The following is a 115,343-nucleotide window of genomic DNA, read 5'->3' as shown; positions in this document are numbered from 1 at the left end:
ACAAAACTTCCCGGCTCAACCAATAAACCTTGTTCAACAATTTCAATATGATGAGTATGCCGCTGTGAGGCGATCCGATCCGCACCTTCAATCATCAGGGCGGCTGTATCGACACAACGCTGAATTGGACTTGAAATGCATTGTTGAATGACACGATCGGTTTGACCAACCAAATACGCGCCCCATTCTTGGGCTAAATCTCGGCCTTGCTCGGTCAACTGCAAGTCATAGCCTGCCAAACCCTGCCCCGCAACATTTTCACGAATGGAATGTCGGGTAAATAAGGTCACGGGAATATCTGGATCTGGTAACAGATCAATTGCTTTAAGCATACTTGCAGGAAGCAGTTTTAATGCCACGTCAGCGCCAACTGTGATTTGATAGGACTTGAAGCTACTATAGCATGCTCAATTTTTTGCTCAATGCTCAACGTGCATCTCATGTAGCGCCTGCAAGGCAATTGTTTTCATTTGGGCATTCTTATAAGCAATAAATCCGCCATTTAACAAGGTATCCCGTTGATTATAAATAAAAGGACGTCCTTTAAAATCGACCAAGCCACCACCAATGCGTTCGATCATACATTGACCAGCACTGGTATCCCATTCACAAGTGGGGTGAAAACGCGGATAAATATCGACTTGATCTTCAAGAATCATACAAAACTTATATGCACTACCTGCTTTAAATTCAGCATAGTCCGTGAGTTTTGCTAACTGATCTAAATATTGCTGATACTTCGGTTTCTTTTGACTACTTTGACTTAAGCCCACATGAATAACAGCGGTTTCAACAGCAAAATAAGTAAACCACTGTTGAATTTGATAATGATATTTAAGTGGTAGACCTTGTTCAGGACAAAAATAAATAATCCGCTGCGCAGGAATTGCCAAAATGGCAAATGTCGTCAAACTGCCTTTGATTAAACTTAAATTAATGGTGAACTCAGGGCGTTTATGCAAAAACTCTTTGGTGCCATCCAAAGGATCTAATAACCAAAATTCCTGCCAATGCTTACGATCATCTTCTTTACCTTCTTCTGATAACAGTGGTAAATCAGAAATATGGGCTAAAGCCTCTGTCAAATAGCGATTGACCCGATAATCGGCTTGCGTTACGGGCGAATCATCATTTTTCTTTTCAATATTAAAAGCCTCACCTGAACAATATCGCTGATATTCTTCTCGCAAAATTTCACAGGCTTGTGTCAAAATGGGCACAAACTGCAAGATCATGGGATCCTGTGGTGATGTCGTTGCTTTAAACATAGAAAACCTGATTATGTCGAATTGCTCAGAAAAACCGACCATTATTTTTGATATGGACGGCACTTTACTTGATCTTGCTTATGATGATTTCATCTGGAATGATTTGCTTCCCATTCGTTATGCCGAACTGCACAACTGCAGTATCGAGCAGAGCAAAGCAACGCTATATGCATTTTATCAAGAACATAATCATACCTTAAATTGGTACTCATCGCGCTTTTGGACGTCTAAAGTCGAAGTGGATGTTTTAGCGATGCAAATCGAACATAAAAACAAAGTCGCATTTCGCCCTAATTGCTTAGAACTTCTCGATTATTTAAAGAATCATGGCTATCCAATGTGGCTTGCCACCAATGCCGATTGTGCAGGACTCAAATTCAAGCTTGAGCATATGGGCATTGCAGATTATTTTGATGTGATTGTGAGCTCAGAACAGATTGGACATGCCAAAGAATTTATCGAATTTTGGCAGGGCTTAAATAAATTACATCCATTTAATGCCAAACATGTATATTTTATTGATGATACCGAGAAAGTATTAAACGGTGCGAAGAACTACGGTATTGAACATCTATTTTCAATCAAGCAGCCCTCTTCTGCAAAAGCACCACGTGTGACTTGTAATTATCCAATGTTGGACCAATTAACAGAACTCATCGCTCATTTAAATCCTGCCGAGGTCGAACAAAAATATGCGTAAGTCAAACTTACCCGAAAATGCGCTCAGCATGCGTGTAGATAAATGGGTTTGGGCAGCGCGTTTCTTTAAAACTCGCTCCATTGCTAAAAATGCCATTGAAGGCGGTAAGGTTCATATTGATGGTGAACGCGTTAAAGTCTCACGCGAAGTCCGTGTGGGGATGCAACTCACCATTCAGCAAGGCCTTGAGAAAAAAACAGTACAGATTAAAGCTTTGTCAGATGTACGTGGTCCTGCACCCGTTGCACAGCAACTTTACGACGAAACGCCTGAAAGTATTGAGAAAAGAGAATTGCTTGCATCACAAAGAAAGATGCATAATTTAGCTCGACCAGATCATCGCCCAAGCAAGAAAGATCGGCGTGATATTCATAAATTTCAAGATGAAAATAGTCAGATGTTTGACCATCAATGGTCGTATAATGATGAGTAAATTTGCACGTCAGAATGTGTCGCACACGCCCTGACGCGTATAGAACACTAGGGATAATTCTGTCACTATACTCGGGTGGAACACGTTCTAATTTAAGACATCCACTTGAGTACTAATTTTGTGACATCGTATTGAGGTTGTAAGATGGATGATAATAAAAGCAAGGCGCTCAACGCTGCCTTAAGCCAAATTGAAAAACAGTTTGGTAAAAATTCAGTAATGCGTCTTGGTGATAATACCGTTCAAGCAGTTGAAGCTGTTTCTACTGGTTCAATCACACTAGATATCGCACTCGGTATTGGTGGTTTACCCAAAGGTCGTATCGTAGAAATCTACGGTCCTGAATCTTCAGGTAAAACCACAATGACATTGCAAGCGATTGCCGAATGTCAAAAAGCCGGTGGTACATGTGCCTTCATCGATGCCGAACACGCACTTGATCCGCAATATGCGCGTAAACTTGGTGTAGATATCGACAACTTACTTGTATCGCAACCCGATCACGGTGAGCAAGCGCTTGAAATCGCAGATATGTTGGTACGCTCTGGTGCCATTGACATGATCGTAGTCGATTCCGTGGCAGCTTTGACCCCTCGCGCTGAGATTGAAGGCGAAATGGGTGACTCGCACATGGGGCTACAAGCACGTTTGATGAGCCAAGCACTCCGTAAAATTACGGGTAATGCCAAGCGTTCAAACTGTATGGTCATCTTCATTAACCAAATTCGTATGAAAATTGGTGTGATGTTTGGTAGCCCTGAAACCACAACAGGCGGTAACGCGCTTAAATTCTATGCCTCTGTTCGTCTTGACATTCGTCGTATTGGTCAAGTCAAAGAAGGCGATGAAATTGTCGGTTCAGAAACCCGCGTAAAAGTGGTGAAGAACAAAATGGCGCCTCCATTTAAAGAAGCGTTATTCCAAATCCTTTACGGTAAAGGCGTGAACCATTTAGGCGAATTGATTGACCTCGCTGTCAGCCAAGAAATTGTTCAAAAAGCGGGTGCTTGGTATTCTTATCAAGGCGATAAAATTGGTCAAGGTAAGAACAATACGATTCGTTATCTTGAAGAACATAAAGAAATGGCGCAAACCATTGAAAAACTCATTCGCGAACAGCTTCTGACACCTGTCAAAGTGGTTGAAGAAAAAGATGAAGACATCGACCTTTTAGATGCATAATCTTTAAACGTCCTTTCAGAGCGCCCTACGGGGCGTTTTGTTATGATGGCAAGGTCATTTCTGTAGAGATCATTATGTCCGAAGCAAAATTCCCTAAATTGCTCGATTACGAGGCTTTAAAACAGCAATTTGGAGAGGATGACCCACAAACCAAGACCTCTGCTTTTAGCACACCTGTCAAAGCTGAATTTGATCCTGAAGAGCGCTTGTTTAGCGACAACAAAGAAGAAAAGAAACGACCAGGGCTAACAGGCACGCGTTTACGTTCCTATGCCTTTGCAGTCCTTACCCGTAAAGAATATGCCAAAGCTGAACTGATTGAGAAGCTTGCGTTATATGCAGATGACCGCGATGAAGTCATCACATTAGTCGATGAGTTATCACGCGAGAACTATCAAAGTGACCAACGCGTTGCTGAAATGATGTTGTCGAGCCAAAAACGCAAGGGCAAAGGTCCGAATCAAATCAAAATGAAACTCAAAAATAAAAAAGTCGATACCGCATTAATTGCAGATGAACTCAAAGAAACCGATTGGGCACAACAAGCCTATGAACTGAAAGTCAAAAAATATGGCGTAGATGTAGCAAAAGAACCCAAACTCAAAGCCAAACAAATTCGGTTTTTGATGTACCGTGGCTTTGAAATGGATGCGATTATCAAAGCAATTAACCGCAAACCGAATGAGGATTAATCGCCCTCGGAATAGCCATTGGTTTGCGTCCAAGCAATGCCTAAATTGCCTTTATAGGTCTTAATTTGGTATTCATCACCAATTTGTTTTGAATCATAATGTGATGACAGTACACCGATATTGTAAAGCACTGTACCTGATGAAGACTTTAAAACAAAAGAATAACGTAATGGTGCCCCACGAATACCAGACGAATAATCTTTATCAATGACTGTATAGGTTTGAGTATATAAAACCTCTTGTTTCCCCATACGATTTAAGAAACTCACAAAACTCATCGAATAAATAAACATAAGGATAAATATGACGAATAATATGCCAAACACATGACCAATCCCTGCGTTTTGATCAAATAAATTTGCAGTGATGAACAATAAAATAAATAAAACAACACTACATGCAATACTGAATATGAGATAGCGCGCAAAGTCTTGATGATCAATTACTTCATAAAGCATAAGTAAGCCCGAAACCGTCATGAGTATCCAAATGGCATGCAGCGCATTGGGTAATGCCGTCGGTACAAAGTGAATACGTAGCAAACTCCGTTCGGAATAACTTAAGTAGAAATAAAAAAATACCCCTAAATAAAATGCAAGTTCGAAATATTCAGACACCTGAAAAAAACTTAAAATAAAAAGCACAAACCATACAGTGCCAATCCATTGATTAAGTCTGTTGGCTTTATCAATATACTGCTGCTTTTCAGATGCAGACAATTCCCCCACTTGAGCAAAAAAAGCTTCATCATAAGCAGATCTATTATTTTCAGCTAAATTTTTAAAGTTTACTTTCATCATCTGACACATCTCTGAATGATGTGAGAAAAGTGGTGGTATTGAAATCACCTGACCACCTTGTCCATATATGGAGAGTGTTTGATCAAGACGATAACCTTGAATATCACGATAATAAATTGTTTTTGTTTTAAACCAACAATGCTGCGTCAAAGAATCAGTATGAATGACGATTTTTGAGTTACATGTTTCAATGAGGAAAGCAAAACACAATAAAGCAATTAAACCAGACCCCGTAATCGAGATAATAATCATCCAAAGAGGCTGTGCTGCATTCCACAGCGAAAGATTAAAGTAAATCAACAATGGAAAAACAAACACAGCAAAGCCGCACAAAAGCAGTAATCGTGTTTCTTTAAGTTGAGGTGTATAGGTCAATATACGACCAGCATAAACTTTATATTTTAAATGCATTTTTATTAGAAATAGTTTTATTTAGACACAGAATAACAAGCTTAATCACAATAAGCCATTGATAAAGTAAAGTTAGGATATGAATGGAGATTCAATGAAGAATGAGATTTAAATAAAGAGAACATGCTCTCAAGCCAAAAGCGTAAAGGCCCGAATCAAATTAAAATAAAGCTCAAAAGCAAAAAAATTGATAGCGCTTTAATTGCGGAAGAACTGAAAGAAACTGATTGGGCACAACAAGCCTATGAACTGAAAGTTAAAAAATATGCAGTTGAAGTCAGCAAAGATCACAAAATCAAAGCCAAGCAAATTCGTTTCTTGATGTACCGTGGTTTTGAAATGGATACAATGATTAAAGCCATTACGCGTAAACCGAATAATGAAGATTAATCATCTTTAGTCCATCGAATGCCTAAGTTTCCAGCTCTTACTTTCACAAGATGAGTATCGCCAATCTTGCTATTTTCATAAGTCTACCAACGCACTCGTTTTACCTGATAATCACCATTCTGAATACCATTCAAATATAAATAATACTTCGCCCCACTTGCTCTATGATGAGATTCTGTATGGGATTTCTCAAATACGGTATAAGGTGTATTTCAATTAATCCTAAAATACAGATCAACAGAACCCAAGAGAATTCAGAAAAACCATATTGCGTTAATTTGACCATTCCATATGGCAATAAAACCAATAAGTTCCCAATGATACAAAAAACCAAAATAATGGAATAAAATAACTTCCGAAGCACGGAATATTTTAAAACTTGCCCTGCATAAATTAAAGATACTTGATTCATTGTTATCAATTTTATAATTTAAATATAAGTTTAGAGCACCCAAATATTGAGCACTGAATGCAGTATAAATCTGTTTTTGTTGTAAGATCAAGCAAGTTGAATTATACAGAAAACCATTATTTCAAAAGGGATTAAAGTCTTGTGGGATAAAATTTAAATCAGAGCAGAGCTTTTAAAGCAAAAAATATAGACTTGAAACAGAAGATTTGAATTTGAGAAATACAATGATTGACTAGTCAGAGAAGGTTACACGATTTTTGTTATAAATATGGTGGCAACCCTACCAGCAAAGCTTCGGCACATCACAAATCTACTACCGTTGCTACCTTCCGGTCCTGGCGGGGTTCGTAAACCGCAATTGCGAAGTAACCGGTAGGGCTACCATTGCAAGAACAGAGTATAGAGATTTTTAATGAAGTTGCAAGAACTGTTGCTTAGATTTATCAAATTCGCTATCCGTTTGATTAATTTAAAATCAATCCATCACATTTAGCTAGAAAATTCTAATTTTAGCCCCTAAAAATTCAGCTTATCTTTGTAAAAGGATGTTGCAATTCCACAGCATGACGTTTTTAATGTGTCCAATACATTTATAAATAAATCTTGCGTTTGACGGCATGTATGCACGTTAACAAGACACCATATGGAATCCATGACAATGTTGAAAAAGCATGTTTTGTGTATCGCCCTCGCCTTAACTACACCCTCTTTATTCGCCAATGTTCCGATTGAATCACGCGGTTTAAGCCAAGCATCAACGCCAGCACCTGTCAGTACATTACCGGCGATCTCGACTGGCAACGACACCCCAGTTCAAACCAATCTGAATTGGCAGTTGCTACAAAAAAACCAACAACTTGAAAATGATATTCGTGTGCTGCGCGGAAAAATGGAAGAACAAGACAACGAAATTCAATCTCTTAAGAATGAACTCACCAATCGTTATGCCGATTTGGATCAGCGTTTAGAGTTATTACAACAAAAAATCGAGCCTGAAGAATCAACACCTGAGGAGGATAACCAACAGGATACTGCACCCAGCGCCTAAAGCAGTGCCCACGGTTTCTGATAAGACAATTACAGAAAAATCGCATGTAGAAACGACTAAAGCACCAAATAGCTCAACTGATGCTGCACCTACATTATCTGCCGCTGAGAAAGAAAAAGCGGCGTATACGGTGGCATTGGACGCTTATAAAAAAGGTGGTGCAGCAAAAGCCATTGCACCAATGCAGACCTTTATCAAAAACAACCCAAATAGCATTTATATCAGCAATGCCTATTTTTGGTTAGCAGAGTTTAATCTTGGGATTGAACCGCCAAACTTCACAGAAGCCAAGAAAAACTATGCAATTGTGGCGGACCGTTATCCAGATTCTGCGCGTGCCGCACGTTCCGTTTATCAGTTATATAACATTGCTAAAGATGTAGAAAATAAAGCGACGATTGCCGCGCAGTACAAAACCAAACTCTTGGCAAAATATCCTCAATCTGAAGAAGCAAAATACTTCCAATAAGATTTTAGGCATAAAAATTAGGCATAAAAAAAGACACCTTTGGTGTCTTTTTTTATATCACAAGCTTAACGCACAATGCCGCGTTTCGATTGCTCTAAAGAGTCAATTAAAAGCTTTACTTCTGCCACTTCAGGCAAAATGTCAGCACGAATCTGTTCAATCGCTTGTTGTGTGGTTAAACCTGACTTATAAATCAATTTAAACGCATCACGTAAGCCTTGGATCACATTCTTAGACCAACCTTTACGACGCATACCTTCCACATTCATTGCAAACGCGTGGGCAGGATTACCCGATACCATCACATAAGCAGGGACATCTTTAAGAATCAGTGATGCACCACCAATCATGCTATAAGAATCGATCTTACAGAATTGGTGAATGCCTGAATTACCACCCACAACCACATAATCACCGACATGTACATGACCTGCTACACCGACATTATTGGCAAAGATATTGTGATCTCCCACCACACAGTCGTGCGCAATATGGGTATTGACCATCAATAAATTATGACTACCAATTTTGGTTAGACCTTGATCCTGCACTGTACCGCGATGCAAGCTACAATGTTCACGAATTTGGTTATGATCACCAATTTCGAGCCATGTTTCCTCACCTGCATATTTTAAATCTTGGCACACTTCACCAATACTTGCGAATTGAAAAATTTCGTTATTCTTTCCAATACGCGTATAACCACCTACGACAACATGTGAGTGGAGTTTTGTACCCGCACCAATTGTGACATTTGGGCCAATAATACAATAAGGTCCAATTTGTACATCAGAAGCAATATCTGCCGATGCATCAATGATGGCAGTGGAATGGATTAGGGTGTCTGTGATCATGCCTGCTCGATTTTTTGATGCGAAACCATAATTTCCGCGGTTGTTGCGACTATGCCATCTACTGTGGCAATACAATTATATTTGTAAATGCCACGCTTTTGCATCACTAATTCTGCTTTTAATACCAATTGGTCGCCTGCAACCACTTGTTTTTTAAATCTTACCCGCTCTGCACCAGCAAACAAGAACAATGAACCATCATTCGGACGCTCATTGTTCATGACAAAACCTAAAATCCCTGCCACCTGTGCAAGCGCTTCCACAATTAACACACCCGGCATAATTGGATAATTCGGGAAATGTCCTTGTAGAAACTCTTCATTAATTGAGACATTTTTATAGCCAACAATCCCATTTTCAGTAATATCAACCACGCGGTCAACCAATAAAAATGGATAGCGATGAGGTAAATATTCACGAATTTGTTGAATATTCATTGGCAATTCAGGTTTAGTGAATGTAGGCAAATTCGACTCTGTCATCATAATTATTTACGCAACTTAAATGTTGATTCAATGGACTCAATTTGAGACTGCATATGATCAAGTCGTTTGATGACTTGGGTCAATGGCACATCTGCTAATTGTCGCATGCGAACCACAGTACGCTTCCACTTTTGATTTTCGAACAATCCTGTACCAGAAGAATATTTTCCAGCTTCAGAAATATTATTTGTCACCATTGACATTCCGGTCAATGTCACGTTATCGGCAATATTTAAGTGCCCTGCGATTGCAGAACCGCCACCGATGATACAGTTTTTGCCAATGGTGGTACTGCCCGCAATGGCAGTCTTTGCCGCAATGGCAGTATGTGCACCAAGTTTAACGTTATGTGCGATTTGCACAAGGTTATCAATAATGACACCTTGTTCCAAAATCGTATCATCCAAAGCACCACGATCGACGCTTGAATTTGAGCCAATACGCACGTCATCGCAAATGCGAACCGAGCCAAGTTGAGCAATACGATGCCATTTTCCTTGATAAGGTGCAAAGCCAAAGCCTTCACTGCCAATCACACTATTGGCATGAATACGTACTCGATTGGCAATCTTCGTTTCGCCTGTAATCGTAACATGCGCATCAATAAAACAGTCTTGACCAATTTCAACATTGTGATCGATATGAACATGCGGCTGTACAACGGTATTTGCACCCACAACTGCATTTTCACCAATGACCACATAGTGACCAATATAAGCATCATCTGCAATCATCGCGGATGGATGAATCTGAGCCGTTATTTCAATCCCCCGTTGCTGCTGCTTTTTCTCAAAAACGTGGGTCAAAATGGCAAAAGCCAAATATGGATTCGCCACCACAATAAAATTATGCTGCGATGGCAATTGCTCTTTTAAAGCAGCCGTGACAATTAAAGCCCCAGCCTTACTGTTCGCTGCTTGCTCAACATACTTATCTGCATTTACAAATGCCAAGTCTGTGCTGTCCGCATGCTCAAGACTTGCCAAGCCCTTTAAACGCAAATCTGCCTGACCCACGCACTCGCCCTGAACCAGGCGAGCGAGGTCAATTAACTGAAGCTGTTGATGATTCATTGATTATTTAATTGCGTTAACCTTTTGAATCATTTTATCAGTTAAATCATAACGAGCGTCATAGGCAAGTGCAGAATTTTTATTCAAAACCACATCTAACTTGTTTTCAATACGTAATTCTTCAGCAATTTTCTTCACACGTGCATCAAATACCGAACGTACTTGCTGAATCGAAGTTTGCGCACCGCTTTGTACACTTTGTTGCAATTGATTCAATTGTTGCAACTTGGTTTGATATTCTGTGCTCATTTTTTGCTTTTCAGCATCGCTCAGTTTTGCATTCGCTTGGGCACGTTTTTGCAATGCATCCAACTCTTTGGTTAATGCATCGATACGATTGGTTTGTGGTTGGAATTTTTGTTGGAATGAAGCATTTTGTGCTTTGAGATAAGTACTGTTTTCTACTACACGTTCTAAATCAATGACACCTGTACCTGCTGCGTTCGAAACAGAAGCCATACATGCTGTTGCCATACCCACTGCAATCATTAGTTTTTTCATATGAGTCTCATTTAAAAAAGAAGCTCTGGTCAGTAAACCTACTAAACCAGAGCTGTTATACCAAATACTGTCGTTTTAGAAAGTACGACCAATTTCAAATTGAATATTCTTCGTTTCATCGCCCGGCTTATCATTTAGCGGGTAAGCATAGCTCAGAGACAATGGGCCAATCATCGTAATCCATGTAAAGCCTGCGCCGACGCTGTAACGCATGTTACCTGCATCAAAACCGAAGTTATCTTTACAGTATTGTCCAGCATCAACCAAAGTTTTATCCTTTTGAACGATTGAACCTTGTGGAACATCACATTGTGTATCGAACACTTGTGCGCCTTCAGCAAATAGTACTGGACGCACTTGACGCGCCCAATCACCTTTAAATGGTACTGGTAGAACCAACTCAGCACCAAATTGAACTAACGCATTACCACCGACTTCTTCTGGATCATAGTCGTAGTTTTCAGCATTATTGGTAATCACACTTGGATAACGCGGACCTAAGGTACTGTTATCATAACCACGGACTGAACCAAAACCACCGGCATAGAAGTTTTTATAGAATGGCAAATCATTACCATAGCCTAACTTACCATAGCCACGCAGTACAAAGTCTTTACCCAATGGGAAGTATGCTTGTGCATCATATGTGACTTTTTGATATTCAACATCACTGCCAGGTAGCGCAACTTCAGCATTAACACGATGTGACATGCCTGATGTTGGGAACATTGGACGGTTTAAAGTGTTATAAGACCAACCCAAATTTAAATTATAGGTTAAGAATCCACCCTCAAATTCATTTGGCACATCTTCACGCAACTCACCCTCACATTCTGTTCTAATAAGTTCATCAGGTTTAGGGTTGTCAGGGTCTTTATATATATTTTTCCATTGGCCGACACAAACATCACCCCTTTTAGTGTCTTTACCACCATTCGCAAGTAAATAATCACGAATATAAGTAGACACATATTGACCTGTTGTCACATCAGTCTGATCAATGTTTAAGCCAGCACTGATACTTTGATTTTCGTCAATTGGATAACCAAAGTTAATCCCACCACCGAAACTGTCGGTCACGTAATTGTTTACGTTGTAGTCGTCATCTAGCTTGGTTTTACGGTAATACATATTGTAACCGCGACGCACACCATCAATCGTGAAGTACGGATCGGTGACACTTAAGTTGTAATAATCTTGCGTTTCCGAACGTGATAAATCAATCGCAACACTGTTACCCGTACCTAAGAAGTTGGTTTGGCTTAAACCTGCTTGGAAGGTCACACCACCGCTTTGCGAGAAACCAACTGCCAGTGTACTTGTACCTGAATGCTGCTCTTCAACCGCAACATTTAAATCAATTTGATCAGGTGCACCCGGAATACGCGCGGGCTTAATATCAACAGATTTAAAGAAACCAGTACGCTCTAAACGTACTTTCGATAAATCAATTTTCTCATTACTCGCAAGTGCACTTTCCATTTGGCGCATTTCACGACGTAATACTTCATCGCCTGTTTTGGTGTTACCCGTAAAATTAATACGACGCACCGTTACTTGCTGACCTGGATTGACGTAATAATTCAAACCTACTTGCTTTGTATCTTGATCAATTTCAGGAACAATATTGACTTCAGCAAAGTAATAACCTGCATTACCATATTTACGTAATAACAGTTGTTTTACTGCATTCACTTTTTCTTGCGAATACAGATCACCTTCTTTATAAATTTGTAAAACTTTCAATTCTTCAGGCGCATAAAGCGCATCACCTAAATATTTGGTTTGACCAAATTTAAACTGTTCGCCCTCATCAACAGATACTTCAATAAAGACATTTTTCTTATCTTCACTTAAGTTCAAACTTGAATTGGTAATATTGAAATTGATGTAACCTTTATTCAGGTACATCGCACGTAAAGATTCAAGACTCGCTGCCATTTTTTCACGGGCATAGCGGTCATTACGTGAAATCACAGAATTCCACGCTGTTTCTTTAATCGCAAAAGCTTGTTTGATGTCTGATTCTTTAAAGACAGTATTACCAATAATATTGATATCAAAGACTTTGGCAGATTTACCTTCTACAAAGTCGATGACCAATTCAACACGGTTATTCGGCTTTGCAATTTTTTTTACCGTAATATCAGCATCATAACGACCTTGCTGCATATACTGCTGTTCAAGCTCAGTTTCAATGGTTTGCAATGCCGATTTCTTCAGCACTTCACCTTCAGCCAAGCCCATTTTTTTCAAGCCATCTTCCAATGCTTCTTTGGGAATTAGCTTATTACCTTTCAGCTCAATTTTAGAAATGATCGGACGTTCGACAACATTAAAGACTAAATCATTACCCAATTGACTTGCTTTGATATCGTCAAATAGGCCTGATGCATATAAGCTACGAATCGCATTTGCAATGACGAGATCATTGACACGATCGCCACTCGTAATCGGCACGAGACCGTAGACATTTTCTGGGCTTAAACGAACTAATCCATCAAATTTTATATCTTGTACTGTAAATTCATCTGCTGCATATACTTGTTGTGTTACTGCCATTGCACTGATAAGTGCCAAAGGCATAAATAAATGTTTGTGCTGCATGCCAGTCTTTTCCGCTGTTAAATTAGTCCATCTACGTTGTTATAAACGCATAAAATCATTAAATAGTGCCAATAGCATCATGCTACCGAGCAATACCATACCAATTTTTATTCCCACCAATTGTATGTGTTCAGATAAAGGTTTACCACGAATTAATTCAATGAAGTAGTAAACTAAATGTCCACCATCAAGCATTGGAATTGGTAGTAAATTTAATATCCCTAAACTTACACTCATTAGCGCCATAAAGGAAATAAAAGTTTCCCATCCCATTTCCGCGCTTTGACCCGCGACTTTTGCAATGGTAATCGGACCCGATAAATTATCTAAGCCAATTAAACCACGTACCATTTTCACGATAGAACCACAGATCATGGCAGACAATTGTACGGTCTTGTCATATGCCTGACCTAGGGCTTCGATTGGCGTATATTGAATGGTTTGTTTATATTCTGCAGGAATGACCACTTTACCCGGATCACTTTGCACACCCAGCATCCCAATGGTATTACCCATTTTGTCACGTTTGCCCTGGGGCATCACTTCAAGCTGAACTTTATCTTGTCCACGAAGCACGTCAATTTTGAGTAATTTTTCAGGTGAAGCTTGTACCACTTGCACCACATCAAACCAATCTTTCATTGCGACACCATCAATCGCAATAATTTTATCGCCTTCTTTCATGCCCTGACGAATCGCTGCACCATCTTCGCTAAGCTTAGACACAACAGGTGGAATATCGGGGCGATACGGCAAGAAGCCTAAGACTTCGAGCGCTGACTGGGATTGATCATTTAAGAAATTCTGAATCGGCAGTTGGAAATTTTCAGTTTTACCTGCACGATCTGCTTGGATCGTGATTTGACCGGTTTCACCAACACGGTTCACAAGTGCATAATTGAGTTTTTCCCAACTTTCGACCTGTGTACCATCGACTGCCACAATTTTATCACCATGCTGCATTTGCACTGCAGCAGCAGGTGTATTCGGCAAAATCTTACCAATACGGGTGCTCAGTTGCTCTTGTGCGGGTAAGAATAAAATCCAAAACAACACCACAGCTAACAGCAAATTGATGAGTGGTCCCGCTGCAACAATGGCAATACGTTTCCACGGATGCTGACGATTAAACGCTTTAGGTAAGTCTTCTTCAGCGACATTGCCTTCACGCTCATCCAGCATTTTGACGTAGCCACCCAGTGGCAACGCAGACAATTGATACTGAATACCCGACTTTTTAGAGGTCCACTTTAAAAGTGTTGGACCAAAGCCAATGGAATAGACCAAGACTTTCACGCCCAATTTACGTGCCACAATATAATGACCAAACTCATGTATGGCAATTAAAGGTCCAAGCAAAAGAATGGCTGCGGCAATCATAAATAAGGCATTCATGCTTTAACTTCCTAATTTCATCACATATTGCTGTGCGAGAACGCGCGCCTGTTGATCGGTTGCAATAATGACATCCAAATCATGGGCAGCTTGATTTTGCATCACATTTAAGCATTGTTCAACAATTTGTGGAATTTGAGTAAAACCAATGCGTTGCTGCAAGAAAGCAGCGACTGAAATTTCATTTGCTGCATTGAAAATGGTAGGTGAAACACCGCCATTTTTCATGGCCTGACGAGCAAGCTTTAATGCAGGGAAACGATGGGTATCGGGTTCTTGAAAATTCAATTGCGCGGTTGCAAATAAATTTAAGGCAGGTACATGCGTATGAATACGCTCCGGCCATGCCAAAGCATGCGCAATCGGGGTACACATATCAGGATTACCCATTTGAGCCAAAGTCGAACCATCTACATATTGAACCATGGAGTGGATAATACTCTCAGGATGCACAACAACTGTAACAAATTGTTCTTCAACTGCAAATAAATGACACGCCTCAATCAGCTCCAAGCCCTTATTCATCAAGGTCGCTGAATCAACTGAGATCTTTTGTCCCATTGACCAGTTTGGATGCTTACACGCCTGTGCAGGTGTCACATTCTGTAATTGTTCAAGGCTGTGATTTAAAAATGGACCACCAGATGCGGTGAGCAAAATTTGCGATACGCCAAGTTTCGGCTGACCATTGCGTTCCGCATCAAAATAATGCTGCGGGAGACATTGGAAAATCGCGTTATGTTCCGAATCGACCGGCAACAAAAGTGCTGAATAATCACGTGCGGCTTGCATCATGATCTCACCAGACATCACGAGCGCTTCTTTATTGGCAAGTAAAACGCGTTTACCTGCTTTCACTGCTGCAAGCGTCGGGAGTAAACCTGCGGCACCGACAATGGCTGCCATGACCACATCCACTTCCGAATGTTCAGCTACAGCCATTAAGCCCGCTTGATCTGACAGAATTTCAATATCTGCCAAACCTAGCTCAAGCAGCAAACTCGCTAAGTGATCGACTTTTGCAGCCGGAACAACAGCGACTTTAGGATGGTATTGTTTACAAATTTCAGCCAATTCAACAATACGGCTCTGCGCTGTCACAGCAAATACTGTGTAACGTTCTGGATGTTGCGCCAAGATCTTTAATGTACTTTGACCAATTGATCCTGTAGCACCCAATATACAAACAGCTTGTGACATTTATAAATCTACGCCAATAAGTTTTAAAACATACATACCTGCTGCAAAAATTGGAGCTGCAGCAAGCAAAGAATCGATTCGATCCAATACACCACCATGACCTGGCAGAATACGACCCGAATCCTTAATGCCTGCACGTCGTTTAATCATGGATTCAAATAAATCACCCAAGACCGAACTAAACACAGTCACAACCGATAAAATCAAGAAGAGAATATGCTCTGCAAAAGACATATCTAAATAAAGTAATGCCACTGTAATGACAATGAGCATTGAGGTGACGGCACCACCATACAAACCTTCAAGAGATTTATTTGGACTGACATTCGGTGCTAACTTTTTACGCCCGAATTTGCGTCCGACAAAATATGCACCACTATCTGCACCCCATACCAATAAAAACAGGTACATGAGCCACCATGGCGAACTCTGCCATACCGAATAAATCGCAGTGACGGCAGCAGAGATCAGAATTAAACCAATAACATTCAGACTACTATTATACCAGCCATCATATTCAGGATAGGTTTTCACCCAGAAGATACTTAATAACCATGTCAGAATTGATGCGAACCATAGCAACAAAGTCACGTCGTCGTAATAGAGTGCTAATGCAGCAATGAGTGAAGTTAAAATCCCATAGCCCCAAGCGAATGGTTTAAAAACCTGTTCACTTTTACGCGGCATGAGTTTAAGCCACTCGTAACCAGCCACCCCAGCTGCAACGACCATCAATATAAACATTGGATAATGAGATTGGGTCGCGAACATACAACTGAGTACGACTGCGACCAATACCAATGCGGTAATAATCCGCTCTAACATGTATTAATTCTCAAGTTTCTCTTGCTGGATTTGCTCTGATGTTTTACCAAAACGACGTTCTCTGCCACCAAAAACGGCAAAGGCATCATCCAATTCTTCAACGGTAAATTCTGGCCATAACGTTTCAGTAAAGTACAGCTCTGCATAGGCTGCTTGCCAGAGCAAGAAATTCGACAAGCGGAAATCACCACCAGTACGAATCAGCAAATCAACAGCGGGTAAATCACCTAAACTAATATATTGACCAAAAACATCAGTGGTCACATCCTCAAGATTTAATTTATTCTTCAAAACATCTGCGGCAATTTGCTTTGCAGCATGTGCCATATCCCACATTCCGCCATAGCTCACAGCAATGGTCAACGTCATGCTATCAAAAGCAGCGGTCGTTTCTTCAGCATACAACATTAACGCTTGTAATTCAGGAGATAAACGCGAACGATCTCCAATAAAACGTAATGCGATGTTGAATTTTTCCATGCGTGGCAATTGTTCACGAATTGTGTCTGCTAACAACTTCATGAGCAATGCGACTTCAAACTGCGGTCGATTCCAGTTTTCACTTGAAAATGCAAAAACAGTTAAAGCTTGGATATTCTTTTTTCTACAGTGTTCTACAATCGGGTCAAGGACGTTTTTACCTGAACGGTGTCCATCACCTTTTTGCATTTGCTTTTTTTTAGCAAAACGATTGTTGCCATCCATAATGATGGCAACATGTTTCGGAAGACTTGAACATTCTTCAGTTGCAGTCATTGATGAATTAAACCTTCATCAATTCAGCTTCTTTCGCCGCTAAGCGTTTGTCGACTTCTGCAACAAATTTGTCTGTGATTTTTTGAATTTCATCAGAACCCCGACGTTCTTCATCTTCAGAAATTTCTTTCTCTTTTAACAATGCTTTGATATCACCCAATACATCACGACGGATGTTACGGATGGCAACTTTCGCATTTTCAGCTTCGTTACGTGCCACTTTTTGCATGTCACGACGAGTTTCTTCGGTCAATGCCGCCATTGGAACACGGATCGCATCAGCAGAAATTGGGTTTAGACCCAAATCAGATTCACGAATCGCTTTATCAATTGCAGCAACCATTGAACGTTCAAACGGTTGTACAAGCAATGTACGAGAATCTTCAACACCGACGTTTGCAACTTGGTTCAAAGGTACATCTGAACCATAGTAAGACACCATCACACCATTTAAAATAGATGGATGTGCACGACCTGTACGAACTTTTGCAAAACCATGCTCTAGAGATTCTAGAGTTTTGTTCATACGGTCTTCGCTGTCTTTTTTAAGATCGTTAATCATATGATCTTCCTTACCAAATTTAAAAATATAAAATACTGAATTAGGGTTGAGTATAAAGCGCTTTGTGATTCACGTACATTAATTCGTAACGTGAGTACCCTCTTTTTCGCCCATCACAACCGATAACAACGCACCTGATTTATTCATATCGAATACTTGGAGCGGTACATTGTGATCACGGCACAAGCAGATTGCAGTTAAATCCATCACACCTAACTTTTCATCAAGAACTTGATCGAACGTTAAAGTGTCATATTTCACTGCATCTTCAAATTTGCTTGGATCTTTGTTGTATACGCCATCGACTTTGGTCGCTTTCAAAATCAAATCCGCTTCGATTTCGATACCACGTAAACATGCAGCTGTATCTGTTGTGAAGAATGGATTACCTGTGCCTGCAACAAACACGCACACTTCACCACGTGTTAAATGGCGAATTGAGTCACGGCTTGAGTACGGTTCAACCACTGTACCAATGGTAAGTGCAGACAATAGACGTGTTTTAATATTACGGCGTACCAACGCATCACGTAATGCCAAACCATTCATCACTGTTGCAAGCATACCCATTTGGTCGCCAGTCACACGGCCAACAAGACCGTCTTGTTGCAGTTGGCTACCGCGGTATAAATTACCACCACCAACCACGATACCCACTTGCACACCTAAACCAACAAGGTGCGCAATCGCCAAAGACATTTGATCGAGCACTTGTGCATCAATCCCCATGTCCTTGTTGCCTGCAAGCGCTTCGCCTGAAAGTTTCAACAAGATGCGACCAAAACGTGGCTTTTTAGAATCCATCATCATCAAACTCCAAATGTTTTATATAAATTATTCGTGACTTAAATCTTAAGCAGATTTGATTGAAATCAATTTTGCATACAAATCGTATTCGTCTGCATCAGTAATTTCGACTTCAAGCAAATCACCCGATTTGATAAGTGATTTATCGATATCTTCAACAAATACATTTCCATCAATTTCAGGCGCATCCGCATATGAACGTGCAATTGCAACTGGGAATTCTTCATCCAAGTCATCAACCAATACCGTCATGGTTTGACCAATACGTTTTTGTAGTTTCGCAGCTGAAATGGCTTGCTGAACTTCCATAAAACGTTCATAACGTTGTTGCTTAATGTCTTCAGGCACATGATCTGGCAAGTCGTTCGCAGTTGCACCTTCAACAGGTGAATACGTAAAGCAACCGACACGATCAAGCTGCGCTTCTTTCAACCATTCAAGCAAGATTTGGAAATCTTCTTCAGTTTCGCCTGGGAAGCCCACTACAAATGTTGAGCGAATCACCAATTCGGGACATTTTTCACGCCACAATTTTAAACGCTCGAGTGTATTTTCACTGTGCGCAGGACGTTTCATCAGTTTCAGAATTTTAGGGCTAGCATGTTGGAATGGAATATCCAAATATGGCAAGATTTTGCCTTGTGCCATTAAGTCAATCACCGCATCCACGTGTGGATAAGGATAAACATAATGTAAACGCACCCAAATACCGAGTTGACCTAAAGCTTCGCACATGTCAAAGAATTTAGTTTTAACCGGCTGACCGTTCCAAAAATCCAATTTGTATTTGGTGTCTACGCCATAGGCAGAAGTATCTTGGGAGATGACTAACACTTCTTTAACGCCAGCTTTTTTCAACGCTTGCGCTTCAGTTAACACTGAACCCACAGGACGAGAAACTAAATCGCCACGCATACTTGGAATAATGCAGAACGTACAACGGTGGTTGCAGCCTTCTGAAATTTTTAAATACGCATAATGCTTCGGTGTTAATCGAATACCTTGTTCAGGTACTAAATCGATAAACGGATTATGTTTTGGCGGCTCAGGCACATACTCATGTACTGCTTCCATTACTTCTTGATACGCCGCTGCACCTGTCACTTTTAAGACATTTGGATGCATTTCACGAATTTTGGCTTCGTCTTTACCGAGGCAACCTGTCACAATCACGCGACCGTTGGCACTCATGGCTTCACCAATGGCATCTAACGATTCTTGTACCGCAGATTCAATAAAACCACAGGTATTTACAACAACTAAATCTGCACCATCATAATCTGATGCAACATCATAACCTTCAGTCTTTAACTGAGTTAAAATTCGTTCGGAATCTACCAACGCCTTAGGACAACCTAAAGAAACAAAACCGACTTTGGGGGATTTCATGAATCTGCACTCCACTATAATGCGCGTATTGTATGTCTTTTCGCGTCATAAAAATAGTTGAAAAGCCGACTCTTTCCTTTACGCACCAAAATAAAGCTACAAAATATTCAATATAAACTTGAATGCACCTTTTTAGGACATTTTTAATTTACTTCCCTGTTTTAATCCGTTATATCTTGGGTGGAATGCGATGCTTCGGCATATTTAGCGCATTTTTATCACATTAATAATTTGCATTTATAAAAGTTGGCGTACATTTTGCTTGTTTTGCATCAAATCAGAACTTAAGACTTATTTTTTTGCTCTATGAAGATGCCATTGCGCCATGTTAATACAGGAAAATCTCCGCTAATGGATCAGCCTAATCTGATTGACTATCGCCTATTGGTGGACAATTTGACTACTGCAATTTTGCTCGTCGATAGCAATTTGAATATTTTCTATCTAAATTCAGCTTGTGAAACTTTATTTGATATTAGTCTGTTAAGAGCTTCTGGCACGCCCGTTCTTAATATTTTACATATTCCAACCGATGAATTTAAGACCGAAGAAGCACTGAATAACACATTGAACTCAGGTCAACCCTATACACGCCGTGAAGCGACCATCAATGTAAACTTTAAAGATATTCATGTCGATTATACGGTTTCTCAACTTAATGCTGGTCGACCTTATCATCCTTTATTGTTGATCGAACTCAACCCGATTGATCGTATGTTGAAAATTTCTCGTGAAGAGAATTTCATTCAACAACATCAAGTCGCACGTCAACTGATTCGTGGCGTCGCACATGAAATTAAAAATCCCTTGGGCGGCATTCGCGGTGCGACACAACTTTTAGCACGTAGTCTCGACAATCCTGAATATAAAGAATTTACCGATATTATTATTAGTGAAGTTGACCGCCTAAGAACCTTGGCAGATAGCATGCTCGGTTCACGTCAACTGCCGAGTTATGAATTGGTCAATATTCATGAGCCACTTGAACGCGTCCGCTCACTCATTGCCAATCAAACTAAAAAGAAAATTAAAATTACCCGTGATTATGATTTGTCATTGCCTGAAATCTTGGCAGATCGTGATCAATTGATTCAAGTGATGTTGAATATTTGCGCCAATGCAGTTCAAGCCATGACTGAAAACAAAGAATTCTTTGTTTACCATCAACCTGAACTAATTTTACGTACCCGTATTCAACGTTTATTTACGATTAATGGTGTCATTCATCGTTCTGTCATTCGAATTGATATTGAAGACAATGGTCCGGGCGTTCCTGAAGATATTCTTGAATCGGTATTTTATCCACTAGTCACAAGCCGTGCCAAAGGAACAGGTCTGGGTTTGAGCATTGCACAAAACATCATACATCAACATAACGGAATGATTGCCTGCCAATCGGTTCCAGAAAAAACAGTCTTTAGCTTATATTTACCTTGGGAGTCGAATCATGTCGCGAAATAAAATATGGGTCATTGATGACGATCGTGCCATGCGTTGGGTACTAGAAAAAACATTTAAAGAAGAAGGCTTTGACGTCAGCAGCTTTGAAGAAGCGCAATCAGCACTTGATCAACTCAGTATTGACGCTCCTGATGTGATTCTCACTGATATTCGCATGCCGGGTATTGATGGTTTGACCTTTTTAGGCAAAGTCAAAAATAATTACCCCGACCTGCCTGTCATTATTATGACAGCACATTCAGATCTTGAATCTGCGGTATCTAGTTATCAAACAGGTGCATTCGAATATCTACCAAAACCATTTGATATTGATGAAGCGCTAGCATTAGTGAATCGTGCGATTTTGCACATTACTAAATTACAGCAGCAGGAATCTGCGAAAACAGCTCCAACCATTCAGTCGACTGAGATTATCGGTGAATCACCTGCGATGCAGGAAGTATTCCGTGCGATTGGTCGTTTATCCCAATCGCACATTACGGTTTTGATTAATGGTGAATCAGGTACGGGTAAAGAGTTAGTCGCACATGCGTTACATCGCCACTCACCGCGTAGCAGCAAGCCATTTATTGCGCTCAACATGGCAGCGATTCCAAAAGACCTGATTGAAACTGAATTATTCGGTCATGAAAAAGGTGCATTCACTGGTGCGAATAGTCAACGTCAAGGACGTTTTGAACAAGCCAATGGCGGCACACTGTTTTTAGATGAAATCGGTGATATGCCATTTGAAACACAAACACGCTTACTTCGTGTTTTGGCAGATGGTGAGTTTTACCGTGTTGGCGGGCATATTCCAGTGAAAGTGAATGTGCGTATTGTTGCCGCGACCCATCAAGACCTTGAAAAACTAGTACATGATGGTCGTTTCCGTGAAGACTTGTATCACCGTCTAAATGTGATTCGTATTCATATTCCAAAGTTGGCACATCGTTCAGAAGATATTCCAATGTTGGCACAGCATTTCTTAGCACGTGCGGGTAAAGAACTTGGGGTGAATCCGAAGATTCTACGTCCTGAAACGCAAGAATATATGCAGAAATTGCCATGGCAAGGTAATGTGCGTCAGCTTGAAAATACCTGTCGTTGGCTCACCGTCATGATTACGGGGCGTGAAGTTTATCCTGAAGATTTACCACCAGAACTGAAACAAATTCCAATTCAAGAACTTGATTTAGGCACACCTATTGCCAATTTAAATCCAATTACGTTACATCAATGGGATGAATTATTGGGTCAATGGGCGTTACAAAAGCTTAAAAATGGCGAAATGAAAATCTTGGATATTGCAACGCCATTATTTGAGCGCACCTTGATTAATGCCGCCCTTCAACAAAGTCGTGGACGTAAACGTCATGCTGCTGAACTTTTGGGTTGGGGTCGTAATACACTGACTCGTAAACTAAAAGAATTGGGTATGGATTCAACAGAAGATGACGTTGAAGAAGAACTTGAAAGCTAATTCAGCCTAAAAATAAAAAAGCACCCGAAGGTGCTTTTTTATTTTATAAAACTTTTAAACCGTCAAACCGATATATCTCGAATATCCTGCCGCGCCTAAATCTGATTTTAAAATTAAATAACTTGGATAAGTACTTAGGCTAATTTCTTCAAACATATCCACAATGTCATCATTGGCATGCAGTTCATCAACAGTTTTTTGCATGGTTTGTTCAAATTCATCAGTGATGTATTCAAAACCAATATCCATAGCGATAAATAAGGTATGTTCACACGGCTGCACGTATTGTTCTTCTTGCCAGTTAATAATCTCTTGATGACAATGTGGGCAAGCAATATTGTCAGTGGCTTGAATATCGAGTTCTACAAGTTGGTATGGCATCTTTCATAACTATTATTTGGGACTTTAGCTATTTTAGCAAAGCAATGAATCAAAAATCTAATCATCATAACAATAGATTTCCCTCTCCTTTTAGGAGAGGGTCAGGGAGAGGTAGATTGTAAAATAACTGTTCTATTCCACCATAAAAAAAAACCCGCATTACGCGGGTTTTCTAAACTTCAAATATTAAGCAGATTTTTTCGCTTGATTATTTTTACGAATCGTAATCATCACCAATTGAACGGCTGCCGGTGTTACCCCCGGAATACGACTTGCTTGCGCAAGTGTTTCAGGACGTACATCTTTAAGCTTAAGTGTAATTTCACGAGACAAGCCAGATACGATGTCATAATCGAAATCACTTGGAATACGTGTTTCTTCAAGACGTTTCATTTGTGCAACGTCTTCTTGCTGACGGTTAATATAACCTTCGTATTTCACTGCAATTTCAATTTGCTCACCGACAAACGGCGTTACTTCAGAACCAGTTAACTCAGCAATTTGTGCGAAAGTGATATTTGGACGTTTCAGCAAATCAATTGCTGAACATTCTTTCGATAAATCAGCACCGGTCATCTCAACGAATTTTTTACCCATTGGATTATTTGGCGCTGCCCAAAGATGTTGTAAACGACCTTTTTCTTTTTCAACAGCTTCCATTTTCTCGCAATAAGCCGCCCAACGCGTATCATCCACAAGACCCATTTCACGACCAATGGCTGTTAAACGTTGATCTGCGTTGTCTTCACGCAACATCAAACGGTATTCGGCACGTGAAGTGAACATACGGTACGGTTCTTTGGTACCTAGAGTGATTAGGTCATCGACAAGCACACCCATGTACGCTTCATCACGTTTTGGTGTCCATTGTTCTTGATCCCAAGCACGACGTGCGGCGTTTAGACCTGCAAGTAGACCTTGTGCACCGGCTTCTTCATAACCTGTTGTACCGTTAATTTGACCGGCAAAGTACAAGTTATTAATTGCTTTGGTTTCAAGGGTAAATTTCAATGCTTGTGGATTGAAATAATCGTATTCAATTGCATAACCCGGACGTAAAATGTGAGCATTTTCCATACCACGAATTGAGCGAACAAGCTCAAACTGAACATCAAATGGAAGCGATGTTGAAATACCATTTGGATAAAGCTCGTGCGTATCTAAGCCTTCAGGCTCAAGGAATACTTGATGCGAGTCTTTATCAGCAAATTTATGAATTTTATCTTCAATAGATGGGCAGTAACGTGGACCAACACCTTCAATTTTACCCGTGTACATTGGTGAACGGTCTAAACCACCACGAATAATGTCGTGAGTACGCTCATTGGTATGCGTGATATAGCAATTCACTTGTTCAGGGTGCATTGATGCATCGCCCATAAATGACATCGTCGGTGATGGGAAATCACCCGGTTGTGCAGTCATCACAGAGAAATCAACTGAACGTGCGTCAATACGTGGTGGCGTACCTGTTTTTAAACGACCCACAGGCAAATTCAATTCACGTAGACGCGCAGCCAACGAAATTGACGGTGGATCGCCAGCACGACCGCCTGATGCATTGTTTAGACCCACGTGAATCACGCCGCCCAAGAATGTACCCGCAGTCAAGACAACTGTTTTCGCATCGAAGCGAATACCCATTTGAGTAACAACACCTTTAACGGTATCGCCTTCAAGAATGAGGTCATCTGCAGATTGTTGGAAAATATCCAAGTTCGCTTGGTTTTCTAAGGTTTCACGAATGGCTGCTTTATAACGAATACGATCCGCTTGTGCACGTGTTGCACGAACAGCAGCACCTTTACGTGAGTTTAGAATACGGAATTGAATACCGCCTTTGTCGGCAGCCAATGCCATTGCACCGCCCAAAGCATCAATTTCACGTACCAAATGTGATTTACCAATACCACCGATGGCTGGGTTACAGCTCATCTGCCCCAAAGTCTCAATGTTGTGAGTTAAGAGTAAAGTCTGTCGACCCATACGCGCTGCAGCCAAAGCCGCTTCCGTACCTGCGTGACCGCCACCGATCACAATGACATCGTATACTTTAGGATAATGCATAGTGGTAAATTGAGAGAATAAAAGAATAGCTGAACATTATAGCAAACTTCGTCCGAATATTGATAAATTCCGTTGAAATTATTGCTGCCTGTGCAGAGGAGATCTCAACATTTAAATGACTTTTATTGCATATGTATAAAATAACGCTACAAATAAGCCATGCTGATAACGCTAAGCCCGTTGTATGTCACTTTCAAGCTCCTAAGATGGAATAGACATTTCGTTTAACAAGGAGAATCAAGTGAAATCTCAAGTGTTCTGTGCCCTCATCATGAGTGGTTTTGCGTTAAGCCCCATGGCTTTCGCCAATGATAAAGTTGCAAAAGTCTATGATGCCAATCTCTATCAAAAGGTTTGTAAAGGAAAATCTGCTGGCGATGCGGTGACTTTTGCCCATCGCGGTATTATCTGGAATGGGACGTGTGAGCAACAATTTTTCTCATCCAACAAAAATGGCATGATGGGCAATGAAGCTGAAATTTACAGCACTTGCCAAGGCGTGACAGGTGCAACAACTGCCACTATCAATGGTCAAGAAGTAAAAGGAAAATGTAGCCTTGGCTTTACCCCACCTCGTCCACGCTAATCATCATAATAACCGTAGTGCTATTTTTATCCGATAGATTGACATGGATGTTGATCTATCACTACTTGCTTATTCTTTAATCTCATTTATATTTAAAATAATAAACATAATCAATAATAAAAAGGAATATCCATGGATTCGGTTTTCTTTATATTTTTATTGCCGATTTTACTTGCGGTCATGATGATGGGGCTCGGACTTGAGCTCAGCATTCAAGATTTTTTACGGGTAAGTCGCTATCCAAAAGTCATTTTCGTGGCTTTGTTTTCACAATTGGTGATTTTGACCAGTATCGCTTTTTTAATTTGCATTGTCCTTCACTTACCGCCTTTGCTTGCCGTCGGTTTAATGCTGCTTGCAGGCTCACCGGGTGGACCAACCGCCAGTTTGTTTAGCTATTTATATCAGGGCGATATTGCGCTCAATATCACCATCACTGCACTGAACACTTTGGTTTCAATCTTCACCTTACCTTTTATTATAAAAATGTCGTTAGTCTACTTTGTAGAGCAACATGAAAATGTGGTGTTACCAACGATTCGTATTGTTCAGGTCTTTATGATTATGGCGGTACCCGTGCTATTGGGCATGTGGATCCGTGCGAAATTTCCCGCACTCTCCAAAACAATGCATCGTCCGATGCGAATATTTTCGATTTCTTTTCTGATCTTGTTGTTTAGCTTTGCCAGCTTTCAAGAACGCTATCATTTATATGAATATTTCGAAAGCGTGGGTATTGCAATGATCCTGTTTTGTTTTGCCAGCCTATTTATTGGTTATTGCGTGCCGCTGTTAATGGGTATTCCAGATCGGCAGGCACGCGCCTGCAGTTTTGAAATTGGCATCCACAACACCGCCATAGCAATGACAATGGCACTTTCAGTGATGGAAAATGTCATGATTGCCGTTCCAGCAGGAATGTACACGCTGATCATGTACAGCTTTGCGAGCATTTTTGGTTTTTTAATCAGCCGGCAACCTCGCGTTCTTGCAACTCCAAAAAACGGCTCATTAGATTTGTAACACACAGATGACAGCGACCAAAACATCGCTATGCTATAAACGTAAAAAACGATAAAGATATAATAATCATTCAAGGAGTATGCAGATGGATTCTGGCATTATCACGATTTTATTACCGCTCGCACTTGCCATCATTATGATTGGTTTAGGCTTAGAGCTGACGCTTAAAGATTTCGCACGCGTGACGAAACATCCTAAAGCGGTCTTGGTGGCTCTTTTTTGTCAATTGGTACTTTTAGTCGGTATTGCTTTTCTTTTATGTAAAATTTTTAGCTTACCACCACTCTTAGCAGTCGGCTTAATGCTGCTTGCCGCATCACCGGGAGGCAGCACAGCAAATTTATTTAGCTATTTATTTAAAGGTGATTTGGCGTTAAATATTACTTTAACCGCCATTAATTCAGTTATTGCAGCCCTCACCTTACCTTTTATTGTCAACTTTGCCATTCTGCACTTTATGCAAGACAGTCAACAGGTCAGTCTTCAGTTTGGAAAAATCTTACAAGTCTTTGGCATTATCATTATTCCTGTCGCGATTGGTATGCTCATTCGACACTATGCACCGAAGCTTACTGAAAAACTGAATAAGCCTTTACGTATCTTCGCAGTAACCTTTTTAATTCTGATTATTGTCGGTGCAATTATGAGTGAACGTGCCAACATTGCCACTTATTTAGCCCAAGTTGGCTTTGCAACAGCCTTGTTCTGTTTATTTAGTTTAGCCATTGGTTATTTTGTACCACGTTTAATGAACATTAATAGCAAACAAGCGCGTGCCTCTGCCTTTGAAATTGGTATTCATAACAGTACGCTTGCCATGACCATTGCCTTAACTGTGCTCTCTAGTTCTGCCATTGCAATGCCCGCTGCTGTATATTCGATCTTTATGTATATTTTTGCAGCCATCTTTGGGATGTTACTCAATCGCTTTGCACCCGTCGAAGCTGAAAGTTTACCCGAAAAGCCAATAAATGCGTGATCTAGATAAAGAGATGCCCCATTCGCATCTCTTTATTTTTTCAAGTTGGCTTGAAGAAAGCAGCAGAAGCTAAAAACTTCCGCTACAATAGCTTTTTAAAAAGAACATTAAGGTTATTTCTGTGAAGTGGTTACAAATTCATATTACTGTTGATCAAGCTCAAGTGGACTACACTGAGACACTGCTGAGTTCTTTAGGTGCAGTGAGTGTTACCTTAGATGATGCTGAAAATCAGGACTTACTTGAACCACTTCCGGGTGAAACACCGCTTTGGAATAAAGTCATTGTGACGGGTATCTACGCACAAGAAGATGACGAAGCCATTGATGTCGATGCCATCGTGACCTTTATTACTGCACAAATGCCAGAAGCACCTTTACGCCATGAGTTCATGGAAGATCAAGAATGGGAACGCACATGGATGGATGCTTACGAGCCGATCCAAATTGCGGAAAAATTCTGGATTGTGCCTGAATGGATGCAAGCCCCCGATGCAGATGCCGTAAATATCAAACTCGATCCAGGTTTAGCCTTTGGTACAGGGAATCACGCGTCGACTTTCCTTTGCTTACAGTGGTTAGGTAAAACCGATGTAAAAGACAAAATCGTGATCGACTATGGTTGTGGTTCAGGTATTTTAGCGGTTGCAGCATTATTACTCGGTGCAAAAAAAGCATATGCGACTGATATTGACCCGCAAGCGGTATTAGCAACCCAACAAAATGCAGAACTCAATGGTGTGCTTGACCGTCTGTATGTGGGTTTACCTGAAGAATTTAATCATGAACTTGGTGCGACCAAAGCGGACGTTTTTGTAGCAAATATTCTTGCAGGTCCACTCATGATGCTTGCGCCTGAGTTCGCAACTTTAGTTAAACCTGAGGCAGAATTCGCACTTGCGGGTGTTATTGAAGAACAAGTTGATGATGTTTCTGGTATTTATTCAGAATTTTTTGATATATTAGAAGTCGAAAAGCGTGACGAATATTGGTGCCGTATTTCGGGCAAACGCCATAAAAACTAAAGAGCGTGCATATATTTTATGAGTGACAAAAGAACCTACTGCCCGACCTGCTCAACAACCTATAAAGTTTCGGTTGCTCAGCTGACAATTGCTCAGGGTATGGTTTGCTGTCCAAAATGCACCACCTCTTTTAACGCGTTATCCCATTTGGTGACTGAACCTAAACCCTCAGTCACCCATTTACAATCTGAGCCGACTGTTGAATCCCTTACTCCAATTCAAGAAGAAGGGTTTCAACGTTCAAACACACAGCTTCAGCATTCATCCGATGCGCATGCCTTATTAGATATTTTCAATCAAAAAGTTGAAAACTCGAATATCGATTTAAAAACCTATCTCAACAATTTAAATTATTTTAGCACTGAGCCAATTAGTGTCTTGCCAGCTGTTGATTGGGAAGCACAACAAGAGCAAACCCATAAGCGTAATTTCGCCCATTATTTTACGTGGGGAATCTTAAATCTTGGCTTGCTAGGTATTCTTCTTTTTCAATTCTTTTGGTTTAATCCCCAATATCTCAAAAACAGTCACATTATGAGTACTGCTTTTAATAGTATTTGTGACGTGTTTAATTGTTCAAACTTGGCGGAACATTACGATTTAATCCATACACGTAAAGTGAAGCTCGTTACTCTTGAGCCAGATAAAACTCAATTTTCTGGTGAATTGATGAATTATCATGAACGCAGCTTAGCCATGCCAAAATTACGTGTCCATCTAAAAAAAGCGGGCGTCATTAGCGAAAGTTATTTACTCGAGCCAAATCAATATTTAATTGAAAGTCTAAGCAGCATTCAACGCATTCCACAAAACAGTCCTTTTAAATTTCAATTTGAGCTTCCAGTCAAGCGAGATAGCTTCGATCATTACAGTTTAGAAATAATTCGCCCATAAGATTGAAAAAACCTATTAAAAAAGTGAAAAAAAACTAAAAAAAATGCAGTTTTCTTGCTCACTTTTTCCTAGACAATGGTATTATACGCGCCACGAAAGCTATGTGCTGCCAACTCTTCGCTCGTTTTTCACAACAAATACAATTTTACCTAATGCGCTTTATTCCTGAATGCGTATTGAGTAGGTTTTTTTGTTTGATTTAGGTCTGTAACAAAAATTTAACTATTGTTACGCTTATTTTTCGACCAAGACAGCTAGATGTGGCAAGCTATTGGCTCAATGCAATGATTAAGTTTTAGAACTCCAGTTTTAGGATCTAAAGCGGAGTTCATTTCAATTTCTAGACCACTTTTATATATCGCTTTACCCAAGTGATATTTGTTTTTCGGATTAATTCGCATGAATAGCAAATCTCCTATTTTTACTGCACAATCTGATGTTGCTTTACGTATCCACGTAGATCGCGCAGTTCGCCATTACTTTGCACAGCTGCAAGGTGAGCAACCATCTCAGGTTTACGACATGGTGCTGGCAGAAATGGAGAAACCTCTTCTATCTGTAGTTCTAGAATATACGCGTGGTAATCAGACACGTGCTGCTGAGATCCTCGGACTCAACCGTGGTACTCTTCGTAAAAAGTTGAAAGCTCACGGTTTAATGAGTGAATAAATGATAAAATGCTTGCGTTTAACGCAGGCATTTTTTTTGACCAAATTTTTTGCCTTTTTTTGTTTTAACTTGTTCCTTGAAGACTGTGACGAAGATCATGACTATTAAACGCGCTTTAATCTCTGTATCAGATAAAACTGGTATTGTTGAATTTGCACAAGAACTTGCTGCTCTAGGGGTAGAAATTTTATCAACTGGCGGAACATACAAATTGTTGAAAGACAATAATGTTGCTGTTGTTGAAGTTTCGGAGCATACAGGTTTTCCAGAGATGATGGACGGACGCGTAAAAACGCTACATCCTAAAATTCATGGGGGTATCTTAGCTCGTCGTGGTCTAGACGAAGCTGTGATGGCTGAACACAACATTGATGCAATCGATTTAGTTGTGGTTAACCTTTATCCATTTGCTGCAACCGTAGCAAAACCAAACTGTTCACTGGCTGATGCGATTGAAAATATCGACATCGGTGGTCCGACGATGGTTCGTGCTGCGGCAAAAAACCATGCGTCTGTCGGCATTGTGGTAAATGCATCTGACTATGCAACTGTTGTCGCTGAGCTTAAAGCTGAGGGTGCTTTATCTTATGCAACACGTTTTGACTTAGCGGTAAAAGCATTTGAACATACGGCTCAATATGACGGCATGATCGCATCTTACTTAGGCGCTCGCGTAGGTAAAGATGAAGGTCAAGCTGAAAAATTTGCTCGTACGTTCAACACGCAATTGAACAAAGCACAAGATTTACGTTACGGTGAAAACCCACATCAATCTGCTGCATTCTATGTAGAATCAACTGCAACTGAAGCATCTGTTTCAACAGCGAAGCAGTTACAAGGCAAAGAATTGTCTTATAACAACATCGCAGATACAGATGCTGCACTTGAATGTGTAAAATCATTTGTAAAACCTGCTTGTGTGATCGTAAAACACGCCAACCCATGTGGCGTTGCAGTGTCTTTAGACGGCATTAAAGCAGCATATGATCTCGCGTATGCAACCGACCCTGAATCTGCATTCGGTGGCATCATTGCATTCAACCGTGAATTAGACGTTGTAACTGCACAAGCGATTGTAGACCGTCAATTCGTTGAAGTGATCATTGCACCAAGCATCGCTGAAGGCGTACTTGAAGTGACTGGCGCGAAGAAAAACGTCCGTGTTCTTGTATGTGGTGAATTACCAAAGATTGACGAACGTGCTGCACAACTTGACTACAAACGCGTAAATGGCGGTTTATTGGTTCAAGACCAAGACTTAGGCATGATCACTAAAGATGACTTAAAAGTTGTGACTAAACGTGCACCAACTGAACAAGAAATCGATGACATGATCTTTGCTTGGAAAGTAGCGAAATACGTGAAATCTAACGCGATTGTGTATGCAAAAAACCGTCAAACCATTGGTGTGGGCGCAGGTCAAATGAGCCGTGTAAACTCTGCTCGTATCGCTGCGATCAAAGCTGAACATGCAGGACTCGTGGTTGAAGGTGCGGTAATGGCATCTGATGCATTCTTCCCATTCCGTGATGGTATTGATAATGCTGCAAAAGCAGGCATCAAATGCATTATCCAACCGGGTGGTTCTATGCGCGACGAAGAAACGATTGCTGCTGCTGATGAAGCAGGTATTGCCATGGTGTTCACTGGCATGCGTCATTTCCGCCACTAAGTTGTAAAACTTTAAATAAGCCCTCCTTTTGATAAAGGGGGGGTTATTATGTCTGTTTTAATTTGCATCTTGCGTTAAGATGTTAATGATTTTTAAGCCGAATTCGGCATTGGGATTTCATTTTCGAGGGTTATTCTAAAGATGAACATTTTAGTTTTGGGTAGTGGCGGTCGTGAGCATGCATTGGCGTGGAAAATCGCACAAGACGATCAAGTGACAAAAGTCTTTGTTGCGCCAGGTAATGCAGGTACTGCAACTGAAAATAAATGTGAAAATGTCGCTTTAGACATTCTCGACAACCCTGCCATTATTGATTTTGCCAAAAACAATGCAGTTGAACTGATTGTTGTCGGTCCTGAAGCACCGCTCGTGAACGGTGTTGTGGACGCTTGCCGCGCTGCGGGCGTTAAAATTTGGGGTCCAACGCAATTTGCAGCCCAATTGGAAGGCTCTAAAGCATTTGCCAAGCACTTCTTAAAACGTCACAACATTCCAACTGCTTTCTATGACGTATTCACAGAAGTCGATGCTGCCAAAGCATTTGTTGAGCAAAATGGTGCACCAATTGTGATTAAGGCGGATGGTCTTGCTGCAGGTAAAGGCGTGATCGTGGCCATGACCAATCAAGAAGCATTTGATGCCATTGACGACATGCTTGCAGGCAACAAGTTTGGTGATGCGGGTTCTCGTGTTGTGATCGAAGAATTCCTTGCAGGTGAAGAAGCATCATTCATTTGTATGATTGATGGCGACAACATTTTGCCAATGGCAACGTCTCAAGACCATAAACGTATTTTTGAAGGCGACCAAGGTCCAAATACAGGTGGTATGGGTGCATACTCTCCTGCGCCTGTGGTGACTGCTGACGTATTTGAAAAAACCATGAATGAAGTGATGCGTCCTACCGTTGAAGGTATGAAAAAAGACGGTCACGTTTATACAGGTTTCTTATACGCAGGTTTGATGATTGACGATAAAGGTCAACCAAAAGTGATCGAGTTTAACTGTCGTTTTGGTGACCCTGAAACTCAGCCGATTATGATGCGTTTAAAATCATCGCTCGTTGATTTGGTTCAAGCAGGTATTGAAGGTAATTTACCTAGCGAGGCTGAATGGGATGAGCGTAAAACTGTGGGTATCGTACTTGCGTCTAAAGGCTACCCTGAAACATCAAGCAATGGCGATGTGATTTCAGGTTTAGACACTGTGATGGCTGATGCGAAAGTATTCCATGCAGGTACAAAAGCCAATGAAAATGGTGAGATCGTGACTGCTGGCGGTCGTGTGCTTTGTGTGACTGCACTTGGTGATACGATTGGTGAAGCACAAGCAAAAGCATTAGAACTTTGTCAAAAAGTGACATTCGACGGCGTTCAATACCGTAAAGATATTGGTTACCGTGCAATTGCGCGTGAAAATGCTTAATTAGTTTTAAGTACAAAAAACCCCGCTGAGTGCGGGGTTTTTACTAATTAAAGATACCAAATTGCTATTTTTTATAAAAATTGCTATGCATTATTTCAAATAATAAAAAAATTATTACAATTTCATGGTATTTCAATAACCTATTAACATCAAATATAGATTAGTTAGATTTTAATCAATCAATAATTCCCCCGCCAAATTGCCCGATACCCCTATCTAGACTACGAGTTGGATTTAAACTCATTTGATCTCTACGCTGTGCATCTAAATCAATACTATAGTTATTACGATCTACTGCATTATTTAAATTATATTGATAATTTGTTCCTGTAGAGCTTTGATAACGTTTTTTGTCTTCTTCACGTTTTCGCTCTTCTTCACGCTGTTTTTCCCAATAAGATTTCTGTTCAGCTACTCCATTATTTGCACCGAAAACATTAAATGGATTTGAATCCATAGTTATTCTATCTCCCGCTTGAACAGCATTAATAGCCATACAATTAACTAGAAGACTAAGAATCATATATTTCACAGCTTCACCTACAAATTAATAAACTCAAATTTATCTTATCAGTCTATTTCAAAGAAATAGATAGACATTCATCGGTTATTTTTTACTCTGAAATTAAATTGTATTTATAGTTCTAACTTCTTTCTGTCATATTTAGTAGTCATTAGATTTAAGCATAAGTATCTGCATACTGAATAATTTGAGTAATATACTCAATTATTAAATATTGAAAAATTTTAAAGTATGATATTAGAAACCCCTCGCCTGATCCTCCGCCAATGGCAAGACTCCGACACTGCCCCATTTATCCAAATGTGTGCAGATGATCAGGTCATGCGCCACTTCTATAAAAAACTCAATGCTTCCGAGGCCACAGCATTTATGCAACGGCTTAAAGATGCCATAGAAACTCGCGGTTGGGGTTTATATGCTGTAGAGCTTAAAGCCACAGGTGAATTTATTGGCTTTATTGGATTACACGTCCATCCACCTGAATTTGAAATGGCAGATGCACCTGAAATTGGTTGGCGTTTACTGCCACAATATTGGCATCAAGGTTATGCCACCGAAGGCTCAAAAGCTGTGCTTAAACATGCGTTTCGCAATCTAAGATTAGACAAAGTGATTTCATTTACGGCATCTGCAAACCAACCATCGGAACGCGTGATGCAACGTATTGGCATGGAAAAAGTCAGTGAGTTTAGTCACCCACTTATGCCTCTTGAGCATCCATTAAATTTACATGTGCTGTATGAAAAGCAACGTAGCGATTACCTGCATATTCCGTTTTGTTAAGTGCCGTGCCCTCAATTGTTATATTGGATTAAAAATTTGCGGGCTTTAAGTTAAATGCCTAATACGGTTCAGCGCGTCTTTTTACGCTTTTATACCAAAGATTATATTCTTTTTTGTGATTTAGATTGAGTAAAATCTTATAAAGTCTAATATTTCAGCAGTTTACATGTAAGCATCATTTTCACTAAAAATAATATATTGTATTTATTGATATTTTAATGAATCTGTTAAATTTCATATGCTACTAAAGAGATAAGTTATGCTTTTTTATCCGCTATAATGAATATAGATTTGTTGTTATGATAGGCACAGATTCAAGGCGTTAGATTCCTCTATATCATTATAATATATCTATTTTCTTATTTTAATAGATACCAGATATAGCGGTTTAATCTGCGCTGATGAGAGACATTTTATAAAAGTGTTGCGACAAGTACATTTTCTTTGCGCAAACTTACTTTAAGCCCAATCTTATAGGTATCAATTACTTGCAATAAAAATATTTTAACGCAACCTGACTTATCTATAGATTAGGCAATTTGAAAATTAGGACATCTTTATGAAAAAGCTACTTAGCGTTTTACTCGGTGCATCTGTTTTGACTTTGACAGCGTGTGGCAAACAAGAAGCGCCTGCAACGGATGCAGCTCAAAACGATAAAAATGCTGGTGAACTTCAAACCGTAACGATTGCATCAACAGGTTCAGATGCGGATGTATGGCGTCATATTGCAACATTGCCTGAAACCAAAGACGCGGGTTTAAAACTTGATGTGAAAAATTTCACTGACTATGTCGCAATGAACACAGCAGTTGCAAATAAAGAAATTGATGTGAATGCATTCCAATCGTATGCCTACATGGTTGCGTATAACGATGCCAACACTGCGAAAATTGCACCCCTCTCTACGACTTATTTAGAGCCAATGGGTATCTATTCAAGCAAAGTAAAAACTTTAGCAGAGTTTAAAACAGGCGCAACGATTGCCATTCCAAACGACGGCGCTAACGAATCACGCGCATTGTTACTATTACAATCAGCAGGTTTAGTGAAGCTTAAAGCGAACTTTGACAATGTCAAAGGCACAACGTCTGATGTGACTGAAAATGCGAAGAAAATCGTGATTAAACCGATTCAAATGGCAACCGCTGTTCGTGTGAAAGATGAAGTGGATGCAATTGTCTTGGGTAATACCCTTGCAATGGAAGGTGGTTTAAACGTATTGAAAGATTCAATCTACTACGAGCCAGTGGATCAAAGCACGAAAATGAATGTTAACGTTTTAGCCGTCGCAGCAGATCGTGCCAATGATCCTGTACTACAAAAAGTCGGTGCGCTTTACCATACGCCAGCGGTAAAAGCATATGTAGATGAACATTTTGCAGGAACAAAAGTTGCTGTAAATGAACCAACAAGCTATTTGACTGGCGCAAAATAAGTCTATAATGCAGTTTTAGGACAGGCAAAGTCTTCTTTGCCTGTTTTTTTATTCCTGATGTAACCTTTGACGCTATGATCGAATTTAAGAATATTTCTAAACACTATACGCATAAAGGTCAAACTTTAGCGGCGCTGAATCAGATTAATCTATCGATTCCAACAGGCAGTATTTTTGGCATCATTGGTTATAGTGGTGCAGGTAAAAGCACACTGATTCGTCTCATTAATTTACTAGAACGTCCAAGCGCTGGGCAAATCTTCATTAATGATACTGACTTCACTGCACTTGATGCAGCACGCTTACGTCAGGAACGTGCCAATATTGGCATGATTTTCCAGCATTTCAATTTAATGCAAACCAAAACCGTTGCAGCCAACATTGAAATGCCCATGAAACTTTTGGGTTGGTCTAAAGCTGAACGTGAAAAACGTCTAGAAGAACTGCTCGAATTTATCGATTTAAAACATAAACGCAATGCTTTCCCCGATGAACTTTCAGGTGGGCAGAAGCAACGTGTCGGCATTGCCCGTGCCCTTGCCAATCATCCTAAAATTTTACTGTGTGATGAAGCAACCTCCGCACTTGATCCACAAACTACACAATCTGTTTTAGCTTTGCTGAAAAAAATCAATCAAGAGCAAGGCATTACCATTGTGATGGTCACCCATGAAATGGATGTGATTGAATCTGTATGTGACTATGTTGCCGTCATGGAAAAAGGCGATGTGATTGAAACAGGTTCGACTTTGCAAATCTTCAGTCAGCCACAACATGCAACAACCAAAAGCTTTATTCAAACCGTATTACAGCAAAATTTACCAATTAATATTTTAAAGAATCTAGAAAATCAAAATCATAACAGTATTTATTGCCTCAAATTCTTGGGAAGTTCTGCACAAGAAACCGTAATTCAAGCGGCAATTAAACGCTTTGATATTAGTCTCAATATTTTATTTGCCAATATGACGGAAATTGGCGGTGCCGTGATTGGGCAAATGTTTATTCAGCTTTTAGGCGATGATCACGTGATTCAAAATGTGATTTCATTCTTAGAGGACAACGGCGTTCAAGTCGATCAAGCAGGAGTTCAGGCATGAGAGATTTAATTGTGCAATGGCTCACCACATTAACTGCACCATTTTGGAAAAGCTCGCTGTCGATGGATCAGTTTGTGACTGCCTTACAAGAAACCTTTCACATGGTGTTCTTCGCTATGTTGTTTGGCTGTATTTGGGGCTTTATCCAAGCGATCACTTTAGTTGTGACACGTCCGAATGGTATTTTACCCAATCGTGTGCTTTATCACGGGCTAAATCCAATTGTAAATGCCCTGCGCTCGCTGCCTTTTATCATTCTTTTAATTGCAGTCATTCCACTTACTAAGTTTTTGGTCGGCACCTCGATCGGCACGTGGGCTGCGATTGTCCCGTTAACGATTTATGTCGGCCCTTATATTGGTCGCTTAATTGAAACGTCTTTACTCGAAGTGAATGAAGGAATTATTGAGTCAGCGCAAGCTATGGGTGCAACCCCAATGCAAACCATTTTCAAGTTTGTATTGCCTGAAGCACGCAGTTCACTCATTTTAAACTTAACCACAGCCACCATCAGCTTGATTGGCGCGACTGCAATGGCAGGTGCAGTGGGTGCAGGCGGTATTGGTGATTTAGCAATTTCTTATGGCTACCAACGTTTTGACACTTCTGTGGTCATTATGACCGTGATTGTTTTGTTGATTTTGGTGCAAATTGTACAGAGTGTGGGTGATTGGTTATCCAAAATTCGTTAATAATTTAAAACCTAAGAAATGTTCAAAGAGCACCCTGTATTTCAGGGTGTTTTTTTTAGACCATTCATTTATACTTCAGAAAAATGAGCAATAAATTAAAAATATGAAGAATAACAATGGTAAAGCAACCATCATTCATGACTTCAATGGTCTGTCTATTTCTATTCCAACCTCAACACCTATCTTCATTCTATTCATCAGTATTCTTACACTATCGTTTATGCTCTATAGCGGTTTATATGAGGTGACGAAGAACTATTTTTCAACGATCGATCATCGTGATTATATTCAAATCATGATTGCCCTTGTTTTTGTATTTATTCTTTTCAGTATCATCAAAACATGGCTATGGCTGCTGTTTGGAAAACAAATCATTGAAATCACCAATCAACAGCTGAAAATTAAGAACTCAATTTTAGGGATGGGGAAATTTAAAATTATTCCTATCTCTGACATTACTCAAGTCAGTGTCAATATCAATCCAACCAAACAACAACCTGGCAAAATTTTGCTACATCGCGGCACGAAAGTGATTGATGTTGGCACTTATATTCAGGCTGAAGAATCTCTGTATCTCGTTGAGCTGATCAAAAATAAACTTGAAACAATCAATTCAGCTTCTTTACAGACAAACTTCAGTCAATCGACCGATTTGTAATGATACCCTCCCGATGACGATGCCCACAAACGCTTCAGTTCATGTACATCAAACGGAACTAAGAAAATTATCAGATTAGCCACCCAAAAATTAGCCGTTTCGCCCCTTTTTCAAACTGCAATGTAATTTCCCATGCTAAAATACTTTTTAGCTTTCGCAGGGACTCTTCTATGCACTTTGTTCATCTTGGTATTCATACAGAATTTTCGATTACAGAATCTATCGTACGGATACCTGAGCTCGTCAAAGCTGCAGCAAGTCAAGAGATGCCTGCCCTTGCCCTGACCGATTTATCTAATCTTCATGCGGCAGTTAAGTTCTATAAAAAGTGCCTCGATAAAGGCATTAAACCAATTTTAGGTTCTGAAATCCGTCTGAATGATGCTGAACATCGTGTGACGTTGTTATCTATGACCAATACAGGTTGGCGTAACCTGACTGAGCTTGTCTCTGAAGGCTATATTTCAGGTCAACAACTCGATATTCCTTGCGTTCAGAAAGAATGGATTTTGAATCAACATCAAGATTTAATCGTGCTATTGGGCATGCAATCTGATGTCGGTAAAATGCTCATTACCTCAAATCCCGACAAAGCCGAACCGCTGTTACAAGAGTGGGTTGAAAAATTTGGTAATCGGGTTTATTTAGCGCTGACACGTACGCATCGTCCTGATGAAGATACTTTTATTGAAGAAGCGGTCAAACTCGCGAAAAAATATAATATTGGTGTTGTGGCACACAATGATGTGCACTTCATCGAACGTGATGATTTTGAAGCGCATGAAGCGCGCGTATGTATTGCCGATGGTTATGTGCTTGGTGATAATCGTCGTCCAAAAACTTATAGTCCTGAACAATATTTTAAAAATGCTGAGGAAATGGCAGAACTGTTTTCTGACATTCCGACTGCCATTGAAAACACTTTTGAGATTGCCAAACGTTGTAATGTCACTTTACGTTTAGGTTTTAATGACTTACCGGATTATCCAATTCCTGAAGGCCATACCATTGATACCTACTTCGCGCATTTATCCGAAGAAGGTTTGGAAGAACGCTTAAACTTTCTTTATCCGCCTGAACAGCGCGGCGAGGATTGGGCTGAAATTCGTAAACCTTACGATGAACGTTTAGCATTCGAAGTTAAAATTATTTTGGATATGGGCTTCCCTGGTTACTTCCTCATTGTCATGGACTTTATTCAATGGTCTAAAGGCAACGGCGTACCTGTTGGTCCGGGTCGTGGTTCGGGTGCTGGTTCACTGGTCGCGTATAGCTTAAAAATTACCGATCTTGATCCACTCCGTTACGATCTACTCTTCGAACGTTTCTTAAATCCTGAACGTGTTTCGATGCCCGATTTCGACGTCGATTTCTGTATCGCAGGTCGTGACCGCGTGATTGATTATGTGGCACGGACTTACGGACGTGATGCAGTGTCTCAAATCGCAACATTCGGTACGATGGCAGCCAAAGGTGCAATTCGAGATGTGGCACGTGTTTTGGGTAAATCTTATGGTTTAGCGGATCGTATTTCGAAAATGATCCCAACCAAACCTTTGGGTTTAAGTCTGCTTGAATCCTTAGAAGCCGAACCACAACTTAAAGACATTGTCACCAATCCAGCCAACCCAGACAATGACGATGCGGCTGAAATTTGGGAAATGGCGCTGAAGCTTGAAGGGATTACCCGAAATACCGGTAAACATGCCGGTGGTGTGGTGATTGCCCCAACCAAACTGACCGATTATTCTGCAGTTATGTGTGACGCCGATGGTACGGCACGTGTCGCACAGTTCGATAAAGACGATGTTGAATCTGCGGGGCTGGTGAAGTTCGACTTCTTGGGTTTACGTAACTTGACCGTGATTGAAGATGCCATTAAGCATATCAATGCACGTCCTGATATTACTGACCCAGTCGACATTTCTTATATTCCACTCGACGACAAAGCGGCTTACGATATTTTCGCTTCAGCCAACACGACGGCGGTCTTCCAGTTTGAATCCGTGGGCATGAAAAAAATGCTCAAGGAAGCCCGTCCAAGTAAATTCGAAGAAATTATTGCCTTCGTATCGTTATATCGTCCGGGTCCAATGGATCTCATTCCTGACTTTATCCATCGTATGCACGGTGGTGAGTTTGAATATCTACATCCCCTGCTTGAAGGCGTGTTAGAGCCAACCTACGGGATTATGGTCTATCAGGAACAGGTGATGCAGGCTGCGCAGTTCTGTGCAGGCTATAGCTTGGGTGGTGCCGATTTACTCCGTCGTGCGATGGGTAAAAAGAAAGTTGAGGAGATGATTAAACATCGTCAAATCTTCATCGAAGGTGCTGCGAAGAAAGATATTGATGAAGCTACTGCCAACCATATTTTCGATTATATGGAAAAATTCGCAGGTTATGGCTTTAACAAATCACATGCCGCAGCCTACGCTTTGGTGGCTTATCAAACTGCTTGGTTAAAAGCACATTATCCTGCCGAATTTATGGCAGCGGTGATGACATCAGAGATGCAAAACACCGATAACGTGGTGTTTATTATCGATGACTGCCGCCATAACGGTTTACAAGTATTACCACCGTCGATCAATATGTCACTGTACCAATTCCATGCCAGCGACCCAAAAACCATCGTCTATGGTTTAGGTGCAATTAAAGGTGTGGGTGAAGCAGCAATGCAATCGGTGATTGATTCACGCATTCAAGATGGTCCGTTCCGCGATATCTTCGATTTTTGCCATCGTGTTGATCTGAAAAAAATCAATAAACGTACCTTAGAAGCGCTCATTCGTGCCGGTGCGATGGACTGTTTAGGCATTGAACGTGCTGACTTAATGGCTCAACTTCCTGAAGCCGTACAAGCTGCCGATCAAGCGCGTCAGAACCGTGAAACTGGTATTATGGATTTGTTTGGTGAAGTTGAAGAAGTCCAACGCAAACCATCAAAACCCGTTAAAGCTTGGTCAGATGAAGTCCGTCTCAAAGGTGAAAAAGACACTTTAGGCTTATACCTCACAGGTCATCCAATTGATGTCTATCGAACTGAATTGAAGTCTTTTGTCCCAAGTCCAATTAATGAACTTACACCGACACGCCGTGGCGTGACCACTGTCTTTGCGGGTTTAGTTGTCGATGTTGCCAACTTCCCAAATCGTATGATGGTAACGTTAGATGATGGTACCGCTCGAATTGAGATTTCGACCAATCATGAACGCTTCCAACGTTTCAAAGACATTGTCCAAGTCGATAAAGTTGTCGTGATTGAAGGTGAAATTTATGAGCGTGAAGGTTTCGATCGTCCATTAGGTCGCTTAACCAAGGCCTTTAGCCTGAATGAAATTCGCCAAAAACGTGCCAATAGTATTAAAATCACCTTAAGTCCTGAGCATTTGACCAACACACTTGGACGTGATTTACAGCAAATTTTAACGCCGTATACCAATATTGATATGTGTACCCACATTCCTGTGGTGTTGTATTTGGATTATCCATATGCAACCACGGAATTGCATTTGGGCATCAATTGGAAAGTCGCCCCCCTCGATGAGGTCCTCGCCAAATTCCGTGATTACTTTGGTAAATCATGTATTCATATTGAATATCAAGTGAAATCTAAAGCTGCCAAAGCCGTGTCTTATCAGCAGGCAAAACCCGTGGATGTACCGCCACCGCCTGCCAATATGAGCATGGACGAAGCTTTGGACTTATATCAGTCTGAATCTCAAGCACAATATTCGTAATTTTTAAAATCTAATCTTTGGAATCATCATGAGTCAATTTGACAATGCTGCCATTTCAGCACATCTCTCCCATGTGCGTATTGTCATGGTCAATACCACCCTACCAGCCAACATTGGTAGTGCATTACGTGCCATGAAAACCATGGGCTTATCTAAACTGGTATTGGTTGCACCAAAAACTTATCCGCATCCTGACATCAACGCGTTAGCTGCGGGCGCAGTCGATCTGATTGAACAGATTGAAATTGTCGACACACTTGAAGAAGCAATCCAAGATTGTCATTTGGTCTTTGGTACCAGTGCGCGTAGTCGCACCATTCCTTGGCCATTACTCGATGCTCGCCCTGCTGCAGAAAAATCATTAAGTGCCGTGGTGGAATCGAAGCAAGAAGTGGCTGTCGTATTTGGGCGTGAAGATCGTGGTCTCACCAATGAAGAATTGGCGATGGCAAACTATCATGTCACCATTCCAGTCAATACAGATTACGGCGTACTGAATGTCGCACAAGCCATTCAAGTCATTTGCTATGAAATGCGTATGGCAGCTATGGCAAAAACTGAAGAGATTGTTAATCCCGAAGCTAAAATGCATGTCACTGATGATATTGATATGCAATGGGATGAACCTTTGGTTGAACATGCGCAAATGGAACAGTTTTATCCGCATTTAGAAAAAATGTTGGCTGAAATTGAATTTATGGATCCAAAAAACCCACGATTATTGCCATTACGCTTGCGTCGTCTTTTTGGACGTATACAATTAGATCGTATGGAATATCATTTACTTCGTGGTATTTTCAGCCGTGTGCAAGCCTTAAATAATGGCACATGGAAAAAATCAACAGATACATCGACATCGGACAAGGATTCAATCTAATGCTGAAACAGCTCAAAGAGGATATTCAAGCTGTCTTTGCGCGCGACCCTGCCGCACGTAATACCCTAGAAGTCTTAACCACTTATCCTGGCATTCACGCGCTGATTATGCACCGTGTTGCACATGAGTTATGGAACAAAGATTGTAAGGGTTCAGCACGCGCATTATCTTCATTGAGCCGTTTTGCCACGGGAATTGAAATTCATCCGGGTGCAAAAATTGGTCGTCGCTTTTTCATTGATCATGGCATGGGTGTCGTGATCGGTGAAACCGCAGAAATTGGTGATGATGTTACCCTATATCATGGTGTGACCTTAGGTGGCACCACATGGAATAAAGGCAAACGTCATCCAACATTAGAAGATGGTGTTGTTGTTGGCGCGGGCGCTAAAATTTTAGGTCCATTTACCGTGGGTAAAAATGCCAAAGTCGGCTCAAATGCGGTCGTCACCAAGGCCGTACCTGAAAATACGACGGCTGTAGGCAACCCTGCGCGCTTTATCACCAAAGACAAACCCGCTGATGATGCTGAAGCGCGTCGCCGTGATTATGCACAAAGTATTGGCTTCCAACCTTATGCCGCGACGGAAGAACAATCTGATCCGATTTTAGAAGGCATGCGTATTTTGCTTGATCGTATTCAACAAAATGAAAAACGTATGAATACTTTATGCAACCGTCTATCTTTGCTTGATCCGACCTTTAAGAAAAACAAATCTGAAGATCAGCCATTTAGCGAAGAAGAATTAAAGATTCTAGACAATGCGCGTCGTGAATGCGAAGCGCAAACCCAGCAATCCAAAGCGTGATTATGAACATTTCAATATGTAACACGCCAAACCTTGCATGTTGCATATAACTTTTTTAGACTGACTCACAGACAACTTTCTTTAGAAAATAACACAAATGGATGGATATTATGACTTTAAAGCCTTTGGCACTCGCGGTCTTAGCCCTCGGCATAACAGCGTGTTCAACAACACCAAACAAACATAATGCTCAGTCTAAAGATGCAATGGTCTTCACAGAGCCACAACTTTCTGCGCCATTCTATGCCTTAAATCCATTTAATTATAATGAGCCGCCTGCATTTGAAGTTCATTTGCAAAAAGCGGCAGCGCAACCTGTCACAAAAATGGTGGTCAATCGTAGCGATGCGCCAGGCAAAACGTTAACACTTGATACCAATAAACTCATCGTTCCAACCGTGAATAGCAACACACGTTCTGTACGCTATGCTGCACTTGCAGGCGACAACGAAATTGATATCACTGAAATTGATGATTTCTTACAATTGGTTGAAGGTAAAGCACGTCATTACCCACCTCGCTTTACTGAGCGTCAAGAACGTAAAGGCTTTGAAGCAAAACTAAAAGAGTTAACTCAACAACTCGACACCCTTGCTGTAAAAGATAATGCATCGTTCGATATTCTTGTTCGTGCATTTAAAGCCAGTGTCATGGCACGTAATTTGGACTTAGGTTCGGTATACACCACGAAGTCAATGAACTACGCACAGCGCATTTTAAAAATCAACCAAGATGATGCAGAAGCAAACTTCTGGTTTGGTTTTGGTTTGTCTGAAGGTGGTGGTCAACGTGAAGCGATTCCATACCTAGATAAAGCCATGAAAGCGGGCGTTCAAGAAGCGTATTTATCTGCTGCAAACAACTATATTGCAATGGAAAATAAAAAGAATGCCGTTCAAACTTTAAAAAACTACAAGATTAAATATCCACAAGAAGCTGAAGTGGCTGACCGTTTGATTCAAGAAATTGAGAAACAAGGTCGTTGGAATGTATGGCAAGTAATGACACCAAAAACTTAATACGACATTTGTTGTGCAAAGTTACAAATTAGACTGCTTCGGCAGTCTTTTTTATTATATAAATATTAGTAAAATACAACGAATTAACATTCACATCTCTATCGAGCAAATAAATTTTTATGCACTATAAAATGAATAAAGCATTATGGCTATGCTCAGCAATTTTTTTAAGCTCCTTGACCGGTTGTCAGGTCGTGAGTGTAAAAAATCAAAAGATCAATGTCAGTATTTCCAATGAACGAGACAGTATTCTCACCCGTGATAAACTCAGTGAAGCAAGCTTGAATGTGCTGTCGATGACCGGTCGTGAGTCGAAAAATTGTATGAATCAACCGGAACAATGTGTTGAAGAATTACAAAAAATTCCACAAATTTTAGATGAACAATTGTTATCAACAGCCAGTGAACTGTTCCTTGCCAAATCTATACAGCTTGGCAAATCATCAGAATGTAAAACCAGTGTACTCAGCAAGACACAGTCCGATGAAAAACAGTTATTACAAAAGCAAACTATCGAAAAATGTTTAGACACCCAATTGGCAATGCTTGATAAAAGCATTCGCTATAGTTATGCCTATCTCTTTAAAACAGAGCGTGTTCCTCAAGACCGTATTTTCGATAACCGCCAAGTACAAATTCGAGATTTTTATAACCTTGCGATTGCACACTTAGTTCAAGCCTATAACCAACGTCATACCAGTACAGAAGCCAGTCGTCGTTTGCAAATTGGTGAAAGTATCTATCATGTTGATTTTGAGTTTTATCCACAGCTCAAAGAGAAAAAGGCCGAACAGCTTTTATCGACCTATAACATGAATTTCTCAGGTCTGCGCTCAGTAACACGCCGTGATGGTTTCGGTTCTGAATTTTTAGTGGTGATGCCTGAAGATAAAAATCCACCCAACACAAAAGCTAAATATATTGTCGATCCATTGAACCATAAATATCCAAATGGAATAAATCCCAATATTCATGATGCTCGCTATTTAGCCACCACCATTACAGCACAACCAAAATCACAACGTGATGTAAAAGATATCCTCACCAACCCTGAATTTCACTTAAAACTTTATGATCCGTATAAAAATGAAAAAGTGAAAATTGCTGGTCGTGATTACCCGCTTGCTGCGAATTTCTCTGCACCTTATGGGCTATGGCTTGCTGAAAATAACTTAGGTCGTTCAGCTTATTTAAGCTTAATTGATCGTGATGATCAAATTCTGATGCCGCATTTATATATGCTTGAACCTTATAATCCAGACAAAAAAGTGATTGTTTTGGTGCATGGTTTAGCCAGTAGTCCAGAAGCGTGGATTCGCCTGACCAATGATATTATGGGCGATCCAGTGTTACGAGAAAACTTCCAAGTCTGGCAAGTGTTTTACTCCACCAATATGCCTATTTTGGAAAGCCGCTTTCAAATTCATAGCATTGTGACGCAAGCTTTTGATCAAGTGCAACCAAATGCTGCCGCTGCCAAAGATGCAGTGCTTATTGGGCATAGCATGGGCGGTATTATTTCTCGATTATTAGTCAGTAATGCTGACCTCGTGAACGATACGCAAAAACTGGTCAACAACCGTAAACTCGATCAATTTAAAAATAACCCGCTATTTAAAGCACGGTTACAAATGCAGGCGATTCCTCAATTTGATCGCGCGATATTTTTAGCATCTCCACATCGCGGAACAGATTATGCAGATCGTTGGTTTACCCGTGCGGCACGTAAAATTATTAAATTACCGGGTGCATTTTTAGGTGCTTTTGCCGACACGTTACAAGGTCAAATAGGACTGGATGACTTCGTCAAAGAACTTGGGCATGGGATTATCCAAAATGGTCCAAGTGATTTATCCAAAAACTCAAAATTCACCCAACTCACCAAAGATATTACGCCATATAAAGGTTTTAAATTCCATTCTATTATGGGTAATAACACAGGTTTAGATGATCTCAATTTAATTACGGATGATATTGTGCCCTATCGAAGTGCGCATTTAGAGGGTGCAATTTCGGAAAAAATCTTAAAAGGTGGACATTCTATTCAAGAAACGCCTGAAGCTGTACTCGAATTACGCCGTATTTTAAGACTGCATTTAACTGAATTAGGGATATATAAACCTTAATATTCACTCAATTAAAAAAAGCCGAATTATATTCGGCTTTTTTTAGTCTTATTACTTTCTATTTATTTTTATGTGAAGTTAGCTTTAAGATTTCATATTACTTATAGTATTTTTTTTGACTTGAATTCTATAACATTCATCAAGGGCGAGTTCATAATAAGCTAAACCTTCTTTCGCAGCATTAAATGCCTTTCGCTGTCTATAAAGATCATCGCCACATAAGCGTTTTATAAGTTCCATTGCTTCATAAGGATGCAAATCATCATAATGTGCATGTGCCCTTAACCATGCCAAGGAGCGTTTATCAATATTGATTTCTGGATGCGCTTGATAAGACTGAACACCGGCATATACTCGGCAACTCCAATCGCCTGTTGCCCATTCAATGGCTAAATTTGTCGCAGCCAAACTTTCAACTAAATCCCCACGGGTATTGATATTCCATAAAAAGTGATTGACGGCATTCATCGCGGCTGAAGGTTCTACTGCATCAAGCTCAGCGATGCTTAAACCAAAGCCTTGTGCCCAGTCACGATACCAATTTAAATGCCGCTCCTCGACCTTAATATTTTGAATCAGCCAATCACGCGTTTCGATCACTCCAGATTCATCAAACTGTATGGCTTTCGACAAGGCAAGCCCCATATAAGAAGGAAAATGTGCTACCAATGGATAAAAATTAAGCAGCGCATAGCGGAAACATTCAACCGTCAAGGTTCCATCTGCCATGGAGACAAAAAAAGGATGCTGACTAATACGATCTTTAAACGGTAATAAATCATTCCAAAATGTCTGTGACCATTCATTATGTTCAGTAATTTCTAAGGCCTTTTCATAGCTACGTAATGCTGTTGTCATGATTCTATCCTTTTTTCTTTAAGTTCTTTTGATCATATTATTTGAATTATGAGATACGATATAAATCGATTTATTTATATACTATATTTCATCAGCATATTTTAATATGCAAGATGGATATTATTTAATTTTGTAATTCATCCTAGGTATTAATACCCTTATCACATAATTATTATATTTTAACAAATGATACAATTTTTTCATTTCGTTACTTGAGCCATTTGATTTTTTTATGCTATTTAATATTTTAAAGAATATGAGTTAATGCATATTTACTATTCTGAGATTCCATAATACTTATTATTAAAAATGGTTTAAATATGAAGTTAACTGGCTCAAATATCATTAGTCGTGAAAAAATCAGCGCTCTGATACATCGAGGGTTGAATTATGTTCACTTCACGCATGAGCTTGAGTCAATTTATCGTCAACAATATTGTGAAGAAGCGGCCTACGAATTTCGCTATCGTGGCTTCATTATTTTAATTTTGTACTTATTTCTGAGTTACGGGATTTATAAGACCATTCCCAACAGTCAAACAGCACTGCATTGGTTTGGTTTATATGCATGGGTGGGCGTCATTATTTTGGTGGCATGGGGTTTGTCTTTTATAAAAAGTTTAAACCGCCATTTCGATGCCTATACGACACTCGGTTCTGCGGGCGCTGTCGCGATCTCATTTATGGTTATTACCATGATTGGTGACAAGAATGACAATGCCCTATTACATGCTGCCATGATGTATGCCGTGGTCATTATTTATAGCTTTGTCGGTATGCGTTTTTACAATGCGATGATTGCCGGTTGGAGTGGCGGACTCATTGGTTATCTCGTGACCATTAAATTTAATTACGATATTGATTGGACTTTTTTAAATCGAACCTACACTTTTAGTAGTTTCTTAGGCATGTCAATCGCGTATGCAATTGATCGGCAGCATCGTGAAAATTATTTACAAAATTGCATGATCGAATTGAATAAAAAAGAATTAACCGAACAAGCCCTTAAACTTGAGCGCCTGACCCAACTTGATGCCTTGACTGGACTGGCGAATCGTCGCCATTTGGCTGAATGCTTGGATCAACAGTGGCGTTATGCCCTTCGCCATCAAACGCCTTTAAGTATTATGATGGTCGATATCGACTATTTTAAAAACTATAACGATCATTTTGGACATTTGGGTGGCGACCGCTGCCTACAAATTATTGCTGATCATTTAAAGCTGATTACCTCACGCAGTTTTGAGATGGCAGCACGTTATGGTGGTGAGGAATTTTTATTGTTATTTCCAAATATTGATGAACGCAAAATTGAAGAAATTGCACAAAGACTCATCCTACAAATCAATGAAATGCAGCTACCACACCCTTGCAGTCAAGTCGCGGATCATGTAACAGTGAGCATTGGCTGTGCCACTGTTTTTCCCAACGAGCAAGAAAGCATAAATCAATTTATTCGTCATGCAGACGATGCCTTATACCAAGCCAAATTATTGGGACGTAATCGTTTTTATGCGGCTAAACCGATTATTTTAAAAAATATTCAAGTTTTGTGAAAAAGTAATTTTTTCAATATCGCCTAATTCCCTGCAAATGGATTGAATGACAGCAGAAAAATTCAATAACATTTCTTTCTAAAAATGAAGTTTGCTAGACTGAACGTAATATTTTCAAGGCAAAGAATGCTGTAGATGCGTGAAATGGCAGGCTTAAAGCATAATGATATTGAGCTGCCAAACGCTTCCATCTTCAACCGCATTTGACACTTTATTTAAGGATTTTTTTTCAATGACCAGTTCAGAAGTGATGACTGATCTCTCTTCATTAACGCCTATGATGCAGCAATACATGTCCGTAAAAATGCAGCATCCCGATTCCTTAATGTTTTATCGCATGGGTGATTTTTACGAATTATTTTTCGAAGACGCGCATAAAGCCGCGAAAATATTAGGCATTACCCTAACGCATCGTGGCAAAGCGCATGGTCAACCTATTCCTATGGCGGGTTTGCCTTATCATGCAGCAGAAGGCTATTTAGCACGGTTGGTCAAACGCGGTGAAACCGTGGTCATTTGCGAGCAACTCGGTGAAGTGACGGGTAAAGGTCCTGTGGAACGTGGCGTAGTCCGTATTATCACACCGGGAACATTGACGGATGATGCTTTGCTCGGTGCGCATCAATCTTCAAACTTGGTAGCACTCTGTATTCATCAAGATCAAATTGGGGTTGCACTACTCGACTTAAGTGCGGGTATATTTAAAGTTCAACAGCAAAAATATGATTTAAATCAGCTTGCGATTGAATTGGCACGTCTGATGCCAAGCGAAATTGTGCTAGATGAAAATATTAACGCTACCGATATTATTGAGCATTTAAAACAACAGCTCGATGTTCCTATCACCAAGCGCCCAAATGTCGATTTTAATCTGAATAATGCGCAAAAAACCCTGTGTGATCAGTTTGCTGTCAGCACGTTATCTGGTTTTGGTATTGATCATTTACCGTTAGCCAAAGCCGCTGCGGCAGCACTGATTCATTATGCCAAAGAAACCCAAAAAACCGCCTTACCACATATTCGCAGTATTAAACTCGAACAAAGTTCGGACTTTATTGCACTCGATCCAGTGACCCGTCGTAATTTAGAAATTATTGACCCATTATTTGAGCATGGAACGTCGCTGTTCCAATTGGTGAATGACTGCCAAACTGCCATGGGTGGTCGCTTACTGAGTCGTACGCTGATGCAACCCTTGCGTGACACCGCACTACTTGATGAGCGTTTAGATGCGATTCAAGCGCTACTCGATGGTTTCCACGAGTCACCTGTGCGTTTGGTCTTAAAAGAAATTAGCGATATTGAACGTGTATTAAGTCGAATTGCACTGGGCAGCGCCCGACCACGTGATTTGGTACAACTGCGTCAAGCCTGCGCACAAATCCCATTTTTGCGTCATGCATTACAGCCGATTGTGAGCACCAATCAATCTAGGCTGATAAGTCAACTCAATGATGAACTCGGTGATTTTAATGGTTTGCATGCGCATTTGATGGCAGCCATCGTTGAAAATCCACCCGTGTTGTTGCGCGATGGTAATGTCATCGCTGAAGGTTTTGACAGTGAACTTGATGAACTGCGTCAAATCCGTGATCATGCAGGTCAATTCCTGATTGACCTTGAAATCAGAGAACGCGAACAAAGCGGCATTTCGACCTTAAAAATTGGTTATAACCGTGTCAGTGGTTATTACATTGAATTATCACGCGCACAAGCCGCTCAAGCACCTGAACACTATATTCGTCGTCAAACCCTGAAAAATGCGGAACGCTATATTACGCCTGAGCTGAAATCTTTTGAAGATAAAGTGCTGTCAAGTGAATCACGTGCTCTTGCCCGTGAAAAAATGTTGTTTGAAGCATTATTAAATGAACTACGCGAAGATATTGCCAATCTACAAATGATGAGTGCCGCAATCGCACACATTGATACCCTATGCAACTTCGCCCATCAAGCGCGCTTAAAAAATTGGTCGCGTCCAAAATTTAGTCCAGAAATTGGTGTACATATTCAAGCAGGTCGACATCCTGTTGTCGAAGCCTTAAATAAAACCGCCTATACACCAAATGATACGACATTAGACTTTAATCATCGTATGGCGATTATTACAGGTCCTAATATGGGCGGTAAATCGACCTTCATGCGTCAGACAGCCCTCATTGCCCTATTGGCTTATAGTGGATCATTCGTACCTGCTCAAGCAGCGACACTTGGACCTATTGACCGCATCTTTACCCGTATTGGTTCAGCCGATGATTTATCTACGGGTAAATCGACCTTTATGGTCGAAATGACTGAAACATCGCAAATTTTGCATCATGCGACAAGTCAATCGTTGGTGCTGATGGATGAAGTTGGGCGCGGCACAAGTACTTATGATGGCCTATCTTTGGCTTGGGCGTGTGTGCTTGATCTGACGAAACGTATTCAATGTCTGTGTTTATTTGCCACGCATTATTTTGAATTGACTGAACTGGATAAAGAAGTTGGTATTGATAACTATCATGTCACGGCAAAAGAACTGAATGGCAATTTAATTTTGTTGCATAAAGTTCAAAAAGGTCCTGCCAGTCAAAGTCATGGTTTACAAGTCGCAAAATTAGCCGGTATTCCAAGCAATGTCATATTAGATGCGCAAAAACGTTTAAATATTTTAGAGAAACAACAAGGACAAACTAAAGCACCAACTGTTCAGCATGATTTATTTGCTGAGCCTGAAGTCCAAATTGTTGAAAAAATGATTGAAGTGCCGCAAAAATCTGCAGCGCTTGATTATCTGAATGCATTGGATATTGATAATTTAAGTCCGCGTGAAGCCTTGCAGCAGTTATATGCATTAAAAGACTTGGTTTAATCCTCTGTCTTCGATCATTAGATTTAGGCAAAAACACTAAGGGTATTTGATGATGATTCTCATTTATTGATATTTAGACCAAAAGCACTGTTTTTTTTAAAATTAACAGTGCTGCATATAATAAATATCAATAAAAGGAATTGTTAGTTACCCCTATTTTTGCCTAAAATACGCTATTCGTTAATTAGAACCATATTTTTAGGTAGCTGTCGCCATGACCTTCGTTGTCACTGAAAACTGTATCAAATGTAAATACCAAGACTGTGTTGAAGTTTGCCCTGTAGATTGTTTCTATGAAGGTCCGAACTTCCTTGTAATTAATCCAGACGAATGTATTGACTGTGCATTATGTGAACCTGAATGTCCTGCAAATGCCATTTTCTCTGAAGATGAGTTACCTGAAGGTCAAGAAGTGTTTATCGAACTCAATGCTGAGTTATCACAAACATGGCCGAACATCACACAAATTGGCGATCAACCTGCAGATCGTGAAGAATGGAATGGTAAAGCAGATAAATTACAATATCTTGAAAAGTAATTTTGACTGTTTTAAAAAGATCAGCTTAGCCTGATCTTTTTTTATACCAACATTACACATTTCATTGCAAAATTTACGCTTTTTCTCCCTAAAATTAGATTAAAATGGCGAAAGTGTATAAATAATTGATTTCTATAATGAAGCATTTTTTTAAGGGATTATTAACTGTCTTAGTAATCCCTCTTGTTTTAGTTGGATGTTCATCAAGCCCCAAAAAACAAGGTCAGACGATTACCACTCCTGATGGGAAACGCATTTTTATTCCACAAGAGTCCGTACAATATGATCGAAAAATTCTTCCGAAAACAGTGCCCTATGCTTATACCAATTGGACAACGTCACTGGGAAATTTAAAACGTGTGCGCGAGTATGAAGTTTTTCTAGAGCGCAATGGTGTTGGTAATATTATTCCAAGTTTTGAATTGATGCGCACCGCACGTGATTGGCAAAAATGTGGTCGTTCACAGTACATGGTGCCAAATCAAGAACTATGGGCGAATCAAATTCCGACCTTACGCGTATTTAAATACCTAGTCGCTGCCAATGTGCTCACTGACTTCGAAGTGACTTCGGTCTATCGTGATTTACCGCTGAATCAATGTGCTGGTGGTGCAAGTTCATCTCGTCACTTATATAACTCAGCGATTGATTTTCGAATCGGACCTGCCTATCCACAAGCTGAAGATTATGCCTATATTGAACGAACCAAATTTAAACTTTGCCAATTTTGGATGCAACATGGTCAAAGCTTGAATATGGGCTTAGGGCTTTATGCGAGCGGTCAAATTCATATTGATACCCAAGGTTATCGTACTTGGGGACCCGATTTGAGTCGTCGCAGCTCAATGTGTCATTACTAACAACATACACTGGCATTACATCTGCCGTTTAATTCAGATGTAATGCCTAAAAATGCTGCACATATACAACAATAAATTGCGCAATGAGAAGAAAGGTTTAAAATGCTCGCATCGAAAAAAAGGTGCTTATGCTATGCAACAAATGTGGACAGACATTGACAGTTTCATCGATTCACATTTAATTCCTGAAGATCAAATTCTAAAACAAACTTTAGAAAATACCGAAAATCATGGTTTTCCTGATCATTTGGCGGTCGCGCCAAATCAAGGCATGTTATTGCAAATGCTGATTCAAATGAATCAATGCAAACGTGTGCTTGAACTTGGAACATTTGCAGCTTATAGCACCATGTGGCTTGCGCGCGCCCTCCCTGATGATGGTTATATTTTGACGATTGAAGGTCGTGATACGCATGCGGCAATGGGTCAAGAAAATATTGATCGTGCACAATTAAAGCAAAAGGTTGATCTTAAAGTTGGTCGTGCAGCTGACGTCTTAAGAAATTTGCCTGAAGATACTGAAGCCTTTGATTTTATTTTTATTGATGCCGATAAACAAAGCTATCCTGAATATTTGGAACTGAGTTTAAAGCTGTCTCACTCTGGCACAATCATCTTTTTAGACAATGTGATCCGTGCAGGTGCCATCATTGATAAGAGCAATAAAAAACCAAGTATTGAAGGCATTCGAGAGATGTTTGTGGCGATGCAAAATCACCCACAGATTCTTTCTTGTACAGCTTTACAAACCGTGGGCAGCAAAGGACATGATGGTTTTGCACTCGCCATTGTCAAATAATCCCATTCGTATAAAAAGCACCCAATATTATATTTAATAAAAATTACAACAACTTATAAAATATAACCACAGAGTTATCCACAATTTATGAGGATAACTCTGGTTAATTTTAAACCATTATGTTTCAATATTTATCGAACTACTGTCTAAAATTATTTCGCCACCAAAAGTGGTACTTTTGACTTACGGAAGATGGTCGTCGCAATACTACCCAAGAAGAATTGATGGATTTTACTGTGACTAAATGCACCTAAAACAATCAATTGAATGCCATGTTCTTGCTGATAAGACAAAATATTTTCCGCAGCATCGCCATAACGATATTCAGGAACAACGTCTAAACCTGCGGTAGTCAAAAAATTTAAAGGTTCTTGCAAAATTTCTTTATGATCCCCCACATACAGCAAATGACACTGTAATAAACGTAACAAATCACTCTGCGCAATACGTCTCATCATTTTGATACACGTCGGAGAATATTCGTAGGCAAAAATAAACCGAGTCGGTGGTTTGAAATGATCCCCGACCGTCATCACGGTACAATTGGCACCACGAATGAAGTTTTCAACATTTGTGCCCATTGGTTTATTTTTTTCAGCAGAACGTTCCCCTACGCGACCAATCACAACAATATCGTCAGGTTCTAGAATTTGAAAACTTTGTTCTAAAAAGTCACCTTTTTCTTGAATATGAACCGTATCTAAACCATAATTTTCTTTAATTCTAGCTGAAATATGGTTCAGCAAATTATTACTATAATCTATCGCAATTTCACTTTGCTTTTGTTCAAGCTCCGCCAGTTCTTTTAACAACATGGCATTACTTTCAAAGCCAATCACACCACTAATTTCACCTAAGTGATAACTGGCTGGGTAATAATCCAATACTTGTAAAAGGACAAGTTCACGCTGCGTCTGTTTCGCCACCCACGCAGCTGCTTCTGCCAACGCATCTATGCATGGCGAAGAATCAATACAGGCAATGACACGTTTCATGTGAGCCTCGCTAGTTATAATGTAGTCATTCTTATTTTAACTTAGCATAAGGTCATGCAAATGTGCACTAAAATGTGTAGTGCTTCAATTGATTTATGTTGTTGAATGGCGTATTGAAACTTTGAATTCTTGATTTGAAAAATGAATATTGGATGACTCTACAAAACAACTCTTTTAGACACCATCGTGTCTGACCCGACCCAAGCTCAGCACTGATCTTCTCAGAAATCTAATCTGATTACCTCTGTATAGTTTATCAAAACGCATATGCTGAAGTATTTAATCTCGATAACGAATAAATTTGGCTGGATTGCCCGCCACAATCATTTTTTCTTCCACATCTTTGGTCACCATGCTGTGCATACCGACAATCGCTTGATCGCCAATTTTAATCCCATCTTTAATGCCTACATGCGCGCCTAACCATACATCACGACCAATTTCGATGCCTTTTGAACGTACAGGTTGCTTATAGATCGGCTCATCAAGCACCATACCATGATCAAATGCATACAAATGACAATATGCAGCCATTCTGACCTGATCATGCAACTTAATCCCAACGCGGCCACCATCTAAAATACAGTGATGATTGATAGCAACTTCATTGCCAATCTCTAATGGACCATGCAAGGTACAATCTGCCGCAATAAAGCAGTTGTCCCCAATCGTGATCTTGCGACCCGGTTCAGCAAAAATATGCGCAAGTGGTGAAATAAAACAATTTTCGCCAATCTCAACCGTTTCCATTTCACGTAAATAATCTTGATACTCTTGCTGCCATGCTTCTGCCCAGACACGATTTTTGGGTTTAAGCGACCAATACAGCCAAGGCATATAATTTAAGCGATGTTGATGTTGCTCACGATATTTGAATAAGGGATCAGATTCAGTCATTGGCTTGCTCATCCACTATTTTTAATTTTTCACGACCACGACTCACGTCTTGCAGTTTGAGTGCAAAGGCGGGAATCTGGTGTTTTTGTAGCAGAGCAATCACATCGACTCCTTCTGCATGATATTGCTCTTGATACTCAATACTCTGTTGATTAAGTTCATATTGAAAAATAGCCCATTCATTAAATAGGCATGAGAACTGAACTTTTTGTTTTTCAATCAGTTCAATTTTTTCTGCGAGCATGAGACATTGTCCAGCACAGCCGCCATAAGCACGCACCAAACCGCCTGTACCGAGTTTAATTCCGCCATACCAACGATTAACCAAGACCAAGACATTGGTCAGCTCATTGCCTTCAATAGTAGCTAGAATCGGTCTACCTGCTGTGCCTGAAGGCTCTCCATCGTCGTTAAAACGTAGCTGTTGACCAATTTTCCAAGCCCAGCATTGATGCGTGGTGGATACATCTTTATAGGCGTCTAAAAAGTCTTTCACCTCTTGCTCATTTTCAACAGGCGTAGCAAAAGCTTGAAAACGACTTTTCTTAATGTCTTCTTCGAAACTAACAAGCTGAGAGATGGTAAAAGGCATTGAAATCAAATATTAAAATATCATCTGAAATTATACCTATTTTCGATGCACATACAAAAAAAGCCCCTGATCTGAGGGGCTTTTTTGAGCAACAATCGAGTCTATCGTTCTCGTAAGGCTTCTTTGGCTTTATTAAATGGTTTAACCAAATAATCTAACACGGTTTTTTCACCGGTACGAATATCAACAGTTGCCACCATACCCGGTGTAATATTGAAATCCTGACCTGCTTTATTTTGCAATTTATCACTATCGGTACGAATGTAAGCACGATAGTAGAACTGATCTTGCTTCACTTCATCACGTAAAGTATCGGGTGAAATGACCGTCACTTTACCGGTTAAACCGCCATAAATTGAATAATCATAAGCTGTGATTTTAACCAAAGCTTCTTGACCCGGACGAATAAAGGCAATATCACGTGGTGAGATGCGCGCTTCAATTAACAGCTTTTCATCTAAAGGGACGATGGTCATGAGCTTACCGTTTTGTGGAATCACACCACCTAAAGTCATGACATCGATTTCTTTTACCACACCGCGTACCGGTGATTTAAACACAGTACGGCTTAAGGTATCTGACTTGCCACGTACCACTTGTTGTTGTGTACCAACATCTGTATTCGCTTTCGACAATTCTTCACGCGCTTTGACATAATACTGATTTTGAATATCATTCATTTGATTATGGAGTTCGTTGGCTTGACGCTTTAAACGTAGTACTTCAACTTCGCTCGCTGCACCTTTCGCAACCAGTGGCTCGGTCATTTGCAATTCTTGTTGGACCAGAACCAATGCTTGCTTTAAGCCTGCCAAAGACTGTTCTAAATTGGCACGACGTGATTGATACAACGCGGTTTCTTCTGCCACCAATTTAGGGTCTTTTAACACCTCTGGTGGAAACACCAAAGGCGTACCGTTTACTTCGGCTTTTAAACGCGCAGACGTTGCACGAGATGAAATCAGCAATGATTCTGACTCACCCACGTTTGACTCGAGACGCGTCGGATCAAGTTGCGCCAAGATTTGTCCTTGCTCAACAATTTCACCTTCTTTGACATTCAGCTTGGTTAAAATACCGCCTTCTAAAGACTGAATCGTTTGCTCTTTTGATGATGGAATGACTTTCCCTGTACCTGTCGATACTTCTTCAAGCTTAAAGAGCCACGCCCATGTCAGCAAGACCAATAAACCGATTCCAATAATCCAAATCACCAGACTGGCTTTGGGTAACGGTGGCTCTTGAAACTTGACTTTGGTTGAACGCTTTAATTCTTGTTGTTCGCTCATGCGTTTGCTCCAGTTTCACGTTTTGTCCCACCTTGTGATTGATTAAGAATCTGATCACGCGGTCCATCCATGACAATTTTACCGTCATTGACCACAATAATTCGGTCAACCAACTCCAGTACTGCACGGCGATGCGTTGCCACCACCATGGTACGATTGGCTAAATATACTTTTAAATGATCAATCAATTGTTTTTCAGACACATCATCAATAGAGGCTGTCGGTTCATCCAGCAACAAAATTCGTGGCTGACGAATCAATAAGCGAGACAACAGTAAAGCTTGACGTTGTCCACCTGAAAAACCAATACCACCTTCTAAGATAATATGATCTAGCCCTTCTTTTTTCTCTTGGACAAATGCCAATGCACCCGTAATTTGTAATGCTTCAAGGATCTGTTGATCGGTTGCCAGTGGTGCACCCAAGGTTAAGTTCTCACGAATCGTGCCATAGAACAAAACAGAGCTTTGATTGAGTAAGCCCATATCACGACGTACATCAGAAGGATCAATTAAGCTCATATCAATACCATCGAGCTTCACTTTCCCTTGAATTGGAGTTTGCATACCTGACAAGAGTTGCAGCAGTGTCGATTTACCCGCGCCATTACGACCAAGAATCGCAATTTTTTCGCCTGGCTTAATTTCAAGTTTTGGAATCATCACACTTGGTTTCGGATCATCTTCGCCATATTTAAACACCACACCACTTAACTCGTAGTCGCCATTGATTTCAGGGCGATGAATCAAATGTGAATAATCAGGTTGATCGACCGGTTTTTTCATTAATTCATCTAAGCCAGCTTTTGCAACTTTCGCTTGTTGTAAACGACCTAATACACCGGTGAGTTGTGAAATTGGCGCAAGCATACGAGATGATAAAATTGAACACGCAACTAATGAACCTGTGGTCATATCACCTTCCATGACGGCAAATGCACCTACAAGCACCACGATCGCAAAAGTTAAACCTTGAATTTTTTGTGTCCATGCCGTCATCAATCCAACGACTTTACGTTGTTGCATACTGACGTCAGCAGACACTTCATTCATATGATTCCATTGGTTTTGAAAACGTGATTCAGCACGTAATAGCTTAATATCTTCGATACCTTGCACGGCTTCGACCAACATGGCATTACGAATTGCAGATTCACGCATCCCCATCTGTGCCAATTTAGCCAGTTTTTTCTGCGCTAAAATGCCCGGCAAAATCATCAAAGGTACAACCAACAACATCACCCAGAATAGGTTACCGCCAATGAGCCAGAAAATACCCAAGAACAAGAAGAAGAAGGGTAAATCGGCAATCGCGGTAACAGTGGTTGAGGTCACCAACTCACGCACGCCTTCAAGTTCACGAATTTGTGAAATAAACGTCCCTGTCGATTTTGAACGTTCTTTATTTTTAATACGCAGTGCATGACCAAAAACGCGATCAGAAATTTTCAAATCTGCTCGTTTACCAATGATATCCGAGAGATAAATACGTGAAACACGCAAAGTAAACTCGAAAATCGCTGCAATCAGTACACCTGTTGCCAATACCCACAGCGTAGAAATCGACTGTGACGGAATCACACGGTCATAGACGTTCATCGAGAATACAATGGTTGCAAGCGCAAGAATATTGGCAATCAGTGACGCAAACATAACGTCGACATAACGTTTCCAATCGTTCAACACCACCGACCAAAACCAGTTCTTCTCGAATGGTTTGATATATTCATCCACACGCGCATCGGGTACAGAAGACTCAGGACGCAAAATATAAACACATTTCACGCCTTGTTCGAGCTGTGCGACATCAAAGACTTGTGAAAGGCCCTGATCACCACTCATTTGAAGACTGGCATTGCCATTGGCATCAATACGATCAATAACGCCTACTTCGCCCGTTTCAAACTCCACCAATAACGGTAAACGCCATGGATTCAAGATCGCTCGATCAAACTTGGTTTTACGAACATTTAAGCCAATTTGACGCGTGACAATTTTCAGCAGTTCATCGATGTCTTCATGTTGATTCCAATCCAACTGCAGACGAATACGCTCTTCTGATGGCTCAATACGATAGTGCTTGGCAATATTCAGAACTGCTTGAAGCCAAGGCTGATAAGATATGCTATTACTCATGGCTGAACTTCAAACCCCTGAATTGAAATATTATTAAGATCATAGGCATCACGTGAGCGCCCTGTCACTTGGATATATTGCACAAGTGCCGAATAGATGTCGTAACGCGCAGATTCAATTTCCTGCGCGGCACTATGAATCGCTTGTTCGGCATTCAGCAAATCAACCACTGTACGCGTACCTAACTTATATTGTTCTTGATACAGCTCTTTGGTGCGCATTGTGGTCTGACGGCGTTGTGACAAAATATCCATTTGCTTTTGCTTGTTTTCAATTTCTTCACGAATTAAACGCACTTGATCAAGCACATCTAAATAAGCGGTATTGACTTGCGCGCGGGCTGCTTCTTCAGCATAACTTGCAGCACGTGCTTGCGAACGTGTGGCACCGCCCTGATAAAAATTACTGCTGGCTTCTATCATGACTGAATTGTATAAGCCATTATCTTCATTGTTATTTGGGTTACGCCCATTCAATGCTTGACTCAGACTCCCTTTGACATTGATGGTCGGCATGTTGCTGAGTTTGGCTTGATCTTTTTGCAAGCGCGCAACATCGACGCCCGCCTGCGCTAACATTAAAGAAGGAATTTTAGTGAAATTGGGTTCTTCATATAAATGGGCGTGAGCCACTAAATTGGTTGGCAATTCCCATTCAATATTTGAAACATCAAATCCAAGCAAAGTACGTAAACGCTGTTGATATTGGCGCAGTTGTGTTTGTTGTACCAATAAATTACTTTCAGCTGCTTCGACATTCGACTGTGCTTGAATTGGATCGGCTTGACTACTAATACCCGCCTTGGCACGTAAATTTGCAATTTCAGCAATTCGACCAATGCCCGCAATTTGTTGTTGGGCAATTTTGGTAATATCTTGATAGCGTTTAATATTCACAATCGCATTCGCAACATCGAAAGACACGTCATCCAATGCAACCAAGACACGTGCTTGTTCTTGGGTCAGTTTCGCTTCTTCAATGTTGACGCTATTTTTAACCTTACCAAAATCGTAAAGCATTTGTGTGGCATTCAATGACAGTAACTGACGTCCACGCTCACCTTTGGTCAAATCTGCTGTACCAATTCCACCTGACAACTGCGGATAATATCCCGCTTTTGCAACATCAATATTGGCAATTTGCGAAGACAACGTTGAAATACTTTGTGTAATTTCAGGGCGTCTTTGCACTGCTGTATGTACAGCTTTGTTTAAATCAAGTGGATTTGGAATACCCGAGTTGCTCATCGCGCCCGTTTGCCCCCATTGTGGCGAGGTAACTTGCGGCAATTCATTAATACGCGAGGTGTCTAACTGATATTTACTTAACTGACTAATATCAACGGTGTAACCTGTACGAGTCGGCTCAGGTGCAATGAACTTACCTAAACCCTGTTTCACATTCTGAAAATAACTTTTCGACGTTTCAGCATGTGTAAGCGATATGTTTAATGGCAATAAAAGAACAATAAATGCTCCTGTTACCCCATTCGACCGTCTATATTGATGATGAACTTTTTTTTCTCGCAGTAGCATGGTTTTTATGATTCGTATTTTTTAAATGACAATATACCAAAAACATTCTAAATGTATCTTTTTAAAATGTTAATGCCGAAAAAATCCCACAACTTAAACCATGATTCAAGGTGCGGGACATATAGAGATTGAAATGCACTTTAAACCGTGAAATCATCACCTAGATAAACTTTACGAACAGTTTCATTTTGTAAAATTTCAGCAGGCGCACCTTCTGCAATGACCGCACCTTCACTCACAATATAAGCATGTTCACAAATGGCTAAGGTTTCACGTACGTTATGATCGGTAATGAGCACCCCAATACCGCGCTCTTTCAGGGTCATAATAATATCTTTAATATCACCCACCGAGATTGGGTCGACACCTGCAAAGGGTTCATCCAGCAGCATAAACTTTGGATCAGCTGCAAGCGCACGGGCAATTTCAGCACGGCGGCGTTCACCACCCGATACACTCATCCCTAAAGAATCTTTAATATGGGTGATTTTGAAATCTGCCAATAACTCAGCCAAGCGTGTTTGACGCTCGGCCTTGCTTAAGTCCTTACGTGTTTCAAGAATTGCCATAATATTTTCAGAAATAGTGAGCTTTCTAAAAATTGAGGCTTCCTGAGGTAAGTATCCTATGCCTTTCCGTGCGCGTTCGTGCATGGCTAAATCTGACAAATCGAGGTCATCGAGATAAATTTCGCCTTTATCCATGCGTACTAAACCGACCACCATATAAAAACTAGTGGTTTTACCTGCACCGTTTGGACCTAACAGACCGACAATCTGACCACTTTGCATACTAAAAGACACATCTTTGACCACCCAGCGCTTACTGTAATTTTTAGCCAAGTGTTTAATGCATAAGGTCTGTACAGTTGATTGATCCATTAATCACGCACTCCTGGGAAGGATTTCGAGCTTGATGGTGGGATCACGATTTGTACACGACCAGTAGATGAACCGGTTTTATTTGGTGTACCCGTTGCTTCAATATCACCTTTATTCATGCTGTACTTCAAGGTATTACCACGAATGCTTGCACCGTCTTGTTGTAGTAAAGCATTGCCTGAAAGCGTGATAATCCCAGTTTCAGCATTATATAAAATCTTGTTTGCCTGACCTTTGGCTAAACCTTTGGCCGGGTCTACTTTCTGTTGAAAATGCGCAGGAGAACCCGTTGCAGTAATCAAGCTGATTTCTTTTTTTGCATTTAAATTTGCCACAATAGAGGCAGCTTGTAATTTCATCGTACCCTGTTCAATGATGACATTACCCGAATACGTGGTCACGCCTGTACGCTCATTAAACGTTGCACGGTCTGCCACTAAACTAATCGATTGTTGACGATCAGAGGGTAATGCAAATGCAGGAACGGCTGTCAAACCCAATGCCGTGACTAGAGCAATACGATGCAGGAAAGTTTTAGTCATCATTGATTTAAGAGTTTGGTTCATACTTTCCTCGAATATTTGAAAACTCGTATTGACCTTCATTTAAGTTCGCTTTTAACCCTTGACTCACAAATTCAGCCTGCGGAGATTCTACTTTTACAACTTTATCAGTTTCAATGTCACGGGTTTTAGGATATGCGGTCAACTCTTCAGTGTGGAACTGAAGTTTCCCATTTTGCATTAATTTTGTCGCAATAACGTCTTGAGATAGTACGACTTTTGTATTGTCGTCATAGCCATTGGCTTGTTTGGCGAAAAAAGTCGCATCAACCACATTATTGGTAAATGTGGATGCATTGAGATTGGTCAATGTGGTGGTTTTTTTCTGCATGTCTTGTTCAAGCTGATCCACCTTTGCCTGAATAGACAATTGTCCATTTTCATCAGTTTGGGTCAATTGGATCTGTTTTGCAGAATAGGTCATGCTACGTGCTGAATCAGTTTCGAGCTTATTGCCTTTGCCACTGAAATAGTAGTAACCACCACTTACAGATGCGATCACAATTGCCGTGATATATAAAACTCGAGTATCCATAAGTGGCTTACTTTATCCAATGGGTCTAATGTTATTAATAAGGCGCGCGTGTATATTTTTCAAGTAACTCTTCGTACTTGCCTTTTGCCATCAGTAACATGTCACAAATTTCACGTACTGCACCACGTCCACCCATGGCTTGAGTCACTAAATCTGCACGACGGCGCACTTCAACATGACCATTTGGCACAGTCACTTTCATGCCCGCAATGGCGAATGCCGAAAGATCAGGCCAGTCATCACCCATATACAAGCAATCTTCAGGCAATAAATTTAATTGTGCACAGGCTTCACGTAATGCCGTGCCTTTATCTTCACGACCTTGGAAGACTAAATCTACGCCCAAAGCATTCATACGTGTTTCCACGATGTTACTTTTACGACCGGTAATAATAATGACTTTTAAACCCGCCTGTTGAACCAGTTTCATCCCTAGTCCATCACGGATATCAAAAGATTTAAGCTCATCGCCTGTGTTGGTGAGGGTCACAAAACCATCACTTAAAATACCATCTACATCTAAAACCAAGGCTTCAACGTGACGCGCTTGTTCCAATAAAACATAAGAAGCCATTGATCAATTTACCCCAGCTTGAATCAAGTCATGCATACTAATGACACCAATCACTTTATTGGCATCATCTACCACTACAAATTGTGAAATTTTACGTGCGTTCATGCGCTCTAAAGCTTCAACTGCACGCTCTTCTTGAGAAATAGTTTGTGGATTTTTCACCATCACATCTTGGACTGCCAAATTCACATCAAAGCCTTGTTGCTTATCAATAAGACGACGTAAATCACCATCGGTAAAAATACCGAGTAATACATCTTGCTCGTCGACAATGGTGGTTAGACCTAAACGCTTGTTGGAAATTTCATACAACACTTGGTTCATTGGCGTCGATGGAGACACTTTGGGTAAATCTTTACCGGTATGCATCAGATGTTTGACATGCAATAGTAAACGTTTACCAAGTGCGCCTGCAGGATGCGAACGGGCAAAATCATCAGAGGTGAAGCCACGCGCATCCAAAAGCGCAACAGCGAGCGCATCGCCAAGTGCTAAGGTGGCTGTGGTACTTGATGTCGGTGCTAAGCCCAATGGACAAGCTTCTTCAAAATTACCGAGTGTTAGCGCAACATCCGCATTTTGTGGCATTGGACCACGATCATCTGCGGTAATGGTAATCAATGGGATACCCAAATGTTTCACCAACGGCATTAACATCATAATTTCATCACTCTTACCCGAGTTTGAAATTGCAATCAGTACATCACCTTTGACTAACATCCCAAGGTCACCATGACCTGCTTCACCCGGATGCATAAAGAATGATGGTGTGCCTGTCGATGCAAAAGTTGCTGCCATTTTACGACCGATATGACCTGACTTGCCCATGCCCGTCACCACCAAGCGACCTTCTGCTTTAAGGATGATCTGACACGCCTCGGTGAAACGCTCATCAATCTGAGACGCCAAAATCTGCAAGGCATGTTCTTCTATACGCAACGTTTCGAGCGCGACTTTTTGAAAATCAACTTGATTCGACATATTTGGGTGATTCAAAGTCTATATACCTACGCTAAAGACAGAGAAAAATTTCTCAATTCATGAAAATAATTTTCGCAATTTTAGCATAGCTATGCAATTGCAAGCGTTCTAAATCATAGAGATTTGGGCAGTTATCGATAAAATATCCTGTCATTTTAGTGATAAATCAATCGATTTTTCTTTCAAGATCCTTATATTAAAGTGCGAACACCTTGGCACTTTTGAGCATTTCAAATGAGTCAAATGGTGAGATCTAAGCGTTCATCATATGATTTTGCATTGTTAAATCATTAAAAATTGAGCGCTTTTAGCGCAATCAGCTTTATGAACAATCAGGCTTACGTTATGATGAGCCATCCTTATATTTGAAGTTTTTTGAATCGCTATGCAACCATTTGTTCTATATAACTCAGAGCAACGCAAAAAAGTAGAATTCGTACCACGCGTCGAGGGACAGATTGATATATACGTCTGTGGTATGACCGTATACGACTACTGTCATATTGGACATGCGCGTGTCATGGTTGCATTTGACTATATTATTCGTTTTTTACGCAGCCAAGGTTGGAGCGTGAAATACGTTCGTAATATTACCGACATTGACGACAAAATTATTAAACGTGCGAATGAAAATGGCGAATCGATTACCCAATTGACCGATCGCTTTATTCAAGCCATGAATGACGATGCAACAAGTTTGGGTTGTACTGCTCCCGATGAAGCACCGCGTGCAACAGACTATATTGACCAAATGCAAAACATGATTGGAAATTTGGTTGATAAAGGCACCGCCTACCCTTCAAACAATGGCGATGTCTATTTCGAAGTTGAAAAATTTGAAAAATATGGTCGTTTGTCTGGTCGTAAGCTTGAAGATATGCAAGCAGGTGCATCAGAACGTGTCGATGTTGAAGTACAGAAAAAACATCCTTTTGACTTTGTGCTTTGGAAACATGCCAAAGAAAATGAACCGTCTTGGGCGTCTCCTTGGGGCAATGGTCGTCCGGGTTGGCATATCGAGTGTTCAGCGATGTCAACCTGCTGCCTAGGCAACCATTTTGATATTCATGGCGGTGGTTCTGATTTAACATTCCCACATCATGAAAATGAAATCGCGCAATCTGAAGCATCAACCGGCGAACAATATGTGAATTATTGGATGCATGTCGGTTTCATTAATGTCGATGGTGAAAAAATGTCGAAGTCACTCGGCAACTTCTTTACCATTCGTGATGTGATGGAAAAATTCCATCCTGAAGTGATCCGTTACTTTATTGTTTCTTCACACTATCGTAGTCCAGTCAATTTTTCTGACTTTGCGTTAAAAGAAGCGAAAACTACCCTGACCCGTTTCTATCATTCATTTAAAGCCTATCAAGCCGTTTATGGCGATACATTGGCTGAAACATTGGATGAAGCATTCGTTGAACGTTTCAATGCTGCAATGCGTGATGATTTCAATACGTCTGAAGCAATCGCAGTTCTGTTTGAAATAAACAAAGCTTTAAATACCGCGGTCAAAGAAGAAAATGCGGAACGAGCTGCGATTTATTATGCAACTTTACGTCACCTGACTAATATTCTTGGTTTGGTGCAATACAATGTTGATGAATTCTTAAAATCGGATATTGGTCAGGAAGCATTAGGTTTAACACCAGAGCAGATTGAAGATTTAATCCAACAACGTAAAGATGCGAAGAAAGCCAAAGAATTTGCCCGTGCTGATGAAATCCGTCAGTCTTTGCTCGATCAAGGCATTGTGCTTGAAGATACGCGTCAAGGCACCGTATGGCGTCGTGCTGATTAATTAGGCAATTAAAATCGTAGAGAGTTGACACTGCTGCGATATTCTCTATAATAGCCCTCATTGCGGGAATAGCTCAGTTGGTAGAGCATAACCTTGCCAAGGTTGGGGTCGGGAGTTCGAGTCTCCTTTCCCGCTCCAGAATACGAAAAAGCCCTCATCGAAAGATGGGGGCTTTTTTTAATTCTAAAAGATGCTTTCTACTTGCTCTGTTAAGCTGCATAAGCACATTCAGCCCGACTACATGCCTTTTGTGATTGAATATCGAAGTCCCTCTCAATCTCCCTAATAACCTTATCATTCAAGCCAATCAATTGAACCTATACAGACACTCTAAGAAAAATCTCCGAGAATTAATGTGTGCAACCATCCACACACAAGACACCTATAGAAAATATAACAACACGCCGCATAATTAAACTAGATAGAAACGTGTGGGCTTAGTCCACATATATTCATTGATAATCTACAAAATAATGTACTTAATTAACCCGAATCGCGGATAAGAAATTGACTTGAAAAATAGAAGGACTAGAGCCATCAGTTGAGTTACCACACAAAACTTAAAACTCTAGTCCCGATGTTTAATAGTACCGAATTGTTCTGCTTAATTGATGACTTTTTTCTACAATTTGAAGCAACTTATTGGAAATTCCTCAAGCAAGATGGCCAACTTTCAAGAATCCGAGTTGCTCAACTCAGTCTTTCAGAAATTATCTTTATTGCTATTTTGTATAAATCCTCTCATTTCACTAATTTCAAAGCCTTTTTCACTTGGTTAAAAGAAGATAAAAGCTATTTATTTAAGTACTTGCCTTGCTATCAAAGGATGATTCATCTGATCAATATGCACCAATTGGCTCTACAGGCTTTGCATGTGGCGCTGATGAAGGGTCAAGAAACACAATATTTATGGATTGATTCAACAACTCTGCCAGTTTGTAAAAATCAACGTATTCAACGCCATAAATCATTAGTCCAAATTGCATCACGTGGTAGGAGCTCAATGGGCTGGTTCTATGGCTGTAAATTACATATTGCGATGAATCAATTTGGTGAAATTACCTGTTCTGCTTTATCGAATGGACATGTTGCTGACATAAAAATGGTTGAGCAATTAGTTGATGGCCTAAAAGGAAAACTTTACGGGGATCGAGGCTACATCAGCCAAGAATTAAAGCGCAGGCTGCAAGTTGAAGGTATTGATTTAATTACTTATCATCGGAGGAATATGGAATCTTTTCAACTCAGTGCACCAGATGAATATCACCTAAGGCAACGCAATAAGATAGAAACATTATTCAGCTTATTGAAAGGGCAATATCATTTAGTGACGAGTAAAGCACGTAGTACTTATGGATTTCTCAGCGGAATTTATGCTTCGTTATGTGCATATCAATTAACCCATCGAAACAAGCCAACGATTCAAATTATGCAATCATCGGCTTAAGCAGGATTCGGGTTAATTAGGTAAATACTATGAAAATTCTAATCGTTCTTACTTCCCATGACCAATTGGGTGATACGGGGCAAAAAACAGGTTTTTGGCTTGAAGAACTTGCAGCGCCCTATTATCGTTTTATAGACTCTGGCGCGGAAGTAACTTTAGCCTCGCCACACGGTGGTCACCCCCCATTAGATCCTAAAAGTAGCAGCCCAGATGCTCAAACCGAAGAAACTAAACGTTTTGAAGCAGATCCAGTCGCGATGCAAGCCTTAGCTAAAACGCATCATTTGAGTGAAATGAGTTCAAATGATTTTGACGCTGTGTTCTATCCTGGCGGGCATGGTCCACTTTGGGATCTTGCCAATGATGCTGATTCAATTGCTTTAATTGAACAAACGTTGCAAACAAATAAGCCCGTGGCTTTAGTATGTCATGCACCAGGTATATTGCGTGATGTGAAAGATACTCAAGGACAACCGATTGTCGCAGGCAAAGCCGTGACTGGATTTACCAATGGTGAAGAAGCAGCGGTCGAATTAACAGATATCGTGCCTTTTCTTGTTGAAGATATGCTGAAAGAAAAAGGCGGACATTATTCAAAAGCTGAAGATTGGCAGGTTTATGTACAACAAGATGGCTTACTTATTACTGGGCAAAATCCAGCGTCCTCTGGGGCAACAGCAGATACATTATTAAATGCCTTGAAATAAGGCTTAAATGCTCTTAAGCCTTATCAATTAATTTATACACCTCTCTAAGGACATCCAAACCTCAGAGAGGTCGTTTAAAAAATCGGTGGCTATTCAAACTCCGCTATTACCTTCTATTTTATACAATACAGCATCAATTCTTTCAATCTCCTTCAATTTTGATGTCATTCAGGCTAGATTACTCCATATCTCTTTTTTATCTTTATGTTGATGTTAAACATGACCACATTACCCGAAACCATCTATGCCATTCAGCATCTTGCCTTTGAAGATTTAGGTGCTTGGGAAGATGTCCTGTACAGCCTTGGCTATCGTGTACGCTACTTTGAGGCAGGAATTGATGATCTAACCAAAGCGCTGCAGTACGAGGGCTTGACCATTATTTTAGGTGGCCCGATCGGTGTTTATGAATCAGATGATTACCCATTTTTAAAACAAGAAATAGACTTACTTAAAGTGCGTTTAGAGAAAAACCTACCCACTCTTGGGATTTGTTTAGGTGCTCAGCTTATTGCTCACGCTTTAGGAGCACGCGTCTATGCAGGACATGCTAAAGAAATTGGTTGGTCCAAACTAGATATTCAAAATATGCTAAAGAATCCGCTTAGCGCTTTGACAGAGATTAAAGTCTTACATTGGCATGGTGATACTTTTGAATTACCTAAATCCGCTGAATTATTAGCAAGTTCAGAAATATACTCCAATCAGGCATTTCGAGTCGGATCCAATATTTTGGCTCTGCAGTTTCATGCGGAAGTTGCAAGTGACAATTTAGAAAAATGGTTGATTGGGCATACATGTGAATTACGTAACGCCAATATCGACATTCCAACCTTACGTGCTGATAATCGAAAATACGCTACACATCTAGAACAGGCATCTTCTCAAGTTTTAAAAAACTTTATCGACCAATTGACTATCGCCCATTCAATATCAACACCATAGAATGTAGATAAATTTTTAGCGCGTTTAGCCTTATGTCTGCTTTGTTCGGTATTGCAATCATTCACTTTTTTGCCTTGATTAGTCCTGGTCCTGATTTTTTCTTTGTGACTCAAAGTGCGATTCGTCAATCTCGAACGCATGCGCTCTTTGCGGCATTCGGTATTTCTCTAAGCATCTTGGTTTGGTCGATTTGCGCTTTAAGCGGCTTACACTTCTTATTTCAAAAGATGGCATGGTTACAGCAGGTACTGATGATTCTAGGCGGAATTTATCTGCTGTATCTAGGCGTACTTATGCTGAAGTCAGTACTTAACCCACCTCAACCCGACTCAAATATTGGGCTACAAAGCAATGAATCGCATGTGGCATCGAGTCATTTGAAATTATTATTTCAAGGCTTTTTGACCAACATGGCAAATCCAAAAGCATTGGTCTATTTTAGCAGCGTATTTGCCGTGGCCATTAACACCAATACTCCGCTTAGCGAACAGGGTTCATTACTTTTACTGATTTTCTTAGAAAGTTTACTGTGGTTTACCTTGGTTGCTTTTATCTTTTCTATGCAACGTATTAATCAGGGTTATCAAAAATTCTCTAAGTGGATTGATGGCATTACAGGTGGCATCTTCATTAGCTTTGGGCTTTTACTAATCTTAAATCGAGATTAAACACGCAATAAAAAAGCCCTCAAGTGAGGGCTTTTTATTGCTTCAATCTTATTTCTTATCCGCAGGAATGGTTGCTTCTGTCGTGATGTTCACGGTAATTTTATCACCCACGTTAGGCACATACCCTCCAACACCAAATGCTGAACGGTCAAATGAAGTGGTCGCATTAAAGCCAATCGCAGGGACTTTTGCCATTGGATGCTCACCTTGTTTATTTAGCACAGCATCAAGCACAACGGGTTTAGTCACATCCTTAACAGTTAAGTTACCAGTGATCTTATATCTATTTTTGCCTAGAGCTTGTACTTTGGTACTTTTAAAGGTGATATTCGGGTATTTCGCTGCGTCAAAGAAATCTGCACCTTTAAGATGTTCATCAAGTGCGCCAACATTGGTATTCAAGCTTGAAAGTGGAATCGTTACATTGACAGAAGAATTGGCAGGCTTGTCATTATCCACCACAATTTTACCCTGAATATCCGAGAAATTACCTGATGGCATAGAGAAACCAAAGTGATTCCATGTAAACACTGTTGCCGTGTGTGTAGGATCAATGGTGTAAGTCACAGGCTTAGCTAGAGTGAATGTCGCAACTGATGCTAAAGTTAAACCCAATGCAATGTTCTTAAATGTCATGATGTATTCCTCAATATAATGCAATCAAATATAGCTTTTTTTGGCGTTATTACATGCCTCAAGGATAGAACAGGTTGTTGCATGTTTAGAACGATATATTTGTATTAAATTCATATTCAAAAATATCAAGGCATACGATATTGGATAAAACCCGTCTTTTTAGCAACGCGATTATAAAGCTTTTGTGCCGCCTGATTGTCTTGATGCGTTAACCAATAAAGACGATCACAGCCACGCTGTTGGGTGTATTGATCTGCGTGTTGAATTAATGCTGTTGCGACGCCTTTACCCCGCGCATGCTCAAGGGTAAATAAATCTTGCAAATACGCATAGGGTTTGATCGTCCAACAACTGTCATGCTCAATAATATGTACGATGCCAACGACTTGATTTTCAATCAATGCAGCAAAGCCATAGATTTGATTTAAATGAACATCGGTTAATCTTGACCAAGTGAATGCAGTGATGTCATCTGTAATCGTGGTCTTATAAAATGCTTGATAACCCAACCATAAAGCTTGCCACTCTGATTGTGTAACTTCGGTTAATGGTTTGACGATGATCTTGATGTCCAATACGCTCTCCTCTTTTTATTTATTTTGTCGCATCTATCTATACAGACTTTATAATACTTAGGCTATTCAATCATCCAATACTACTCTTAAGTCACTGCATTTATAGCGAACTATCTGCATATATGATTCAATTCTTAGGTATATTCAGGCAAATAAAAAGCCCTATCTCAGGGCTTTCATTCACAACTTCAAAATTACAGCTTTTCGACCAATACACGGTCGACTTGCTTTAAGCCCGTGTTTTTTTCATGGTTTTGACGACGCACCTTAATAATCTTATCTTCTTCCATATCTTTGAGCAAAAGGACAACCGCCATCATGCTTTCTAAAGGAAGATCTTGACCAATCCATTTTTGCTCGCCAGCATCCATTAATGTGATTTCATCACTGATTTGATCATATAAACTCATATTCGCTCACCTAGATTTCAATAGAATATTCATTCTATAAATCATTATATCGAAGAACTAAAAATAAAAGACGCCCCAAACTTGGGACGCCTTTTACAACCTGTTTAATCGAATGATTAAGCAGTGATTTCTTTTACAGCCGCAACAACCGCTTCAGTGGTAATACCGAAGTGTTGGTACAAATCTTTTGCAGGTGCAGATTCGCCATAAGTGGTCATACCGATCACACGACCGTCAAGACCAACGAATTTCCACCAGTAATCCACATGTGCTGCTTCAACAGCAACACGCGCACGAATATTTACAGGAAGAACTGCTTCACGATACGCAGCATCTTGTTTTACAAATTCTTCAGCACATGGCATAGATACTACACGTACACCGTCAAGTTGTGCATACGCTTCCATTGCTAAGCTTACTTCAGAACCTGTTGCGATGATGATCGCTTTCAATTCACCTTTTTCTTTCGCCAATACATAACCACCTTTCGCAACATCCGCAATTTGAGCTTCAGTACGTGCTTGGAACGCTAAGTTTTGACGTGAGAAAATAAGTGCTGTTGGTCCTTCAGAACGTACAAGTGCAGATTTCCAAGAAATTGCAGCTTCCACGGTGTCACATGGACGCCAAGTATTGAGGTTTGGAGTACCACGTAAAGACGCAATTTGTTCTACAGGTTGATGTGTCGGACCATCTTCACCTAAACCAATGGAGTCATGGGTATAGACATGAATCACACGTTGTTTCATCAATGCAGACATACGTACTGCATTACGTGCATATTCCATAAACATCAAGAATGTTGCAACGTAAGGAATGAAACCACCATGAAGTGCAACACCGTTCGCGATTGCGGTCATACCGAACTCACGTACGCCATAGTGTACGTAGTTACCCGCAGCATCCTCCTGAACGCCTTTAGCACCTTTCCAAAGGGTAAGGTTAGAACCTGCCAAGTCAGCAGAACCACCTAAAATTTCAGAAAGCATTGGAGCAAATGCTTGGATTGCCGCTTGGCTTGCTTTACGTGTTGCAACTGTTTCTGCTTTTGCATTCACTTCAGCAATATAAGCATCCGCTTTTGCAACGAAATCGCTTGGCAATTCACCTGACATACGACGTTTAAGATCAGCCGCTTCAGTCGGATATTCTGCAGCATACGCAGCAAACGTTTCATTCCAAGCCGCTTCAGCAGCCGCGCCTTTGTCTTTGGCATCCCATGCTGCATAAACATCAGCAGGAATCTCAAACGGACCGTCAGTCCAACCCAATGCTTCACGAGTCAATACGATTTCATCGTTACCAAGTGGTGCACCGTGGCAATCTTCTTTACCTTGTTTATTTGGCGAACCTAAACCAATCACTGTTTTACACATGATGATGGTTGGTTTTTTGCTTTCAGCTTTTGCTGCTAAAGTTGCTGCACGAAGCGCGTCAGCATCGTGACCATCAACTTTAATCACTTGCCAGCCATACGCTTGGAAACGTTGTTCTGTATCGTCAGAGAACCAACCTTCAACTTCGCCATCAATTGAAATACCGTTGTCATCGTAGTAAGCAATAAGCTTACCAAGACCCAAAGTACCTGCCAAAGAACATGCTTCGTGAGAAACACCTTCCATTAAGCAGCCATCACCAAGGAAGCAATACGTGAAGTGATCAACAACTTTGATATCTTCTTTATTGAACTGTGCAGCTAAAGTTTTTTCTGCCAAAGCAAAACCAACAGCGTTTGCAATACCTTGACCAAGTGGACCAGTCGTTGTTTCAATACCCGGTGCATAACCCAATTCTGGGTGACCTGGTGTTTTAGAATGCAATTGACGGAACGATTTTAAATCTTCAATCGAAAGATCGTAGCCCGATAAATGAAGAAGTGCATATTGAAGCATAGAGCCATGACCATTCGATAACACGAAACGGTCGCGGTTCACCCAATTTGGGTTCGTTGGGTTGTGGCTTAAAAAATCACGCCAAACCACGTCAGCGATATCTGCCATCCCCATTGGCGCACCTGGATGGCCTGAGTTTGCTTTTTGCACAGCATCCATTGCTAATACACGAATTGCATTTGCAATACGACGTTCATTAAGCGGGGTTGTCATAAGTCGGAGTCCAAAAACATTTGAAGAAGAGATGAATAAGAATTCAAGAATGGCGCTATTGTCTCAAAAAATAGCTTCGGGGGTAAAGCCTCCCCTACAATATTTATTGATTTATTACACTTCTATTTTAGTCTGTAGAGAAAATTCACCCTAAATCCACATAAAAATGCAGCAGCGATGACATACAGACCTCATTTAAAAATTGCATCTATTGAAAAAAATAAATTCCAAAATCTTAGGCACCATCACAACTCGTTGGCAAATAACGCTGTGCAATCTCTTGGGACTCACAGCGCCATTGATAGCTATTACCGACGATGATAAATGAAACATGTTTTGCACTTAGACCTGCTGCAACATTGCTCGACTTAAACTGAAATACCAGCGCACAGTCAGTTCCAACAGTGTTTACACTGACTTGATCCACATATCGACCGCGCTGATTGCTGCTGCTCACATACTCTTGAATACCGCTGCAATGTCCACCTTCGCTATAAAATTCATGCATGTCATTCTTATAAGTATTTAAAAAACTAAAAACTTCAGTAAATTGAGATCGTGCGACATAGTTCTGATAAGTTGGAATCGCGATCGACGCAAGCACTCCGATAATTGCAACTACAATCATGAGTTCAATCAGTGTAAAACCCTGTTGTTGTTTCATCATTACCTCCCAAGCTTTCATCTCTTGAGATAAACAACTCAAATAACATACCAATTAAAAAATATTTTTAAATCAATTATTTATAATGCTCATTATTTGTAACCTAAACTTAAATTGTTTTTAACTGACCATTTGTGTCATTCATTTATTATTCTGAGCTATAGGTTCAAGCGATCGAAATGCCTACTCTTTAGATGGAATACACTGTAAATAAGATCCATAGAACGATCTAAATAGCGTAAATTTCATCGTTTTATCCACTAGATCTGTAAAATATTAAAAATGGGCTGCATATCATGCGATGCAATTAAATCGACTTTTAAGATAAAAAAGCGATAAATTCTTCTAAAAAACACCCATATCAATTTTTTAAATTGCATTAATCAGATAAAAACACGACGAAGTGAAAAAAATTCAATCAATTTTGTCGTATGAAGCTAGTTCTAAAGCACAAGTGGATGTAACATATCGGGTCTTTAAAATTAACTGTGATAGGACTATGCGCGAGTACGCTGTATTTACTTCGGAATCTGTAAGCGAAGGCCATCCAGATAAAATGGCTGACCAAATCAGTGATGCTATTTTGGATGCAATCTTAAGAGAAGACCCATATGCGCGGGTTGCTTGTGAAACGCTTGTAAAAACAGGTGCGGTTGTACTTGCCGGTGAAATCACAACAACTGCAAATGTAGACTTTGAAGCGATTGTACGTAATACCGTTAACGGTATTGGCTACCATCATTCAGATCTTGGCTTCGATGGCTCAACGTGTGCCGTGATTAACATGATTGGTAAACAATCACCTGAAATCGCGCAAGGTGTTGATCGTCAAAAACCTGAAGATCAAGGTGCGGGCGACCAAGGTTTAATGTTCGGTTATGCAAGTCGTGAAACTGATGTACTCATGCCTGCGCCAATTTCTTATGCGCATCGCTTAATGGAAAAACAAGCTGAGCTTCGTAAACAAGGTACGCTCTCTTGGTTACGCCCAGATGCGAAAAGCCAAGTCACTTTTGCTTATGAAAATGGCATGCCTGTTCGTTTAGACGCGGTTGTATTATCGACTCAACATGATCCTTCAATTTCTCAAGCACAACTCAAAGAAGCTGTGATTGAAGAAATCGTGAAGAAAGTGATTCCTGCTGATATGTTCCATGCAGACACTAAATTCCATATCAACCCAACAGGTATGTTTGTGATTGGTGGTCCTGTAGGTGACTGTGGTCTTACAGGGCGTAAAATTATCGTGGATACTTACGGCGGTATGGCACGTCACGGTGGTGGTGCATTCTCTGGTAAAGATCCATCAAAAGTTGACCGTTCTGCTGCGTATGCAGGTCGTTATGTTGCGAAAAATATCGTGGCTGCTGGCCTTGCAGACAAATGTGAAATTCAAGTGTCTTATGCGATTGGTGTTGCTGAACCGACGTCTATTTCGGTCAACACATTCAATACAGCAAAAGTGTCTGAAGATTTAATTATTGCACTTGTACGTGAGCACTTCGACCTACGCCCTTATGGTATTACTCGTATGTTGAACTTGATTCAACCGATGTATCAACAAACAGCAGCCTACGGTCACTTCGGCCGTCAAGGTTCTGATACAGCGTTCACATGGGAAAAAACAGACAAAGTGGAAGCGCTTAAAGCCTCTGCTGGTCTGTAAATTTCTAAACTTAAGAGCCTGCATCATGCAGGCTTTTTTGTGCCTATTTATAACGACTATTCAACACTTTCGTTGACAAGCTTTACACTTCCACCACAATTTGCAGCATTAATAAACAGTTGATTCAGATACTATTTTGATATCCCGAAGCTATTCGGTTCAAAACAAAGGATAATCAAAATGAATAAATTACTTGTTGCTTTAGGCTTAGCTGCAACCGTTGCCCTCGTTGGTTGTAATAAAAAAGAATCACCGGAAACAGGCGCAACTACGGGTGAACATTTAGAAAATGCTGCAGACCAAGCAGGTCATGATATTGCTGATGCATCACATAACGCTGCAAATGCAACTGCGACTGCTGTGGACAATACAGCTGAAGCGACAGCCGAAGCTGCGGATAATGCTGCTGCACATGCTGAAGACGCTGCACACAATGCCAAAGAAGCTGCGAAAGATGCGACTGCTGCTGTTGCCGGTTCAGTTGAACAAGGTGCTGCAAACGTAAAAGAAAAAGCACAACAATAATCTGATGTGCTAAAAAAACCCGTATCATGCGGGTTTTTTTAATTCAAAAATGCCCATGTGTAAAGCTCTTTAATCATTTTAACTGATATATAAAATCAATTATTAGCATGTTATTTATAAGTTTTACTTCATTTATCCCAGTGTAATTTAAGTAGAATAACGCCTTTCAAAAATTTGATACTTTTCTCCCATGTCTGTTATCGCTGCGTCATCGAATCGATCTCAAGTGTCGGTTTGGGTGGCTTTTATATTGCTTATTTTGGGTACCTTTGGTGCTTATCATTTTGTTGGCCTCAATCAAGCGCTGTTATTTTTAATTGGTGGTGCTTTGGGCATGACGCTTTATCATGCGTCATTTGGCTTTACTTCAAGCTGGCGCGTGTTTATTAAAGAACGTCGCGGTCGTGGCTTACGCGCACAAATGATCATGTTGGCACTTGCGGTACTACTGTTCTTCCCTGCGCTTGGTGCAGGTGAACTCTTTGGCAATCCAGTCAAAGGTTTAGTGAATCCTGTTGGACTTTCGGTGGTCATTGGTGCCTTTATTTTCGGTATCGGCATGCAACTTGGTGGTGGCTGTGCATCGGGCACGCTCTATACCGTTGGGGGTGGTAGTGCGCGTATGTTGGTGACACTGTTCTTCTTCTGCTTAGGTTCTTTAATTGCAACCTCACATATTGGTTGGTGGTTTAACCTACCGCATTTTGAACCGATTTCTATTGTAGAAACATTTGGTGTTGTTCCTGCCCTAGTACTGAACTTCGTGGTATTTGGCTTGATCGCTGCTGCGACGGTTTACTTTGAGAAGAAACGTCATGGCTCACTTGAAGTTGAAAAAAAATCACCGCATCAAGGTTGGAAACGCTTTATTCAAGGTCCATGGCCTTTGATTTGGGGCGGCATTATCCTCACTTTATTGAACTTTGCCACATTAGCTTTTGCAGGTCGCCCTTGGGGTGTCACTTCTGCACTTGCAGTTTGGGCTGCAAAATCTGCAAGTTTCGTGGGTGTTGATGTTGCATCTTGGGCATATTGGCAACAACCTGCGAATGCCAAATCACTGACCGAATCATTATGGTTTGATATTACTTCAATGATGAACTTCGGGATTATGCTCGGTGCATTATTGGCAGCAAGTTTAGCAGGCAAATTTGCACCGAACTTTAAAATTCCAGCACGTTCGATTGCAGCCGCTGTCATTGGTGGCTTAATGCTCGGTTACGGCGCGCGTTTGGCTTATGGCTGTAATATCGGTGCATACTTCAGTGGTATTGCTTCAGGCAGTGTACACGGTTGGGTATGGCTCGTCTTTGCCTTCATAGGGAATGCAATTGGCGTGAAACTTCGTCCAATCTTCTTCCCAGGTGAAAAACCACAACCTGAAAAATTAACAGGTTGCTAATCTAAAGTATAAAAAAAGCCCATCAAACGATGGGCTTTTTTTATCAATCGAATTTACAATGCCGCTTTTAAATTACAGCCATAATTCATGGTCTGTTGTACCTGACGGTAACTGGTATAGCGATCTAAAATAAAAGTATAAAATTGCTCTGTAGATGAGAAATTATTTTTTAAATTTTCTTTATCAGCATTGGGCAATTGAATAGCATTGATTAAGTTTAAGTTGTAATGCCCCAAGCGGTACATCTCTCTAAAATAGCCATTCATCATGTCGCAATACGCAACTTTGGTCGATTTTAAAGACGTACTGGCAACCAAATGCATATTCAGCTTGTGCAAATCGTTAGCATCAAAAGCAAATTGATGCGCAAAGGCATTACTTTCTACCTTTTTAAATTGGTTAAAATCAGCATTTAATTGATTATTCAGCTGTTCAAAACGCTGCTGTAATTCGGCTGCTGTCTTCACTTGATATCGAGCTGAATCAATGGCATCTGGCTTCGGTGCAGGAGAACATGCGCTTAAAGCAAAACTGAGCATCGCTACATTTAGCCACACTTTCATAAAACATTACTCAATACAAAAATCTGCCTTCGATTATGCCTGAAAAGATTTTCTATTCTAGAGGGTTTTCTCATTCATATAGCGCCAATAGCGTTTTGGCACATATTGAATATGCAATTTCATATTTTTACGTGCTTGAATATTCACACTATTAAAATAATCTTTCCACAGTTGATCATACAATACTTCTTCATCATCCAGCTCAATACTAAAATCTTGGCTGTGTCCAATATGCAACTGCGTATCAATTGCTTCAGCATTCATCTCAATTTGATGAACCTCTTTTAAATCATAGTAAATACCGTATTTACGCTGTTCATCATAGATGAGCCATGTTTGATCTTGATAACGCTCTTTAAAGTGCTTGGTGATAATTGGTAAGACATTGAAATCGGGTTTCACTAAACTTAAAAACAAACCATCTTTACACTTTTTAAAGCGTACAAAGGCTTCCATCCGATGTTTTTCACGACCGACTTGCTTCGCCCACTGCGACATACCAATCACGGCATGATGCCCATAATCTTTATCAACGGGACGTTGGTTTTGAAACACATATACGGCAAAATCAAATAAAATCTGAAAGGCTTGTTCCTGTTCCGACAAAAAAGCAAAATAAAATGCACGTAAGCTACTTGCCGAGACTTTTTGCTTTAAACCTTGCCACACGCGCTGACCGTGTTCATCGTTCGATGCCACCTGCACAAAATCATCAAATAAACCATTTTGCGCATGCGGATTTGCAGTCACCGTGACATCAAATTCTTTAAAGGCGAAAGCACGAAATACACAGCTCATTAAACCGGTCATCGTGCCATCAAAACAATAGCGCGCCATTAGAAGCCAAATCCCAATTGCGGTGAAAGCTGCTGCTGATACTTCGACTGACCTGACATTAAAATTTGCTGACGAATTTGATGCGCTTGCTGATCTTTTTTAAATTTCGGCGTATCCACACAACGAATAAAATGCTGCGCGCGATTATAGGCAACGCCCATTCGTTTCAGTTGATCAATATGAATCTGACCAAAACGACGTGCTTGGACGATTTTTTTGGCAGATCGCACACCAATGCCCGGCACACGCAAAATCATTTTATAGTCCGCATGATTAATATCGACTGGAAAAGCTTCAGGATGACGCAATGCCCAACTCAATTTCGGATCAATATCTAAATCTAAATTAGGATGCTGATCATCAACAATCTCAGTCGCATCAAAACCATAAAAACGCATGAGCCAATCACTTTGATACAAGCGATTTTCGCGTAGCAACGGCGGTGCTGAACCAACCGCAGGTAAAGCTTTTTCCTCTTCATTAATCGGAATATAACCAGAGAAATATACCCGTTTGAGTTTAAAGGCTTTGTAATGATGATCCGCCATCAGGATGATATCTTGATCGGTTTCACTATGCGCACCGACTACCATTTGCGTGGTTTGCCCTGCCGGAACGAATTTCGGCACAGATTTAATAATCTTACTTTCATCTTTCAGTTGAATTAGGCGATCGCGCACAATGCCTAAATCTTTTTGCACTTCAGCATGCGTTTTTTCAGGCGCAAATTTTTGCAAACCCGCTTCAGTGGGCATTTCCAAATTAATACTCATACGGTCTACATATAAACCGCATTCAGTAATAATTTCCTGTGATGCGCCCGGAATGGTTTTGAGGTGGATATAACCGTTAAAATTTTCCTCAAGGCGTAATTTTTTCACCACTTGCAACATACGTTCCATGGTGAAATCCGCAGATTTAAAAATACCTGAACTTAAAAACAAACCTTCTATATAGTTACGACGATAAAAATTCATGGTGAGATCCACCACTTCTTGCACCGTAAAAGCCGCACGCTGAATATCATTGGAACGGCGTGACACACAATAAGAACAGTCAAAAATACAGACATTCGAAAATAGAATTTTGAGTAATGATACACAGCGACCATCTTCGGTATAGCTATGACAAATACCATTTCCCGTATTGCCAAGACCTTTGTCTTTGTTTTTACGATTGCTACCACTTGATGAACAAGACACATCATATTTGGCAGCATCGGCTAAAATTTGTAGTTTTTCACGGATACGATCAGACATGCGCTTCGGGAGAGTTGACCAAAACAACATTATAAAATCTTTCATTTCAGCTCAATAGTGCATTGATCCTATTCACGACAAGCCTTGTCGTGGCAAATGTTACTTGCATGTAACAGTATTCGGTTATTTCGAAATAAAATACTGATTATGATTTGCTTAATTTGGATTTGAGAGGCAAAGTAATTACATTACAAGGAGCAAAGTCATGTCTTTATTGGAAAAATTTGGAATTAAACATCCTATTTTTTTGGCACCTATGGCAGGTGTTTCTACACCTCAACTTGCCGCAGAGGTCTCCAATCAAGGTGGCTTAGGTTCTTTGGGACTCGGCGCAAGCGCTGTCGAGGCGGCTCGTACTGAAATTTTAAATACTCAGCAACTCACCGATCATCCATTTCAAGTCAATTTCTTTTGTCATGAAACAGATACTTTAGATGACACGATTGCACAGGCGTGGATTGCGCAATTTAAAGATAAATTTGCAGAATTTGGTGTCGCTGCACCGCAAAGTTTAACGAAAATTTACCCAAGCTTCAAAGATAATGATGACTTCTTAAACTTGGTTTTAGAGACTAGACCTAAAGCTGTGAGTTTTCATTTTGGCATTCCGCATCCTCATCAAATTCAAGCTCTAAAAGATGCGGGCATCATCACCATGATCTCTGCCACCAACTTAGCTGAAGCTAAAGCGATTGAAGCGGCTGGGATTGATGTGGTGATTGCACAAGGCATTGAAGCGGGTGGGCATCGTGGTATTTTCAATACACAATTTGATGCCGCAGTTAAAACCTCAAATTTGGTTAAATTACTTAAACAACACGTTCAGCTTCCAATTGTCGCAGCCGGTGGCATTATGGATGGTCAGCAGGCACGTCGTATGCTGAACTTCGGTGCGGAAGCTGTCCAACTCGGCACAGCCTTCGTACAATGTAAAACGTCAAATGCCAATCCTGCTTATCGTAAGGCATTATTGTCAAAACCACTCACGCAAGTAACTGCCAGCATTTCAGGTCGCCCTGCTCGCGGTATCATTAATCATTGGCATACCAATATTGATACACCTGACCGCCTGCAAGTGCCTGCCTATCCTTATACTTATGATCTTGCCAAGCAACTTAACGCAGCAGCACTGAAACATGGCGATGAAGGCTATGGTGCATTTTGGGCAGGCTCCAATGTTGCCAAAATTCGTGAATTAGAAGCACCTGATTTAATCAATCAATTGGTATTGGAAATGATGCCGCGTTAAAAGAATCGTTCTGTATTAAGTCAAGGCAATATAAAAAACCTCCAATCATTGGAGGTTTTTTTAAGATGCAACTTAACGTGTTGCACGCTGCCAAGCATCTCTGACTGCGAATTTCGCTTGTTCCCACGTTAAACGAGACTCGCCTTTCACCTGTTCCCATTTACGTTGTAAATCAGGTTCGACCTCATCAAAGTTAATATTGCTGGCATAGTGTGTCCGATCGTCATAACCAAGGCGATATGCTTCACGATAATCACGATCATAGTCTAGGTCAGTATATCGAGTACGGGTTTCACTATAATAAGGTGTTTGCTGATGTTGCTCGCGCCAATAACGATCTTCTTCTTGATGATCGGGTTGTGCAATATCATTGCCTGCAATACCACCGACAATGCCACCAATCACACCACCAACCAATGCCCCCGGAGGACCACCGACCAAACCAGCAACTGCGCCTACCGCAGCACCACCTAAAGTCCCTGCACCTGTTGCAACCAGATTATCATCACCTTCGTTCATATCTGGCACTCGGGCATTTTCTGCTACTGGTGCATTAAGATCGGCACGAGCTTTGTCTAATGTCGGTGGGCTATTTCTTAAGGTGTGTGAATCTAATGCATCACTACGTTGTTGCAATGTTTCTTTATCTGCTGTGGACTGTACAAGGTTTGAACTTGGAATGTTTCGATCTAAATTCGTCATCATGATCTCCCTTGATCCTATTTACACAAGATGAAAACCACATCTTGCTTGATCGGGTTTTATGTTAGAGAAAAATCACGTAAACAGTGTCTAAGTCATGTCCCATTTCAGTGACGAAATGACGCAGCTATGTACAGCACAGCGCTTTATGTAACGAGTGCAACCACAGTGTAAGAGAAATAAAAAAGAGATGTTCGAAAACATCCCTTTGCTATGATTTATAACTCATCAAGCAATGATCAGACGTTAAGTAAATCCACTTGCTCGACCTGAATATCACTCATAATTTCGCCATGATCGAGCAGATGATTAAAGTAATCTTCAACCACTTTATATTGATCTGCTGTGCTTTCTACTTTATACATACTTTGGCGAAACTCATTGCTTGAACGTAAACCTTTGGTATACCAAGCAATATGTTTACGCGAAATCCGACAACCTGAGTATTCACCATAAAACTCATACAGTTCTGCCAAATGTCCGAGTAAAACATCTTTCACTTCTTGAATACTAGGCGCTGCAAGATACTCACCTGTTTTCAAATAATGTCCAATTTCACGGAAAATCCATGGTCGACCTTGTGCCGCGCGTCCAATCATGACCGCATCTGCACCAGTATAATCGAGGACATATTTGGCTTTTTCAGGACTATCGATATCACCATTGGCAATCACGGGAATATTCAACATGTCCTTAACTTCTTTAATCAAGGAATAGCGTGCATTGTTTAAATACATGTCTTCGCGGGTACGACCATGTAATGCGAGTGCCGCAATGCCCGCTTCTTCGGCGCGTTTCGCGACTCGCATGATATTTTCATAACCATTTAAATAACCCAAACGGGTTTTTAAAGTAACAGGGACATCGACTGCTGCAACGACAGCATCTAAAATACGTGCGACTAGATCTTCATCTTTAAGCAGTGCAGAGCCTGCGAGTTTATTACAGACTTTTTTGGCAGGACAACCCATATTAATATCGACAATTTGTGCCCCATTCGCCACCTGATACCGTGCAGCTTCTGCTAAATCAGCAGGTTCAGAGCCTGCAATTTGCGCAGAAATTGGGGCAAGCTCACCATCAAAATTCGCTCGATATAAGCTCTTTTTACTCATACGCAAGGTTTTATCAGACGTCATCATTTCACTGACCGCATGCCCTGCGCCAAAATATTTACACAGTGTACGAAATGGACGGTCGGTCACACCCGCCATAGGCGCGACAATCAAATTATTCGACAGTTGATACGGACCAATATACATATAAATTCATCACTTTCTTGATGAGCATAGTATACTGCATCTGCCTTGTTCTCTCATCTTTTGGAACCTGATTTCGATACCATGAACAAAACCTTTGCCCTGCATTTTCCGATTAAATCGCTGTCTGTACTCGCAGTTTCACTCAGTCTTGCCGGTTGTGGTAACGGGTCGTGGTGGTCGACTGATGAACCGACCATGGATGCAGAACAAATTCGTAAAGCCATTCCTTCGCGTGTCAGTGAACGCGATTCATGGGCGAAAGATATCTTCGATATTACGGAACAATTGGGCATTCCACAGACGAAACAAAATGTCTGTACCATTGTCGCTGTGGTCGATCAGGAATCGAATTTCCATGCGGACCCTGCAGTACCCGGTTTAGGCACTAAAGCAGTTAAAGAAGTTCAAGATCGATTAGAAGAAAAATTTAAAGAAAAATTAGGCGAAAATATTGGTGGAACCATCGCTGGCTATTTCCAAGATGTATTGAAAAACCACCCAAGCCCTGAAGACAACTATTTAAGCCAAATGCGCCGCGTTAAAACAGAGCGTGAATTGGATGAGTTATATCGTGAAATTTTTGACTATATGACCAAGCAATATCATGTCAGTGCCTTAACCGGTGCAGCAAAATTGGTCGGTCAAAATTTTGGTGAGAAGTTAAATCCGATTACGACATTGGGTTCAATGCAAGTGCATATTGGTTATGCCAAAGAGCATAAACGCCAAGGTGGCAATATGGCGGAATTGCGTACGGATCTCTATAGTCAGTATGGCGGTTTATACTATGGTATTCACCGTTTGATGATGTATCCGGCGGATTATGAAAAACCGATTTATCGTTTCGGTGATTATAACTCGGGGATGTATTCAAGTCGTAATGCCGCTTTTCAAAGTATGCTGAATGATTTGACAGAAACTGCGTTAGATTTAGATGGTGATTTGCTGCTGTATACCAAAGATGGTGGGATTCGCTCGCAAAAAAGCCAGTCCGAACGTGAGCTGATTAGTGTTTTTGCGAAAAATAATTTTATTATTACTGAGCGTCAAATCCGCGCAGATCTAAAAAAAGAGAAAGAAAAAGACTTTGAAGACACCATGACCTATAAAGCGTTAACCAAGCTTTATAAAGAAAAAATAGGCAAAGAACCGATGTATGCGATTATGCCTGAAGTGGTCATTACGGGTCCTAAACTCAGCCGTGATTACAACACCAATTGGTTTGCTACTCGTGTTAATGGTCGCTATGAATCATGCATGCACAGAATCCGAAACCTAAAACTCTAGTCTTATTTGATTTTGATGGCACCCTGTATCCGCATGACAGCTTTACAGGGTTTATTTTCTATGCCTTACCCAAAATGCATATTATTAAGCGTGGCATTTCAGTTTTACCGTGGATTATTGGCTATTATTTAAAGCTGTATCCCGCGCATAAAATGCGTCCGAAGCTTTATTCAGCTATGTTTAGAAATACGCATTTCACCGAAATAGACAATTTAGCTGAATCTTATGCCAAAAAATTAATTGCTCATTTAGATCCAGCCCTGTTTGAACAACTTATCAAGCATCAACAATGTGATCATGAAATCATTCTGGTCTCAGCAACCATTGATCTTTATTTAAATAAAGTGGCAACTCAGTTAGGCATTCAGGTGATTTGCAGCCAAGTTGAGATTCAACAAGCTCAGTTGACTGGAGCTTATCTCACTGCTGATTGTAGTCAGCAGCATAAAAAACAGCGCGTTTTAAACGATTATCCTGTGGATCCATATCCGCTTATTTATGCGTATGGCAATAGCCATGAAGATGCAGCCATGTTAAGTCTTGCTCAGCATGCATTTATGGTGGGCACAGATACGCAGCTTCCCGAGCTCTAATCTTTTTACCCATTTAAATTAAAAAACCACTTCAATAGAAGTGGTTTTTTATGATCGAATAACTTATTTTTTAAATGGGAAAGCGTATTTCACAATACGTTTAATCACACTACCGTACTGTTTCACAAGACTGGCATTATTGTAGTTCAAACCATATTTTTCACATACCGCTTGTACTTTTGGTCCCATTTGACGGTAACGACGTGCCGGGATATCTGGGTACAAATGATGCTCAATTTGATGACTTAAGTGACCCGTTAAAATATGGAAGAACTCCGAACCTGTCAGGTTTGAAGAACCACGAATTTGACGCATATACCAGTGTCCGCGGCTTTCATTTTCAAGTACAGATTTTGGGAACACTTCGACATCTTTGGTGAAGTGACCACAGAAAATAATACTAAATGTCCAAATATTACGTAGTCCATTGGCAACACAGTTACCCGCAAGTACAGGCAATGCAGCAGGGCCTGCAATTAATGGGAAGAACACATAATCTTTAAACAATTGTTTGCCAATTTTACGTTGCATCGGTTTCCATTCTTCTTTGGTTTGCTCTTTGCTTTTACGACCTTTGAACATTTTACCGAGTTCAAGGTTTTGAATCGCAACACCCCATTGGAATAACAAACAAAATGGCACAGCATAGATCGGTTGTAATAAATAGCCTGGTTTCCAGCGTTGTTCTGGGAACAAACGTAATAGACCATAACCAATATCATCATCCATACCTTTAATATTGGTATACGTATGATGTTTAAAGTTATGAGTTTGACGCCAGTTATCCGATGTCCCCACAATATCCCATTCGTAGGTTTGACCGTTCATGTTTGGATCATTCATCCAGTCATACTGACCATGCATAACATTATGACCGAGTTCCATATTTTCCATGATTTTGGCAAAACCAAGTAAACCCGTCCCTAAAACCCATGCTGGCGGGAACCAACCGGCAAACAATAACGCACGACCGGCGATTGAAGAATAACGAATGGCAGAATAGACACGACGGATATATTTCGCATCTTTTTCGCCCAAATCATCAAGGACTTCTTGTTTAATCGCATCTAATTCACGTGCTAATTCATCCAGCTCTAATGCTGATAATTCACGGTTTTTAGGATTTTTAAAATATTGGAATTTGATAGGCATATTCATAGAAAAACTCGCTTATAGGTCAATAACTAAATCAGTTTGCGCTGAATTAACACAGATTTTGAGCAAATTACCCGGCTCTTTATTCTGTGCGCCATTAACTAAATTTTTGGTTGAACCTTCAACTTTGTTACAAGCACATTTATTACAAATACCCATGCGACAACCATGTTTAGGCTTAATATTTTGTTGTTCCAAGCTGGTCAAAATAGACTGACCTTTTGGAATGGTGACAATCTTATTTGATTGTGTCAGCGTAACATTCACAAAACCAATGTCTGATTGGTCGGCAAGGCTCATACTGAATGCTTCAGTTTGTAAGCTTTTTGCCGGTGCAAATAAGCGTTCAACAATCGCAACAAAACCTGAAGGACCACATGCATACACGGTGCTGTGTTCCAGATTTTGAAGATCTGCTAAGTAAGTTTCATTTAAACGTGCAGCAGGTGTTACTTCTTGCGTTGCAAAAATTTTGAATGAAAATTCTGGATGTTTGGCTGCAAGTTCTACAAAACGCGCTTTAAATGCAGCATCCTGATCTTTCTTCACCCAGTACCAAAGCACAACAGGTTGTTTAAAATCATTTTTTTGCACTTAATGTATGGAGTAAACTCAACATTGGGGTAATGCCACTACCCGCTGCAAGCAACACCATTGGGCTCGGTTGTTGTGGCAAGGTCATATCACCAAAAGGCAGACCAAACTCAATCACATCACCTGATTTTGCTGTTTCAGCAAACCAAGTACTCACTTTACCACCATTGACTTTTTTAACGGTCAACAACACATGTTGCTGATCTAGTTGAGTCAAACTATAACTGCGCTCGTAACGAATCCCATTGACGACCACGTACACAGGATGATGCTGCCCTGCTTCACCAAACTTGAATAAACGGTTGACTTGAATTTTGAGACTTACCGTATCTTCAGCTGCATTTTCTTTATGAACAATCTTACCTAAAGGCTGATTGATCGACCATAAAGGGTTTAATTTCTGCATCCAGAAATTAAGGGTATGCTTTTCCACAACGCTGTCAGTCAGCGCGTTGAACGGTGTTTTGAGTAGTGCAGGAGCATTCATCGGCAGAAATATTTCGTTGAATTTTTAATTATTATACACTTGTATATATATTTGTATATACAATTGTATTGTTTCTAATCATTTCACAACCTTCCGCAGCTCAGCTATAATCAAACTGAGTCATGCACGAATTACACGATGAACGAGTCTTCAATGAAAATAAGCAGTGATGCCACTTTATTAGAAACCAATGACATGGAAGCAGCGATCACCGTTCGAAGTGTGGGTCGCAAAGCCACCATTACCAAAGAAGAATTATTTCAGGCGGCATTGAATTTAATTGGACCACAAAAAAGTATCGCATCCTTAAGCCTACGTGAAGTTGCACGTGAGGCAGGCATTGCGCCAAACAGTTTCTATCGTCATTTTAAAGACATTGATGAACTTGCCATTGAGCTGATTGATCGTGCGGGTATTGTACTTCGTCAAATTTTAAATGAATCACGCCTACAAGCATCAAAACAAAACAGTATTATTCGTAGCTCAGTCGAAGTGTTTATTGCCCAGCTTGATGCGGATGAAGGCAATTTAAGTTTATTACTTCGTGAAGGGTATACCGGCTCAAACTCTTATAAACAGGCCGTTGATCGTCAGTTGAATTATTTTCAACAAGAACTGCGTGATGATTTAATTCGTTTAGAACGCCTCAATAACAGCAAGTTATTGCATCCCGAGATTGCAGCCAAAGCCATTACGCAACTGGTATTTAATATGGGCGCACAAGTGATTGATATGGCTGTAGAAGATCGTCGTGAAATTGCAGAACAAACCATGATTATGATTCGCATGATTTTGGAAGGTGCTCGACATTTGGACCATGCTCAAATTCGATAGCCTCAACCAATACTGAAATAGGATGCTTATGCATCCTTTTTTTGGCTCATCCATCTATAGCGCATAAAAAAGAGGATCAGATGATGCAATATCGATATAACGGTTGAAGACTGCACTTTAAATGACTGCTTAAAACGATATGCGTCATAAGCACATGGATTTATCTTTAAATTCAGGCATCATAAGCACAATGATATTTTAAGGACATTGCCATGAGTGAAGATCCACGTGCAGATCAGTTTATTGAAGATATTCGCCAAGCCCTCATTCAAGTCTGGGACCCAAAAGGCATTGCTAAAAATGCCAAGCTGCATGATGAATACGATGATTATCTCGACATTATTTTAGATAATTTTGAAGATGCAGCGAGTGAAGAACGTTTAGCAGAACTGTTACTTGCCATTGAACAAGCCGAATTCAACAAGCAACGTGGCGAACAAGCTGCAAAAAAAGCAGCGGAAAAAATTTGGCAAGCTTTTGAAAAGTTTATTGCTTAACAAACGACGTTATCAATAAAAAAAGCAGCTCGAAAGCTGCTTTTTTTATGCGTGAAAGAGAACTTCTTTTATACGTCATACCTTCTTTTTATTTCGCCCAAAGGCTGAAAGAAGATGCGATATAAATTATGGTTTCACCACCACCATGACTTGAATCGCTTCAGGTGTTACCGATAAACCATCGAGTAAACCTAAACCTTCTTTTTGCAATTTTTGCAAACGCGCAATTTCATCTTCACGAATACTTGGATTGAACTGTTTTAAGTAAGTTAAACGGTCAATTTCGTATTGGAATTTATTACCATAGACTTCTTTGGCTTGTTGCTTGAAGTTTGGTAATGCCGCACGTGCCAACTCTAATGCTTGATGATAACGCGCTTCAATCACATCGCGGCGTGCTTTCACCACTTGGCGGCAGCTATTGCCATCTAAATGATGTAAATACGGTTTCAAAATTTCAGGTGCAATTTTTTGCGATAAATCCTGACCTTTTTCACTGAGCAACACGCGAACCAATTGTTGTGGCAAGCTTGACGGTAAGTTCAATGCTTTCGGTGCAACTACATCTACTTTAAACCAGACTTCAAGTAACAACGAGCCTTGAGGCAGTGCCGCAGATTTTAACAGTGCTACGTTTGTGCTACCAAAGCCTTGCGTATTGATCATTTCCATGACGCTTTCAGTGAACGGATGCTCAAGGGTTAAGTACTGTGCATCTTCACGGATTTGCGCTTGATCTCGATAGAAAGTCGCGGTCATCCCCTCTTCATCGAGGGTTAAACCTTGAACTTGCATCTGATCGGTTGGTTTAATGATCACCGTACCGTTGCTTTGCTCATCAAAATCAATATTCGTCGACGCCATAAAGCGCTTCATAAACATGGGCAACGTCGTATTGTCATCATAGTCTTCAAGCGCAGTGACAATTTCTTGTGCCACGATTGGACGACAAGAATTGTATTCAAGCAAACGATCCCGACCTGACTGTAATTCAGCCTCTAAAGCTTCACGTTGCACGCTCACCGCTTCTAACAAGTCTTCAAATTCTTGACCTTTATCGGCGAGTAAGCAGCCTTTTAAGTCCATGATGAAGTTTTCTTGCAAAGTTTGCGCAGTCGGTGAAATATTACCGAAGATATTCAATGCTTCATTATACCAACGGAACATACGTTCTTGTGCTGTACCAATTAAATACGGCACATGAATCTGAATACGATTTTCTTGACCAATACGGTCCAAACGACCAATACGTTGCTCTAACACATCTGGGTTTGACGGTAAGTCAAATAAAATTAAATCAGAAGCAAACTGGAAGTTACGCCCTTCCGAACCAATTTCAGAACAGAGTAAAATTTGTGCGCCATATGAATCTTCAGCGAAATACGCTGCCGCTTGGTCACGTTCCAATAAGCTCATGCCTTCATGGAACATGGCAGTACGCACACCCGCATGTAAACGAAGTACATTTTCTAGAGCTTCAACCACAGGACCACTACGCGCAATCAATAACACTTTCTTGTGTTTTAAATCAGTACGTAAACGTTCCATCAACCACATAACACGTGGATCTGTTTCCATCCAAGCGCCATCTAATTGTGCTTCTTCAGGCCACATTTGTTCACGTAGCTTGCCGTCCATTGACCAATTTGCAGGTGCAGGAAGTGGTGCAGGCTGACAATCACGTCCTGGGAAGCCTTGAATCGCTTCACGGGTGTTACGGAACAAGATACGACCTGTACCATGACGGTCTAAGAGCTCATGAATGGCACGGAAACGTTGCTCAGGCGTATCTTCGATACGTTGACCCAATAGCACCTGAATCGCATCAATATGCGCTTCTTCAAGCGGTAAATCCGACATTAACACTTCAGCAATTTGTGCTGTGTGTTGATATTGCGTTTCTTCATCCAAGAAACGATCCAGCGAGCTAAAGCGTTGCGGATCGAGCAAACGTAAACGGGCAAAGTGTGATTCCACACCCAACTGTTCAGGCGTTGCAGTGAGTAACAATACACCCGGTGTTTTTTCAGCTAGCTCTTCCACCAAGTCGTAACGATCATTACCGCCATCTTCTTCAGACCACATCAAATGATGCGCTTCGTCGACAACCAATAAATCGAAGCCGGCTTCTAAGGCTTGATCGCGTAAATCATCATGGTCAATCATTAAATCAACAGATGCGATAATGCGTTGTTCGGTTGAGAATGGATTTAAATCTGGATCATGTTCTTTAATGGATGCAGTACGAGTCAAATCGAACAGTGAGAATTCAAGATTAAAACGACGGCGCATTTCAATCATCCACTGATATTGCAGCGAATCTGGTACCAAAATCAAAATACGTTCTGAACGACCGGTTTTGAGCTGTTGATGCATGATCAAACCAGCTTCAATGGTTTTACCTAAACCTACTTCATCGGCAAGCAATACACGCGGTGCAAAACGTTGACCGACTTCATGTGCAATATACAATTGGTGTGGAATCAGACCCACACGCGAACCGACTAAACCACGTAGCGGGCTACTGTGCATATTGGCTTGCATGAGCATTGCTTCAATACGTAAGTCGTACCATTCTTTGTAGTCGACTTGGCTTGCCATTAAACGATCAAGCGGTTTTGACAGCTGAATGCTTGCCCCAATACGGGTTTCATTTAACGCTTTACGTTCTTCTGTCCCATCTTCTAGGGTACGAATCACGTTATAACGCACCACGCCATTGCGGTCTTCAGTTGACTCTACAATCCACTTGGTGCCTTCTTGATCTTGTAATTCGTCTTTTGGATTAAACACAATACGAGATAAAGGTGCATTGTTACGTGCATACACACGGGTTTCATCGCTTTTTGGAAATAAAATGCTGACCGAGCGTTCATCTACATCAATGAGAACCCCTAAACCGAGCTCTGTTTCTGTATCTGATAACCAACGTTGACCAATAGCAAACTGCTGCAATTTTTCCACCTTTATCTTAAGAATAAGATTGCGAATATCGTGCTCAAAAAGAACTTCTCATTTGAGCAAAATTCCGCACCTTTAAGCAATATATTTTGACACAAAGCCCACCAAAAGTGAGCATAATTCACGACGATTCAAAAATGTTTTTCTAGAATGGGACCGAATAATGGTATTCCACAGCCTCATTTGAAATGGGATGTTGAAAACTCAAGCGTTCTGCATGTAAACACAATCGCGGCATCAAGGCTTGGTCTTTGGGAGAAGCATACAAAGTATCACCCACAATCGGATGACCTAAGTACTGCATATGGACGCGAAGCTGATGTGAACGACCTGTAATCGGTGTCAATTTGACCCGTGTTACAGCCTGACCTTGAATTTCAAGATGCTCAATGGCTTGCCAATGCGTGAGCGCGGGCTTGTTATGCGTAGGTTCTGCAATATGCAGCGGAGGACGGCTTGGATCGTAGATGACAGGAACATCGACTGTGCCTCCGCCTTCAAGTGTACCCACCACAAGTGCCTGATAGGTTTTATCCGTCTGACGTTCTTGGAATTGGCGAGAAATGGATTTTTGACCTGCTTTGCTTAAGCCAAACACCAAAATACCTGAAGTATCACGATCTAAGCGGTGGATCAGTAACGTTTTCGGCTCGATTGCCAATAAACGATTGATCATGCAATCTTGTAAATCTTCTGTTTTACCGGGAACCGTGAGCAACCCTGCTGGTTTATGCACCACCATAAAGTCGTCATCACGATATATCAGATGTTCGGTTAGAAAATTACTCAAAGTTCAATCCCAGACTGATCGCGAAAAACAAGGCGGCAATGATAGAAAGCTTGAGCCATAATTACAATGTACATTTATGTAAATGCCGATGGAATTTCCGATTTTGCCTAAAAAAATTTTCAATATAGTCTTATTTAGGCAGCCGATTGCAGTATCAGGCTGACCAATTCATGCAATGTGTTGTGGGTTAAGACATCTTCGTAGCTGATATTCGCACCATGCGCACGCCATAGTCCAACCAAGCTCACAATCGCTACTGAATCGAGTCCATAGCTGTTTAAACTCACGTAAGGATCAATTTCTAATGCATCCATTTCAATGGCTTCTGCCACCGCAAGCATGATGCCTTTGGTCGACAAGATATAATGTGATGGTGCATTCAGATTCCATAAACGCATCAGGCTATAAGCATTCATATGATGAATACCTTGTGCGGTATTGTTATCGATCCATTGAATATGTTGTTCTTGATTTGCCATTAAAATTGCATCATCAATAAGACAGATTTGATCCGTCACACTACTGATATGTGGCAAGATTTGTTTCAGCATTGGGCTAATCTGCCCTGCAATCATCAGTTGTGGATGGGTTGAGACATATTCACCAAGTTGTTGCATACCTTGCATGAGGTCATCGCCATACAAATCTACAATAGGAATATTTAAAGTCTTAGCGCGATTGGTCAGTTGAACGAGGTTGTTCATCAGATCTGAGTCTTGAATGCTTGATTCCGCACGAAGGTTTTGTAATCCAACTAATACTAAAACTGAGTCAGTTGTTGATAGTTGCCATTTCGCTTGGGAGGGTGCGAGTTGGATTTTTTTAGGCATGGGATACAGCATGGGAGATGATTTTCTGATATGTGGAAATTAGAGCTATGCTAGCTGAGATCAAATTAAAAGGTAAGTTCTATCCATGAGCTTATGCTTGTAACATAATGACGATTCATTTCGTCTAATCATCATTATGTTATAAATATGCCTAGAGTTGATTAATGCGGCTATACTTAAAAATAGGGTGATTTAGCCAAATAAAGACTAAAATGTTAAAACTAAAATAAGCAAAAGAGGAGTATCTGAGGCACTAAAATTCACTCTGCGCAATGAATCCACTCAAAAATTTTCTTCGGGTCATCAATTTCATAGATTCGCCACTTGTTATCTAAAAAACCTAATGGAAAAACCTCATTAGATATATCGTTTTGAATAAAGTGGTTAAGAATATAAATGCTCGAATTAAGAATATCTAATATGTTCTTTGATAACATTTTCTTTGTATTTTCAATGCTATTTCTCTTTTTTGAATGAATAATTTCATTTCTAAGGGTTTCTAACTCTTTAAACATTGGCCAATACTTGATTTGCTTAGGTGATTCACAATTCAAAATATTTGGAATAATTTCAGTGAGTTTTTCTGAAGTTGGTATCCATTTTTCAATTTGAGAAATTTCATAGATTTCTTGAATACCTTTTGAGTTTGTTTTTTTATAAACGAAGTCATTAGGGATTGTGGCATTGCAAAATGCTTCAACTGCTTTATAAGAAAAAACAGATGCTATTTGTATTTTTTCAATATAGTCATAAAATAACGAGACATTTTCATTATAAAAATCTTTATTCTCCTCCATATCTTTTTTAAGTTTTTCTAGTAGATTTCCAGCTTCATCTCTAGCTTTAGTAAATATATTCAATGATAGTCCGATCTCATTAGGAAGTGATAAATTGATCTCTTTATTATCAATTTTTAAATCTAACATCCTCTGTAAAAAAACTAGTTGATCGTTTCTTTTAACATTATAAATTAACGGTTTTGAGCATCTAATATCTGGAATTTTGTAAGAGCCGAAACCTGTTTCAGACTTAGAGTAGCTGTTCACAACATGAACACATACCATTTGTAAATTTAATAAATCGACATTCATAAAGCCCCCTTAAAAATCATTTTTTATAGCTATAGATAAGAGTTGAGCTAGTGTTTACGAGCGATCACTGTTTCTTTCGCATTTAAAAATTAATTTTTACTAAAATTAACATAATACACGTTATATTAATTATTTTAATTTTCTTTTTAATCATAGCTTTATCATGGAATAAAAAGACTAATCACACCCAATTTGGTTTTTTCATTGATCTTTCAAGTTTCACATCAAATTTGATTATGGCTAGATCTCTTTTTTATAAACGTACCTAAAAGCTAAAGCTAACTTTAATATCCACTCATTTTATCTGAGCTAAAAACTTCTCAATCGCCTGCTGTGCAATCTCTGCATCCTGAAATGACTTCACTCCAGATACACCCATCGCACCAACCAAATGCTCTTCAAACATGATTGGCTCACCACCTTCAAGCATACCTGCGAAAGAATCCATGGTTAAAAAGCCCATTTGACCGCCTTTAATCAAGTCTTCAAACAACTTTGAAGGACGGCGACTCATCGCAGAACATTTGGCTTTTTCTAAACACAGGTTAGCCGTCATGGGTGAAGCCCCATCCATACGCTTCATCGCAAGCAAATTGCCTGTATCATCGACGACAGCAATGCTGACATTAAAGTTATGTTCTATCGCATATTGATGTGCTGTATCTAATAAAAATTCTGCATCTGAAAGCGTTAAATATGATTTGGTTTGCATTTATATTTCCCCTCAAAAATAAAAATTAAATCACCCCTAACCCTGAACCATATATGAGGCAAGAAAAAGTAAAAAATCTTTAAACTTTAGTGTCTATTTGATTTATGAAAGCCCTCTCCTTTTAGGAGAGGGTTTGGGAGAGGTCTATTAACCTTTCATTTCAGCAAATGTCTCTTTCGCAGCTTGAATGGTAAATTCAATATCTTCATCCGAATGCGCTGCTGAGAAGAAGCCAGCTTCAAATGCAGAAGGTGCAAGGTTGACACCACGTTTAAGCATACCGTGGAAGAATTTACGGAAAGCCTCAACATCACACTTCAACATTGAATCAAAGCTTGCAATGTCATCTTGATCAGTAAAGTAAATACCAAACATACCGCCGACTTGTTGAGTCTTAAATGCTACACCTGCATCGCGCGCTGCAGCTTCTAAACCTGCGAGCAAAGTCGCAAGTTTAGCAGTGAGGTTTTCATAGAAACCTTCCGCACGTAGATGCTTAAACATCTCGATACCGGCACGCATAGCCAATGGATTACCTGACAATGTGCCTGCTTGATAAACATTACCGAGCGGTGCAATACATTCCATCACTTCACGCTTACCACCAAATGCACCTACCGGTAAGCCTGCACCAATGATTTTACCCAACGTGGTTAAATCAGGAGTAACGCCATAATGCGCCTGTGCACCGCCAAGACCAACACGGAAACCAGTCATCACTTCATCAATGATAAACACTGAACCATGTTCATCACAGACATCACGAATCGCTTGTAAGAAACCATCAATTGGTTTAACCAAATTCATGTTACCTGCAACAGGTTCAACAATCACCCCTGCAATTTCAGAACCAAATTTCGCAAAGCATTCTTTTAAAGTTTCAATGTCGTTGTATGGAAGCGTTAAGGTATGTTTTGCAAAATCAGCAGGCACACCCGCAGATGTCGCTTCACCCTCACCTTTGGTAAGCAAACCTGAACCCGCTTTGACCAACAATGAATCTGAGTGACCGTGGTAGCAACCTTCAAATTTTACGATCTTGTCACGACCAGTATAACCACGTGCTAAGCGAATCGCAGTCATGGTGGCTTCTGTACCTGAGTTGGTCATACGCACCAATTCAATTGACGGCATGATGTCGCAGATAATGTCTGCAAGTGTGGTTTCATGTACCGTTGGCGCACCAAAACTTAAACCATCTACGGCAGCATCTTGAACCGCTTTAATAATGGCAGGATGCGCATGACCCAAAATCATCGGTCCCCATGAACCGACATAATCGACATAGCGTTTGCCATCCACATCAAATAGATATGCACCTTGTGCTTTTTCAATAAACACAGGGGTTCCGCCAACACCGTTGAAGGCACGTACAGGAGAATTGACGCCACCTGGAATATGTTTATTGGCTTGTTTAAACAATTGTTCTTGCTTTGGAGATAAGCTCATCGTTGCTCTCAACTCAAAAATTAAATTTTGGAAAATAAGTTATACAGTCGCTTGGAAAAGCTCAGACCATTCATCTAAGCGCTCAGGAATACCGTGCATGGGGCGCGCGAGTACATCACTAATCACCGCACACATATCCGCACCTGATGCGATGACTTCTTTTGCATTTTCAACGGTCAAACCACCAATCGCACATACAGGCACATTAAATTTACCTTGTGCGGCTTTTAAAGTATCTAAACCAATATTGCCTGCTTCAGGTTTGCTGTTTGTCGCATAGATTGCGCCAAAGGCAACATAATTTGCACCATCACGAATGGCTTGTTCAGCAAGTTCAATGGAGTTATTGCAGCTACGACCAATCAAGACATTTTTTGGTAACCGTGCAACAGCATCAACAATTGAGCCATCATTTTGTCCCAAATGCACACCTACGCCATATTTAACCGCTGTTTCTAAATCATCATTAATCACAAACGGCACTTTGTATTGTGCGCACATGTCGCGCATATATTCGATTTCGTAAGCTTGATCTTCTTTTGCCACTTTTTTACGGCGATATTGCAAAACAGCGACACCGCCATTTGCCATCGCACCTTCTAATTTTGCAAGCAAGACTTCAATAGGATCGTCATTGGTAATTAAGTATAAACCGCGCATAACTGTCATCAAAAAAATATCAATGTCCTATTATAGCCATAACCTTCACTGAATCATCGACTTCTTGCTATAGATCTGTATCATTTACTACTGTTTTCACAATAAAATCATTTTAAGAAATTATCCTCATTTGGCTGCAAAATCACCAATTCTAGGGATATACCTCGCCCTCAATATTGAGTTTAATAAGAGCGACTCAGAATGAGACGCCCTCGATCTGTTTCGCCCTCTAACAGTTACTTTGAGTAATGACTCTGATTTTGTGGAGAGATCTGGCTTACTCAAAGTAACTTTTTTTAATTTTTTATTTATACATGGCGGAATTGATTAGGAAAACCCGAATCGCGGATAAGAAATTAACTTGAAAAATAGAAGGACTAGAGCCATCAGTTGAGTTACCACACAAAACTTAAAACTCTAGTCCCGATGTTTAATAGTACCGAATTATTTTGCTTAATTGATGATTTCTTTCTTAAATTTGAAGCAACCTACTGGAATTTTCTTAAGCAAAGTAATCGTTCCTTAAGAATCAGAACTGCTCATTTAACCATTTCAGAAATCTGTTTTATCGCTATTTGGTACAAATGTTCTCATTTCAATAATTTCAAAGCATTTTTCATTTGGTTAAAAGAAGATAAAAACCATTTATTTAAGTATTTGCCTTGCTATCAAAGGATGATTCATCTGATCAATATGCACCAATTGGCTCTACACGCTTTACATGTGGTGCTGATGAAAGACCAAGGTACACAATATTTATGGATTGATTCAACAACTCTGCCAGTTTGTAAAAATCAACGTATTCAACGCCATAAATCTTTAGCTAAAATTGCATCTCGTGGTAAAAGTTCAATGGGCTGGTTTTATGGCTGTAAATTGCACATTGCAATGAACCAATTTGGTGAAATTGCTTGTTCTGCTTTATCGAATGGACATGTTGCTGACATAAAAATGGTTGAGAGACTCGTTAAAGAGGTGGAAGCAAAGTTGTATGGAGATCGTGGCTATATTAGTCAAGAACTGAAGATTAGATTAAAAGAGCAAGGCATTGATTTAATTACCTATCATCGAAAAAATATGCAGGCTACACAACTTTCTGAGTCAGATAAATATCACTTAAAACAGCGTAATAAGATAGAGACTTTATTCAGTTTATTGAAAGGTCAGTACAATTTAGTGACAAGCAAAGCACGTAGTGTTCATGGATTTCTAGGAGGGATTTACGCGTCCTTGTGTGCATATCAACTGATCCATAAAAATAAGCCAACAATTCAAATTATGGAGTCATCGGCTTAAACAGGATTCGGGTTAGGAAAATACCTATTTCTAGGGATAGGCAAGCAAAGTGAATGCTTTAAAATCAATTTCAATAATAACAAGAAGACAGCTCAAACATTTCAGCTTGGCCTATTTGGCTTTGAAAGATACGTTCAGGGGAAACGTTCAAAGTTCAAATAGTGCCTCCTTTTTTTAAATCATCAATTAGCCGTCTCACAAGTCAGACATGCTCAGGTGAATTGATAAAACAGCAGACATAAAAAAAGCCCGGAGAGGTCACTCCAGGCTTGGAAAACTCTATTGTTCATCTCATTAAATTTGAACAAAGATTAAAACAATTAATAGAATATTAACACTCTGCTTGCAAGCTGTTTTTGAATATTTCAGTGTTTAACGTGTTAAACACGACCAAAGTCGTAATATTAAGATGGGATTTTATCAAAAGCACGATCAATAAGGCTAATATTGCCACGAAGCACATCCGCGAACATACGCCAATCGGAAATGAAACTATACAACGGTTGTTTAAAGCTCGCGGGTTTGTTTTTTTCAAAAATAAAATGTCCAACCCATGCACAGGCATAACCTGATGCAAGACCATAAAGAAAATATTTAGGTTTGCGTTGCACAATCGCTTTGCCAAAAAAATACAGCCCCAAACTACTTCCTGCCACATGCAAACGGCGACTCATGATATTGCGATGTTCAGTTAAATAGAAACGATAAAAATCTGGATAATGTTTAATGGGCATACGCTGCTGTGGCTCAGGTATATCTTCATATTTTGGTTGTACTTGGGCATTCATAGCATCATCCTGATGTTTTTTATTCACATTAGCCGATAATTTAAACAAATAAAAGTTTATTTTAAGCATCTTGCCATGCTTTTTCACATGCGCAGAACACTCTCGATACTCGATAGAACCCTGTTTATCAATACAATTCATTTACTTGTTAAAATATCAGGGCGCTGCTTTTAACATTCGTCAAGTCTTACATCTCGACTTTATTTCGTTACAATCTGTGCCTCATATCAAACAACAATGCCTGCCTAGACGCGCTTTTTTCAGCATAAATTGATGCTATTTCGTAGTTCAGCGTTGTTGTATATAAAATTCTAGGAAGATCCTCATGGTTGAAGTTGAACTCAAATTTCAAATTCCAACAGCACGCCGTCAAGCGTTACTCAAAGCCTTAGACCCAAAAAAATCAGAAAAAATTCAACTTCAAGCAAAATACTTTGATACGCCCGATCGTAAGCTTTCACAATCTGGTGCTGCCCTACGCCAACGCCTAGAAGGAACACGTTGGATTCAAACCCTAAAAGCCGCAGGCAAATCGCATATTGAACGCTTCGAGCACAATCATGACTTCGGTGAACTCAGCGAAGCACCTACATTAGATTTAAGCATTTACAGCGCAGGCAGCGAAGCTTATCAAATTTTACAGAGCGCACTTGGCAATGACTTTGAACAATTACAACTGCAATTTGAAACAGATATTGCGCGTACCTTACGCGTGATTGAATACGAAGATGCTGAAATTGAAGTCAGTTTAGATGTCGGTGCTGTACGTACGCTTTCAAACGAACAAGAAATCCATGAAGTTGAATTTGAACTGAAAAAAGGTTCCATTCAGACCCTACTCAGCTTTAGCGCAGAATGGGTTAAAAAATACCAACTGTGGCTCGATGTACGTAGCAAAGCTGAATTTGGCAATTTATTGGTATTGGGTCAACAAGTCAGCCCTGCCACTTACGCCAAAGAATTCCAATTTAGTAAGAAAGATGCTGCAAGTAAAAATTTGAGTGGTTTAATTGCACAACAAATGCAGCATTTTTTACCAAATATTGCCGCAATTTCAGCACAAGTGGCTGAACAAGAACATATTGATCAAGCGCAAATCGCACTCGATTATTTGTATTTAAGCATCTTGTTGTTTAAAGATTGGCACAGCCAAGTCTCTGATAAATGGTTCTATCAACTCGCTGCATTTAAACAGCAATTTGAAAATCTCAAGCATTTGCAACATATGAAAGCCACTTTGGGTGCTTTCTTACAAAACCCGACCACCGCAACCAATCTTGAAAAAGATATTTTATATGCACAAGAAAAATTGGTGAATTTGGTCAAATCGACCTTAAATGTGCACCATTATTTAGAGCTCCTGATTTTTAGCCTGACGGATGATTCTGCACCTGCACAAGATTTAAAAACAGCGGCTCAAACTACATTGCAGCAGCAATATAAAGCTTTATATGATCAGATGAATCAAACTGAGCAACATGATTTTGAAAATTTGGATTTATTGGCAGCGCGTATTCACGAGTTAAAATTTAGCTTCCCGATTTTAACCAATATTTATGATGTCAAAAATTTGCAAAAATACAGTAAGGCTTTGAATGACGCGCATTTGGCGGCTCAGGAATATCAAACCTTGGCATCTTCTGCGGCTTATATTCAACAAACCGAACTCGAAGCCAGTGATTGGTTTGTTTTAGGTTGGCTGACCGCCAAACAAGAAGTGTATGCAGAACGTTTATTGGAAGCGACTGAGCAATTCTTAGTGAGCCGTAAACTCATTAAGTAATCCATCAAAAAAGCCTTCAAATCACCTCTCAACTTGAAGGCTTTTTTTATAGGTTTAGAATAAATTTTCAAATATCCTTAACGATACTTGCCAAAGACTTTCCACGTATTGTTATCTGCTAATGGATCGTTATAACTGTCGCTACGTTGCTTACGTGGTTTATCTCTTGCATCGACCAATTCAAAATGATGCTCAACACTTAAAACAATGCCGTTCACATAAAATCGAGTTCGGGTATATTCACTCTGCCCATGCTGAAACACATAGGTTCTTAAATCGACAAATTCGCGATGCGCAACCAATGCTGCCGTGTCGTCATGATTCAACCAATGTTGCATGGCTTGAATCTGCTCTGGCTCAAATTGCCCGCATTTTTCGATTAAACTTGCAATACCGCGAAACGTTTTCGATTCTTTGGCGCGGGTTTTATTAATCCGAATACGGTCGACATTAAAATAAAACAACGGCAAGTTCAAATGACTGGGTAAATGAATGGCATCCAGCGTTTCATCTTCCATAAAAGGCTGAAACATCTCTTGTGCCCTTTCAATCAAACCCGTCCATTGTTTGTAATATTCATCCACTTGTGACGGCGTACCATAATAAATCGGCAAGCCTTCCACATTGGCTAAGTTGGCAGGTGGCCAAATATTTTGTCGTAATAAAGCAATATCACTTTTTAGACTTTGTACCGCAATCGCATCTTGCATGACGAATAATCTCGACTTAGGCTATTTTTAGATTAAGTCAAAGGTTTAGTTTCTGCAAGGCTTTGCCTATAATTAAACATTGAGATTTTATTGTTAGGAACAAATTCATGGTTCAAAAGATTGAAGCGACCGATGTAACCGAAGAAGAAGCGTTAAATGCGGCTTTCTTTGAACGTGCTGATGAATTTATTAAACAAGCCAACGAATTTTCTCGTGTGGAAAAAGGTTCTCAAGAGAAACCTGCTGAAAAACGCGGTCAGGTCAGTGCTGCGATGTTATTTGGGACTGCACGTTTCAATACCTGGGTGGCTGCCAATAACTTTAAAGATGGCAACGAAATGCGTGATGCCAAAGATCAAGTGATGTCATATATCTTGCAACAATTCCAAATGATGCTTGAAGACAACTATGATGAATATTGCGAGCAGTTTGAAAACTACTTACGTTTCCGTCATAACGAAGAGTTTCATGCCAATAAACACGACCACGAGCATAAACACTAAGAAAAGCCCTTCGGGGCTTTTTTTATATCCTTTATAAAAGATTGACTTATGCCCATTTTTTAACCATAAATAGCATTCACACTTTTGACCGACACGGATTGTCATGCAACAACTCAACTTCCCCATAATCGATGCACATATTCATCAGTGGGATCCCTATACCACGCCACATGCAGCGGCTTTAGCGGTTAAACTGTTTGGCAAGCATCCGAAACTTTTGGATAAGATGATTCGCTTGATGAAACCTAAGGCGGTCATTGACACCATTGGTCTCACGCAGCATCTGACTTCACCCTACTTACCCCAAAACTATAAAAAAGATATTGGGCGTTATGCCGTTGAACACGTCATTCATGTCGAAGCCAGTTGGCATGAACACAAAGGTACTGGCGTGGTCAATGAAACCCGTTTTATTGAGCAACTTCCTTTTCATGAGGCAGACTTAAATTTAGCTGCAATTGTTGCCACTGCCGATCCACGGCATAAAAACTTTAAAGATTTACTGAAGATGCATGCGGATGCCTCAGATAAATTTCTCGGCATTCGTAAAATGGCTGCGGTACACCACGATAAAGGCGTTTATGCTTGGGCAGATGAAGCGCATTTATATCGCAATCCAAAATTTTTAAAGGGCTTTGAAGCCTTGGCGAAGCAGAACTTAAGTTTTGATGCATGGGTCTATTCGACGCAAATACAAGATGTCTACGCCTTGGCACAGCATTTTCCTGAAACGAACATTGTGCTTGATCACTTTGCTACGCCTGTGGGTCTGTTTGGCGCTGTGGGCAAACATACGGGACAGACCGAACAAGATCGCTTAATTATTTTTAGTGATTGGAAAGAAAATCTTGCCAAACTTGCCGAGTGCCCAAACGTCTATACTAAAATGTCAGGCTTATTTATGCCCGTGCTTGGACATCGTTTCCATCAGTCAAAGCAGGTTGCGCATAAGGATGAGATTGTTTCACTCAGCGCACCATTGATCCAACATGCGCTGGATTGCTTTGGTACACAGCGGGTGATGTTTGCTTCAAACTTCCCGATGGACTCAGTCAGCACCAATCTTGAAAATATCATTGATGCTTTTAGCGATATTATCCAGCAGATTGATCCTTCTGCTTTAAAAGCCATTTTTCATGATAATGCCCAGACATTTTATCGACTTTAAAGCTATTCAAGCTTAATAAGTTGCAATAAAAAAGCGCCCTATCGAGGACACTTTTTTAAATTGGCATGATTAGATGAGCAAAAATTTTTAAATCTTTTGCCCGTACTGATCTGCCATCACTTCCATCAAGTGCTCTAGCTTGATGTATTTTTGAATCACACGATCAATATCCGCTTTGGTTAATGCCGCAAGTGCTTGGTCGCGCTTTTCACGATAACGCAAGTCACGCTCTTTTTCTAATTGCGGCAATAGCATCCCGTGAATATTACGATCATCTTCTAAAGCACTGACTCGTTTTTTCAAAATATTGGCTTTGGCTGCTTCCACTTCTTGCGCGGTTACGCCTTTTGCCAACAGTTCCTGAAGGACTTTATGTACCGCCTGTGACACTTGAGCAGATTTACCCGCGGTATAATTGGCATTAATGCCCAATGCACCATTATTTTCCCACTCACTTAACTGAATATTGGCACTAAAGCCATAGACCAAAGCATTCTTCTCACGCAGTTCTTGTGCTAAACGAGAAGACAATTGTGAATCACCTAAGATATGACGGAACACTTGTAATGCAGGCACATCCGCATGATCTGCACCCACTGGCATTGCAAGCGCTGCATTGTAACTACCAAACTCACGTTGCTCCGACAATACATGCACTTTCTTGGCAGGATATGCGGTGTATTCACTGCTTAAACGTGCATAACTTTCTTTGGCTTTCCAATTTGAAAATTCATTTTTAATCAGCTTTTGCATGGTTTTGGGTTGAAACTCACCGGTGACAGCAACACGCGCATGATGGGTTTCAAAGAATTGCTGATACAACGTTTTCACTTGGTCGCGATTTGCCGCTTGATACTGTTTTACTGCCAATTCAGGCTCGAAATGGTAGCGCAAATCTCCCGGTTGATATTTTTCGACCATACGCGAGAAAGTCAAAGCTGCCACAGTATCGGGTTCAGTATAAGGACGATCCAGACTTGCTAAGGTTTGTGATTTAATTAAATCAAACTGGCTTTGCTCAAAAATCGGATTTTTCAGTACATTTAAAATATATTTAAAATAGTCATCAAAATGTTCTTTCTTGGCTGCAATTTGAATGCTTAAACCATTGCCTGCTGCACTGACACTTGCCGAGCCGCCCACCTCAATGGTTTTGTCTGAAATCTGCTGTAAACTTTGTGTATCCGATGCACGTAAAATCAAATAGCTCATTAAATCTAAAATTTCAGCTTTATGCTTTAAAGTTTCCGCTGTACCAAAATCGAGAGCAATACTGGCATACACTTTGTCATCACGCGTAGTGGTTGGGAACAATGCATATCGAATACCATTTTTTAGCTTACTGCGTTGAATTTTCTTTTCTTTACTGTTCAAATACGCTTTAGACTCTTTCACATACTGCTGCACTTCTGCCTGATAAACACGGACATCTTTTAAAGGTTCTTCAGTGATTGCTTGCTGATCAAGGGTAGCTTTTGGGGCTTCGACTTGAGCTTGTTGGGCTTTTTTCTGATCTTCAGGTGTAGGTTGAATCACACCACTTAAACGATGCTGTGGCTTAAAGAAAGCTTGATAAGTTCGATTCACTTCATCAACTTTTAAATTTTGCACATCTTGCAAATCTTTAAAGTATTTTGACCAATCACCATCATAGGCCACAATATAATCACTTAAACGTGACCCCAACGCAGCAGCATTATTTTTAATATTATCCGCTTGGTTACGCGTCATATTTTTAATGCGATTCAGTTCGGATTCATTAAACCCTTTCGCTTGTTCAACACCTGAAATTAAGGATTGATTCAGTGTTGTAACATTATGGCTAGGCGCATACACCGCACCCATAAACACCATATTAAAATCTTTATCTAACCATGTCGTAGACTGAACTGCTGTCGCTTGCCCTGTTTCCACAATGCCTTGATATAAATGCCCGCTCGGTTGCAGTGTAAATAGTGTTGGTGATACAGCTAAAGCCTGCTTTACAGCTTCCTGATTTGCAGTCAAATACACATTAAACTGCGCATAATCACTGCCCTTTTTCACGGTAAATTGACGCTGCTTCATCTGTTCTGGTTGAAGCGCGGGCACTTTGGTTTGCGCAGGTACAGGACGTGCATTAATCGGGCTAAAATCTTGATCAATTTTTTTCAGCACAGCCGCTTTATCAAACTTACCCGAAATAACGATATAAGCGTTATTGGGTGCATACCAAGTTTTGTAGAACTGATTCAGCTCATCCATTTTGATCGATTGTAATTCTTTTAAATCGCCAATCGGTAAACGTCCCAAATATTGGTTGCCATATGCCGATTTAAAAATCTGATCCATCAACACTGAAAATGGCTGATCTAAGCGTAATTCACGTTCCCGCTTCACAATATCAATTTCGGTCGGTACATGCTTTTCTTGCAATACCAATTTATCCATACGCTCAGCTTCGAGCAAAATCACCTCATTCATTGCGGTGGTTTCTGGACGAATAATATTGGTATATTTGGTTGCGTAATAGTCAGTGCTGGCATTGGTCGATAAAGTAAATTGATCTAAACGACGTTGAAATTCATCGCCTTGAATATTTTCTGTGCCTTTAAATGCCAAGTGTTCTAGTAAATGCGCCAAGCCACCTTTATTTTGTGGATCATTCAACGAGCCCGTCAAATACACGGTATTCATAAAGATTTTGTTTTCTTTATCATTCGGCGCAAGAATAATTTTCAAGCCATTTTCTAATTGATATTCTTCAATATTTTGTTCAGATTTGACCAATACTGGCTGTGCAAAAATGCTTGTCGTGCCACATGCCAGTAAAATAGAAAGCGTTAAGTGTTTAAAACGTAATTGCATTATTTACTCTGTGTGAAAAAATCATCAATGTTTTTATATGTATTGCATGTTAAATAACTGCTTTAACAGTGAATAGTGTATTTTTATTAAAATGGCGCATTGTTTGAACAATACACCATTTTTTGTCACAGATTAAAGATAAAGCTCAGCAACCATATAGAGTTTGCCATAGCCCGCTACTTCAATACGCTCATTCCCCTTCAAGTCACAATACAACAAGCCACCACGTTTTGAAGCCTGATAAGCCACTAGTTGGGTTTTACCGAGTTTCTCTGCCCAAAGTGGCGCTAATCCAGTATGCATTGAACCTGTCACTGGGTCTTCATCAATGCCTTTATGCGGTGCAAAATAACGTGCAATGTAATCATAATCTTTTGAAGCACTGGTAATACTCAAATCAAGATCGACTGCAGTAATGGCGGTACTTTTATAATGAATCGCGCCAATTTCCGCAATTTTAGCTAAATTTGGCTGAGCGCGAATCACATCCTGTTCGTTATGGCAGACCAAAATGAAGGCTTGAGGATTGACATAGACCTCACTAAACGGCACATCGAACACTTTATTGAGTAGCTCAGGATAATCGCTCACTTTGACTGGTGCACGCACAGGGAAATTCATGCGAATTTTGCCGTCAAGATCTTGATCGACTATAAAAATACCTAAATCTTTCACATGAAATTGAATCGTTTTTAATGATGTGAAAAATTCAAACAAAACAAAGCTACTTGCTAATGTCGCATGACCACAGAAATCGACTTCAACAGTTGGGGTAAACCAACGAATCTCATAGTTGGCATCATCTACAATACGTACAAATGCAGTTTCAGCAAGGTTATTTTCAAAGGCGATATTTTGCATTAAATCATCAGATAACCAGTCTTCTGTTACAACAACAGCCGCAGGATTGCCCTTAAATAAAGTGGTGCTAAAGGCATCAACCTGATACATTTTCATAAAATATTCCTTTTCTCTGCAATGCACTAATTTTAGCGATAATATCTGTATAGGTCTGTTTTTATCATCTAAAAACATGCAATTGATGAAAAAACAGAAAGCCGTTCAGATTTTTTGAAGCTTGAACAATAATATTCGGTGAACATGTTTATGAGCCATACTTTTAAATTCCCGCATCTCAAAGCAGTACCATTGGAAAAAGCCTATCGCTTAATTACCCATGGCCCCACCGTCTTAGTGTCTGCTCAGGATCAACAGCATACCGATGTCATGGCAGCAGCATGGGCATGTGCACTTGAATTTCAACCTGCAAAAGTCACCGTGGTTTTAGATAAAAGCACCAAAACCCGTGACATTATTGAACGTTCTGGCTTCTTTGCTTTACAAGTTCCGACGCGGAAACAACTCAAAATGGTTCATGCTGTCGGCAATATGAGCCTATATGCTGCACCAGAAAAGTTACGCCAATCTGGGGTCGAATTATTTCAGTTTGAATCTTATGATCACATTCCTGTAGTCCAAGGTTGCAGTGCTTGGCTGTTATGTAAACTCATTCCTGAACCGCACAATCAGCAGCAACATGATCTATTCATTGGCGAAGTCATTGCAGCCTATGCAGATGATCGTGTCTTTCGAGATGGGCATTGGTATTTCCATGAAGTCAGTGACGATTGGAAAAGCATCCATCATGTTGCTGGCGGACATTTCTATACTATTGGCGAGCCCGTTTCAGTCAATGACAAAGTTTAAAGAGCATTAATCTTGAGATTTTTTCGTTTATAACTCAATTATGGATGTATGCCTGATTGAATATCCCCATTATTTTGGACACTTTTTTATGATGCCTTTTAAAATTCACTGTATTGATGTTCAAAACCAACTACAAAACTATATTTGGTTGCTTGAACATACGCCTAGTAAACAAGTCGTCGCGATCGACCCAACTGAAGCGTCTTTAGTGACGAAATACTGCACAGAACACAATTTAGCATTGAGCCAAATTTGGCTAACGCATTGGCATAAAGATCATATTGGTGGCGTGCTTGAGCTGATTGAATCGACAAATATTCCGGTATATGGTCCACAAGCTGAAAGCTCAAAAATTCCATTTTTAACGCATGCGCTACAACATGAAGACCGAGTAAATTTTCATGATTTAGACATCGAGATTATAAGTGTTCCGGGGCATACCTTAGGGCATATTGTTTATTTTATTGATGCACTTGATGTGCTTTTTTCTGGTGATACCTTGTTTGCGATGGGCTGCGGTCGTGTCTTTGAAGGAACACATGAGCAAATGTTTCATTCATTAAACCGTCTTGCTGCCCTGCCACCACGCACGCAAGTCTATTGCACTCATGAATACACGCTCTCAAATGCCAAGTTCGCGCTACACGTTGAACCTGACAATCTTGCTATTCAAGAGCGTTATACGCATGTCGAACGGTTACGTCTGCTCGGACAATGTACATTACCGAGTACGATTGAGCTTGAATTAGAAACCAATCCATTTTTACGCGCGAATGACGTTGAAGCATTCACGCATTTACGCACGCTTAAAGATAATTTCTAATTTATAAAATTTGATGGCTTTTGGCATAGGTATCGAGTTCTACTTGTGTCACCACCCGAACCGCATGCATTTCATCGACACGAACCAAGAGCAATCCACCCAGCGCAGGTTGATAACGACGTGCGCTACCAAAGGGTGTATAAGCGACTTTTGATTCAATACTAAACGTCAACCAATCTTCATGTCCTAGCATCACCGCTGTGGGTTGCAACGCTTGCGCTTGCATGCTTTGAATTATCAATTGCACGTGCTCTTCAATTTTCAAAATTTACCTATTTCGTGCCCATTCAATCACTGCATTATAAAATAAGCCCAATAACTTAATCCCTTTTAATACGCTTATTTTTTATTTCTTAGATTAGCATTTGAAGTGCAACACCATGTTGTTGCCATAATACCTGACTCGGACTTTTAAAGCCGAGTCTTTTTCTTGGACGATGATTGATACGGTCTGTTATTTCTGAGATATATTCATCTGTATACTGATTTAAGTCACTTCCTTTCTAATGTATTGTCTGACTAAGCCGTGGTATTTCATTCGTACTCGTTGCCAAGCGCTAAAGGATCTGCGAAATACCAGTCTATTTAATTCTTGAGCAACACATTCATGCAGACTAAACTCCTTACCATTATCTGCGGTAATCGTCTTGAGCTGATCTTTGATTGCTCAAGTAAACTGATCGTTGTTTGGCAAACTTCCTCTGCTTTACTGAGCTAAACTTCTTTAGCCACAAATAACCTGTCTTACGATCTACATCGAGACCAATGATGCTGATGATTCTTACCCAATCGTATCTATCTCTAGATCACCGAAACGATGACGCTGTTCAATCTCAATCGGTCTATCATGAATGCTTTACGATTAGCCAGCTGACCACGGTTCAGGAGAGCCGTATTCCTCTTTCTTTGATTTCTGAAACGTAGATGATGAAAGAGAGTACCGCCCTTATTTTTATCCTGTCGTATTAAGCGATAAATTGAATGCAGACTGACTGAAACACGGGAAGCAATCTGTTCAGGACTCCATTGAAGTTCAAGATAAAAGATGACATTTGCCCATATTTCATCAGGGATTCTTTTAGGATTAGAGCAATGGCGTCTTCGAGCGAGTTTACTAGCATGCTTAGCGAAATAACCATTTCTAGCTCGATTACGATTGATTTCTCTAGAAATAGTGGAAGGTGAACGATTCAGTCTCCAAGCAATATAACGTTGAGAAAATCCTTCACGTAACAATGTAAAAATCTGATATCTTTCTTCTTGGGTAAGATGAGTATAGTTCATGATGCAACTTTGACTTTGGTCGGTCGGAAGCAAAATGCTAGCTCATCTTGCTTCTTTCCAAAATTTAATCTCTGTTGCACTTCATTTGAGAATCTAAGTTTATAAAAATTAACTATCTCGTGCCAAGCGACACATCTTGTATACATTTCAAGCAAAGCATCATTTTTGATGATAAATTCAGCATTTATATAATATTTAGTTACTTATCATTTTTTATATTATTTATCATTATCTTAGATAACATTTAACCATTTTATTGATTATATATAAAGCAAACTCAATTCTCATTTGCATTTTTTAGCATTCCTCCCCTTTAAAAAAAAATAAAAAACCCCTATTTATAATGAAACAGCATTAATGGAGTAATCTCGTGAAAAAAGTTGTGAAAGCAAAAAATTTGATCGCATTTCGTTTGTGGCTCGAAAAATTAGGCTATTCAGTGCGTACCCTGACGGATAATCGCGGCTTTAGCTTTAGCTTTAAAAAAGAATATGGTTTAGTCACGGTCGATTTGGCAGGTAATGCATTGGCAATGCAGCTTGGGGAAGAGTTCGAAGATCATCTAAAGGCTTAATTGTGAGCTTTATTTTAAATGCATGCTGAGCCTAATTGAGATTCCCAGCATGCATTTTATATAGAATGTTTTATTTAAATGACGTGTATTTAATATAACAATTCAAACAGGCGTTCTGACGTTAAGCGAACATTTCTTTATTTCTATTCTTTCTAACCGAAGCAATTTATACACAAAAGTCTTTTGCATAAAAATCAAGGCTTAAAATCACTATACAGCGTTGATATACGTAGTGCCTTCGTCAAATTTCAGGCAATAAAAAAGCAAGACATAAGCCTTGCTTTCATATCGATGGTGGGGACGGAGAGACTCGAACTCTCACACCTCGCGGCGCTGGAACCTAAATCCAGTGCGTCTACCAATTTCGCCACGTCCCCATCAGGGTGCTAACCTCAGTTAGACTTCTTTAAAACTTGGCAGAGGATCAAGGACTCGAACCTTGACGAACGGTTTTGGAGACCGTCATGCTACCATTACACCAATCCTCTACTGACCTTTAAACACTTAATAAAAGTATTTATTGGTGGGGACGGAGAGACTCGAACTCTCACACCTCGCGGCGCTGGAACCTAAATCCAGTGCGTCTACCAATTTCGCCACGTCCCCGATGGCTGTGTATATTATAGAGATCAAACCGCGTTGACAAGCCATTTTCTAAGCATACATGCTGTTTTCTGCTATAAATTAATCAGTTAAATGTATTTTTTATTTTTTTGCTGAAACCTTATTTAATTTTGAGTCAATCTAAATTGTACTGATCCATATTTTTGCACCCATAGCTCGTTGAAAATGCGTGCATCAATGGGTCACATTAAATGAATCGATCAATTTTTTCGAATCCTGAAGCACTTCTTGCCAATGCGGCAATAATTCACTATGAAAACTGATCTTGATATAACTGGTATTAAACCCATAATTGGGTTCATGTGTTACCAAGTTACAGCTTGACACTCCATCCCAAAAATAAGTGCAATCAATTACCAGACTGATCTCGTTTTCCTGAGCTTCTTGCCAATAAATTTTTCTTGTAGAGTTTTGCCCCCCTGCAACATCGATGACAAAAAGTTCCAATTCTGAATCCCATTTTTTGGTTAGATTCCGCCATTTTTCAGTGACTTCAACACTATCCAAATTATTTTTTAATTTCCAATTTAAAGCCCATATATCATTAAAAGAACTTTTACTTCCCCACTCCTCTTCCCAAACTGAGCGTTGGTTTAATGCGATTGTTATATCATTTTTATTCTCAGAATCTAATCTAAAGCCTTCTCTAGATGGTGTCGTTTCAGGCCACTTAACCTTCAAGTCAATACTTTAAATTTGATCATCACAACCTTTAGCTTTATGCTCTTCTTTTATATTTTTACCCCAATAATTGACACCTTGATAAGTCACTCTTCCATAATGTAAATATTGCTTATCAATCAGCATGTGCTGATCACCAAATTTTCCACAGGCATATAAACGTGCTTTGACTTTTTCAGGGTCATGCATACTGTTATAACCGTATAGCAATACAGCAATCGAAAATGGTGTCAAACGTGCTACCAACAGAAAGGTCGATTTTCTTATTTTTGGTTGTCGCTGTTTATAGTGCTGCTGCGTCATGTTTTTTTATTCTTAGATTAGCATTTGAAGTGCAACACCATGTTGTTGCCATAATACCTGACTCGGACTTTTAAAGCCGAGTCTTTTTCTTGGACGATGATTGATACGGTCTGTTATTTCTGAGATATATTCATCTGTATACTGATTTAAGTCACTTCCCTTTCTAATGTATTGTCTGACTAAGCCGTTGGTATTTTCATTCGTACCTCGTTGCCAAGCGCTATAAGGATCTGCGAAATACCAGTCTATTTCTAATTCTTGAGCAACACATTCATGCAGACTAAACTCCTTACCATTATCTGCGGTAATCGTCTTGAGCTGATCTTTGATTGGCTCAAGTAAACTGATCGTTGTTTGGCAAACTTCCTCTGCTTTACGTGAGCTAAACTTCTTTAGCCACAAATAACCTGTCTTACGATCTACAATCGAGACCAATGATTGCTGATGATTCTTACCCACAATCGTATCTATCTCTAGATCACCGAAACGATGACGCTGTTCAATCTCAATCGGTCTATCATGAATGCTTTTACGATTAGCCAGCTGACCACGAGTTTCAGGAGAGCCGTATTCCTCTTTCTTTGATTTCTGAAACGTAGATGATGAAGAGAGTACCGCCCTTATTTTTATCCTGTCGTATTAAGCGATAAATTGAATGCAGACTGACTGAAACACGGGAAGCAATCTGTTCAGGACTCCATTGAAGTTCAAGATAAAAGATGACATTTGCCCATATTTCATCAGGGATTCTTTTAGGATTAGAGCAATGGC

Annotated in this window: 104 protein-coding genes, 4 tRNA genes, 1 other RNA gene and 5 pseudogenes (2 of these 114 running past the window's edge); 52 read left to right on the top strand and 62 right to left on the bottom strand. The window is 40.2% G+C overall.

All coding sequences use genetic code 11. The annotated features are described in order from the left end of the window. Both GFH30_RS05835 and GFH30_RS05830 read right to left on the bottom strand, forming a co-directional pair. Window positions 1–359, bottom strand: the start of a protein-coding gene (locus tag GFH30_RS05835) for a histidine phosphatase family protein (protein ID WP_153371332.1). Its footprint begins 379 nt before the window's first position; only the first 359 of its 738 coding nucleotides appear in the window; it begins with the start codon at window positions 357–359; its stop codon lies off the left edge, out of view. Between the two features lie 60 nt (window positions 360–419). Next, window positions 420–1,268 (bottom strand): 3'(2'),5'-bisphosphate nucleotidase CysQ family protein, encoded by an 849-nt coding sequence (locus GFH30_RS05830; protein WP_153371331.1) that lies wholly within the window; start codon window positions 1,266–1,268, stop codon window positions 420–422. Between the two features lie 13 nt (window positions 1,269–1,281). On the opposite strand from GFH30_RS05830, the gene GFH30_RS05825 reads away from it, so the two are divergent. The 4 genes from GFH30_RS05825 (at window position 1,282) to GFH30_RS05810 (ending at window position 4,275) form a co-directional block, all read left to right on the top strand. Next, window positions 1,282–1,968 carry an HAD-IA family hydrolase gene (locus GFH30_RS05825; RefSeq protein WP_153371330.1) on the top strand — a complete coding sequence of 229 codons (687 nt, stop codon included), beginning with the start codon at window positions 1,282–1,284 and terminating at the stop codon, window positions 1,966–1,968. Continuing rightward, complete coding sequence (locus tag GFH30_RS05820; protein ID WP_153371329.1) at window positions 1,961–2,401, top strand: RNA-binding S4 domain-containing protein; 441 nt, start codon at window positions 1,961–1,963, stop codon at window positions 2,399–2,401. Before GFH30_RS05825 ends, GFH30_RS05820 begins: the two co-directional genes overlap by 8 nt. A 144-nt stretch (window positions 2,402–2,545) precedes the next feature. Then, entirely contained in the window at window positions 2,546–3,583 is a 1,038-nt protein-coding gene (recA, locus tag GFH30_RS05815; RefSeq protein WP_153371328.1) for a recombinase RecA, read from the top strand. 74 nt (window positions 3,584–3,657) lie between these two features. After that, on the top strand, window positions 3,658–4,275 hold the full coding sequence (locus tag GFH30_RS05810) for a regulatory protein RecX (RefSeq protein WP_153371327.1): 618 nt from the start codon (window positions 3,658–3,660) through the stop codon (window positions 4,273–4,275). Here GFH30_RS05810 and GFH30_RS05805 read toward each other — a convergent pair. Then, window positions 4,272–5,393 (bottom strand): hypothetical protein, encoded by a 1,122-nt coding sequence (locus GFH30_RS05805; RefSeq protein ID WP_153371326.1) that lies wholly within the window; start codon window positions 5,391–5,393, stop codon window positions 4,272–4,274. The two genes, GFH30_RS05810 and GFH30_RS05805, sit on opposite strands and share 4 nt — an antisense overlap. Window positions 5,394–5,603: 210 nt before the next feature. Between GFH30_RS05805 and GFH30_RS05800 the strand changes: the two are divergent. Continuing rightward, window positions 5,604–5,876, top strand: a pseudogene (locus GFH30_RS05800) (regulatory protein RecX); the annotation flags it as partial. A 690-nt stretch (window positions 5,877–6,566) separates the two neighbouring features. On the opposite strand, the gene ffs reads toward GFH30_RS05800, so the two are convergent. Further along, an RNA gene (gene ffs / locus GFH30_RS05795) (signal recognition particle sRNA small type) lies at window positions 6,567–6,663 on the bottom strand. Between the two features lie 277 nt (window positions 6,664–6,940). On the opposite strand from ffs, the pseudogene GFH30_RS05790 reads away from it, so the two are divergent. Further along, window positions 6,941–7,805: pseudogene (locus GFH30_RS05790) on the top strand (YbgF trimerization domain-containing protein). Window positions 7,806–7,870: 65 nt separating this feature from the next. Here GFH30_RS05790 and lpxA read toward each other — a convergent pair. The 12 genes from lpxA to rimO all read right to left on the bottom strand — a co-directional run bounded on the left by lpxA (window position 7,871) and on the right by rimO (window position 20,259). Then, the gene (gene lpxA, locus GFH30_RS05785; protein ID WP_153371325.1) at window positions 7,871–8,659 is read right to left on the bottom strand and encodes an acyl-ACP--UDP-N-acetylglucosamine O-acyltransferase; all 789 of its coding nucleotides are present in this window, start codon (window positions 8,657–8,659) and stop codon (window positions 7,871–7,873) included. Next, window positions 8,656–9,141, bottom strand: coding sequence for a 3-hydroxyacyl-ACP dehydratase FabZ (fabZ, locus tag GFH30_RS05780; protein WP_171501001.1), 486 nt, complete (start codon window positions 9,139–9,141; stop codon window positions 8,656–8,658). Before fabZ ends, lpxA begins: the two co-directional genes overlap by 4 nt. A 5-nt stretch (window positions 9,142–9,146) precedes the next feature. Beyond that, window positions 9,147–10,217, bottom strand: coding sequence for a UDP-3-O-(3-hydroxymyristoyl)glucosamine N-acyltransferase (gene lpxD, locus GFH30_RS05775; protein ID WP_153371323.1), 1,071 nt, complete (start codon window positions 10,215–10,217; stop codon window positions 9,147–9,149). A gap of 3 nt (window positions 10,218–10,220) precedes the next feature. Continuing rightward, window positions 10,221–10,718 (bottom strand): OmpH family outer membrane protein, encoded by a 498-nt coding sequence (locus GFH30_RS05770; protein ID WP_153371322.1) that lies wholly within the window; start codon window positions 10,716–10,718, stop codon window positions 10,221–10,223. A 75-nt stretch (window positions 10,719–10,793) separates the two neighbouring features. Further along, window positions 10,794–13,280, bottom strand: a complete 2,487-nt coding sequence (gene bamA / locus GFH30_RS05765; RefSeq protein WP_406565748.1) for an outer membrane protein assembly factor BamA — start codon at window positions 13,278–13,280, stop codon at window positions 10,794–10,796. A gap of 84 nt (window positions 13,281–13,364) precedes the next feature. Beyond that, window positions 13,365–14,720 carry an RIP metalloprotease RseP gene (rseP, locus tag GFH30_RS05760; RefSeq protein WP_153371320.1) on the bottom strand — a complete coding sequence of 452 codons (1,356 nt, stop codon included), beginning with the start codon at window positions 14,718–14,720 and terminating at the stop codon, window positions 13,365–13,367. A 3-nt stretch (window positions 14,721–14,723) separates the two neighbouring features. Beyond that, window positions 14,724–15,920, bottom strand: coding sequence for a 1-deoxy-D-xylulose-5-phosphate reductoisomerase (ispC, locus tag GFH30_RS05755; RefSeq protein ID WP_153371319.1), 1,197 nt, complete (start codon window positions 15,918–15,920; stop codon window positions 14,724–14,726). Next, entirely contained in the window at window positions 15,921–16,745 is an 825-nt protein-coding gene (locus GFH30_RS05750; protein WP_153371318.1) for a phosphatidate cytidylyltransferase, read from the bottom strand. 3 nt (window positions 16,746–16,748) lie between these two features. Then, window positions 16,749–17,501: a polyprenyl diphosphate synthase gene (uppS, locus tag GFH30_RS05745; protein WP_153371317.1), complete on the bottom strand. Its 753-nt coding sequence runs from the start codon at window positions 17,499–17,501 to the stop codon at window positions 16,749–16,751. A gap of 7 nt (window positions 17,502–17,508) precedes the next feature. Beyond that, window positions 17,509–18,063 carry a ribosome recycling factor gene (gene frr / locus GFH30_RS05740; RefSeq protein ID WP_153371316.1) on the bottom strand — a complete coding sequence of 185 codons (555 nt, stop codon included), beginning with the start codon at window positions 18,061–18,063 and terminating at the stop codon, window positions 17,509–17,511. A 78-nt stretch (window positions 18,064–18,141) separates the two neighbouring features. Next, a complete protein-coding gene (gene pyrH, locus GFH30_RS05735) occupies window positions 18,142–18,870 on the bottom strand; it encodes a UMP kinase (RefSeq protein ID WP_153371315.1) in 729 nt (242 codons plus the stop codon). Window positions 18,871–18,915: 45 nt separating this feature from the next. Continuing rightward, window positions 18,916–20,259: a 30S ribosomal protein S12 methylthiotransferase RimO gene (gene rimO / locus GFH30_RS05730; RefSeq protein ID WP_153371314.1), complete on the bottom strand. Its 1,344-nt coding sequence runs from the start codon at window positions 20,257–20,259 to the stop codon at window positions 18,916–18,918. Between the two features lie 351 nt (window positions 20,260–20,610). On the opposite strand from rimO, the gene glnL reads away from it, so the two are divergent. Continuing rightward, complete coding sequence (gene glnL, locus GFH30_RS05725; protein ID WP_153371313.1) at window positions 20,611–21,720, top strand: nitrogen regulation protein NR(II); 1,110 nt, start codon at window positions 20,611–20,613, stop codon at window positions 21,718–21,720. Then, window positions 21,707–23,182 carry a nitrogen regulation protein NR(I) gene (glnG, locus tag GFH30_RS05720; RefSeq protein WP_153371312.1) on the top strand — a complete coding sequence of 492 codons (1,476 nt, stop codon included), beginning with the start codon at window positions 21,707–21,709 and terminating at the stop codon, window positions 23,180–23,182. The genes glnL and glnG overlap by 14 nt, the downstream gene beginning before the upstream one ends. A gap of 54 nt (window positions 23,183–23,236) precedes the next feature. Here glnG and GFH30_RS05715 read toward each other — a convergent pair whose 3' ends face one another. Together GFH30_RS05715 and mnmG are read right to left on the bottom strand one after the other, a co-directional pair. Next, on the bottom strand, window positions 23,237–23,563 hold the full coding sequence (locus tag GFH30_RS05715; protein ID WP_153371311.1) for a hypothetical protein: 327 nt from the start codon (window positions 23,561–23,563) through the stop codon (window positions 23,237–23,239). A 186-nt stretch (window positions 23,564–23,749) separates the two neighbouring features. Next, window positions 23,750–25,630 (bottom strand): tRNA uridine-5-carboxymethylaminomethyl(34) synthesis enzyme MnmG, encoded by a 1,881-nt coding sequence (mnmG, locus tag GFH30_RS05710; protein WP_153371310.1) that lies wholly within the window; start codon window positions 25,628–25,630, stop codon window positions 23,750–23,752. A 271-nt stretch (window positions 25,631–25,901) separates the two neighbouring features. Between mnmG and GFH30_RS05705 the strand changes: the two genes are divergently transcribed. From GFH30_RS05705 to purD, 8 genes are all read left to right on the top strand, one after another. Beyond that, entirely contained in the window at window positions 25,902–26,216 is a 315-nt protein-coding gene (locus GFH30_RS05705; RefSeq protein ID WP_153389231.1) for a hypothetical protein, read from the top strand. Window positions 26,217–26,348: 132 nt separating this feature from the next. Continuing rightward, window positions 26,349–27,239, top strand: a complete 891-nt coding sequence (locus GFH30_RS05700; RefSeq protein WP_153371308.1) for a bile acid:sodium symporter family protein — start codon at window positions 26,349–26,351, stop codon at window positions 27,237–27,239. A gap of 85 nt (window positions 27,240–27,324) precedes the next feature. Further along, entirely contained in the window at window positions 27,325–28,218 is an 894-nt protein-coding gene (locus tag GFH30_RS05695; protein ID WP_153371307.1) for a bile acid:sodium symporter family protein, read from the top strand. A 121-nt stretch (window positions 28,219–28,339) separates the two neighbouring features. Further along, window positions 28,340–29,242 carry a 50S ribosomal protein L11 methyltransferase gene (gene prmA, locus GFH30_RS05690; RefSeq protein ID WP_153371306.1) on the top strand — a complete coding sequence of 301 codons (903 nt, stop codon included), beginning with the start codon at window positions 28,340–28,342 and terminating at the stop codon, window positions 29,240–29,242. Window positions 29,243–29,260: 18 nt separating this feature from the next. Next, window positions 29,261–30,136 carry a DUF3426 domain-containing protein gene (locus GFH30_RS05685; RefSeq protein ID WP_153371305.1) on the top strand — a complete coding sequence of 292 codons (876 nt, stop codon included), beginning with the start codon at window positions 29,261–29,263 and terminating at the stop codon, window positions 30,134–30,136. Between the two features lie 399 nt (window positions 30,137–30,535). Then, the gene (fis, locus tag GFH30_RS05680; protein ID WP_001086304.1) at window positions 30,536–30,805 is read left to right on the top strand and encodes a DNA-binding transcriptional regulator Fis; all 270 of its coding nucleotides are present in this window, start codon (window positions 30,536–30,538) and stop codon (window positions 30,803–30,805) included. 97 nt (window positions 30,806–30,902) lie between these two features. Then, window positions 30,903–32,477, top strand: coding sequence for a bifunctional phosphoribosylaminoimidazolecarboxamide formyltransferase/IMP cyclohydrolase (gene purH / locus GFH30_RS05675; RefSeq protein ID WP_153371304.1), 1,575 nt, complete (start codon window positions 30,903–30,905; stop codon window positions 32,475–32,477). Window positions 32,478–32,618: 141 nt separating this feature from the next. Beyond that, a complete protein-coding gene (purD, locus tag GFH30_RS05670) occupies window positions 32,619–33,902 on the top strand; it encodes a phosphoribosylamine--glycine ligase (RefSeq protein WP_153371303.1) in 1,284 nt (427 codons plus the stop codon). A 175-nt stretch (window positions 33,903–34,077) separates the two neighbouring features. Here the strand turns inward: purD and GFH30_RS05665 are convergent, their stop codons facing one another. Beyond that, window positions 34,078–34,398 (bottom strand): hypothetical protein, encoded by a 321-nt coding sequence (locus GFH30_RS05665; protein WP_153371302.1) that lies wholly within the window; start codon window positions 34,396–34,398, stop codon window positions 34,078–34,080. A 258-nt stretch (window positions 34,399–34,656) separates the two neighbouring features. On the opposite strand from GFH30_RS05665, the gene GFH30_RS05660 reads away from it, so the two are divergent. The 10 genes from GFH30_RS05660 to GFH30_RS05615 all read left to right on the top strand — a co-directional run bounded on the left by GFH30_RS05660 (window position 34,657) and on the right by GFH30_RS05615 (window position 47,670). Continuing rightward, on the top strand, window positions 34,657–35,208 hold the full coding sequence (locus GFH30_RS05660; RefSeq protein ID WP_153371301.1) for a GNAT family N-acetyltransferase: 552 nt from the start codon (window positions 34,657–34,659) through the stop codon (window positions 35,206–35,208). Window positions 35,209–35,767: 559 nt separating this feature from the next. Then, the gene (locus GFH30_RS05655; protein WP_153371300.1) at window positions 35,768–36,646 is read left to right on the top strand and encodes a MetQ/NlpA family ABC transporter substrate-binding protein; all 879 of its coding nucleotides are present in this window, start codon (window positions 35,768–35,770) and stop codon (window positions 36,644–36,646) included. A 74-nt stretch (window positions 36,647–36,720) separates the two neighbouring features. Beyond that, window positions 36,721–37,746, top strand: a complete 1,026-nt coding sequence (locus GFH30_RS05650; protein WP_153371299.1) for a methionine ABC transporter ATP-binding protein — start codon at window positions 36,721–36,723, stop codon at window positions 37,744–37,746. Next, a complete protein-coding gene (locus tag GFH30_RS05645) occupies window positions 37,743–38,438 on the top strand; it encodes a methionine ABC transporter permease (RefSeq protein WP_153371298.1) in 696 nt (231 codons plus the stop codon). Before GFH30_RS05650 ends, GFH30_RS05645 begins: the two co-directional genes overlap by 4 nt. 103 nt (window positions 38,439–38,541) lie before the next feature. Then, complete coding sequence (locus GFH30_RS05640; RefSeq protein WP_153371297.1) at window positions 38,542–39,096, top strand: hypothetical protein; 555 nt, start codon at window positions 38,542–38,544, stop codon at window positions 39,094–39,096. A 170-nt stretch (window positions 39,097–39,266) separates the two neighbouring features. Next, complete coding sequence (gene dnaE, locus GFH30_RS05635) at window positions 39,267–42,839, top strand: DNA polymerase III subunit alpha (RefSeq protein WP_153371296.1); 3,573 nt, start codon at window positions 39,267–39,269, stop codon at window positions 42,837–42,839. Window positions 42,840–42,867: 28 nt separating this feature from the next. Continuing rightward, a complete protein-coding gene (locus GFH30_RS05630) occupies window positions 42,868–43,716 on the top strand; it encodes an RNA methyltransferase (RefSeq protein WP_153371295.1) in 849 nt (282 codons plus the stop codon). Continuing rightward, window positions 43,716–44,525, top strand: a complete 810-nt coding sequence (cysE, locus tag GFH30_RS05625; protein WP_153371294.1) for a serine O-acetyltransferase — start codon at window positions 43,716–43,718, stop codon at window positions 44,523–44,525. The genes GFH30_RS05630 and cysE overlap by 1 nt, the downstream gene beginning before the upstream one ends. Before the next feature lie 110 nt (window positions 44,526–44,635). After that, entirely contained in the window at window positions 44,636–45,544 is a 909-nt protein-coding gene (locus GFH30_RS05620; protein ID WP_153371293.1) for an ABUW_2363 family tetratricopeptide repeat lipoprotein, read from the top strand. A gap of 119 nt (window positions 45,545–45,663) precedes the next feature. After that, window positions 45,664–47,670, top strand: coding sequence for an esterase/lipase family protein (locus tag GFH30_RS05615; RefSeq protein WP_153371292.1), 2,007 nt, complete (start codon window positions 45,664–45,666; stop codon window positions 47,668–47,670). An 84-nt stretch (window positions 47,671–47,754) separates the two neighbouring features. On the opposite strand, the gene GFH30_RS05610 is transcribed toward GFH30_RS05615, so the two are convergent. Then, window positions 47,755–48,528, bottom strand: a complete 774-nt coding sequence (locus GFH30_RS05610; RefSeq protein WP_153371291.1) for a TenA family transcriptional regulator — start codon at window positions 48,526–48,528, stop codon at window positions 47,755–47,757. A 320-nt stretch (window positions 48,529–48,848) separates the two neighbouring features. Here GFH30_RS05610 and GFH30_RS05605 point away from each other — a divergent pair, with 320 nt between their 5' ends. From GFH30_RS05605 to GFH30_RS05585, 5 genes are all read left to right on the top strand, one after another. Next, complete coding sequence (locus GFH30_RS05605; RefSeq protein WP_153371290.1) at window positions 48,849–50,084, top strand: diguanylate cyclase; 1,236 nt, start codon at window positions 48,849–48,851, stop codon at window positions 50,082–50,084. A 232-nt stretch (window positions 50,085–50,316) separates the two neighbouring features. Then, window positions 50,317–52,938, top strand: a complete 2,622-nt coding sequence (gene mutS / locus GFH30_RS05600) for a DNA mismatch repair protein MutS (protein WP_153371289.1) — start codon at window positions 50,317–50,319, stop codon at window positions 52,936–52,938. 214 nt (window positions 52,939–53,152) lie between these two features. After that, window positions 53,153–53,476, top strand: a complete 324-nt coding sequence (gene fdxA, locus GFH30_RS05595) for a ferredoxin FdxA (protein ID WP_004696359.1) — start codon at window positions 53,153–53,155, stop codon at window positions 53,474–53,476. A 137-nt stretch (window positions 53,477–53,613) separates the two neighbouring features. Continuing rightward, the gene (locus GFH30_RS05590; RefSeq protein ID WP_153371288.1) at window positions 53,614–54,336 is read left to right on the top strand and encodes a D-Ala-D-Ala carboxypeptidase family metallohydrolase; all 723 of its coding nucleotides are present in this window, start codon (window positions 53,614–53,616) and stop codon (window positions 54,334–54,336) included. A gap of 133 nt (window positions 54,337–54,469) precedes the next feature. After that, a complete protein-coding gene (locus GFH30_RS05585; protein WP_153371287.1) occupies window positions 54,470–55,135 on the top strand; it encodes an O-methyltransferase in 666 nt (221 codons plus the stop codon). 152 nt (window positions 55,136–55,287) lie between these two features. On the opposite strand, the gene GFH30_RS05580 is transcribed toward GFH30_RS05585, so the two are convergent. From GFH30_RS05580 to GFH30_RS05530, 11 genes are all read right to left on the bottom strand, one after another. Continuing rightward, entirely contained in the window at window positions 55,288–56,130 is an 843-nt protein-coding gene (locus GFH30_RS05580) for a universal stress protein (RefSeq protein ID WP_153371286.1), read from the bottom strand. Window positions 56,131–56,409: 279 nt separating this feature from the next. After that, window positions 56,410–57,027, bottom strand: coding sequence for an acyltransferase (locus tag GFH30_RS05575; RefSeq protein ID WP_153371285.1), 618 nt, complete (start codon window positions 57,025–57,027; stop codon window positions 56,410–56,412). Then, window positions 57,020–57,619, bottom strand: coding sequence for an IMPACT family protein (locus tag GFH30_RS05570; RefSeq protein ID WP_153371284.1), 600 nt, complete (start codon window positions 57,617–57,619; stop codon window positions 57,020–57,022). Before GFH30_RS05570 ends, GFH30_RS05575 begins: the two co-directional genes overlap by 8 nt. Window positions 57,620–57,720: 101 nt before the next feature. After that, entirely contained in the window at window positions 57,721–58,908 is a 1,188-nt protein-coding gene (locus GFH30_RS05565; RefSeq protein WP_153371283.1) for an HlyD family type I secretion periplasmic adaptor subunit, read from the bottom strand. After that, a complete protein-coding gene (locus GFH30_RS05560; RefSeq protein ID WP_153371282.1) occupies window positions 58,905–61,043 on the bottom strand; it encodes a type I secretion system permease/ATPase in 2,139 nt (712 codons plus the stop codon). Before GFH30_RS05560 ends, GFH30_RS05565 begins: the two co-directional genes overlap by 4 nt. Next, window positions 61,040–62,578 carry a TolC family outer membrane protein gene (locus GFH30_RS05555; protein ID WP_153371281.1) on the bottom strand — a complete coding sequence of 513 codons (1,539 nt, stop codon included), beginning with the start codon at window positions 62,576–62,578 and terminating at the stop codon, window positions 61,040–61,042. The genes GFH30_RS05560 and GFH30_RS05555 overlap by 4 nt, the downstream gene beginning before the upstream one ends. Before the next feature lie 140 nt (window positions 62,579–62,718). Beyond that, window positions 62,719–63,459 (bottom strand): LPS export ABC transporter ATP-binding protein, encoded by a 741-nt coding sequence (gene lptB / locus GFH30_RS05550; RefSeq protein WP_153371280.1) that lies wholly within the window; start codon window positions 63,457–63,459, stop codon window positions 62,719–62,721. Beyond that, complete coding sequence (lptA, locus tag GFH30_RS05545; protein ID WP_153371279.1) at window positions 63,459–64,025, bottom strand: lipopolysaccharide transport periplasmic protein LptA; 567 nt, start codon at window positions 64,023–64,025, stop codon at window positions 63,459–63,461. The genes lptB and lptA overlap by 1 nt, the downstream gene beginning before the upstream one ends. Further along, on the bottom strand, window positions 64,009–64,557 hold the full coding sequence (lptC, locus tag GFH30_RS05540; RefSeq protein ID WP_153371278.1) for an LPS export ABC transporter periplasmic protein LptC: 549 nt from the start codon (window positions 64,555–64,557) through the stop codon (window positions 64,009–64,011). The genes lptA and lptC overlap by 17 nt, the downstream gene beginning before the upstream one ends. 34 nt (window positions 64,558–64,591) lie before the next feature. Continuing rightward, on the bottom strand, window positions 64,592–65,131 hold the full coding sequence (locus GFH30_RS05535; RefSeq protein WP_153371277.1) for a KdsC family phosphatase: 540 nt from the start codon (window positions 65,129–65,131) through the stop codon (window positions 64,592–64,594). 3 nt (window positions 65,132–65,134) lie between these two features. Then, on the bottom strand, window positions 65,135–66,112 hold the full coding sequence (locus GFH30_RS05530; RefSeq protein WP_153371276.1) for a KpsF/GutQ family sugar-phosphate isomerase: 978 nt from the start codon (window positions 66,110–66,112) through the stop codon (window positions 65,135–65,137). A gap of 385 nt (window positions 66,113–66,497) precedes the next feature. Between GFH30_RS05530 and cysS the strand changes: the two genes are divergently transcribed. The 6 genes from cysS to GFH30_RS05500 all read left to right on the top strand — a co-directional run bounded on the left by cysS (window position 66,498) and on the right by GFH30_RS05500 (window position 71,686). Continuing rightward, complete coding sequence (gene cysS, locus GFH30_RS05525; protein WP_153371275.1) at window positions 66,498–67,919, top strand: cysteine--tRNA ligase; 1,422 nt, start codon at window positions 66,498–66,500, stop codon at window positions 67,917–67,919. A 62-nt stretch (window positions 67,920–67,981) separates the two neighbouring features. Beyond that, a tRNA-Gly gene (locus GFH30_RS05520) sits at window positions 67,982–68,057 on the top strand. Window positions 68,058–68,496: 439 nt separating this feature from the next. Next, window positions 68,497–69,366, top strand: coding sequence for an IS982 family transposase (locus tag GFH30_RS05515; protein ID WP_153371274.1), 870 nt, complete (start codon window positions 68,497–68,499; stop codon window positions 69,364–69,366). 29 nt (window positions 69,367–69,395) lie between these two features. After that, window positions 69,396–70,073, top strand: coding sequence for a type 1 glutamine amidotransferase domain-containing protein (locus GFH30_RS05510; RefSeq protein WP_153371273.1), 678 nt, complete (start codon window positions 69,396–69,398; stop codon window positions 70,071–70,073). A gap of 210 nt (window positions 70,074–70,283) precedes the next feature. Then, window positions 70,284–71,018, top strand: coding sequence for a glutamine amidotransferase (locus tag GFH30_RS05505; protein WP_171500995.1), 735 nt, complete (start codon window positions 70,284–70,286; stop codon window positions 71,016–71,018). Between the two features lie 32 nt (window positions 71,019–71,050). Beyond that, on the top strand, window positions 71,051–71,686 hold the full coding sequence (locus GFH30_RS05500; RefSeq protein WP_153371271.1) for a LysE family transporter: 636 nt from the start codon (window positions 71,051–71,053) through the stop codon (window positions 71,684–71,686). Window positions 71,687–71,734: 48 nt separating this feature from the next. Here the strand turns inward: GFH30_RS05500 and GFH30_RS05495 are convergent, their stop codons facing one another. The 5 genes from GFH30_RS05495 to GFH30_RS13435 all read right to left on the bottom strand — a co-directional run bounded on the left by GFH30_RS05495 (window position 71,735) and on the right by GFH30_RS13435 (window position 76,076). Beyond that, entirely contained in the window at window positions 71,735–72,322 is a 588-nt protein-coding gene (locus GFH30_RS05495) for a YceI family protein (protein ID WP_153371270.1), read from the bottom strand. Window positions 72,323–72,447: 125 nt separating this feature from the next. Beyond that, the gene (locus tag GFH30_RS05490; RefSeq protein ID WP_153371269.1) at window positions 72,448–72,897 is read right to left on the bottom strand and encodes a GNAT family N-acetyltransferase; all 450 of its coding nucleotides are present in this window, start codon (window positions 72,895–72,897) and stop codon (window positions 72,448–72,450) included. Window positions 72,898–73,091: 194 nt separating this feature from the next. After that, a complete protein-coding gene (locus GFH30_RS05485; protein WP_153371268.1) occupies window positions 73,092–73,307 on the bottom strand; it encodes a hypothetical protein in 216 nt (71 codons plus the stop codon). Window positions 73,308–73,423: 116 nt separating this feature from the next. Beyond that, a complete protein-coding gene (gene tkt / locus GFH30_RS05480) occupies window positions 73,424–75,412 on the bottom strand; it encodes a transketolase (protein ID WP_153371267.1) in 1,989 nt (662 codons plus the stop codon). A gap of 235 nt (window positions 75,413–75,647) precedes the next feature. Next, on the bottom strand, window positions 75,648–76,076 hold the full coding sequence (locus GFH30_RS13435; RefSeq protein WP_196779991.1) for a pilin: 429 nt from the start codon (window positions 76,074–76,076) through the stop codon (window positions 75,648–75,650). Between the two features lie 499 nt (window positions 76,077–76,575). Here GFH30_RS13435 and metK point away from each other — a divergent pair, with 499 nt between their 5' ends. From metK to GFH30_RS05460, 3 genes are all read left to right on the top strand, one after another. Then, window positions 76,576–77,742 (top strand): methionine adenosyltransferase, encoded by a 1,167-nt coding sequence (metK, locus tag GFH30_RS05470; protein ID WP_153371265.1) that lies wholly within the window; start codon window positions 76,576–76,578, stop codon window positions 77,740–77,742. 180 nt (window positions 77,743–77,922) lie between these two features. Next, the gene (locus GFH30_RS05465; RefSeq protein ID WP_153371264.1) at window positions 77,923–78,267 is read left to right on the top strand and encodes a hypothetical protein; all 345 of its coding nucleotides are present in this window, start codon (window positions 77,923–77,925) and stop codon (window positions 78,265–78,267) included. Between the two features lie 190 nt (window positions 78,268–78,457). Further along, window positions 78,458–79,669: a YeeE/YedE family protein gene (locus tag GFH30_RS05460; RefSeq protein WP_153371263.1), complete on the top strand. Its 1,212-nt coding sequence runs from the start codon at window positions 78,458–78,460 to the stop codon at window positions 79,667–79,669. A 53-nt stretch (window positions 79,670–79,722) separates the two neighbouring features. On the opposite strand, the gene GFH30_RS05455 is transcribed toward GFH30_RS05460, so the two are convergent. From GFH30_RS05455 to GFH30_RS05445, 3 genes are read right to left on the bottom strand one after another with little or no spacing between them, the layout of a single operon-like run. Beyond that, the gene (locus tag GFH30_RS05455; RefSeq protein ID WP_153371262.1) at window positions 79,723–80,232 is read right to left on the bottom strand and encodes a hypothetical protein; all 510 of its coding nucleotides are present in this window, start codon (window positions 80,230–80,232) and stop codon (window positions 79,723–79,725) included. 57 nt (window positions 80,233–80,289) lie between these two features. Continuing rightward, window positions 80,290–81,069 (bottom strand): TIGR03915 family putative DNA repair protein, encoded by a 780-nt coding sequence (locus GFH30_RS05450; RefSeq protein ID WP_153371261.1) that lies wholly within the window; start codon window positions 81,067–81,069, stop codon window positions 80,290–80,292. Further along, window positions 81,069–82,328 carry a putative DNA modification/repair radical SAM protein gene (locus GFH30_RS05445; RefSeq protein WP_153373371.1) on the bottom strand — a complete coding sequence of 420 codons (1,260 nt, stop codon included), beginning with the start codon at window positions 82,326–82,328 and terminating at the stop codon, window positions 81,069–81,071. Before GFH30_RS05445 ends, GFH30_RS05450 begins: the two co-directional genes overlap by 1 nt. A gap of 205 nt (window positions 82,329–82,533) precedes the next feature. Here GFH30_RS05445 and GFH30_RS05440 point away from each other — a divergent pair, with 205 nt between their 5' ends. Further along, complete coding sequence (locus GFH30_RS05440) at window positions 82,534–83,577, top strand: NAD(P)H-dependent flavin oxidoreductase (RefSeq protein WP_153371260.1); 1,044 nt, start codon at window positions 82,534–82,536, stop codon at window positions 83,575–83,577. Window positions 83,578–83,649: 72 nt separating this feature from the next. Here the strand turns inward: GFH30_RS05440 and GFH30_RS05435 are convergent, their stop codons facing one another. Further along, window positions 83,650–84,279, bottom strand: coding sequence for a hypothetical protein (locus GFH30_RS05435; RefSeq protein WP_153373369.1), 630 nt, complete (start codon window positions 84,277–84,279; stop codon window positions 83,650–83,652). 239 nt (window positions 84,280–84,518) lie between these two features. After that, window positions 84,519–85,541 carry a tRNA dihydrouridine synthase DusB gene (gene dusB / locus GFH30_RS05430; RefSeq protein WP_153371259.1) on the bottom strand — a complete coding sequence of 341 codons (1,023 nt, stop codon included), beginning with the start codon at window positions 85,539–85,541 and terminating at the stop codon, window positions 84,519–84,521. Between the two features lie 81 nt (window positions 85,542–85,622). Here dusB and GFH30_RS05425 point away from each other — a divergent pair, with 81 nt between their 5' ends. After that, complete coding sequence (locus tag GFH30_RS05425) at window positions 85,623–86,828, top strand: DUF1615 family protein (protein WP_153371258.1); 1,206 nt, start codon at window positions 85,623–85,625, stop codon at window positions 86,826–86,828. After that, complete coding sequence (locus GFH30_RS05420) at window positions 86,795–87,421, top strand: HAD-IB family phosphatase (RefSeq protein WP_153371257.1); 627 nt, start codon at window positions 86,795–86,797, stop codon at window positions 87,419–87,421. Before GFH30_RS05425 ends, GFH30_RS05420 begins: the two co-directional genes overlap by 34 nt. Window positions 87,422–87,484: 63 nt before the next feature. On the opposite strand, the gene GFH30_RS05415 is transcribed toward GFH30_RS05420, so the two are convergent. Together GFH30_RS05415 and GFH30_RS05410 are read right to left on the bottom strand one after the other, a co-directional pair. Continuing rightward, the gene (locus GFH30_RS05415) at window positions 87,485–88,579 is read right to left on the bottom strand and encodes a fatty acid desaturase family protein (RefSeq protein WP_153371256.1); all 1,095 of its coding nucleotides are present in this window, start codon (window positions 88,577–88,579) and stop codon (window positions 87,485–87,487) included. A gap of 12 nt (window positions 88,580–88,591) precedes the next feature. Continuing rightward, window positions 88,592–89,657: pseudogene (locus tag GFH30_RS05410) on the bottom strand (ferredoxin reductase). Window positions 89,658–89,810: 153 nt separating this feature from the next. Here GFH30_RS05410 and fabR point away from each other — a divergent pair. Both fabR and GFH30_RS05400 read left to right on the top strand, forming a co-directional pair. Then, the gene (fabR, locus tag GFH30_RS05405) at window positions 89,811–90,491 is read left to right on the top strand and encodes an HTH-type transcriptional repressor FabR (protein ID WP_153371255.1); all 681 of its coding nucleotides are present in this window, start codon (window positions 89,811–89,813) and stop codon (window positions 90,489–90,491) included. 212 nt (window positions 90,492–90,703) lie between these two features. After that, the gene (locus GFH30_RS05400) at window positions 90,704–90,988 is read left to right on the top strand and encodes a hypothetical protein (RefSeq protein ID WP_153371254.1); all 285 of its coding nucleotides are present in this window, start codon (window positions 90,704–90,706) and stop codon (window positions 90,986–90,988) included. Window positions 90,989–91,114: 126 nt separating this feature from the next. Here GFH30_RS05400 and rapA read toward each other — a convergent pair whose 3' ends face one another. The 7 genes from rapA to thiE form a co-directional block, all read right to left on the bottom strand. Continuing rightward, entirely contained in the window at window positions 91,115–93,952 is a 2,838-nt protein-coding gene (gene rapA / locus GFH30_RS05395) for an RNA polymerase-associated protein RapA (protein WP_153371253.1), read from the bottom strand. A 142-nt stretch (window positions 93,953–94,094) separates the two neighbouring features. Next, complete coding sequence (locus GFH30_RS05390; protein WP_153371252.1) at window positions 94,095–94,739, bottom strand: RluA family pseudouridine synthase; 645 nt, start codon at window positions 94,737–94,739, stop codon at window positions 94,095–94,097. A 134-nt stretch (window positions 94,740–94,873) separates the two neighbouring features. Beyond that, window positions 94,874–95,581: a phosphopantetheine-binding protein gene (locus GFH30_RS05385; RefSeq protein ID WP_153371251.1), complete on the bottom strand. Its 708-nt coding sequence runs from the start codon at window positions 95,579–95,581 to the stop codon at window positions 94,874–94,876. A gap of 248 nt (window positions 95,582–95,829) precedes the next feature. Continuing rightward, a complete protein-coding gene (locus GFH30_RS05380; RefSeq protein ID WP_153371250.1) occupies window positions 95,830–96,660 on the bottom strand; it encodes a hypothetical protein in 831 nt (276 codons plus the stop codon). 295 nt (window positions 96,661–96,955) lie between these two features. Next, entirely contained in the window at window positions 96,956–97,372 is a 417-nt protein-coding gene (locus GFH30_RS05375; protein WP_153371249.1) for a GlcG/HbpS family heme-binding protein, read from the bottom strand. A gap of 147 nt (window positions 97,373–97,519) precedes the next feature. Further along, window positions 97,520–98,821 carry a glutamate-1-semialdehyde 2,1-aminomutase gene (gene hemL / locus GFH30_RS05370; RefSeq protein ID WP_153371248.1) on the bottom strand — a complete coding sequence of 434 codons (1,302 nt, stop codon included), beginning with the start codon at window positions 98,819–98,821 and terminating at the stop codon, window positions 97,520–97,522. 39 nt (window positions 98,822–98,860) lie between these two features. After that, the gene (gene thiE, locus GFH30_RS05365) at window positions 98,861–99,481 is read right to left on the bottom strand and encodes a thiamine phosphate synthase (protein WP_153371247.1); all 621 of its coding nucleotides are present in this window, start codon (window positions 99,479–99,481) and stop codon (window positions 98,861–98,863) included. Window positions 99,482–99,907: 426 nt separating this feature from the next. Between thiE and GFH30_RS05360 the strand changes: the two genes are divergently transcribed. Continuing rightward, window positions 99,908–100,777 (top strand): IS982 family transposase, encoded by an 870-nt coding sequence (locus GFH30_RS05360; protein ID WP_153370362.1) that lies wholly within the window; start codon window positions 99,908–99,910, stop codon window positions 100,775–100,777. A gap of 404 nt (window positions 100,778–101,181) precedes the next feature. Here GFH30_RS05360 and GFH30_RS05355 read toward each other — a convergent pair whose 3' ends face one another. Continuing rightward, entirely contained in the window at window positions 101,182–101,565 is a 384-nt protein-coding gene (locus GFH30_RS05355) for a DUF962 domain-containing protein (RefSeq protein ID WP_153371246.1), read from the bottom strand. 325 nt (window positions 101,566–101,890) lie between these two features. On the opposite strand from GFH30_RS05355, the gene GFH30_RS05350 reads away from it, so the two are divergent. After that, window positions 101,891–103,348: a CYTH domain-containing protein gene (locus GFH30_RS05350; protein ID WP_153371245.1), complete on the top strand. Its 1,458-nt coding sequence runs from the start codon at window positions 101,891–101,893 to the stop codon at window positions 103,346–103,348. 77 nt (window positions 103,349–103,425) lie between these two features. Here GFH30_RS05350 and GFH30_RS05345 read toward each other — a convergent pair whose 3' ends face one another. After that, window positions 103,426–104,058 (bottom strand): hypothetical protein, encoded by a 633-nt coding sequence (locus tag GFH30_RS05345; protein ID WP_153371244.1) that lies wholly within the window; start codon window positions 104,056–104,058, stop codon window positions 103,426–103,428. A 107-nt stretch (window positions 104,059–104,165) separates the two neighbouring features. On the opposite strand from GFH30_RS05345, the gene GFH30_RS05340 reads away from it, so the two are divergent. Both GFH30_RS05340 and GFH30_RS05335 read left to right on the top strand, forming a co-directional pair. Then, entirely contained in the window at window positions 104,166–104,561 is a 396-nt protein-coding gene (locus GFH30_RS05340) for a DUF3144 domain-containing protein (protein WP_153371243.1), read from the top strand. Window positions 104,562–104,664: 103 nt separating this feature from the next. Then, window positions 104,665–105,729: an amidohydrolase family protein gene (locus GFH30_RS05335; RefSeq protein WP_153371242.1), complete on the top strand. Its 1,065-nt coding sequence runs from the start codon at window positions 104,665–104,667 to the stop codon at window positions 105,727–105,729. Window positions 105,730–105,816: 87 nt separating this feature from the next. Here the strand turns inward: GFH30_RS05335 and GFH30_RS05330 are convergent, their stop codons facing one another. Together GFH30_RS05330 and GFH30_RS05325 are read right to left on the bottom strand one after the other, a co-directional pair. Then, on the bottom strand, window positions 105,817–108,576 hold the full coding sequence (locus GFH30_RS05330) for a M16 family metallopeptidase (protein ID WP_153371241.1): 2,760 nt from the start codon (window positions 108,574–108,576) through the stop codon (window positions 105,817–105,819). A 132-nt stretch (window positions 108,577–108,708) separates the two neighbouring features. Further along, complete coding sequence (locus GFH30_RS05325) at window positions 108,709–109,533, bottom strand: PhzF family phenazine biosynthesis protein (RefSeq protein ID WP_153371240.1); 825 nt, start codon at window positions 109,531–109,533, stop codon at window positions 108,709–108,711. 150 nt (window positions 109,534–109,683) lie between these two features. Here GFH30_RS05325 and GFH30_RS05320 point away from each other — a divergent pair, with 150 nt between their 5' ends. Both GFH30_RS05320 and gloB read left to right on the top strand, forming a co-directional pair. Further along, window positions 109,684–110,283: a flavin reductase family protein gene (locus tag GFH30_RS05320; protein WP_153371239.1), complete on the top strand. Its 600-nt coding sequence runs from the start codon at window positions 109,684–109,686 to the stop codon at window positions 110,281–110,283. 88 nt (window positions 110,284–110,371) lie between these two features. Further along, window positions 110,372–111,106 carry a hydroxyacylglutathione hydrolase gene (gene gloB, locus GFH30_RS05315; RefSeq protein ID WP_153371238.1) on the top strand — a complete coding sequence of 245 codons (735 nt, stop codon included), beginning with the start codon at window positions 110,372–110,374 and terminating at the stop codon, window positions 111,104–111,106. A gap of 1 nt (window position 111,107) precedes the next feature. Here gloB and GFH30_RS05310 read toward each other — a convergent pair whose 3' ends face one another. Together GFH30_RS05310 and GFH30_RS13540 are read right to left on the bottom strand one after the other, a co-directional pair. Continuing rightward, window positions 111,108–111,332 carry a hypothetical protein gene (locus GFH30_RS05310; RefSeq protein WP_153373367.1) on the bottom strand — a complete coding sequence of 75 codons (225 nt, stop codon included), beginning with the start codon at window positions 111,330–111,332 and terminating at the stop codon, window positions 111,108–111,110. Window positions 111,333–111,459: 127 nt separating this feature from the next. Then, window positions 111,460–112,390, bottom strand: a pseudogene (locus GFH30_RS13540) (IS30 family transposase). Between the two features lie 370 nt (window positions 112,391–112,760). On the opposite strand from GFH30_RS13540, the gene GFH30_RS05300 reads away from it, so the two are divergent. Further along, the gene (locus tag GFH30_RS05300) at window positions 112,761–112,964 is read left to right on the top strand and encodes a hypothetical protein (RefSeq protein ID WP_153371236.1); all 204 of its coding nucleotides are present in this window, start codon (window positions 112,761–112,763) and stop codon (window positions 112,962–112,964) included. A 292-nt stretch (window positions 112,965–113,256) separates the two neighbouring features. Here GFH30_RS05300 and GFH30_RS05295 read toward each other — a convergent pair. The 6 genes and pseudogenes from GFH30_RS05295 to GFH30_RS13535 all read right to left on the bottom strand — a co-directional run. After that, window positions 113,257–113,341: transfer RNA gene (locus GFH30_RS05295), tRNA-Leu, on the bottom strand. Between the two features lie 37 nt (window positions 113,342–113,378). Then, window positions 113,379–113,452, bottom strand: a tRNA-Trp gene (locus tag GFH30_RS05290). A gap of 33 nt (window positions 113,453–113,485) precedes the next feature. Continuing rightward, window positions 113,486–113,570, bottom strand: a tRNA-Leu gene (locus GFH30_RS05285). A 192-nt stretch (window positions 113,571–113,762) separates the two neighbouring features. After that, entirely contained in the window at window positions 113,763–114,269 is a 507-nt protein-coding gene (locus GFH30_RS05280; RefSeq protein WP_227551588.1) for a hypothetical protein, read from the bottom strand. Between the two features lie 9 nt (window positions 114,270–114,278). Continuing rightward, window positions 114,279–114,572 (bottom strand): hypothetical protein, encoded by a 294-nt coding sequence (locus GFH30_RS13420; RefSeq protein ID WP_227551585.1) that lies wholly within the window; start codon window positions 114,570–114,572, stop codon window positions 114,279–114,281. 12 nt (window positions 114,573–114,584) lie between these two features. Continuing rightward, a pseudogene (locus GFH30_RS13535) lies at window positions 114,585–115,343 on the bottom strand (IS30 family transposase); it runs 187 nt beyond the window's last position.

This window comes from Acinetobacter wanghuae (assembly GCF_009557235.1).
GTDB classification, from domain to species: Bacteria; Pseudomonadota; Gammaproteobacteria; order Pseudomonadales; family Moraxellaceae; genus Acinetobacter; species Acinetobacter wanghuae.
This window is presented reverse-complemented; position numbering and strand designations above follow the sequence as displayed.

Bases quoted from the DNA above. Each gene is read 5' to 3' on its own strand.
- GFH30_RS05830 (WP_153371331.1), bottom strand. From the start codon at position 1,268: ATGTTTAAAGCAACGACATCACCACAGGATCCCATGATCTTGCAGTTT.
- GFH30_RS05825 (WP_153371330.1), top strand. From the start codon at position 1,282: ATGTCGAATTGCTCAGAAAAACCGACCATTATTTTTGATATGGACGGC.
- GFH30_RS05820 (WP_153371329.1), top strand. From the start codon at position 1,961: ATGCGTAAGTCAAACTTACCCGAAAATGCGCTCAGCATGCGTGTAGAT.
- recA (WP_153371328.1), top strand. From the start codon at position 2,546: ATGGATGATAATAAAAGCAAGGCGCTCAACGCTGCCTTAAGCCAAATT.
- GFH30_RS05810 (WP_153371327.1), top strand. From the start codon at position 3,658: ATGTCCGAAGCAAAATTCCCTAAATTGCTCGATTACGAGGCTTTAAAA.
- lpxA (WP_153371325.1), bottom strand. From the start codon at position 8,659: ATGATCACAGACACCCTAATCCATTCCACTGCCATCATTGATGCATCG.
- fabZ (WP_171501001.1), bottom strand. From the start codon at position 9,141: ATGACAGAGTCGAATTTGCCTACATTCACTAAACCTGAATTGCCAATG.
- lpxD (WP_153371323.1), bottom strand. From the start codon at position 10,217: ATGAATCATCAACAGCTTCAGTTAATTGACCTCGCTCGCCTGGTTCAG.
- GFH30_RS05770 (WP_153371322.1), bottom strand. From the start codon at position 10,718: ATGAAAAAACTAATGATTGCAGTGGGTATGGCAACAGCATGTATGGCT.
- bamA (WP_406565748.1), bottom strand. From the start codon at position 13,280: ATGGCAGTAACACAACAAGTATATGCAGCAGATGAATTTACAGTACAA.
- rseP (WP_153371320.1), bottom strand. From the start codon at position 14,720: ATGAATGCCTTATTTATGATTGCCGCAGCCATTCTTTTGCTTGGACCT.
- ispC (WP_153371319.1), bottom strand. From the start codon at position 15,920: ATGTCACAAGCTGTTTGTATATTGGGTGCTACAGGATCAATTGGTCAA.
- GFH30_RS05750 (WP_153371318.1), bottom strand. From the start codon at position 16,745: ATGTTAGAGCGGATTATTACCGCATTGGTATTGGTCGCAGTCGTACTC.
- uppS (WP_153371317.1), bottom strand. From the start codon at position 17,501: ATGACTGCAACTGAAGAATGTTCAAGTCTTCCGAAACATGTTGCCATC.
- frr (WP_153371316.1), bottom strand. From the start codon at position 18,063: ATGATTAACGATCTTAAAAAAGACAGCGAAGACCGTATGAACAAAACT.
- pyrH (WP_153371315.1), bottom strand. From the start codon at position 18,870: ATGATGGATTCTAAAAAGCCACGTTTTGGTCGCATCTTGTTGAAACTT.
- rimO (WP_153371314.1), bottom strand. From the start codon at position 20,259: ATGAAATCCCCCAAAGTCGGTTTTGTTTCTTTAGGTTGTCCTAAGGCG.
- glnL (WP_153371313.1), top strand. From the start codon at position 20,611: ATGGATCAGCCTAATCTGATTGACTATCGCCTATTGGTGGACAATTTG.
- glnG (WP_153371312.1), top strand. From the start codon at position 21,707: ATGTCGCGAAATAAAATATGGGTCATTGATGACGATCGTGCCATGCGT.
- GFH30_RS05715 (WP_153371311.1), bottom strand. From the start codon at position 23,563: ATGCCATACCAACTTGTAGAACTCGATATTCAAGCCACTGACAATATT.
- mnmG (WP_153371310.1), bottom strand. From the start codon at position 25,630: ATGCATTATCCTAAAGTATACGATGTCATTGTGATCGGTGGCGGTCAC.
- GFH30_RS05705 (WP_153389231.1), top strand. From the start codon at position 25,902: ATGAGTGGTTTTGCGTTAAGCCCCATGGCTTTCGCCAATGATAAAGTT.
- GFH30_RS05700 (WP_153371308.1), top strand. From the start codon at position 26,349: ATGGATTCGGTTTTCTTTATATTTTTATTGCCGATTTTACTTGCGGTC.
- GFH30_RS05695 (WP_153371307.1), top strand. From the start codon at position 27,325: ATGGATTCTGGCATTATCACGATTTTATTACCGCTCGCACTTGCCATC.
- GFH30_RS05685 (WP_153371305.1), top strand. From the start codon at position 29,261: ATGAGTGACAAAAGAACCTACTGCCCGACCTGCTCAACAACCTATAAA.
- fis (WP_001086304.1), top strand. From the start codon at position 30,536: ATGAATAGCAAATCTCCTATTTTTACTGCACAATCTGATGTTGCTTTA.
- purH (WP_153371304.1), top strand. From the start codon at position 30,903: ATGACTATTAAACGCGCTTTAATCTCTGTATCAGATAAAACTGGTATT.
- purD (WP_153371303.1), top strand. From the start codon at position 32,619: ATGAACATTTTAGTTTTGGGTAGTGGCGGTCGTGAGCATGCATTGGCG.
- GFH30_RS05665 (WP_153371302.1), bottom strand. From the start codon at position 34,398: ATGGCTATTAATGCTGTTCAAGCGGGAGATAGAATAACTATGGATTCA.
- GFH30_RS05660 (WP_153371301.1), top strand. From the start codon at position 34,657: ATGATATTAGAAACCCCTCGCCTGATCCTCCGCCAATGGCAAGACTCC.
- GFH30_RS05655 (WP_153371300.1), top strand. From the start codon at position 35,768: ATGAAAAAGCTACTTAGCGTTTTACTCGGTGCATCTGTTTTGACTTTG.
- GFH30_RS05650 (WP_153371299.1), top strand. From the start codon at position 36,721: ATGATCGAATTTAAGAATATTTCTAAACACTATACGCATAAAGGTCAA.
- GFH30_RS05645 (WP_153371298.1), top strand. From the start codon at position 37,743: ATGAGAGATTTAATTGTGCAATGGCTCACCACATTAACTGCACCATTT.
- GFH30_RS05640 (WP_153371297.1), top strand. From the start codon at position 38,542: ATGAAGAATAACAATGGTAAAGCAACCATCATTCATGACTTCAATGGT.
- dnaE (WP_153371296.1), top strand. From the start codon at position 39,267: ATGCACTTTGTTCATCTTGGTATTCATACAGAATTTTCGATTACAGAA.
- GFH30_RS05630 (WP_153371295.1), top strand. From the start codon at position 42,868: ATGAGTCAATTTGACAATGCTGCCATTTCAGCACATCTCTCCCATGTG.
- cysE (WP_153371294.1), top strand. From the start codon at position 43,716: ATGCTGAAACAGCTCAAAGAGGATATTCAAGCTGTCTTTGCGCGCGAC.
- GFH30_RS05620 (WP_153371293.1), top strand. From the start codon at position 44,636: ATGACTTTAAAGCCTTTGGCACTCGCGGTCTTAGCCCTCGGCATAACA.
- GFH30_RS05615 (WP_153371292.1), top strand. From the start codon at position 45,664: ATGCACTATAAAATGAATAAAGCATTATGGCTATGCTCAGCAATTTTT.
- GFH30_RS05610 (WP_153371291.1), bottom strand. From the start codon at position 48,528: ATGACAACAGCATTACGTAGCTATGAAAAGGCCTTAGAAATTACTGAA.
- GFH30_RS05605 (WP_153371290.1), top strand. From the start codon at position 48,849: ATGAAGTTAACTGGCTCAAATATCATTAGTCGTGAAAAAATCAGCGCT.
- mutS (WP_153371289.1), top strand. From the start codon at position 50,317: ATGACCAGTTCAGAAGTGATGACTGATCTCTCTTCATTAACGCCTATG.
- fdxA (WP_004696359.1), top strand. From the start codon at position 53,153: ATGACCTTCGTTGTCACTGAAAACTGTATCAAATGTAAATACCAAGAC.
- GFH30_RS05590 (WP_153371288.1), top strand. From the start codon at position 53,614: ATGAAGCATTTTTTTAAGGGATTATTAACTGTCTTAGTAATCCCTCTT.
- GFH30_RS05585 (WP_153371287.1), top strand. From the start codon at position 54,470: ATGCAACAAATGTGGACAGACATTGACAGTTTCATCGATTCACATTTA.
- GFH30_RS05580 (WP_153371286.1), bottom strand. From the start codon at position 56,130: ATGAAACGTGTCATTGCCTGTATTGATTCTTCGCCATGCATAGATGCG.
- GFH30_RS05575 (WP_153371285.1), bottom strand. From the start codon at position 57,027: ATGACTGAATCTGATCCCTTATTCAAATATCGTGAGCAACATCAACAT.
- GFH30_RS05570 (WP_153371284.1), bottom strand. From the start codon at position 57,619: ATGCCTTTTACCATCTCTCAGCTTGTTAGTTTCGAAGAAGACATTAAG.
- GFH30_RS05565 (WP_153371283.1), bottom strand. From the start codon at position 58,908: ATGAGCGAACAACAAGAATTAAAGCGTTCAACCAAAGTCAAGTTTCAA.
- GFH30_RS05560 (WP_153371282.1), bottom strand. From the start codon at position 61,043: ATGAGTAATAGCATATCTTATCAGCCTTGGCTTCAAGCAGTTCTGAAT.
- GFH30_RS05555 (WP_153371281.1), bottom strand. From the start codon at position 62,578: ATGCTACTGCGAGAAAAAAAAGTTCATCATCAATATAGACGGTCGAAT.
- lptB (WP_153371280.1), bottom strand. From the start codon at position 63,459: ATGGATCAATCAACTGTACAGACCTTATGCATTAAACACTTGGCTAAA.
- lptA (WP_153371279.1), bottom strand. From the start codon at position 64,025: ATGAACCAAACTCTTAAATCAATGATGACTAAAACTTTCCTGCATCGT.
- lptC (WP_153371278.1), bottom strand. From the start codon at position 64,557: ATGGATACTCGAGTTTTATATATCACGGCAATTGTGATCGCATCTGTA.
- GFH30_RS05535 (WP_153371277.1), bottom strand. From the start codon at position 65,131: ATGGCTTCTTATGTTTTATTGGAACAAGCGCGTCACGTTGAAGCCTTG.
- GFH30_RS05530 (WP_153371276.1), bottom strand. From the start codon at position 66,112: ATGTCGAATCAAGTTGATTTTCAAAAAGTCGCGCTCGAAACGTTGCGT.
- cysS (WP_153371275.1), top strand. From the start codon at position 66,498: ATGCAACCATTTGTTCTATATAACTCAGAGCAACGCAAAAAAGTAGAA.
- GFH30_RS05515 (WP_153371274.1), top strand. From the start codon at position 68,497: ATGTTTAATAGTACCGAATTGTTCTGCTTAATTGATGACTTTTTTCTA.
- GFH30_RS05510 (WP_153371273.1), top strand. From the start codon at position 69,396: ATGAAAATTCTAATCGTTCTTACTTCCCATGACCAATTGGGTGATACG.
- GFH30_RS05505 (WP_171500995.1), top strand. From the start codon at position 70,284: ATGTTAAACATGACCACATTACCCGAAACCATCTATGCCATTCAGCAT.
- GFH30_RS05500 (WP_153371271.1), top strand. From the start codon at position 71,051: ATGTCTGCTTTGTTCGGTATTGCAATCATTCACTTTTTTGCCTTGATT.
- GFH30_RS05495 (WP_153371270.1), bottom strand. From the start codon at position 72,322: ATGACATTTAAGAACATTGCATTGGGTTTAACTTTAGCATCAGTTGCG.
- GFH30_RS05485 (WP_153371268.1), bottom strand. From the start codon at position 73,307: ATGAGTTTATATGATCAAATCAGTGATGAAATCACATTAATGGATGCT.
- tkt (WP_153371267.1), bottom strand. From the start codon at position 75,412: ATGACAACCCCGCTTAATGAACGTCGTATTGCAAATGCAATTCGTGTA.
- GFH30_RS13435 (WP_196779991.1), bottom strand. From the start codon at position 76,076: ATGAAACAACAACAGGGTTTTACACTGATTGAACTCATGATTGTAGTT.
- metK (WP_153371265.1), top strand. From the start codon at position 76,576: ATGCGCGAGTACGCTGTATTTACTTCGGAATCTGTAAGCGAAGGCCAT.
- GFH30_RS05465 (WP_153371264.1), top strand. From the start codon at position 77,923: ATGAATAAATTACTTGTTGCTTTAGGCTTAGCTGCAACCGTTGCCCTC.
- GFH30_RS05460 (WP_153371263.1), top strand. From the start codon at position 78,458: ATGTCTGTTATCGCTGCGTCATCGAATCGATCTCAAGTGTCGGTTTGG.
- GFH30_RS05455 (WP_153371262.1), bottom strand. From the start codon at position 80,232: ATGAAAGTGTGGCTAAATGTAGCGATGCTCAGTTTTGCTTTAAGCGCA.
- GFH30_RS05450 (WP_153371261.1), bottom strand. From the start codon at position 81,069: ATGGCGCGCTATTGTTTTGATGGCACGATGACCGGTTTAATGAGCTGT.
- GFH30_RS05445 (WP_153373371.1), bottom strand. From the start codon at position 82,328: ATGTCTGATCGTATCCGTGAAAAACTACAAATTTTAGCCGATGCTGCC.
- GFH30_RS05440 (WP_153371260.1), top strand. From the start codon at position 82,534: ATGTCTTTATTGGAAAAATTTGGAATTAAACATCCTATTTTTTTGGCA.
- GFH30_RS05435 (WP_153373369.1), bottom strand. From the start codon at position 84,279: ATGACGAATTTAGATCGAAACATTCCAAGTTCAAACCTTGTACAGTCC.
- dusB (WP_153371259.1), bottom strand. From the start codon at position 85,541: ATGTATATTGGTCCGTATCAACTGTCGAATAATTTGATTGTCGCGCCT.
- GFH30_RS05425 (WP_153371258.1), top strand. From the start codon at position 85,623: ATGAACAAAACCTTTGCCCTGCATTTTCCGATTAAATCGCTGTCTGTA.
- GFH30_RS05420 (WP_153371257.1), top strand. From the start codon at position 86,795: ATGCATGCACAGAATCCGAAACCTAAAACTCTAGTCTTATTTGATTTT.
- GFH30_RS05415 (WP_153371256.1), bottom strand. From the start codon at position 88,579: ATGAATATGCCTATCAAATTCCAATATTTTAAAAATCCTAAAAACCGT.
- fabR (WP_153371255.1), top strand. From the start codon at position 89,811: ATGAAAATAAGCAGTGATGCCACTTTATTAGAAACCAATGACATGGAA.
- GFH30_RS05400 (WP_153371254.1), top strand. From the start codon at position 90,704: ATGAGTGAAGATCCACGTGCAGATCAGTTTATTGAAGATATTCGCCAA.
- GFH30_RS05385 (WP_153371251.1), bottom strand. From the start codon at position 95,581: ATGCTGTATCCCATGCCTAAAAAAATCCAACTCGCACCCTCCCAAGCG.
- GFH30_RS05380 (WP_153371250.1), bottom strand. From the start codon at position 96,660: ATGAATGTCGATTTATTAAATTTACAAATGGTATGTGTTCATGTTGTG.
- GFH30_RS05375 (WP_153371249.1), bottom strand. From the start codon at position 97,372: ATGCAAACCAAATCATATTTAACGCTTTCAGATGCAGAATTTTTATTA.
- hemL (WP_153371248.1), bottom strand. From the start codon at position 98,821: ATGAGCTTATCTCCAAAGCAAGAACAATTGTTTAAACAAGCCAATAAA.
- thiE (WP_153371247.1), bottom strand. From the start codon at position 99,481: ATGCGCGGTTTATACTTAATTACCAATGACGATCCTATTGAAGTCTTG.
- GFH30_RS05360 (WP_153370362.1), top strand. From the start codon at position 99,908: ATGTTTAATAGTACCGAATTATTTTGCTTAATTGATGATTTCTTTCTT.
- GFH30_RS05355 (WP_153371246.1), bottom strand. From the start codon at position 101,565: ATGAATGCCCAAGTACAACCAAAATATGAAGATATACCTGAGCCACAG.
- GFH30_RS05350 (WP_153371245.1), top strand. From the start codon at position 101,891: ATGGTTGAAGTTGAACTCAAATTTCAAATTCCAACAGCACGCCGTCAA.
- GFH30_RS05345 (WP_153371244.1), bottom strand. From the start codon at position 104,058: ATGCAAGATGCGATTGCGGTACAAAGTCTAAAAAGTGATATTGCTTTA.
- GFH30_RS05340 (WP_153371243.1), top strand. From the start codon at position 104,166: ATGGTTCAAAAGATTGAAGCGACCGATGTAACCGAAGAAGAAGCGTTA.
- GFH30_RS05335 (WP_153371242.1), top strand. From the start codon at position 104,665: ATGCAACAACTCAACTTCCCCATAATCGATGCACATATTCATCAGTGG.
- GFH30_RS05330 (WP_153371241.1), bottom strand. From the start codon at position 108,576: ATGCAATTACGTTTTAAACACTTAACGCTTTCTATTTTACTGGCATGT.
- GFH30_RS05325 (WP_153371240.1), bottom strand. From the start codon at position 109,533: ATGAAAATGTATCAGGTTGATGCCTTTAGCACCACTTTATTTAAGGGC.
- GFH30_RS05320 (WP_153371239.1), top strand. From the start codon at position 109,684: ATGAGCCATACTTTTAAATTCCCGCATCTCAAAGCAGTACCATTGGAA.
- gloB (WP_153371238.1), top strand. From the start codon at position 110,372: ATGATGCCTTTTAAAATTCACTGTATTGATGTTCAAAACCAACTACAA.
- GFH30_RS05310 (WP_153373367.1), bottom strand. From the start codon at position 111,332: ATGCAAGCGCAAGCGTTGCAACCCACAGCGGTGATGCTAGGACATGAA.
- GFH30_RS13420 (WP_227551585.1), bottom strand. From the start codon at position 114,572: ATGACGCAGCAGCACTATAAACAGCGACAACCAAAAATAAGAAAATCG.